Source organism: Streptomyces sp. HUAS 15-9 (assembly GCF_025642155.1).
Lineage (GTDB): Bacteria > Actinomycetota > Actinomycetes > Streptomycetales > Streptomycetaceae > Streptomyces.
In genome coordinates this window covers 2622382-2734516 of sequence record NZ_CP106798.1, presented here as the reverse complement: position 1 = coordinate 2734516, position 112135 = coordinate 2622382, and the positions used below count along the sequence as shown (strand labels likewise).

The 112135-nt window shown below is 70.9% G+C and carries 109 protein-coding genes, 1 tRNA gene and 4 pseudogenes (2 of these 114 running past the window's edge); 55 read left to right on the top strand and 59 right to left on the bottom strand.

Annotated features, from left to right (window positions below):
- Both N8I87_RS12565 and N8I87_RS12560 read left to right on the top strand, forming a co-directional pair.
- Window positions 1–2035 carry the 3' portion of a glycoside hydrolase family 3 protein gene (locus N8I87_RS12565; protein WP_263208353.1) on the top strand. It extends 398 nt beyond the left edge of the window, so 2035 of the gene's 2433 nt are visible here — the last part of the coding sequence; the start codon falls outside the window, past its left edge; its stop codon occupies window positions 2033–2035.
- Between the two features lie 131 nt (window positions 2036–2166).
- Window positions 2167–3075 carry a hypothetical protein gene (locus N8I87_RS12560; protein ID WP_263208351.1) on the top strand — a complete coding sequence of 303 codons (909 nt, stop codon included), beginning with the start codon at window positions 2167–2169 and terminating at the stop codon, window positions 3073–3075.
- Between the two features lie 18 nt (window positions 3076–3093).
- Here N8I87_RS12560 and N8I87_RS12555 read toward each other — a convergent pair whose 3' ends face one another.
- Window positions 3094–4104, bottom strand: a complete 1011-nt coding sequence (locus tag N8I87_RS12555) for an aldose epimerase family protein (RefSeq protein ID WP_263208349.1) — start codon at window positions 4102–4104, stop codon at window positions 3094–3096.
- Between the two features lie 10 nt (window positions 4105–4114).
- Window positions 4115–5008, bottom strand: coding sequence for an SGNH/GDSL hydrolase family protein (locus tag N8I87_RS12550; protein ID WP_263208347.1), 894 nt, complete (start codon window positions 5006–5008; stop codon window positions 4115–4117).
- A 255-nt stretch (window positions 5009–5263) separates the two neighbouring features.
- Between N8I87_RS12550 and N8I87_RS12545 the strand changes: the two genes are divergently transcribed.
- Window positions 5264–5758 (top strand): DUF3145 domain-containing protein, encoded by a 495-nt coding sequence (locus N8I87_RS12545; RefSeq protein WP_263208345.1) that lies wholly within the window; start codon window positions 5264–5266, stop codon window positions 5756–5758.
- Between the two features lie 99 nt (window positions 5759–5857).
- Here N8I87_RS12545 and fabF read toward each other — a convergent pair whose 3' ends face one another.
- The 5 genes from fabF to fasR all read right to left on the bottom strand — a co-directional run bounded on the left by fabF (window position 5858) and on the right by fasR (window position 10867).
- Window positions 5858–7120, bottom strand: coding sequence for a beta-ketoacyl-ACP synthase II (fabF, locus tag N8I87_RS12540; RefSeq protein WP_263208343.1), 1263 nt, complete (start codon window positions 7118–7120; stop codon window positions 5858–5860).
- Between the two features lie 107 nt (window positions 7121–7227).
- Complete coding sequence (locus N8I87_RS12535) at window positions 7228–7476, bottom strand: acyl carrier protein (protein ID WP_015660680.1); 249 nt, start codon at window positions 7474–7476, stop codon at window positions 7228–7230.
- Between the two features lie 105 nt (window positions 7477–7581).
- Complete coding sequence (locus N8I87_RS12530) at window positions 7582–8613, bottom strand: ketoacyl-ACP synthase III (protein ID WP_263208335.1); 1032 nt, start codon at window positions 8611–8613, stop codon at window positions 7582–7584.
- 23 nt (window positions 8614–8636) lie between these two features.
- Window positions 8637–9572 carry an ACP S-malonyltransferase gene (locus tag N8I87_RS12525; protein ID WP_263208333.1) on the bottom strand — a complete coding sequence of 312 codons (936 nt, stop codon included), beginning with the start codon at window positions 9570–9572 and terminating at the stop codon, window positions 8637–8639.
- A gap of 89 nt (window positions 9573–9661) precedes the next feature.
- Window positions 9662–10867, bottom strand: coding sequence for a fatty acid biosynthesis transcriptional regulator FasR (gene fasR / locus N8I87_RS12520; RefSeq protein WP_263208331.1), 1206 nt, complete (start codon window positions 10865–10867; stop codon window positions 9662–9664).
- Between the two features lie 72 nt (window positions 10868–10939).
- On the opposite strand from fasR, the gene N8I87_RS12515 reads away from it, so the two are divergent.
- On the top strand, window positions 10940–11626 hold the full coding sequence (locus N8I87_RS12515) for a pirin family protein (protein ID WP_263216415.1): 687 nt from the start codon (window positions 10940–10942) through the stop codon (window positions 11624–11626).
- Window positions 11627–11734: 108 nt separating this feature from the next.
- On the opposite strand, the gene N8I87_RS12510 is transcribed toward N8I87_RS12515, so the two are convergent.
- A complete protein-coding gene (locus N8I87_RS12510) occupies window positions 11735–12556 on the bottom strand; it encodes a serine hydrolase domain-containing protein (protein WP_263208330.1) in 822 nt (273 codons plus the stop codon).
- 73 nt (window positions 12557–12629) lie between these two features.
- Between N8I87_RS12510 and N8I87_RS12505 the strand changes: the two genes are divergently transcribed.
- Window positions 12630–13094 (top strand): MerR family transcriptional regulator, encoded by a 465-nt coding sequence (locus tag N8I87_RS12505; protein ID WP_263208328.1) that lies wholly within the window; start codon window positions 12630–12632, stop codon window positions 13092–13094.
- An 18-nt stretch (window positions 13095–13112) separates the two neighbouring features.
- Here N8I87_RS12505 and N8I87_RS12500 read toward each other — a convergent pair.
- The 3 genes and pseudogenes from N8I87_RS12500 to N8I87_RS12490 all read right to left on the bottom strand — a co-directional run bounded on the left by N8I87_RS12500 (window position 13113) and on the right by N8I87_RS12490 (window position 15960).
- Window positions 13113–13966: pseudogene (locus N8I87_RS12500) on the bottom strand (DUF4429 domain-containing protein).
- 66 nt (window positions 13967–14032) lie between these two features.
- Complete coding sequence (locus tag N8I87_RS12495; RefSeq protein WP_263208326.1) at window positions 14033–15250, bottom strand: alpha/beta hydrolase family protein; 1218 nt, start codon at window positions 15248–15250, stop codon at window positions 14033–14035.
- Window positions 15251–15333: 83 nt separating this feature from the next.
- Window positions 15334–15960, bottom strand: coding sequence for a TetR family transcriptional regulator (locus N8I87_RS12490; protein ID WP_263208324.1), 627 nt, complete (start codon window positions 15958–15960; stop codon window positions 15334–15336).
- Window positions 15961–16026: 66 nt separating this feature from the next.
- Here N8I87_RS12490 and N8I87_RS12485 point away from each other — a divergent pair, with 66 nt between their 5' ends.
- On the top strand, window positions 16027–17646 hold the full coding sequence (locus N8I87_RS12485) for an MFS transporter (protein ID WP_263208323.1): 1620 nt from the start codon (window positions 16027–16029) through the stop codon (window positions 17644–17646).
- Window positions 17647–18313: 667 nt separating this feature from the next.
- Here N8I87_RS12485 and N8I87_RS12480 read toward each other — a convergent pair.
- Both N8I87_RS12480 and aceE read right to left on the bottom strand, forming a co-directional pair.
- Window positions 18314–19075 (bottom strand): potassium channel family protein, encoded by a 762-nt coding sequence (locus tag N8I87_RS12480; RefSeq protein WP_263208321.1) that lies wholly within the window; start codon window positions 19073–19075, stop codon window positions 18314–18316.
- Window positions 19076–19185: 110 nt separating this feature from the next.
- Entirely contained in the window at window positions 19186–21933 is a 2748-nt protein-coding gene (gene aceE / locus N8I87_RS12475; RefSeq protein ID WP_263208319.1) for a pyruvate dehydrogenase (acetyl-transferring), homodimeric type, read from the bottom strand.
- A gap of 483 nt (window positions 21934–22416) precedes the next feature.
- Here aceE and N8I87_RS12470 point away from each other — a divergent pair, with 483 nt between their 5' ends.
- The 6 genes from N8I87_RS12470 to N8I87_RS12445 all read left to right on the top strand — a co-directional run bounded on the left by N8I87_RS12470 (window position 22417) and on the right by N8I87_RS12445 (window position 27029).
- The gene (locus N8I87_RS12470; protein ID WP_263208317.1) at window positions 22417–22854 is read left to right on the top strand and encodes a DUF3052 domain-containing protein; all 438 of its coding nucleotides are present in this window, start codon (window positions 22417–22419) and stop codon (window positions 22852–22854) included.
- Between the two features lie 142 nt (window positions 22855–22996).
- Window positions 22997–23455: a peroxiredoxin gene (locus N8I87_RS12465; RefSeq protein ID WP_263208315.1), complete on the top strand. Its 459-nt coding sequence runs from the start codon at window positions 22997–22999 to the stop codon at window positions 23453–23455.
- A 114-nt stretch (window positions 23456–23569) separates the two neighbouring features.
- Window positions 23570–24145 carry a TerD family protein gene (locus N8I87_RS12460; protein WP_263208313.1) on the top strand — a complete coding sequence of 192 codons (576 nt, stop codon included), beginning with the start codon at window positions 23570–23572 and terminating at the stop codon, window positions 24143–24145.
- A 94-nt stretch (window positions 24146–24239) separates the two neighbouring features.
- Complete coding sequence (locus N8I87_RS12455; protein WP_263208311.1) at window positions 24240–24815, top strand: TerD family protein; 576 nt, start codon at window positions 24240–24242, stop codon at window positions 24813–24815.
- 162 nt (window positions 24816–24977) lie between these two features.
- The gene (locus N8I87_RS12450) at window positions 24978–26117 is read left to right on the top strand and encodes a DUF475 domain-containing protein (RefSeq protein WP_263208309.1); all 1140 of its coding nucleotides are present in this window, start codon (window positions 24978–24980) and stop codon (window positions 26115–26117) included.
- Between the two features lie 174 nt (window positions 26118–26291).
- Window positions 26292–27029, top strand: a complete 738-nt coding sequence (locus tag N8I87_RS12445; protein WP_263208308.1) for a TerD family protein — start codon at window positions 26292–26294, stop codon at window positions 27027–27029.
- Between the two features lie 3 nt (window positions 27030–27032).
- Here N8I87_RS12445 and N8I87_RS12440 read toward each other — a convergent pair whose 3' ends face one another.
- Entirely contained in the window at window positions 27033–27869 is an 837-nt protein-coding gene (locus tag N8I87_RS12440; RefSeq protein ID WP_263208306.1) for a TerD family protein, read from the bottom strand.
- Between the two features lie 186 nt (window positions 27870–28055).
- Between N8I87_RS12440 and N8I87_RS12435 the strand changes: the two genes are divergently transcribed.
- The 3 genes and pseudogenes from N8I87_RS12435 (at window position 28056) to N8I87_RS12425 (ending at window position 32510) form a co-directional block, all read left to right on the top strand.
- Complete coding sequence (locus tag N8I87_RS12435; protein WP_263208304.1) at window positions 28056–29222, top strand: HpcH/HpaI aldolase/citrate lyase family protein; 1167 nt, start codon at window positions 28056–28058, stop codon at window positions 29220–29222.
- A 23-nt stretch (window positions 29223–29245) separates the two neighbouring features.
- The gene (locus N8I87_RS12430; RefSeq protein WP_263208303.1) at window positions 29246–31696 is read left to right on the top strand and encodes a phosphoribosyltransferase; all 2451 of its coding nucleotides are present in this window, start codon (window positions 29246–29248) and stop codon (window positions 31694–31696) included.
- Window positions 31696–32510 (top strand): annotated as a pseudogene (locus tag N8I87_RS12425) (HAD family hydrolase). Before N8I87_RS12430 ends, N8I87_RS12425 begins: the two are co-directional and overlap by 1 nt.
- Window positions 32511–32551: 41 nt before the next feature.
- On the opposite strand, the gene N8I87_RS12420 reads toward N8I87_RS12425, so the two are convergent.
- Window positions 32552–32773 (bottom strand): FmdB family zinc ribbon protein, encoded by a 222-nt coding sequence (locus N8I87_RS12420; protein WP_263208301.1) that lies wholly within the window; start codon window positions 32771–32773, stop codon window positions 32552–32554.
- Between the two features lie 519 nt (window positions 32774–33292).
- Here N8I87_RS12420 and N8I87_RS12415 point away from each other — a divergent pair.
- From N8I87_RS12415 to N8I87_RS12405, 3 genes are all read left to right on the top strand, one after another.
- On the top strand, window positions 33293–35317 hold the full coding sequence (locus N8I87_RS12415; protein ID WP_263216413.1) for a transglycosylase domain-containing protein: 2025 nt from the start codon (window positions 33293–33295) through the stop codon (window positions 35315–35317).
- Between the two features lie 50 nt (window positions 35318–35367).
- Window positions 35368–36663: a polysaccharide deacetylase family protein gene (locus N8I87_RS12410; RefSeq protein WP_263208299.1), complete on the top strand. Its 1296-nt coding sequence runs from the start codon at window positions 35368–35370 to the stop codon at window positions 36661–36663.
- A 159-nt stretch (window positions 36664–36822) separates the two neighbouring features.
- Window positions 36823–37947, top strand: a complete 1125-nt coding sequence (locus N8I87_RS12405) for an amidase domain-containing protein (protein WP_263208298.1) — start codon at window positions 36823–36825, stop codon at window positions 37945–37947.
- Here N8I87_RS12405 and N8I87_RS12400 read toward each other — a convergent pair.
- Both N8I87_RS12400 and N8I87_RS12395 read right to left on the bottom strand, forming a co-directional pair.
- A complete protein-coding gene (locus N8I87_RS12400; protein ID WP_263208296.1) occupies window positions 37935–38477 on the bottom strand; it encodes a DUF4383 domain-containing protein in 543 nt (180 codons plus the stop codon). The genes N8I87_RS12405 and N8I87_RS12400 overlap by 13 nt on opposite strands.
- 83 nt (window positions 38478–38560) lie before the next feature.
- Complete coding sequence (locus N8I87_RS12395; protein ID WP_263208295.1) at window positions 38561–39949, bottom strand: coiled-coil domain-containing protein; 1389 nt, start codon at window positions 39947–39949, stop codon at window positions 38561–38563.
- Window positions 39950–40229: 280 nt separating this feature from the next.
- On the opposite strand from N8I87_RS12395, the gene N8I87_RS12390 reads away from it, so the two are divergent.
- A tRNA-Val gene (locus tag N8I87_RS12390) sits at window positions 40230–40301 on the top strand.
- Between the two features lie 76 nt (window positions 40302–40377).
- On the opposite strand, the gene N8I87_RS12385 is transcribed toward N8I87_RS12390, so the two are convergent.
- The gene (locus N8I87_RS12385; RefSeq protein WP_263208293.1) at window positions 40378–40722 is read right to left on the bottom strand and encodes a DUF8825 domain-containing protein; all 345 of its coding nucleotides are present in this window, start codon (window positions 40720–40722) and stop codon (window positions 40378–40380) included.
- A 67-nt stretch (window positions 40723–40789) separates the two neighbouring features.
- Window positions 40790–41242, bottom strand: coding sequence for a MarR family winged helix-turn-helix transcriptional regulator (locus N8I87_RS12380; RefSeq protein WP_263208291.1), 453 nt, complete (start codon window positions 41240–41242; stop codon window positions 40790–40792).
- 51 nt (window positions 41243–41293) lie between these two features.
- Here N8I87_RS12380 and N8I87_RS12375 point away from each other — a divergent pair, with 51 nt between their 5' ends.
- The gene (locus N8I87_RS12375; protein WP_263208290.1) at window positions 41294–41674 is read left to right on the top strand and encodes a hypothetical protein; all 381 of its coding nucleotides are present in this window, start codon (window positions 41294–41296) and stop codon (window positions 41672–41674) included.
- A 19-nt stretch (window positions 41675–41693) separates the two neighbouring features.
- Here N8I87_RS12375 and N8I87_RS12370 read toward each other — a convergent pair whose 3' ends face one another.
- Window positions 41694–42596: a ketopantoate reductase family protein gene (locus N8I87_RS12370; protein WP_263208288.1), complete on the bottom strand. Its 903-nt coding sequence runs from the start codon at window positions 42594–42596 to the stop codon at window positions 41694–41696.
- 97 nt (window positions 42597–42693) lie between these two features.
- Between N8I87_RS12370 and N8I87_RS12365 the strand changes: the two genes are divergently transcribed.
- Window positions 42694–42924 carry a DUF2277 domain-containing protein gene (locus N8I87_RS12365; protein ID WP_263208286.1) on the top strand — a complete coding sequence of 77 codons (231 nt, stop codon included), beginning with the start codon at window positions 42694–42696 and terminating at the stop codon, window positions 42922–42924.
- Window positions 42925–43027: 103 nt separating this feature from the next.
- Here the strand turns inward: N8I87_RS12365 and N8I87_RS12360 are convergent, their stop codons facing one another.
- From N8I87_RS12360 to N8I87_RS12345, 4 genes are all read right to left on the bottom strand, one after another.
- Window positions 43028–43639, bottom strand: a complete 612-nt coding sequence (locus N8I87_RS12360) for a DedA family protein (RefSeq protein ID WP_263208284.1) — start codon at window positions 43637–43639, stop codon at window positions 43028–43030.
- A gap of 140 nt (window positions 43640–43779) precedes the next feature.
- Complete coding sequence (locus N8I87_RS12355; protein ID WP_263208282.1) at window positions 43780–44235, bottom strand: DoxX family protein; 456 nt, start codon at window positions 44233–44235, stop codon at window positions 43780–43782.
- 146 nt (window positions 44236–44381) lie between these two features.
- Window positions 44382–46010 carry an alkaline phosphatase D family protein gene (locus tag N8I87_RS12350; RefSeq protein ID WP_263208281.1) on the bottom strand — a complete coding sequence of 543 codons (1629 nt, stop codon included), beginning with the start codon at window positions 46008–46010 and terminating at the stop codon, window positions 44382–44384.
- Window positions 46011–46123: 113 nt separating this feature from the next.
- Window positions 46124–46768 (bottom strand): HNH endonuclease family protein, encoded by a 645-nt coding sequence (locus N8I87_RS12345; RefSeq protein ID WP_263208279.1) that lies wholly within the window; start codon window positions 46766–46768, stop codon window positions 46124–46126.
- 390 nt (window positions 46769–47158) lie between these two features.
- Between N8I87_RS12345 and N8I87_RS12340 the strand changes: the two genes are divergently transcribed.
- On the top strand, window positions 47159–47740 hold the full coding sequence (locus N8I87_RS12340) for a TMEM165/GDT1 family protein (protein WP_263208278.1): 582 nt from the start codon (window positions 47159–47161) through the stop codon (window positions 47738–47740).
- Window positions 47741–47886: 146 nt separating this feature from the next.
- Window positions 47887–48573 (top strand): HAD family hydrolase, encoded by a 687-nt coding sequence (locus tag N8I87_RS12335; protein ID WP_263208277.1) that lies wholly within the window; start codon window positions 47887–47889, stop codon window positions 48571–48573.
- Window positions 48574–48893: 320 nt separating this feature from the next.
- Here the strand turns inward: N8I87_RS12335 and N8I87_RS12330 are convergent, their stop codons facing one another.
- Together N8I87_RS12330 and N8I87_RS43995 are read right to left on the bottom strand one after the other, a co-directional pair.
- Window positions 48894–49094: a hypothetical protein gene (locus N8I87_RS12330; RefSeq protein WP_263208275.1), complete on the bottom strand. Its 201-nt coding sequence runs from the start codon at window positions 49092–49094 to the stop codon at window positions 48894–48896.
- A 46-nt stretch (window positions 49095–49140) separates the two neighbouring features.
- Window positions 49141–49359, bottom strand: coding sequence for a peptidoglycan-binding domain-containing protein (locus N8I87_RS43995; protein ID WP_317633458.1), 219 nt, complete (start codon window positions 49357–49359; stop codon window positions 49141–49143).
- A 37-nt stretch (window positions 49360–49396) separates the two neighbouring features.
- Here N8I87_RS43995 and N8I87_RS43990 point away from each other — a divergent pair, with 37 nt between their 5' ends.
- Window positions 49397–49759 (top strand): hypothetical protein, encoded by a 363-nt coding sequence (locus N8I87_RS43990; protein WP_317633457.1) that lies wholly within the window; start codon window positions 49397–49399, stop codon window positions 49757–49759.
- 522 nt (window positions 49760–50281) lie between these two features.
- Window positions 50282–52324 carry an MFS transporter gene (locus N8I87_RS12320; RefSeq protein ID WP_263208271.1) on the top strand — a complete coding sequence of 681 codons (2043 nt, stop codon included), beginning with the start codon at window positions 50282–50284 and terminating at the stop codon, window positions 52322–52324.
- On the opposite strand, the gene N8I87_RS12315 is transcribed toward N8I87_RS12320, so the two are convergent.
- Window positions 52317–52817, bottom strand: a complete 501-nt coding sequence (locus N8I87_RS12315) for a GNAT family N-acetyltransferase (RefSeq protein ID WP_263208270.1) — start codon at window positions 52815–52817, stop codon at window positions 52317–52319. The genes N8I87_RS12320 and N8I87_RS12315 overlap by 8 nt on opposite strands.
- 15 nt (window positions 52818–52832) lie before the next feature.
- Here N8I87_RS12315 and N8I87_RS12310 point away from each other — a divergent pair, with 15 nt between their 5' ends.
- Together N8I87_RS12310 and N8I87_RS12305 are read left to right on the top strand one after the other, a co-directional pair.
- Entirely contained in the window at window positions 52833–53648 is an 816-nt protein-coding gene (locus tag N8I87_RS12310) for a helix-turn-helix transcriptional regulator (protein ID WP_263208268.1), read from the top strand.
- Between the two features lie 85 nt (window positions 53649–53733).
- Window positions 53734–54117 (top strand): ester cyclase, encoded by a 384-nt coding sequence (locus tag N8I87_RS12305; protein ID WP_263208267.1) that lies wholly within the window; start codon window positions 53734–53736, stop codon window positions 54115–54117.
- 1 nt (window position 54118) lies between these two features.
- Here N8I87_RS12305 and N8I87_RS12300 read toward each other — a convergent pair whose 3' ends face one another.
- Entirely contained in the window at window positions 54119–54556 is a 438-nt protein-coding gene (locus N8I87_RS12300) for a DnaJ family domain-containing protein (protein ID WP_263208265.1), read from the bottom strand.
- 101 nt (window positions 54557–54657) lie between these two features.
- Here N8I87_RS12300 and N8I87_RS12295 point away from each other — a divergent pair, with 101 nt between their 5' ends.
- Window positions 54658–55050, top strand: coding sequence for an FHA domain-containing protein (locus N8I87_RS12295; protein ID WP_263208263.1), 393 nt, complete (start codon window positions 54658–54660; stop codon window positions 55048–55050).
- Between the two features lie 33 nt (window positions 55051–55083).
- On the opposite strand, the gene N8I87_RS12290 is transcribed toward N8I87_RS12295, so the two are convergent.
- The gene (locus N8I87_RS12290) at window positions 55084–55758 is read right to left on the bottom strand and encodes an O-methyltransferase (RefSeq protein ID WP_263208261.1); all 675 of its coding nucleotides are present in this window, start codon (window positions 55756–55758) and stop codon (window positions 55084–55086) included.
- Between the two features lie 107 nt (window positions 55759–55865).
- Window positions 55866–57002 (bottom strand): DUF2330 domain-containing protein, encoded by a 1137-nt coding sequence (locus tag N8I87_RS12285; protein ID WP_263208259.1) that lies wholly within the window; start codon window positions 57000–57002, stop codon window positions 55866–55868.
- A 218-nt stretch (window positions 57003–57220) separates the two neighbouring features.
- On the opposite strand from N8I87_RS12285, the gene N8I87_RS12280 reads away from it, so the two are divergent.
- Window positions 57221–57601, top strand: a complete 381-nt coding sequence (locus tag N8I87_RS12280) for a peptidase inhibitor family I36 protein (protein ID WP_263208257.1) — start codon at window positions 57221–57223, stop codon at window positions 57599–57601.
- Window positions 57602–57871: 270 nt separating this feature from the next.
- A complete protein-coding gene (locus tag N8I87_RS12275; protein ID WP_263208255.1) occupies window positions 57872–58567 on the top strand; it encodes a hypothetical protein in 696 nt (231 codons plus the stop codon).
- 25 nt (window positions 58568–58592) lie between these two features.
- Here the strand turns inward: N8I87_RS12275 and N8I87_RS12270 are convergent, their stop codons facing one another.
- The gene (locus tag N8I87_RS12270; RefSeq protein WP_317633456.1) at window positions 58593–60254 is read right to left on the bottom strand and encodes an nSTAND1 domain-containing NTPase; all 1662 of its coding nucleotides are present in this window, start codon (window positions 60252–60254) and stop codon (window positions 58593–58595) included.
- 185 nt (window positions 60255–60439) lie between these two features.
- On the opposite strand from N8I87_RS12270, the gene N8I87_RS12265 reads away from it, so the two are divergent.
- Entirely contained in the window at window positions 60440–61918 is a 1479-nt protein-coding gene (locus tag N8I87_RS12265) for a glycosyltransferase family 39 protein (RefSeq protein WP_263208253.1), read from the top strand.
- Window positions 61919–62309: 391 nt separating this feature from the next.
- Here N8I87_RS12265 and N8I87_RS12260 read toward each other — a convergent pair whose 3' ends face one another.
- A complete protein-coding gene (locus N8I87_RS12260) occupies window positions 62310–62603 on the bottom strand; it encodes a hypothetical protein (RefSeq protein ID WP_263208251.1) in 294 nt (97 codons plus the stop codon).
- A gap of 453 nt (window positions 62604–63056) precedes the next feature.
- Entirely contained in the window at window positions 63057–63494 is a 438-nt protein-coding gene (locus N8I87_RS12255) for an ATP-binding protein (RefSeq protein WP_263208250.1), read from the bottom strand.
- 92 nt (window positions 63495–63586) lie between these two features.
- Between N8I87_RS12255 and N8I87_RS12250 the strand changes: the two genes are divergently transcribed.
- Entirely contained in the window at window positions 63587–64435 is an 849-nt protein-coding gene (locus N8I87_RS12250; RefSeq protein WP_263208248.1) for a helix-turn-helix domain-containing protein, read from the top strand.
- On the top strand, window positions 64395–64745 hold the full coding sequence (locus N8I87_RS12245) for a DUF397 domain-containing protein (RefSeq protein WP_263208246.1): 351 nt from the start codon (window positions 64395–64397) through the stop codon (window positions 64743–64745). Before N8I87_RS12250 ends, N8I87_RS12245 begins: the two co-directional genes overlap by 41 nt.
- Here N8I87_RS12245 and N8I87_RS12240 read toward each other — a convergent pair.
- On the bottom strand, window positions 64729–65898 hold the full coding sequence (locus N8I87_RS12240; protein ID WP_263208245.1) for a steroid 3-ketoacyl-CoA thiolase: 1170 nt from the start codon (window positions 65896–65898) through the stop codon (window positions 64729–64731). The two genes, N8I87_RS12245 and N8I87_RS12240, sit on opposite strands and share 17 nt — an antisense overlap.
- A gap of 266 nt (window positions 65899–66164) precedes the next feature.
- Here N8I87_RS12240 and N8I87_RS12235 point away from each other — a divergent pair, with 266 nt between their 5' ends.
- Complete coding sequence (locus N8I87_RS12235; protein WP_263208244.1) at window positions 66165–67403, top strand: cytochrome P450; 1239 nt, start codon at window positions 66165–66167, stop codon at window positions 67401–67403.
- Window positions 67404–67503: 100 nt separating this feature from the next.
- On the opposite strand, the gene N8I87_RS12230 is transcribed toward N8I87_RS12235, so the two are convergent.
- The 8 genes from N8I87_RS12230 to N8I87_RS12195 form a co-directional block, all read right to left on the bottom strand.
- Window positions 67504–68193, bottom strand: coding sequence for a YoaK family protein (locus tag N8I87_RS12230; RefSeq protein ID WP_263208242.1), 690 nt, complete (start codon window positions 68191–68193; stop codon window positions 67504–67506).
- Window positions 68194–68317: 124 nt separating this feature from the next.
- Window positions 68318–68734, bottom strand: a complete 417-nt coding sequence (locus N8I87_RS12225) for an aggregation-promoting factor C-terminal-like domain-containing protein (RefSeq protein ID WP_263208240.1) — start codon at window positions 68732–68734, stop codon at window positions 68318–68320.
- Window positions 68735–69084: 350 nt separating this feature from the next.
- Window positions 69085–69903, bottom strand: coding sequence for an ECF transporter S component (locus N8I87_RS12220; protein ID WP_263208238.1), 819 nt, complete (start codon window positions 69901–69903; stop codon window positions 69085–69087).
- Window positions 69900–71576, bottom strand: a complete 1677-nt coding sequence (locus tag N8I87_RS12215) for an ABC transporter ATP-binding protein (RefSeq protein ID WP_263208237.1) — start codon at window positions 71574–71576, stop codon at window positions 69900–69902. Before N8I87_RS12215 ends, N8I87_RS12220 begins: the two co-directional genes overlap by 4 nt.
- A complete protein-coding gene (locus N8I87_RS12210) occupies window positions 71573–72703 on the bottom strand; it encodes a CbiQ family ECF transporter T component (protein WP_263208235.1) in 1131 nt (376 codons plus the stop codon). Before N8I87_RS12210 ends, N8I87_RS12215 begins: the two co-directional genes overlap by 4 nt.
- Window positions 72696–73337, bottom strand: a complete 642-nt coding sequence (locus N8I87_RS12205; protein WP_263208233.1) for an SCO2322 family protein — start codon at window positions 73335–73337, stop codon at window positions 72696–72698. Before N8I87_RS12205 ends, N8I87_RS12210 begins: the two co-directional genes overlap by 8 nt.
- Complete coding sequence (locus tag N8I87_RS12200; RefSeq protein WP_263208231.1) at window positions 73334–74566, bottom strand: SCO2321 family membrane protein; 1233 nt, start codon at window positions 74564–74566, stop codon at window positions 73334–73336. Before N8I87_RS12200 ends, N8I87_RS12205 begins: the two co-directional genes overlap by 4 nt.
- A gap of 314 nt (window positions 74567–74880) precedes the next feature.
- Window positions 74881–75945 (bottom strand): Strvi_7410 family MBL fold metallo-hydrolase, encoded by a 1065-nt coding sequence (locus N8I87_RS12195; RefSeq protein WP_263208229.1) that lies wholly within the window; start codon window positions 75943–75945, stop codon window positions 74881–74883.
- A 171-nt stretch (window positions 75946–76116) separates the two neighbouring features.
- On the opposite strand from N8I87_RS12195, the gene N8I87_RS12190 reads away from it, so the two are divergent.
- Together N8I87_RS12190 and N8I87_RS12185 are read left to right on the top strand one after the other, a co-directional pair.
- Complete coding sequence (locus N8I87_RS12190) at window positions 76117–77574, top strand: aldehyde dehydrogenase (protein ID WP_263208227.1); 1458 nt, start codon at window positions 76117–76119, stop codon at window positions 77572–77574.
- A gap of 3 nt (window positions 77575–77577) precedes the next feature.
- A complete protein-coding gene (locus N8I87_RS12185; RefSeq protein WP_263208225.1) occupies window positions 77578–77811 on the top strand; it encodes a ferredoxin in 234 nt (77 codons plus the stop codon).
- Window positions 77812–78283: 472 nt separating this feature from the next.
- Here the strand turns inward: N8I87_RS12185 and N8I87_RS12180 are convergent, their stop codons facing one another.
- A complete protein-coding gene (locus tag N8I87_RS12180; RefSeq protein ID WP_263208223.1) occupies window positions 78284–78928 on the bottom strand; it encodes a TetR family transcriptional regulator in 645 nt (214 codons plus the stop codon).
- A 220-nt stretch (window positions 78929–79148) separates the two neighbouring features.
- On the opposite strand from N8I87_RS12180, the gene N8I87_RS12175 reads away from it, so the two are divergent.
- From N8I87_RS12175 to N8I87_RS12165, 3 genes are read left to right on the top strand one after another with little or no spacing between them, the layout of a single operon-like run.
- Entirely contained in the window at window positions 79149–80555 is a 1407-nt protein-coding gene (locus N8I87_RS12175) for a glycosyltransferase family 4 protein (protein ID WP_263208222.1), read from the top strand.
- Window positions 80549–81310 carry a class I SAM-dependent methyltransferase gene (locus tag N8I87_RS12170; protein WP_263208220.1) on the top strand — a complete coding sequence of 254 codons (762 nt, stop codon included), beginning with the start codon at window positions 80549–80551 and terminating at the stop codon, window positions 81308–81310. The genes N8I87_RS12175 and N8I87_RS12170 overlap by 7 nt, the downstream gene beginning before the upstream one ends.
- The gene (locus N8I87_RS12165; RefSeq protein ID WP_263208219.1) at window positions 81307–82377 is read left to right on the top strand and encodes a prenyltransferase/squalene oxidase repeat-containing protein; all 1071 of its coding nucleotides are present in this window, start codon (window positions 81307–81309) and stop codon (window positions 82375–82377) included. Before N8I87_RS12170 ends, N8I87_RS12165 begins: the two co-directional genes overlap by 4 nt.
- Window positions 82378–82836: 459 nt before the next feature.
- Here the strand turns inward: N8I87_RS12165 and N8I87_RS12160 are convergent, their stop codons facing one another.
- Window positions 82837–83130: a hypothetical protein gene (locus tag N8I87_RS12160; protein ID WP_263208217.1), complete on the bottom strand. Its 294-nt coding sequence runs from the start codon at window positions 83128–83130 to the stop codon at window positions 82837–82839.
- Window positions 83131–83272: 142 nt separating this feature from the next.
- On the opposite strand from N8I87_RS12160, the gene N8I87_RS12155 reads away from it, so the two are divergent.
- Entirely contained in the window at window positions 83273–83854 is a 582-nt protein-coding gene (locus N8I87_RS12155) for a hypothetical protein (RefSeq protein WP_263208215.1), read from the top strand.
- Here the strand turns inward: N8I87_RS12155 and N8I87_RS12150 are convergent.
- The 5 genes from N8I87_RS12150 to N8I87_RS12130 form a co-directional block, all read right to left on the bottom strand.
- On the bottom strand, window positions 83851–84861 hold the full coding sequence (locus N8I87_RS12150) for an LLM class F420-dependent oxidoreductase (protein WP_263208213.1): 1011 nt from the start codon (window positions 84859–84861) through the stop codon (window positions 83851–83853). The genes N8I87_RS12155 and N8I87_RS12150 overlap by 4 nt on opposite strands.
- Window positions 84862–84957: 96 nt before the next feature.
- Window positions 84958–85725, bottom strand: coding sequence for a DUF5336 domain-containing protein (locus N8I87_RS12145; protein ID WP_263208211.1), 768 nt, complete (start codon window positions 85723–85725; stop codon window positions 84958–84960).
- A 191-nt stretch (window positions 85726–85916) separates the two neighbouring features.
- Entirely contained in the window at window positions 85917–86876 is a 960-nt protein-coding gene (locus N8I87_RS12140; RefSeq protein ID WP_263208210.1) for an N-acetylmuramoyl-L-alanine amidase, read from the bottom strand.
- A gap of 116 nt (window positions 86877–86992) precedes the next feature.
- The gene (locus N8I87_RS12135) at window positions 86993–87643 is read right to left on the bottom strand and encodes a class I SAM-dependent methyltransferase (RefSeq protein WP_263208208.1); all 651 of its coding nucleotides are present in this window, start codon (window positions 87641–87643) and stop codon (window positions 86993–86995) included.
- 166 nt (window positions 87644–87809) lie between these two features.
- The gene (locus N8I87_RS12130) at window positions 87810–89552 is read right to left on the bottom strand and encodes an MFS transporter (protein ID WP_263208206.1); all 1743 of its coding nucleotides are present in this window, start codon (window positions 89550–89552) and stop codon (window positions 87810–87812) included.
- 160 nt (window positions 89553–89712) lie between these two features.
- Between N8I87_RS12130 and N8I87_RS12125 the strand changes: the two genes are divergently transcribed.
- The 4 genes from N8I87_RS12125 (at window position 89713) to N8I87_RS12110 (ending at window position 93879) form a co-directional block, all read left to right on the top strand.
- A complete protein-coding gene (locus N8I87_RS12125; protein WP_263208204.1) occupies window positions 89713–90900 on the top strand; it encodes a thiolase C-terminal domain-containing protein in 1188 nt (395 codons plus the stop codon).
- Between the two features lie 64 nt (window positions 90901–90964).
- Window positions 90965–92434 carry an MFS transporter gene (locus tag N8I87_RS12120; RefSeq protein WP_411577219.1) on the top strand — a complete coding sequence of 490 codons (1470 nt, stop codon included), beginning with the start codon at window positions 90965–90967 and terminating at the stop codon, window positions 92432–92434.
- 87 nt (window positions 92435–92521) lie between these two features.
- Window positions 92522–93061, top strand: coding sequence for a SigE family RNA polymerase sigma factor (locus N8I87_RS12115; RefSeq protein ID WP_263208200.1), 540 nt, complete (start codon window positions 92522–92524; stop codon window positions 93059–93061).
- Window positions 93062–93090: 29 nt separating this feature from the next.
- Window positions 93091–93879 (top strand): hypothetical protein, encoded by a 789-nt coding sequence (locus N8I87_RS12110; protein ID WP_263208198.1) that lies wholly within the window; start codon window positions 93091–93093, stop codon window positions 93877–93879.
- A 12-nt stretch (window positions 93880–93891) separates the two neighbouring features.
- Here N8I87_RS12110 and N8I87_RS12105 read toward each other — a convergent pair whose 3' ends face one another.
- Complete coding sequence (locus N8I87_RS12105) at window positions 93892–94503, bottom strand: response regulator (protein ID WP_411577218.1); 612 nt, start codon at window positions 94501–94503, stop codon at window positions 93892–93894.
- Between the two features lie 227 nt (window positions 94504–94730).
- Here N8I87_RS12105 and N8I87_RS12100 point away from each other — a divergent pair.
- Window positions 94731–95468, top strand: a pseudogene (locus N8I87_RS12100) (arabinofuranosidase catalytic domain-containing protein); the annotation flags it as partial.
- Window positions 95469–95481: 13 nt separating this feature from the next.
- On the opposite strand, the gene N8I87_RS12095 reads toward N8I87_RS12100, so the two are convergent.
- The gene (locus N8I87_RS12095) at window positions 95482–96450 is read right to left on the bottom strand and encodes an IS481 family transposase (protein ID WP_263208195.1); all 969 of its coding nucleotides are present in this window, start codon (window positions 96448–96450) and stop codon (window positions 95482–95484) included.
- A 149-nt stretch (window positions 96451–96599) separates the two neighbouring features.
- Between N8I87_RS12095 and N8I87_RS44335 the strand changes: the two are divergent.
- Window positions 96600–96878, top strand: a pseudogene (locus N8I87_RS44335) (arabinofuranosidase catalytic domain-containing protein); the annotation flags it as partial.
- Window positions 96861–97388 carry an AbfB domain-containing protein gene (locus N8I87_RS44330; RefSeq protein ID WP_263216410.1) on the top strand — a complete coding sequence of 176 codons (528 nt, stop codon included), beginning with the start codon at window positions 96861–96863 and terminating at the stop codon, window positions 97386–97388. The pseudogene N8I87_RS44335 and the gene N8I87_RS44330, both read left to right, overlap by 18 nt.
- Here N8I87_RS44330 and N8I87_RS12080 read toward each other — a convergent pair.
- On the bottom strand, window positions 97366–98634 hold the full coding sequence (locus N8I87_RS12080) for a sensor histidine kinase (RefSeq protein ID WP_263216407.1): 1269 nt from the start codon (window positions 98632–98634) through the stop codon (window positions 97366–97368). The genes N8I87_RS44330 and N8I87_RS12080 overlap by 23 nt on opposite strands.
- Before the next feature lie 41 nt (window positions 98635–98675).
- Window positions 98676–99392, bottom strand: a complete 717-nt coding sequence (locus N8I87_RS12075; RefSeq protein ID WP_263216406.1) for an ABC transporter permease — start codon at window positions 99390–99392, stop codon at window positions 98676–98678.
- A gap of 537 nt (window positions 99393–99929) precedes the next feature.
- Here N8I87_RS12075 and N8I87_RS12070 point away from each other — a divergent pair.
- Genes N8I87_RS12070 through N8I87_RS12060 form a run of 3 tightly spaced genes read left to right on the top strand, consistent with a single transcriptional unit; the run spans window position 99930 to window position 102909 of the window.
- Window positions 99930–100823, top strand: coding sequence for a MaoC/PaaZ C-terminal domain-containing protein (locus tag N8I87_RS12070; RefSeq protein WP_263208193.1), 894 nt, complete (start codon window positions 99930–99932; stop codon window positions 100821–100823).
- A 59-nt stretch (window positions 100824–100882) separates the two neighbouring features.
- Window positions 100883–101959: a Zn-dependent alcohol dehydrogenase gene (locus N8I87_RS12065; RefSeq protein WP_263208190.1), complete on the top strand. Its 1077-nt coding sequence runs from the start codon at window positions 100883–100885 to the stop codon at window positions 101957–101959.
- A gap of 11 nt (window positions 101960–101970) precedes the next feature.
- Window positions 101971–102909, top strand: a complete 939-nt coding sequence (locus N8I87_RS12060) for a 3-oxoacyl-ACP reductase (protein ID WP_263208187.1) — start codon at window positions 101971–101973, stop codon at window positions 102907–102909.
- 90 nt (window positions 102910–102999) lie between these two features.
- On the opposite strand, the gene N8I87_RS12055 is transcribed toward N8I87_RS12060, so the two are convergent.
- Together N8I87_RS12055 and N8I87_RS12050 are read right to left on the bottom strand one after the other, a co-directional pair.
- A complete protein-coding gene (locus N8I87_RS12055; RefSeq protein ID WP_263208185.1) occupies window positions 103000–103152 on the bottom strand; it encodes a hypothetical protein in 153 nt (50 codons plus the stop codon).
- A 96-nt stretch (window positions 103153–103248) separates the two neighbouring features.
- Window positions 103249–104493 carry a hypothetical protein gene (locus tag N8I87_RS12050; RefSeq protein ID WP_263208183.1) on the bottom strand — a complete coding sequence of 415 codons (1245 nt, stop codon included), beginning with the start codon at window positions 104491–104493 and terminating at the stop codon, window positions 103249–103251.
- A 188-nt stretch (window positions 104494–104681) separates the two neighbouring features.
- On the opposite strand from N8I87_RS12050, the gene N8I87_RS12045 reads away from it, so the two are divergent.
- Genes N8I87_RS12045 through N8I87_RS12035 form a run of 3 tightly spaced genes read left to right on the top strand, consistent with a single transcriptional unit; the run spans window position 104682 to window position 107584 of the window.
- Window positions 104682–105584 carry a Nif3-like dinuclear metal center hexameric protein gene (locus N8I87_RS12045; protein WP_263208182.1) on the top strand — a complete coding sequence of 301 codons (903 nt, stop codon included), beginning with the start codon at window positions 104682–104684 and terminating at the stop codon, window positions 105582–105584.
- On the top strand, window positions 105581–106324 hold the full coding sequence (locus N8I87_RS12040; RefSeq protein ID WP_317633557.1) for a zinc ribbon domain-containing protein: 744 nt from the start codon (window positions 105581–105583) through the stop codon (window positions 106322–106324). Before N8I87_RS12045 ends, N8I87_RS12040 begins: the two co-directional genes overlap by 4 nt.
- A 12-nt stretch (window positions 106325–106336) precedes the next feature.
- Window positions 106337–107584, top strand: a complete 1248-nt coding sequence (locus N8I87_RS12035) for a bifunctional RNase H/acid phosphatase (protein WP_263208177.1) — start codon at window positions 106337–106339, stop codon at window positions 107582–107584.
- On the opposite strand, the gene eda is transcribed toward N8I87_RS12035, so the two are convergent.
- Complete coding sequence (gene eda, locus N8I87_RS12030; RefSeq protein ID WP_263216403.1) at window positions 107572–108219, bottom strand: bifunctional 4-hydroxy-2-oxoglutarate aldolase/2-dehydro-3-deoxy-phosphogluconate aldolase; 648 nt, start codon at window positions 108217–108219, stop codon at window positions 107572–107574. The genes N8I87_RS12035 and eda overlap by 13 nt on opposite strands.
- Window positions 108220–108294: 75 nt before the next feature.
- Window positions 108295–109077 (bottom strand): peroxide stress protein YaaA, encoded by a 783-nt coding sequence (yaaA, locus tag N8I87_RS12025; protein WP_263208174.1) that lies wholly within the window; start codon window positions 109075–109077, stop codon window positions 108295–108297.
- Window positions 109078–109153: 76 nt separating this feature from the next.
- Between yaaA and N8I87_RS12020 the strand changes: the two genes are divergently transcribed.
- Window positions 109154–110587 carry an RNB domain-containing ribonuclease gene (locus N8I87_RS12020; protein ID WP_263208172.1) on the top strand — a complete coding sequence of 478 codons (1434 nt, stop codon included), beginning with the start codon at window positions 109154–109156 and terminating at the stop codon, window positions 110585–110587.
- Here the strand turns inward: N8I87_RS12020 and N8I87_RS12015 are convergent.
- Both N8I87_RS12015 and N8I87_RS12010 read right to left on the bottom strand, forming a co-directional pair.
- Window positions 110532–111143: a hypothetical protein gene (locus tag N8I87_RS12015; RefSeq protein WP_263208169.1), complete on the bottom strand. Its 612-nt coding sequence runs from the start codon at window positions 111141–111143 to the stop codon at window positions 110532–110534. The two genes, N8I87_RS12020 and N8I87_RS12015, sit on opposite strands and share 56 nt — an antisense overlap.
- Window positions 111140–111925, bottom strand: a complete 786-nt coding sequence (locus N8I87_RS12010; RefSeq protein ID WP_263208166.1) for a MerR family transcriptional regulator — start codon at window positions 111923–111925, stop codon at window positions 111140–111142. The genes N8I87_RS12015 and N8I87_RS12010 overlap by 4 nt, the downstream gene beginning before the upstream one ends.
- 145 nt (window positions 111926–112070) lie before the next feature.
- Here N8I87_RS12010 and N8I87_RS12005 point away from each other — a divergent pair, with 145 nt between their 5' ends.
- Window positions 112071–112135: the beginning of an AraC family transcriptional regulator gene (locus N8I87_RS12005; protein ID WP_263208164.1), read on the top strand. It continues 760 nt past the right edge of the window; the window shows 65 of its 825 coding nt (coding positions 1–65); it begins with the start codon at window positions 112071–112073; its stop codon lies beyond the right edge, outside the window.

The window sequence follows — 112135 nt, the reverse complement described above, 5'->3', positions numbered from 1 at the left end:
GTACCTCACCGGGCGGATCGGCACCGGCTATGTGACCGGCGTGCAGTCCGGCGGCGTCGGCGCCACGGTCAAGCACTTCGTCGCCAACGACGCCGAGACCGACCGCTTCACGGTGAACAACCTGGTCCCCGAACGCGCCCTGCGCGAGCTGTACCTGGCCCCCTTCGAGGCGATCGTCGAGAACGCCCGCCCCTGGGCCGTCATGACCGCCTACAACTCGGTCAACGGCACGACGATGACCGAACACCACCACCTGGTCAACGAAGTCCTGCGCGGCGAATGGGGCTTCGACGGCCTCAATGTCTCCGACTGGACGGCCGCCCGCTCCACCGTCGCCGCGATCGAGGGCGGCCTCGACGCCGCCATGCCCGGCCCGGTCACGGTGTACGGCGAACCGCTCGCACGGGCCGTCCGCGCCGGGACGGTGTCCGAGGCGACGGTCGACACGGCCGTACGGAACGTGCTGCGCCTCGCCGCCCGCGTCGGCATCCTGGAGGGTGCCGAACCGGCCGTCACCGAACTGCCGGCACCGGTCGACGGAGCGGCCCTGGCCCGCGAGATCGCCCGCCGCTCCTTCGTCCTCGTACGGAACGAGCGCCGTGCCCTGCCCCTGGCCGTCGGTCGGAAGGTGGCCCTGATCGGCGCCGCCGCCCGTGACGCCCACATCCTCGGCGGCGGCTCCGCGACCGTCTTCCCGGCCCGGATCGTCTCCCCGCTCGACGCCCTCACCGCGGCCCTGCCCGAGGGCGGACTCACCTACACCGTCGGCGCCGACCCGAGCACCGAACTCGCCGTCGGTGAGGGCGGGTTCGCGCTGCACGCCGTCTGCCGGGACACCGACGGCCGGGTCATCGGCACCGGCTCCGCCCCGGGCGGCCAGATCCAGTGGACGGGCACCGACCTACCCGAGGGCGTCGGCTTCGACACCCTGCACACCGTCGAACTGACCGGCACCTACACCCCGCGCGAGACCGGCGAGCACACCTTCGGCATCAAAGGCCTGGGCGCCTTCACACTCACGATCGGCGGCACTACGTACTACGACGACGTTCAGCACCCCACCGGCGACGACCCCTTCGCCGCCGTCTTCGGCACCCCGGTACCCCGCGCCCGGACCGAACTCACCGCGGGCGAACCGGTGGACGTCTCCCTCACCCACGTCGTGACCCACCCCGGCAGGCGCCCCTTCAAGAGCGTCGTCTTCGCCCTGGCCCACCAGGACCCCCGGCGCGACCCGGACGAGCTGATCGCCGAGGCCGTCGAGGCCGCGCGCGACGCCGACACCGCGGTCGTGGTCGTCGCCACCAGCGAACGCGTCGAGTCGGAGGGCTTCGACCGCCGCGACCTGCGCCTGCCCGGCCGACAGGACGACCTGGTCCGCGCGGTCGCCGCCGCCAACCCCGACACCGTCGTGGTCGTCAACTCCGGCTCCCCGGTGGAACTGCCCTGGCGCCACGAGGTCGCGGCCGTGCTGCTCGGCTGGTTCCCCGGCCAGGAGGGCGGCGCGGCCCTGGCCGACGTGCTGACGGGGGCGTACGAACCCGGCGGCCGGCTGCCGACCACCTGGGGCTCCCTGGACGACGCCCCGGTCACCCGGGTCGCCCCGGACAACGGCGAGCTCCCCTACACCGAGGGCGTGTTCATCGGCCACCGCGCCTGGGAGCGGGCGGGCCGCACCCCGTCGTACGCCTTCGGGCACGGACTCGGGTACACCGAGTGGACGTACGAGTCGCTGGAGGTCGAGGGCACGACCGTGAAGGTCCGCGTCCGCAACTCCGGTGCTCGGGCGGGCCGGGAGGTCGTGCAGGTCTATCTGGCGCCGGCCGAGCCGGACGCCCACCGCCCCGCCCGTTGGCTGGCCGGATTCGCGGGCGTAGAGGCGGGGCCCGGCGACAGCGTCGAGGCGAGTGTCGAGATCCCGCGCCGCGCCTTCGAAATCTGGGACGACTCGTGGGTGTGTGTGAAGGGTTCGTACGAGATCACAGCGGGGCGCTCGATCGTCGACCGCCGACTCACCGCCACGACTAACGTCTGAGCGGGACAGTCTCCCCATGAGCAGCCCCGGTCCGGGACCTGACGCCCGGACCGGGGCTCGTGGCCCAAGAGGCGGATGTGGCAGACTCCCGGGCCGCAAGCACCGGAACACCGGTTCGGGGGAGAGACACCATGTATCCAGGTCAGCAGCAGCCGGGGCCGTACGGCCAGCAGCAACCGGGCCCGTACGGTGCCCAGCAGCCGTACCAGCCGTATCCGCCCCAGCAGGGCTACGCGCCACAGCAGCCGTACCCGCCGCAGCAGCAACCCTATGCGCCCCAGCAGCCGTACCCGCCCCAGCAGCCGTACCCGCCGCATCCCCAGCCGCCCCAGCAGAGCCTGGGCGAGGGGCAGATGCGGCTCGATCCGAATCTCACGCCGGGGCAGCGCGAGCTTGTGGTGAAGATCCAGCAGAAGTCCAAGTTCCTCGCCTACGGCTATGTGCTCGGCGTCCCGCTGACCTTCGGCGGTGTCCACTACGGCATCACGCGGAGCCCGATCGGCTTCGCCGGTGCGGCCGTCGGGCTGGTCCTCGTGGCCGTCGGCGCCCTCGCCCTGACGCAGATGCAGGCCCTCAAGCGGCAGCTGCGGCTGATCACCCCGGACGCCTGGCGCTCCCCGGCCGCCCATCTGCCCGGCGCCCGCAAGGCCGCCACGCAGGCCGCCTACGTCAACGGCCTGCTCGTCCTGCTGTCCTTCGGCGCGGCAGGCTATCTGCTGATCAAGGGCGCAGGGTGGGGTGCGTACGGCAACTCCTTCGGCTTCGGGGCGCTGATGCTCGGCGCGTCCATCCCGCTCGGCATGGGCGTCGCCGCCGCCACCACGATTCCGCAGCTGCTCCGGGTGATCCCGGCCGGCGCCAAGGTCGGCCGGAGCCTGTACTCGATCATCCTCGTGCTGGCCACCACGGTGACCGGCGAGGGCATCAAGGGCGGGGCGCTCCCCCCGATCGCGATCGGCGGCTCGACCCTGCTGGTCTGCGCGGGCGCCATGGCCCTGCTGGGCAGGGCGACCAAGCGGATGCGCGGGGAGGCCGGCTAGGCGCGACCGGGACCCTTCCTAGTCCCGCACGCCGAAGCCGTACACCGTCTCCGACCGGTACACCGCGCCCGGCCGCAGCTGGGCGCTGGGGAACTGCGGGCGGTTGGGGGAGTCCGGGAAGTGCTGGGTCTCCAGGGCGATGCCCTCGCACGGCTCGAACGGGGCGCTCAGATGGTCCGCCGTGTAGACCTGGATACCGGGCTCGGTGGTCGCGATCGTCAGCAGCCGCCCGGACGCCGGGTCGTGCAGCTCGGCGACCTCCGCGGGCGCCTCGGTCACCCCCTTGTCGAGCACGAAGTTGTGGTCGTAGCCGGAGCCGACCTTGCGCGTCGTACGGAAGTCGAAGCGGGAGTCCGTCACGTCCCGCAGCTCGCCGGTCGGGATCAGACCCGTGTCGACCGGGGTGAACCGGGAGGCGGCGATCCGGAGCTCATGGCCGCCCGCGTGGCCCGAGCCGGCCAGGTTGAAGTAGCTGTGGCTGGTCAGGTTCACCACGGTCGGCTCGTCCGTCACCGCCTCGTAGGAGATCCGCAGCGCGCCGGACTCGTCGAGGGTGTACGTCGCCGAGACCTCAAGCCGGCCCGGGAAGCCCTCCTCGCCGTGCGGGCTGACCCGGGTGAGGCGCACGCCGTGTCCGACCGGCCGCGCACTCCAGACGCGCTTGTCGAAGCCGTGGCCGCCGCCGTGCAGACAGTGGGGTCCGTCGTTCGGTTCGAGTGCGTACGTCAGGCCGTCCAGCGGGAAGCGGGCGTTCCCGATCCGGTTCGCGTACCGCCCGACCAGCGCGCCGAAGTACGGCTCGGGGTGCGCCAGATAGCCGTCGAGGCCGGCGAACCCCAGCACGATGTTCGCCGTCCGTCCTCCCCCACTCTCGGCTTCGCTCGAGCGGGGGGACCCCCATCTGTCCGGGACCTCGACGGACTGCACGATCCCGCCGTACGTCAGGACCCGTACCCGCACCCCGGCGCGCTCCAGCGTCCAGCGGTGTACCGGGGTTCCGTCGGAAAGTGTGCCGAAAAGTTCGCTCATGTGGGAAACCCTAGGTGACGGGCCCGGCCGCGGTGATGGTGCGATACGCGATGGCCGCGAGCCGCGCCTGACCGTCCGCGCTCGGATGGAACCAGTCCCAGTGGCTCAGCTGGTCGGTGCCGAACTCGTAGTCGAAGACGGCGCCCCCGTCGAAGCGGCACCGGCGGTCCTTCGCACAGACCTCCTTCAACACTTTGTTGTAGGCCTCCACCCGCTGCTGCACCTTGTCCCGGCGCAGGGTCGCCGCCGCGGCCAGGTCGTCCGCGTCGCTCAGCATCGACGGGCAGATGCCGAGCTTCCACACCTGCTTGCCCAGCGGGTTCGTACGGCCCTGCGACCACAGCCGCTTCAGGTTCGGCACGCTCGCCACATACACCTGCGTCTTCGGCAGCGTCTCGCGCAGCGTGCTCATCGTTTCCTCGAACTGGTTGCGGAAGTCGTCCACCGGGGTCATCGCCGAGGCCCTGGCCCGGCAGGCGTCGTTCGCCCCCGCCATCACCGTCACCAACTGGGGCCTGCGGGCGGCCGCCTGTGCCATCTGGTCGGGCAGGTCGGCCATCCGGGCCCCGGTCACCGCGTAGTTCCAGCTGCTCTCGGCCGCCTTCTCGCGCCCCAGCAGCCGTACCGCCAGGCTGTCGACCTGGGTGCTGGTGCCGGTCGCCCAGGACACCTCGGGGCAGTCGGACAGCACCGCGCACGCGTCGAAGCCACGGGTGATGGAATCGCCGACGGCGGCGAGCGAGGACGGGCTGCGGTTCCACACCGGGGCCGCCCGGGTGGCCCGCGCCTTCGTGACGTCCGGCGCGGGGGAGTTGTCACCCACCGCGTCGCAGCCGGCGGCGCCCAGGGCCGCCGCCAGCAGGACGGCGAGGACGGCCCGTGAACGCCGGCGTCGGTTTCGCATGCCCTGGTCCATCCCCTTGTCGTGCCGTCATGGTCCCCAACCCATAACAACGCGCGAGGGTTCCCGACGTGCGGCATGCAACGGCTCACACCCGTACAAGCGTCCCCCTGGGTGAATGGCGGGGTTTCCTGGCGGCGGGAGCGACGGTACGTCACACTCCTTGCCCCGACGCACGGTAGCCTCGCCATCAACGCGGCCGTCGCACCACTGCCGCCGGCCCGTCCGCAAGATGTCCCGCTCTGCCCGGAGGTTCCGGTGACGACACGTGGAGTTCTGTACGTGCACTCCGCTCCGCGCGCGCTGTGCCCGCACGTCGAATGGGCCGTCGCCGGGGTGCTCGGCACCCGGGTCAACCTCGACTGGATCCGGCAGCCCGCGGCACCGGGCACCTGGCGTTCGGAGTTCTCCTGGCAGGGCGAGGCCGGCACGGCCTCCAAGCTGGCGTCCGCGCTGCGCGGCTGGCACCTCCTGCGGTTCGAGGTCACCGCGGAGCCCTGCCCGACCGCCGAGGGCGAGCGCTACAGCTGCACCCCCGAACTCGGCATCTTCCACGCCGTCACCGGCATCCACGGCGACATCCTCATCCCCGAGGACCGCCTGCGCGCGGCGCTGACCCGCTCCCAGCGCGGCGAGACGGACCTGGAAGCGGAGATCGCCAAGCTCCTGGGCAAGCCGTGGGACGACGAACTGGAGCCGTTCCGGTACGCGGGCGAGGGCGCCCCGGTGCGCTGGCTGCACCAGGTGGTCTAGGAATCCGCACACGAGGAATCCGCACACGAGGAATCCGCACACGAGGAAGGGCCCCCGGTGGGGGCCCTTCACTTGCGTACCGGCGCGTACCGGCGCTTCTCAGATCGTCCGGAACGCCAGCACCACGTTGTGCCCGCCGAAGCCGAACGAGTCGTTCAGCGCGGCGATACGGCCTTCGGGCAGCTGACGCGCCTCACCGCGGACCACGTCGGCGTTGACCTCCGGGTCGACGTCGTCGAGGTTGATGGTCGGCGGGGCGAGGCGGTTGGACAGGGCGAGGATCGACGCCACGGTCTCGATGCCGCCGGCGCCGCCGAGCAGATGGCCGGTCATCGACTTGGTCGCGGAGATCGCCATGTGGTCGACGTCGTCCCCGAACACCTTGCGCAGGGCCTTGATCTCGGCGACGTCGCCCTGCGGGGTCGAGGTGGCGTGCGCGTTCACATGCACGATCTCGGCCGGCTTGAGGTCGGTGTTGTCGAGCAGGTTCTGCAGCGCGTGCGCGATGCCGTTGCCGGACGGCTCGGGCTGCGTGATGTGGTGACCGTCGGACGAGATGCCCTGGCCGACGGCCTCGACGTAGATCCGGGCGCCGCGGGCCTTCGCGTGCTCCTCGGACTCCAGGATGATCACGCCGGCGCCCTCGCCCATCACGAAGCCGTCGCGGCCGGAGTCGTAGGGACGCGACGCGCCCTCGGGGTCGTCGTTGTTCTTCGACATCGCCATCATGTTGCCGAACGCGACGATCGGCAGCGGGTGGATGGCCGCCTCGGTACCACCCGCGACGACGACGTCGGCGCGGCCGGTGCGGATCATCTCGATCGCGTAGCCGATGGCCTCGGCGCCGGAGGCGCAGGCCGAGACGGGGGTGTGCACACCGGCGCGGGCACCCAGCTCGATACCGACGTTGGCCGCCGGGGAGTTGGGCATCAGCATCGGCACGGTGTGCGGGGATACACGGCGGACGCCCTTGTCCTTCAGGACGTCGTACTGGTCGAGGAGGGTCGTCACGCCGCCGATGCCGGAGGCGATGACCGCGCCCAGCCGGTCGGGGTTGACGGACGTGTCCTCGCCCGCCCTGGCGGTGAAACCGGCGTCCTTCCAGGCCTCCTGAGCGGCGATCAGCGCGAACTGAGCGGACCGGTCCAGCTTGCGGGCCTGCGGACGGGGGAGGATCTCGCCCGGTTCGACGGCGATCTGCGCGGCGATACGGACCGGCAGATCGGCCGCCCACTCCTGCTCCAGGAGGCTGACGCCGGACTTGCCGGCGACCAGGGCCGCCCAGAACGAAGCTACGTCGCCACCCAGCGGTGTGGTTGCGCCGATACCGGTGACGACCACGGTGCGATTGGTCGGGCTCACGGGAATTCTTTCTCCAACGGATACGGGAGGACTACCCCCGCGTCAGCGGGGACTACGGCGCCACCGCCGGGTGGCGGGGCCTTGCAGCCTCAGGCTCGAGGGGTGACTCAGGCCTGGTGCTTGAGGATGTAGTCGGTGGCGTCACCGACGGTCTTCAGGTTCTTGACGTCCTCGTCCGGGATCTTGACGTCGAAGCGCTCTTCGGCGGCGACGACGACCTCGACCATGGACAGCGAGTCGACGTCCAGGTCGTCGGTGAAGGACTTGTCCAGCTGGACGTCCTCAACCGGGATGCCGGCGATCTCGTTCACGATGTCGGCGAGACCGGCGACGATCTCTTCCTGAGTGGCGGCCATGTCAGGCGCTCCTTCGTAGATATCCAGACGGTGTTTTGCGCCCACCGCGTGAGCGGCAGGTGGTTGCGGTTCCCGTGCCGGATCGCATGATCCGGCACGGAGTGCCTAGGGGAGGGTAACGACCGTGGCGGCGTAGACGAGACCCGCCCCGAATCCGATGACGAGCGCGGTGTCGCCGCTCTTCGCCTCGCCGGTCGCCAGAAGCCGCTCCATCGCGAGCGGAATCGAGGCCGCCGAGGTGTTGCCGGTGGTGCGGATGTCACGGGCGACTGTGACGTGCTCCGGCAGCTTGAGGGTCTTCACCATCGAGTCGATGATCCGCACGTTGGCCTGGTGCGGGATGAAGACGTCCAGGTCGTCCGCGGTGATCCCGGCCGCGTCCAGCGCCTGCTGGGCGACCTTCGCCATCTCGAACACGGCCCAGCGGAAGACCGCCTGGCCCTCCTGGGTGATCGCGGGGAACTTGATGTTGCCCTCGCTGTCCAGGGGCAGTTCGGCGAGGTCGCCGACCCGGTAGCGGTCCCAGGTGACCGTCTGCTTGATGGTCTCGGACTTGTCGCCCTCGGAGCCCCAGACGCTCGGGCCGATCCCCGGCTCCTGCGAGGGGCCGACCACGACCGCGCCCGCGCCGTCGCCGAACAGGAAGGCCGTCGCGCGGTCCTCCAGGTCGGTCAGGTCGGACAGCCGCTCGACGCCGATGACGAGCACGTGCTCGGCCGAGCCCTCGACGATCATGCCCTTGGCCAGGGTCAGGCCGTAGCCGAAGCCCGCACAGCCCGCCGAGATGTCGAACGCGGCCGCCTTGGCCGTGCCCAGCTTGTCGGCGATCTCGGTCGCGATGGCCGGGGTCTGGCTGAAGTGCGAGACGGTCGAGACGACCACGGCGCCGATCTGCTCGGCGGAGATGCCCGCGTCGGCGATCGCCTTGCCGGAGGCCTCGATCGCCATGGCGGCGACGGTCTCCTCCGGGCCCGCCCAGTGCCGGGTCTCGATGCCGGAGCGCGAACGGATCCACTCGTCGGACGAGTCGATCTTCTCGAGGATCACCTCGTTGGGCACCACACGGGTGGGACGGTAGCCACCGACACCGAGGATGCGCGCGTACGGGGCGCCCTTGCTGGGCTTGATCTTCGACATGATTCGGTACGGCTCCTTAGGCGTCAGGCGTGCTCGGCGATGAGCTCGCGGGCCGCGTCGAGGTCGGCGGGGGTCTTCAGGGCCAGCGTCTTGACACCCGGAAGGGCGCGCTTGGCCAGGCCGGTCAGTGTGCCACCGGGGCATACCTCGATGAGCGCGGTGACGCCGAGCCGCTGGAACGTCTCCATGCACAGGTCCCAGCGGACCGGGTTGGCGACCTGGCCGACCAGGCGCTCGAGCACCTCGGCGCCGGCGGCGACGGTCGCGCCGTCCTTGTTGGAGACGTAGGTGACCTTGGGGTCCGCGGGCTCGAGGTCCGCGGCGGCCTTGGCCAGCGTCTCGACCGCGGGGGCCATGTGGTGGGTGTGGAAGGCGCCCGCGACCTTCAGCGCGACGACCTTGCGGACGCCCTCGGGCTTGTCCTCGTTCAGCGCGGCGAGCTGCTCCAGCGTGCCCGCGGCGACGATCTGGCCCGCGCCGTTGATGTTCGCCGGCGTCAGCCCCAGCTTCTCCAGATGCGCGACGGACACCTCGGGGTCGCCGCCCAGCAGCGCCGACATGCCGGTCTCGGTGATCGCCGCGGCATCGGCCATGGCCAGCCCGCGCTTGCGTACGAGACCCAGCGCGGCGGTCTCGCCCAGCACGCCCGCGAAGGTGGCGGCGGTGATCTCGCCGACGCTGTGGCCCGCGACCGCGCCCGGGGAGCCCGCCGCGTCAGCGGCAAATGGTCCCGTACCCAGTGCCGCGCCGGACAGGATCCCGGCGGCGACCAGCAGCGGCTGGGCCACCGCGGTGTCACGGATGGCGTCCGCGTCGGCCTGGGTTCCGTAGTGGACGAGGTCCAGTCCGATGGCGTCCGACCACGCGGCGACGCGGTCGGCGGCACCGGGGAGATCGAGCCAGGGAGTCAGGAAGCCGGGCGTCTGGGCGCCTTGGCCGGGAGCGACGAGTACGAGCACTCTCACACTCTCTCTTGGGGACGGCAGGGGCCGCCCGTGGGGACAGGGACGAAGAACACGAAGGGGTTTTGTGGGCCCCCGACAAAAACCTAGGGTTGAGTATCTCCATCTGCCAGACGCCCCAGGATCAGCGCGATCCGCAGCGTGAACGCGGATCGTACATCGGATGGCGACCAGCCGGTGACGTCAGTCACACGTCGGAGCCGGTAGCGCACGGTGTTCGGGTGAACGAAGAGCATCCTTGCCGCACCCTCCAGGCTGCTCGCCTGCTCCAGATAAACGCTCAAGGTTTCCAGGAGCGCCGATCCGGCCTCTTCCAGTGGTCTGTAGATCTCCTCCACCAACTGCTCACGGGCGCTCGGATCGCCCGCGATGGCCCGCTCCGGAAGGAGATCGTCCGCCAGAACCGGCCGGGGCGCGTCCTGCCAGGCAGAACATGCTTTCAGTCCCGCGGCCGCGGCCTGCGCGGACCGCGTCCCGGCCAGCAGATCGGGTACGACGGGCCCCGCGACCACCGGTCCCGCGGCATAAGGCCCGATCAGCGACTTGGCGACGGCCAGCGGATTGTCGTTGCCGCCCGCGATGACCACGAGCCGGTCCCCGAGCACCCCGGTGAGCACCTGGAGCTTGGCGTGCCGGGCGGCCCGCCGGATGGCCTCCACCGTGAGCTCGGAGTCACCGTCCGGAGCGGTCCCCAGCACCACGCACACGTGCTCGGGCGAATTCCAGCCAAGAGCGGCGGCCCGGCTGACGGCGCCCTCGTCGGCCTCACCGCTGAGCACCGCGTTCACCACCAGCGACTCCAGCCGGGCGTCCCAGGCACCGCGTGCCTCGGCGGCCTGCGCGTACACCTGGGCGGTCGCGAACGCGATCTCCCGCGCGTACACCAGCAGCGCCTCGCGCAGCACGCCCTCGTCCCCGGGAGCGGCGACCTCGTCGATCGCGCTCTCCATGACCTCGATGGTGGTGCGCACCATCTCCACGGTCTGCCGCAGGGTGATGGCCCGGGTCAGCTCGCGCGGCGCGGTGCCGAACACGTCCGTCGAGATGGCCTGCGGGGCGTCCGGGTGCCGGAACCACTCGGTGAAGGCGGCGATGCCCGCCTGGGCCACGAGCCCGATCCAGGAACGGTTCTCCGGTGGCATGGCCCGGTACCACGGCAGGGTCTCGTCCATGCGTGCGATGGCCTGGGCGGCCAGGCTGCCGGACGACTTCTCCAGCCGCTTCAGGGTCGCGGAGTGCGTATGGACGTCGTGCGTTGCGTGTTCGGGCTTGCGGGTTTCGGGTTCGGGCACGGGACAAGACTGCCTTATCCGGACGGGAGCGTGCGTCGCCGGGTCGGGACTGCGGACTACGGTGGTGCCGTGATGGACGTACGGCGCGCCGCGGAGCGCTACCGAGGGGGAGACCCCGACGCCGGGATCGACTCCCGCCACGCCTTCTCCTTCGGCCCGCACTACGACCCCGGGAACCTGCGCTTCGGCGCGGTCATCGCCTGCAACGAGGAGCGGCTCGCACCCGGCGCCGGATTCGACGAGCACCCGCACAGCCACACCGAGATCGTCACATGGGTGGTCGAGGGCGAGCTGACGCACCGCGACTCACAGGGCCACGAGACGCTGGTCCGCCCCGGAGACGTGCAGCGCCTCAGCTCGGCGGGTGGCGTCCGCCACATCGAGCGCAACGACGGCGACGCCCCGCTCACCTTCGTGCAGATGTGGCTGGCCCCGCTGAACCCCGGCGGCGACCCGGCCTACGAGATCGTCCGAGGCATCGCCGACTCCACCCCGTACGCCGTCCCCGAGTCCGCCGCGATGCTCCACGTACGCCGCCTGACCCCGGGCGAACGAACAGCACTACCGGACGCGACGCACGTGTACGTCCACGTGGTCCGCGGCGAACTCCAGCTGGCCGGCGAGAACCTGGGCCCGGGAGACTCGGCCCGCATCACGGATGAGAAAGACACGGAGGCAGTGGCGACGACGGAGACAGAGCTATTGATCTGGGAAATGACGGGACTTTCCAGCCCGTCTGGGGGTACCCCCTGCTCGTAGAGCTTGGGGGAGTTTGAGGACGAGGCCGTTCAGGCCGAAGCGGGGGTCTGGGGGCGGCAGCCCCCGGGGACGGGAAGGGTAGGGGCGGCGGGGGCGAAAGACCCGACGTCAGCCCCGCAACTCCGCGAGCACCGCATCGGTGAACACCGGCCACGCTTCAACGGCCCAAGGCCCGAAAGCCCGATCCGTGAGAGCAACCCCGGCCACCCCCACAACCGGGTCGATCCACAAAAACGTACCGGATTGCCCGAAATGCCCAAACGTCCGAGGCGAGGACGAACCCCCGGTCCAGTGCGGAGACTTCCCGTCCCGGATCTCGAAACCAAGCCCCCAGTCGTTCGGATTCTGATGCCCGTACCCCGGCAGAACACCCTTGGTCCCAGGGAACTGCACGGTCATCGCCTCGGCGACGGTACGGACATCCAGCAGCCGAGGCGCTTGCACCTCGGCAGCGAACCGCAGCAGATCCTCGACCGTGGAGACACCGTCCTTCGCGGGCGACCCCTCCAGCGAGGTAGACGTCATGCCCAGCGGCTCCAGCACGGCCTGCCGCAGATACTCCGCGAACGGAATGTCCGTCGCCTTGGCGACATGGTCCCCGAGCTGCTCGAACCCGGCGTTGGAGTACAGCCGCCGCTCCCCGGGCGGCGCGGTCACCCGGTGCTCGTCGAAGGCCAGCCCGGAGGTGTGGGCAAGCAGATGACGGACCGTGGACCCGGGCGGCCCGGCCGGTTCGTCGAGCTCGATCGCCCCCTCCTCGTACGCGACGAGCGCCGCATACGCCGCGAGCGGCTTGGTGACCGAGGCCAGCGCGAACCGTTGCCGGACGGGACCGTGGCTCCCCAGTACCGCACCGTCGGCCCGTACGACCCCCGCCGCGGCGGTGGGAACGGGCCAGTTCTCGATCGACGTGAGACTCTTCAACGACATGCCGCCGAGCCTAAGCGACTTCTTACCGGGTTCCGGTTGCTTGGAGTGCACTCGAAGGCCATAGCGTGGGGCCATGACGGTGATGCAGACCTCGCCCGTGGCCACCGAGCAGGCTTCGACCCCCGCAGATCTCTGCGCCGCGCCACCCCGGCGGCATCCGCGGCCCGACGGTCAGGACAGCTACACGATCAGCGAGGTCGTCGCCTTCACCGGACTGACCGCCCACACCCTGCGCTGGTACGAGCGGATCGGGCTGATGTCCCACATCGACCGCTCGCACACCGGCCAGCGCCGCTACAGCAACCGCGATCTGGACTGGCTGGACTTCGTGAGCAAGCTGCGGCTGACCGGTATGCCGGTCGCGGACATGGTCCGGTACGCGGAGCTGGTGCGCGAGGGCGAGACCACCTATGCCGAGCGGCACGAGCTGCTCGAGTCGACCCGCAGGGACGTGCTGGCCCGTATCGCCGAACTCCGGGACACGCTCGCCGTACTCGACCGGAAGATCAGCTTCTACGCGGGCGGAAGCACGGCGTAGCGCCGACTGCGGTGCCGGCTACAGCTCCGCCAGCAGCTCGGCCTTCTTCGCCGAGAACTCCTCGTCCGTGACCAGCCCGGCCCGGTGCAGCTCCCCGAGATGACGGATCCGCTCGGCGATGTCCGCGGGATCGCGCCGGCCCGCGTTGGTAAGCACCGCCGGGGCCACCGCCCCCGCGACCGCACCGCCGCCAGGACGGCCGCGGCGAAGGGCAGCGACTCGTGCACGGGACCGTAACCGAGGCCGAAGACGACCGTCGCCGGATCCTGGTCCGGCTGGGCGGGCTGCTCGACGGCGGAGTCCCGGTGCAGGAGCCGCAGATGACCTTCGAAGACCTCGGGCGAGCGCCACTCGACGCCGCTCAGGTCTGCGACCGGGAAACTCTGGTCGCCCGCCTTCCACTTCGCCGAGGAGGCGCCGGTCCAGGACCACCGGAACTGCACCGAGGTGCCGTCGAAGGAGGCCTTGCCGTCGTACGCCTTGAAGTGCCGCGGCGCCTCGGGCGCGGTGACCAGATGGCGTTCCGTGGGCCCGGACTCGGTGAGCCGCGCGCGCAGTTCGTCGGCGTAGTACTCGGCGAGGGTCTCGCGCTCGGCGGGCAGGACCAGCCGGTAGGGGTCGGAGCCCTCCTTCAACTGCCCGGCCGCCGCCTCCATCAGCGCATCCGCGCCGGGGCGGGGCTCGGCCCGCAGTACGACGGTGCCGCGTTTGCCGGTGGTGAGCGTCACACCTGAGAGCGCGGCGAGCGGGATGCGCCGTTCCCCAAGGGCCTGGAACAGCTTCGGTGTTCGAATCCCCCGTTCGTAGCGGATGAGCACAGAGTCGGACTCGAACTCCCAGGCGGCATGAAATCCGGCCAGTACGTCACCCATGCGGCTCATCGTATGCGGCACGCGCTTTTTCGTCCCCTCCCCGCGCGGACCGCAGTTCCTGCGCCTCTACGCGCGTCCTGCCGTGTCGGTGCCGGACAAACCCTCCCGGCACACCTCGACCTCGTGCGCACACGTCACCGCGTGGTACGCGCCAACACCGATGTCGGCGAAGTTCCGCAGGCTGTCCGTGCCCGGCTCGAAATAGCCGCTGTGTCCCTGTGCGTCCCGTGCCGACAGTACCCGGGCGCCGAACGCCGAGGACACCGGATCGGCGCCGTGTCCGAGGCCGCCGACCTCCATGTAGGGCACGTCCTGGACCCAGTCGGTGGCGTCCCGCATCGCCCACACCCGCGCCGAGGTGCCCAGGTGCGCGGCATCGGAGACGCGCATTCCGGGGCTCGCGGCCACGGCTATGTCGGCCACCCGGTCCGGCATCGCGTGCGCGGCGACCCCGCAGACCACGGAGCCGTAGCTGTGGCAGAACATCGACACGGGCGCGCTGCCGGGCAGCGCGCGCAGCAGGGCGTTCAGTCGTACGGCACCGTCCTCGGCGCGCATCGCTGTCGCCGCGTCCACGCCGAGCCCGTCGGGCGCGGTGTAGTCGGCCCAGGCGATCACGGCGGTACGGGTCGTGGGGCTCGCCGTGCGCTCGGCCGAGTACAGTGCCTCGGCCATGCCGGCCGTCGCCGAGTACTTGCGGTTCGTCTTCTGGAAGGTGAGCAGGTCGGTGTCGACGCCGGGGACGACGACCGAGATCCGCTCGGCCTTGTCCAGGTTCCCGAACACCTCGGCGATCCGGCCCGTGCCCTCGGGATCGAAGGAGAGGATCTGGCGGCCGCCGGACATCAGCGACTCGTAGCGGTGCATACGACGGCCCGCCTGCTGCTGCCCGGCCGGGCTGAGCCGGCTGTCGTGCATGCGCTTCTTCTCGACCTTGCGCGCCTGGTTCATGGCGACGTGGTTGGCCTGGTAGCGCAGTTCGACGGGGGCGCCGTTCATATTGCCGACCGCGAGCGGGTAGCGGTGCGCGAGGCGGTCGCGCTCCTGCACGGTGAGCGAGGCGAAGAATCGGGCGAGGCGGGCGGGGGCCGCGTCCGGGTCCGGCAGATGGTGGCCGTGGAAGCGGCCGTGCTCCCACTTCGTGAGCGAGGCCTGCAGAGGGGTCGCCTCCCGGTGGGTGCGCAGGGCGGTCCAACCGGTGGTCGCGAGCATCACGAACACGACGCCCAGCGCGAGCAGCGCGCGCCAGACGTTGAGTTGCGGGGAGGTGTCGAAGGAAGTCACTGGGAGGACACACTAGGAGAACGGGAGGGTCTCGCGGTAACTGAGTGACAGGGATCACGTTTCAAGCGCACGTGACAATGGCCTCAGTCCTCCCGCCAACTCCCGACGAGCGCGGGTCCCACCTGGTCGAGGCGGGCGGCGGTGAGTTCGCGGATCGCCACGACACTGGCGTCGTCCCCCACGGACCAGGCGCGTTCGGTGACCCGGATCACCGCGCCGAAGACGGCCACGACGAGCCGCGGCCGCGGGTCCGCGTCCACGTCCAGGCCCTCGCGTTCGGCGATGATCCGCGCGATCTGCTCCTCCAGCTCCGCCGAGCGCCGCAGATGGGCGGCGAGCAGGGCGGGCGTCGCCTCGATCATCCGGTAGGCACGCATGTGGAGTTCGACCGGGACGACCTGTTCGACGGCCTCCTCGATGGTGTCCCAGCTCTCCAGCACCGCGCGGCGCAGTGCCTCCAGCGGGGCCTCGTGCGGCGGGCGTTCGCGCAGCGCCGCGACGTAGTGCGACTCGGCGAGCCGCGGCACGAAGAAGGCCACGTCCTCCTTGCTGGCGAAGTAGCGGAAGAATGTGCGCTGCGACACGTCGACGGCCTCGGCGATCTCGTCGACGGTCGTCTCCTCGTAGCCCCGGGTGGTGAACAGTTCGAGCGCGGACCGCAGCAGTGCGTCCCGGGTGCGCTGTTTCTTGCGTTCGCGCAGTGTTTCCATATGTGTCAGTTACCGACTTGTGATTTCGTTTGTCAATTGTCAGCGGCTGTCACTAGCCTCCATGGTATGACTAGTCAGACCACCATCGACACGACGGGGTCGGGGGACAGGGCGGACAAGGTTCCGTCGGACCCGGTCCCGGCCGCGGGCCTGCGCGGCCACCCTTGGCTCACCCTCATCACCGTCGCCGTAGGCGTCATGATGGTGGCCCTCGACGGCACCATCGTGGCCATCGCCAACCCGGCGATCCAGAAGGACCTCGGCGCCACCTTCGCGCAGGTCCAGTGGATCACCAACGGCTACTTCCTCGCCCTCGCGGTCTCCCTGATCACCGCGGGCAAGCTCGGTGACCGCTTCGGCCACCGGCAGACCTTCCTGATCGGCGTGACCGGCTTCGCCACCGCCTCGGGCGCCATCGGCCTGTCGCACAGCATCGCCGCGGTCGTCACCTTCCGCGTCTGCCAGGGCCTGTTCGGCGCGCTGCTGATGCCGGCCGCGCTCGGGCTGCTGCGGGCCACCTTCCCGGCCGAGAAGCTCAACATGGCGATCGGCATCTGGGGCATGGTCATCGGCGCCTCCACCGCGGGCGGTCCGATCCTCGGCGGTGTCCTGGTCGAGCACGTCAACTGGCAGTCGGTGTTCTTCATCAACGTGCCGGTCGGCCTGATCGCCCTGGTCCTGGGCGTGCTGATCCTGCGCGACCACCGCGCGGAGAACGCCCCGCGCTCCTTCGACCTGCTCGGCATCGCACTGCTCTCCGGCGCGATGTTCTGCCTGGTCTGGGCGCTCATCAAGGCGCCGTCCTGGGGCTGGGGCGACGGCAGGACGTGGGGGTTCATCGCCGCATCGGTGCTGCTCTTCGCCGTCTTCTCCTTCTGGGAGACGAGGGTCGCGGAACCCCTCATCCCACTGGGCCTGTTCCGCTCGGTCCCGCTGTCCGCGGGCGTGGTCCTGATGGTCCTGATGGCGATCGCCTTCATGGGCGGTCTGTTCTTCGTGACGTTCTACCTCCAGAACGTCCACGGCATGAGCCCGATCGACGCCGGACTCCACCTGCTGCCCCTCACCGGCATGATGATCGTCGGTTCGCCGCTCGCCGGCGCGGCGATCACCAAGCTGGGCCCGCGCATCCCGCTGGCCGGTGGCATGGTCGCCACCGCGGTCGCCATGTACGGCATGTCGACGCTGGAGACGGACACCGGCAGCGGTGTGATGTCGCTCTGGTTCGCCCTGCTGGGCCTCGGCCTCGCGCCCGTCATGGTCGGCGCCACGGAGGTCATCGTCGGCAACGCCCCGATGGAGCTCTCCGGTGTGGCCGGCGGTCTCCAGCAGGCGGCGATGCAGATCGGCGGCAGCCTCGGTACGGCGGTGCTGGGTGCCGTGATGGCCTCCAAGGTCGACAGCGACCTGCCGGCCAACTGGGCCGACGCGGGGCTCCCGAAGCTCTCGCCGACCCAGCTCGACCAGGCCTCGGAGGCGGTCCAGGTGGGTGTCGCCCCGGTCGCCAAGGGCACGCCGGAGGTGATCGTCGCGAAGATCACCTCGGTCGCGCACGACACGTTCATCTCCGGCATGAGCCTGGCGTCGCTGGTCGCGGCGGGCGTGGCGGCCGTGGCCGTCCTGGTGGCACTGCTCACCAAGCGCGGCGAGAACGCCGACGCGGGCATGGGCGCGGGCCACATCTGAGTTCGCCCATCAGGGTGACGCGACCGAAGATCCCTCGCCTACGGCACGCGCCGCAGTTCACATTGGGTCAAGTCCTCCGCAGGACATAGAGGACCCGAACTGCGGCGCGCTGCCGGAGGGGGGCAGCGCGCCGACAGATCCAGATCAGGAAACCCGCTCCGCCCAGCTGTGTGCACCCGTCCCGCCCAGCTGCGGGCAATCGTGCCTCCCCCAAGCTCTTCGAGCAGGGGGGACCCCCAGGCGGCACGGGTGGGCGCAGCGGCACCCCGCCGGCGCCGGGTTGCGTGACCCACCCCCATGGCGCAGCGCGCGGCACCCCGCCGGCGCCGGGTTGCGTGACCCACCCCCATGGCGCAGCGCGCGGCACCCCGCCGGCGCCGGGTTGCGTGACCCACCCCCATGGCGCAGCGCGCGGCACCCCGCCGGCGCCGGGTTGCGTGACCCACCCCCACGGCGCAGCGCGCGGCACCCCGCCGGCGCCGGGTTGCGTGACCCACCCCCACGGCGCAGCGCGCGGCACCCCGCGGCGCCGGGTTGCGTGACCCACCCCCACGGCGCAGCCCGCGGCACCCCGCCGGCGCCGGGTTGCGTGACCCACCCCCCAGAGCAGCCCGCGGCACCTCACCGCGTACGGGAGTCACCCCACCCCACAGGGCAACGCCAACCCCTACCCCGGCCGCTCCTCCACCGCTTCCCCCGCCGAAGCCAACGCAGTAAGCGCCGCCACCTCCGCCCGAAGCTCCCGTACCTCCGCCGCCAAAGACTCGATCGCCTCGGTCTGCCGCCGCTCCTCCACATCGTCCTTCTCGAACCGCGCGATGAACCACGCGGCGATGTTCGCGGTCACCACACCCAGCAACGCGATCCCGGACAGCATCAGCCCGACCGCGATCATCCGTCCCAGCCCGGTGGTCGGCGCATGATCCCCGTACCCGACGGTCGTCATCGTCGTGAACGACCACCACACGGCGTCACCCAGTGTCCGGATGTTCCCGTTCGGCGACTCCCGCTCCACCGACAGCACGGCCAGCGACCCGAACATCAGCAACCCGACGACCGCCCCCGCGACATACGTCGTCAGCCGGATCTGCGAAGCCATCCGCGCCCGCCGCCCCAGCAGCAGCAGTGTCGAGACGAGCCGCAGCAGCCGCAGCGGCTGGAGGATCGGCAGTATCACCGCGCACAGGTCCAGCCAGTGCGTCCGTACGAACTCCTTGCGCCGGCGCGCGAGTGCCAGCCGCATCAGATAGTCCGTGGCGAAGGACCCCCACACCACCCACTCCACGACCGTGCACGCGGCCGTCAGGGAGTGCCCTGCCGAACTGTCCACGATCGGCACGGCATAGGCGATGGCGAAGGCCACCGCGAGCGCCAGCAGGGGCCGTTGGGTGTGCCGCTCCCAACGCGCCTGCGCCGATTGTTCCTCCATGCCCGCATCGTAAGGAAAACGCGGGGGCGGTGGAGCATCGAGCCCCACCGCCCCTCAGCAGCTCAAGAGCCGCTCAAGCCGCGAAACCAGCCAGGCCGGGCCGCGCAGCGCTACGCGTCGCCGCCCGCCGCCCCCGGGTCCGCCGCCGACACGTCGAGCAGCTGGTACCGGTCGATGGCCTGCTTCAGCACCGAACGGTCGACCTTGCCCTCCCGCGCCAGCTCGGTCAGCACCGCCACCACGATCGACTGCGCGTCGATGTGGAAGAAGCGGCGAGCCGCGCCCCGTGTGTCCGCGAAGCCGAAGCCGTCCGCGCCGAGGGACTGGTACGTCCCCGGCACCCACCGGGCGATCTGGTCCGGAACCGACCGCATCCAGTCGGACACGGCCACGAACGGCCCCTCGGCGCCGCTGAGCTTGCGCGTGACGTACGGCGTGAGCTGCTCCTCCTCCGGGTGCAGCAGGTTGTGCCGCTCGCACTCCACGGCCTCGCGCCGCAGCTCGTTCCAGGAGGTCGCCGACCAGACGTCGGCCCGTACGTCCCAGTCCTCCGCGAGGATCCGCTGCGCCTCGATCGCCCACGGCACCGCCACACCGGACGCCATGATCTGCGCCGGGACGGAGCCCGCCGTGCCCGGGGCGATGCGGTGGATGCCCTTGAGGATGCCCTCGACGTCCACGTCGGCCGGCTCGGCCGGGTGCTGGATGGGCTCGTTGTAGACGGTGAGGTAGTAGAAGACGTCCTCGCCGTGCGGGTGCTGCGCGTCGCTGCCGTACATACGGCGCAGGCCGTCCTGCACGATGTGCGCGATCTCGTACGAGTACGCCGGGTCGTAGGCGACACAGGCGGGGTTCGTCGAGGCGAGCAGCTGCGAGTGGCCGTCCGCGTGCTGCAGACCCTCACCGGTCAGCGTCGTACGGCCGGCGGTCGCGCCGAGAACGAAACCGCGCGCCATCTGGTCGGCCATCTGCCAGAACTGGTCACCCGTGCGCTGGAAACCGAACATCGAATAGAAGACGTACACCGGGATCAGCGGCTCGCCGTGCGTCGCGTAGGCCGAGCCGGCCGCGATCAGGGACGCCGTGCAGCCCGCCTCGGAGATGCCGTCGTGCAGCATCTGGCCCGTCGGCGACTCCTTGTACGCGAGCAGCAGGTCGCGGTCCACCGCCTCGTACTGCTGGCCGAGCGGGTTGTAGATCTTCGCGCTCGGGAAGAAGGAGTCCATGCCGAACGTGCGGTACTCGTCCGGCGCGATCAGCACGAACCGTCTGCCGAGCTCCTTGTCCCGCATGAGGTCCTTGAGGAGCCGGACAAAGGCCATGGTCGTCGCGATCGACTGCTGACCCGAGCCCTTCTTCACACCCGCGTACGTCTTGTCGTCGGGCAGCGTGAGCGGCTTGGAACGCACGACGCGCGTCGGGACGTACCCGCCGAGCCCCTTGCGCCGGTCGTGCATGTACTGGATCTCCTCCGAGTTCCGGCCCGGGTGGTAGTACGGCGGCAGGCCGGACTCCAGCTCCTTGTCGGAGATCGGCAGGTGCAGCCGGTCGCGGAAGCCCTTGAGGTCGGTGACCGTCAGCTTCTTCATCTGGTGCGTGGCGTTGCGGCCCTCGAAGTTCGGCCCGAGCGTCCAGCCCTTGATCGTCTTGGCCAGGATCACCGTCGGCTGGCCCTTGTGCGCCTTGGCCGCCGAGAACGCCGCGAAGATCTTCCGGTGGTCGTGACCGCCACGGCCCAGGTGCAGGATCTGGTCGTCGGTCATGTGCTCGACCATCGCGCGCAGCCGGTGGTCGTCGCCGAAGAAGTGGTCGCGGATGTACGCGCCGGACTCGGTCGCATACGTCTGGAACTGGCCGTCGGGCGTGGTGTTCATCTTGTTGACCAGCACGCCGTCGCGGTCCTGGGCGAGCAGCGGGTCCCAGGTGCGGTCCCAGACCAGCTTGATCACGTTCCAGCCGGCGCCCCGGAAGACCGACTCCAGCTCCTGGATGATCTTGCCGTTGCCGCGCACCGGGCCGTCGAGCCGCTGCAGGTTGCAGTTGACCACGAAGGTGAGGTTGTCCAGGTTCTCGCGCGCGGCGATGGTCAGCTGGCCGAGCGACTCGACCTCGTCCATCTCGCCGTCGCCGAGGAACGCCCACACGTGGGACTTGGAGGTGTCGGCGATGCCGCGTGCCTCCATGTAGCGGTTCATCCGGGCCTGGTAGATCGCGCCCAGCGGGCCGAGGCCCATGGAGACGGTCGGGAACTCCCAGAAGTCCGGCATGGAGCGCGGGTGCGGGTAGCTGGAGAGCGCCTGGGGGTACTTGGACTTCTCCTGGCGGAAGCCGTCCAGCTGCTGCTCGCTGAGCCGGTCGAGCATGTACGCGCGGGCGTAGATGCCGGGGGAGGCGTGGCCCTGGAAGAAGACCTGGTCGCCGCCGTCGCCCTCGTCCTTGCCGCGGAAGAAGTGGTTGAAGCCCACGTCGTAGAGCGAGGCGGAGGAGGCGAAGGTGGCGATGTGGCCGCCGACGCCGATGCCGGGGCGCTGCGCGCGGGACACCATCACCGCGGCGTTCCAGCGGGTCGCGTTCAGGATCCTGCGCTCGATCTCCTCGTTGCCGGGGAAGAACGGCTCGTCCTTGGTCGCGATGGTGTTGACGTAGTCCGTGCTGCGCATCTCGGGCACGGCCACGCGCTTCTCGCGGGCGCGCTCGATCAGGCGGAGCATCAGATAGCGGGCTCGCTCCCGGCCGCGCTCGTCCACGGCGGCGTCGAGGGAATCGAGCCACTCCTGGGTCTCTTCGGGATCGAAGTCAGGTACCTGACTCGGAAGGCCGCCAATGATGATCGGGTTGCGATCGGATCCGGAAGCCACGCTGTTCCTTACCTGTCAGAGGGCCGCTTCTGCTTGGGCTTTTTTCTCGGGCATGTCCCTTGTGCCAGCACCGTCCCCCATCGTGTACCTCGGGGAGGCCCACGTCATCTCTACTCGGTGGTAACCGAGACGTCCGTACGGTCTCCCTCAAGCCGTACTCGGGCGGCTCGGGCCAAAACGCAACGATACGCCCAGCGTGTGACGTGATTGGCAAAGGGGTTCGAGCGCCGCACTCCCGGGTGATTCCCAGAGGGTTCCTAAGCTCGCAAAGCGGGCACAAGGGTGCAGGAGAGTGTGGTGTGGGTCACCCTGGGTTTGGAAGGGGTGCCAGGAGTTGCGGCGACACGGCCGGGATCGTCACCGTTTCGGCGGTCTGAACGGCCGGGTACTTGCGCGATCCGTCCCGCCCGTGTGGACTACGGCCAATGCTTCGCGCACGCGCGTGGCTGAGATAGTTACCGAGACATGATCAGGAGGCAACCCGTGAGCGCGACCGCGGACCACGCGGAGGAGCGGACGAGCCCTGCCGTCAGGCTGGGGTTCCAGCCCGAGCAGGTGGTCCAGGAGATCGGCTACGACGACGACGTCGACCAGGAGCTCCGCGAGTCCATCGAGGAAGTCATCGGCAGCGAACTCGTGGACGAGGAGTACGACGACGTCGCGGACGCCGTGGTGCTGTGGTTCCGCGACGAGGACGGCGACCTGACAGATGTGCTGGTGGACGCCACCACGTACATCGAGGAGGGCGGCGCGATCCTGCTCCTCACGCCGAAGACCGGCCGTGACGGGTACGTGGAGCCGAGCGACATCTCGGAAGCCGCCGTGACGGCGGGGTTGTCGGCCTCCAAGAGCGTCAGCGTGGGCAAGGACTGGAGCGGCTCGCGCCTGGTGACGCCGAAGGCCGCGAAGTCCAAGCGCTGATCGAGCCGTGACCGCCGTCCCTCGCGGGACGGGCCGATGTCAGCCGGGCTGGGCCGAAAGCCCAGCCCGGCGCCGCTGCGCCCCGGGGGCGGCTGCGTAGGGTGGTGCCACCCGAACAGCCCCTCCGAAGGGATGCAGGACCATGGCGATCCAGGTCGGCGACAAGGCGCCCGACTTCGAGCTCAAGGACAACCACGGCCGCACCGTGAAGCTCTCCGACTTCCGGGGAGAGAAGAACGTGGTGCTGCTCTTCTACCCCTTCGCCTTCACCGGCGTGTGCACCGGCGAGCTGTGCGAGCTGCGGGACAACCTGCCCAGGTTCGAGGACCGCGGCACACAGGTGCTCGCCGTCTCCAACGACTCCATCCACACCCTGCGCGTCTTCGCCGAGCAGGAGGGCCTGGAGTACCCCCTGCTGAGCGATTTCTGGCCGCACGGCAACATTTCGCGCGCCTACGGCGTCTTCGCCGAGGACAAGGGTTGCGCCGTCCGCGGGACCTTCATCATCGACAAGGAAGGCGTCGTGCGGTGGACCGTGATCAACGGCCTGCCGGACGCGCGGGACCTGGACGAGTACGTGAAGGCGCTCGACACCCTGTGATTCTTCGGGGTCAGGGCCTGCGGGCAGTGGGAACCCCTCACTAGGATCGAATCGTTGATCCGGTATCCGACGTACGACGGGGCTCCCCGCCCCTGGACACCACATGGAGGACTCGTGGGAGTCAGCCTCAGCAAGGGCGGCAACGTATCGCTGACGAAGGAGGCCCCGGGCCTGACCGCCGTTATCGTCGGTCTGGGGTGGGACGTCCGTACCACGACCGGCACGGACTTCGACCTGGACGCCAGCGCGCTGCTGCTGAACCCGTCCGGCAAGGTCGGCAGCGACCAGAACTTCGTCTTCTTCAACAACCTCAAGAGCCCCGACGGCTCGGTGGAGCACACCGGTGACAACCTCACCGGTGAGGGCGAGGGCGACGACGAGCAGATCAAGGTCAATCTGGCCGGCGTACCGGCGGACGTCGAAAAGATCGTCTTCCCGGTGTCGATCTACGACGCCGAGAACCGCCAGCAGTCCTTCGGTCAGGTGCGCAACGCGTTCATCCGCATCGTCAACCAGGCGGGCGGCGCCGAGATCGCCCGTTACGACCTGAGCGAGGACGCCTCGACGGAGACCGCCATGGTCTTCGGCGAGCTCTACCGGCACGGCGCGGAGTGGAAGTTCCGTGCCATCGGCCAGGGCTACGCCTCGGGCCTGCGCGGCATCGCGCAGGACTTCGGCGTCAACGTCTGAGATGTGACCGCCTCGTCCGGCGCCGCACCGTTTACGGTCGGCGCCGGACGTGCAGGACAACCGAAGAAGCACCACCTAGGGGAGGACCAGCATCATGGGCGTCACGCTCGCCAAGGGGGGCAACGTCTCCCTGTCCAAGGCCGCACCGAATCTCACGAACGTGCTGATCGGGCTCGGCTGGGACGCACGCTCCACCACCGGAGCCCCCTTCGACCTGGACGCCAGCGCGCTGCTGTGCCAGGGCCAGCGGGTGCTCGGCGACGAGTGGTTCGTCTTCTACAACCAGCTCAAGAGCCCCGACGGTTCGGTGGAGCACACCGGTGACAACCTCACCGGTGAGGGCGAGGGCGACGACGAATCGATTCTGATCGACCTGCTGAAGGTCCCGGCCGTCTGCGACAAGATCATTTTCCCGGTCTCGATCCATATGGCGGACGAGCGCGGCCAGACCTTCGGCCAGGTCTCCAACGCCTTCATCCGGGTCGTCAACCAGGCCGACGGTCAGGAGCTCGCGCGTTACGACCTCAGTGAGGACGCCTCCACCGAAACGGCCATGATCTTCGGCGAGCTCTACCGCTACGGCGGCGAATGGAAGTTCCGGGCCGTCGGCCAGGGCTACGCCTCGGGGCTGCGCGGTATCGCCCTGGACTTCGGGGTCAACGTCTCGTAGCCGGCCCCGACGGGTGGCCGTACCATCTCGGACCTTGTGTGTTCCAGGGCCGGGTGCCCCTCCTGGCCCGGCTTGTGGGGCAGGCCCTACACTTCGGGGTCAACAATGAGTAAAGCCGAGTACGGCGCGGGGGAGACCCGTACACACACGATTGGGTAGCCAGTGCTTCTGAAAACCTTCGGCTGGTCGTTCGCGATTACCGCGCTCGGTCTGGTCGCGGCGGTCTTCTACGGGGGGTGGGAGGCCTTCGGCATCGTGGCGATCCTCTCCGTCCTGGAGATCTCCCTGTCATTCGACAACGCGGTGGTCAACGCCGGAATCCTGAAGAAGATGAATGCCTTCTGGCAGAAGATCTTCCTCACGGTCGGTGTGCTCATCGCGGTCTTCGGGATGCGGCTGGTCTTCCCGGTCGTGATCGTCGCGATCAGCGCCAAGATGGGCCCCATCGAGGCCGTCGACCTCGCGCTCAACAACAAGGACCACTACCAGGAACTGGTGACCGACGCCCACCCGGCGATCGCCGCCTTCGGTGGTATGTTCCTGCTGATGATCTTCCTCGACTTCATCTTCGAGGACCGGGACATCCAGTGGCTGCGCTGGATCGAGCGGCCGCTGGCCAAGCTCGGCAAGGTCGACATGCTTTCGGTCTGCATCTCCCTGATCGTCCTGCTGATCACCTCCTTCACCTTCGCCACCCACGCCCACCAGCACGGCGGCGCGCATGTAGACAAGGCGCAGACGGTGCTGATCGCCGGTATCGCCGGTCTGATCACGTACATGATCGTCGGCGGTCTCTCCGGCTACTTCGAGGACAAGCTGGAGGAAGAGGAGGAGCGGGAGCACGAGGAGGAGGAAGAGGCCGCGCGCACCGGCAAGAAACGCTCGCCCGTGGTGCTGGCCGGCCAGGCCGCGTTCTTCATGTTCCTCTACCTGGAGGTCCTGGACGCGTCCTTCTCCTTCGACGGCGTGATCGGCGCCTTCGCCATCACCAACGACATCGTCCTGATGGCGCTGGGCCTGGGCATCGGCGCGATGTACGTCCGGTCGCTCACCGTCTACCTGGTCCGCCAGGGCACCCTCGACGACTACGTCTACCTGGAGCACGGCGCCCACTACGCGATCGGCGCGCTGGCCGTGATCCTCATGGTCACCATCCAGTACGAGATCAACGAGGTCATCACCGGCCTCGTCGGCGTCATCCTGATCGCCTGGTCCTTCTGGTCCTCCGTCCGCCGCAACCGCGCTCTGGCGGACGCCGAGGGAAAAGCGGGATCGGACGAGAAGACTGAGGTGTCGGTCTAGGGCAGATCCCGGGTCCGGTTCGCATGCCAGATCCAGGGCCCGGTTCACATCCGGGGTGTCCCACACCCAGGTGTGATCACCTTCCGGGCGAGGAACGCTCACTGCGGGGCGGCCGACGGCGGCCGCCCCGCGGTTTTGTGTCACGGGTACGCAGACACGTACATGGGGGCGGGAATGGGTTTCTTCGACGGGCTGCTGGGCGGCCGGGCTGCCGACTTCGACTCGGGCAGCGCCGCCACCAACTCGATCCAGCTCACCAAGCGGCACCAGCAGGTCTCCCTGACCAAGCAGGACGCGGCCACCGGGCACCTGCGCGTCAATCTGACCTGGCGCATGCGGACGTCCGACATCGGCGGCATCCAGCGCACCAGCCTGTTCCGGCACCCCTTCAAGGCGCTCAAGCCGGCGGAGGTGCTGGGCCACGGGCAGAGCATGGTCAACGTCGACCTCGACCTGGGCTGCCTGTACGAGCTCACGGACGGCACCAGGGGGGTCGTCCAGCCGCTCGGCAACTACCTCGGGGACGTCAACTCACCCCCGTACGTCAAACTCAGCGGCGACGACCGGTTCGGGTCGGCGTCCGGCGAGACGATGTACGTCAACCTGGACCACCGCGAGGAGATAAAGCGGCTGCTGGTCTTCGTCTACATCTACGACCAGACCCCGGCCTTCGACCGCACCCACGCCATCGTCACGCTCTACCCCAGCAACGGCCCGCGCATCGAGATCGGCCTCGACGAACGCCACCCCCAGGCCCGCTCCTGCGCCGTCGTGATGATCGAGAACGTCAAGGGCGAACTGCTCGTCCGCCGCGAGGTGAAGTTCGTCTACGGCTTCCAGGGCGAGCTGGACCGGCTCTACGGCTGGGGGCTGCAGTGGGGCCGGGGCTACAAGACCAAGGCGGTGGAGTGACCCTCAGCGGCCGATGAACTGCGGGCCCTGCGGGGGCAGCCTGAAGTCCGGGTTCGGGGCCGCCGTCACCGGGGGCGGATAGCCGTAGCCGGACCGGGCCGACGTGGCCGCCGCGGCCGGCGCCTGGGGATAGCCGTACGCGGGCCCGCCGGCGGGCTGCGGATAGCCGTAGGCCGGCTGGGTCTGGGCCATCTGCGAGGTCTGCGGCTCCGGATAGCCGTACGCCGACTGCGTCGGCAGCACCGTCGGCTGCTCCGGAGGCAGGGGCAGCGACTGGGCAGACTCCTCGGCCCCCTCGGACTCGTCCACCGAGATGCCGAAGTCGGTCGCCAGGCCCTTCAGACCGTTCGAGTAGCCCTCGCCGAGCGCCCGGAACTTCCAGCCCTCGCCACGCCGGTACAGCTCGCCGCAGATCAGCGCGGTCTCGGCACCGGTCTCCGGCTTGATGTCGAAGGTGGCCAGTGGATCGGCGTCGACACTGGACGCGTCGTACAGCACGATGCGCAGCGCGCGTACGTGCTCGAAGGCGACGCCGTCCGCCGAAGCGACCAGGAGAATACGGCTGACACCCGTCTCGACACCGGCCAGATCCGTCTGGATCGTGTCGGTCAGGCCCTCGGCGATACGCTTTTTGCCGAGCCGCCATACCTTCCCGGAGGGGTGGCGGGGCTGGTTGTAGAAGACGAAGTCCTCGTCGGAGCGCACACGACCGTCGGGGCCGAGGAGCAGCGCCGAGGCATCGACATCCGGGACCCCCTGCCCGGGCGTCCAGCGCAGCACGGCGCGCACCGTCGTGGCTTCGAGCGGGACGTTCGACCCCTTCAGCATCGCGTGCGTCATGCGGTCATCCTGCCTTCTCGGTCCTGGTCACGACAATGCGGGGTAACCGCGGCCGACAGGGTTGTGCTTGCCGGCGTCACCTGAAGTTCACGCCTGGCGGGAACCGATGACATGGATCCGTACGTACTATTACCGGCCACCTGTCCACCAAATCCACTCGCTTACCTTGCGCCACGGGGGAGTTCCATGCGTCATTTCGGGCACTTCGCCCCTGAGGTGCGCCAGCGCCTCTTCCACCAGGAGCCGTGCGAGTTCACCGCCGACTCCCCGGCCCGGCTGCTCTCCGCGGCCCTCGGCGCCACCCTGTACAGCCCGGCCACCCGGCCGAGGCTCGCCGACGACATCGTCAAGCAGGCCGCACAGGGCGTGGTCTCGATGGTGCTGTGCCTGGAGGACTCGATCGGGGACGAGGACGTGCCGGAGGGCGAGGAGAACCTCGTACGCCAGTTCGCCGACCTCGACTCCCGGGCGTGCGTGGACCTGCCCCTGCTCTTCATCCGGGTCCGCACCCCGGATCAGATCTCCGACCTCGTACGACGCCTGGGCGCGACCGTCCGGTTGCTGTCCGGATTCGTGTTCCCGAAGTTCACCGAGGAGCGTGGCATCCCCTTCCTGGAGGCGCTGGCCGCCGCCGAGACGGAGAGCGGATGCCGGCTGTTCGGCATGCCGGTCCTCGAGACGCCCGAGCTGATGTACCGGGAATCGCGTGTCGAGGCCCTGGAGGGCATTGCCCGCGCCGTCGACAAGTACCGCGACCGGGTGCTGGCGCTGCGCCTGGGCGTCACGGACTTCTGCTCCTCGTACGGACTGCGCCGCGCCCCCGACATGACGGCGTACGACGTCCAGATCATCGCCTCCGTGATCGCCGACGTGGTGAACATGCTGGGACGGGCCGACGGCACCGGGTTCACGGTGACCGGTCCGGTCTGGGAGTACTTCCGGGTCCCCGAGCGCATGTTCAAGCCGATGCTGCGGCACAGCCCCTTCCTCGAGGGGCAGGCCGTCGAGCTGCGCGAGAGACTGATCGAGCACGCGATGGACGGGCTGCTGAGGGAGATCTCCCTGGACCAGGCCAACGGACTGCTCGGCAAGACCTGCATCCACCCCTCGCACGTCCTGCCGGTGCACGCACTGTCAGTGGTCAGTCACGAGGAGTTCAGTGACGCCCAGGACATCCTGCGGCCGGAACGCGGCGGCGGGGGTGTACTCAGGTCCGCCTACACGAACAAGATGAACGAAGTGAAGCCGCACCGCGCCTGGGCCGAGCGGACCATGCTGCGCGCCGAGGTGTTCGGCGTCGCCAACGAGGACGTCGGCTTCGTGGAGCTGCTCGCCGCCGGGATCCCCGGCTGACCACCGCCCAACCCAAGGAACGCATGAACAAGGCAGTGAACGACGGGGCCTGGTCCGGCAGTTGGGTCGCCGAGCGACTCGGGGTCGGACTGACGGGCGACGACACGCTGACGGGCCTGCTCGGCCTCGCGCTGCGCCGCAACCCCAGGCGGGCGCATCTGCTCGTCTCCAATGTGCTGGGCAAGCACGTGCCGCAGTCGCCGGGTGTGGTGTACGGGCACGGGTTCGCCCTGGGCCGCAGGGTGCGCGAGCTCCTCGGCGACGAGGAGGCGGCCAGGGCGGTCGTCCTGGGCTACGCGGAGACCGCCACCGGCCTCGGCCACTCGGTCGCCGACGGCCTGGGCCTCGCCCCCTATCTGCACTCCACCCGCCGCCCGGTCACGGGCGTCGCCCGCGCGGGCGGCTTCGAGGAGTCGCACTCGCACGCCACCTCGCACCTGCTGCTCCCGGAGGATCCGGCGCTGCTGGCCGGCGACGGCCCGCTGGTCCTCGTCGACGACGAGTTCTCCACCGGCAACACCGTCCTGAACACCATCCGCGACCTGCACGAGCGCTACCCGCGCGGGCGGTACGTCGTGGTCGCCCTCGTCGACATGCGCTCACCCGCGGACGCCGGACGCCTGGAGACCTTCGCCCGGGAGATCGGCGTCCGCGTGGACCTGGTCGCCGCCGCCTCGGGAACCGTACGGCTGCCCGAGGGCGTGCTGGAGAAGGGACAGGAGCTGGTCGCCCGCCACGAGTCCCGGGAGGCACCCGCACCGGGGGCCGAGGCCGGCCGGATCACCCCCGTCGAGCTCCACTGGCCGCGCGGCCTGCCCGACGGCGGCCGGCACGGGTTCACACCCGCCCACCGGGCCCGCCTGGAGGGCGCCCTGCCCACCATGGCCGCGCGGCTCGCCGAGGCGATACCCGCCGGCGCGCGCCGCGTCCTGGTCCTCGGCTTCGAGGAGCTGATGTACGCACCCCTGCGGCTGGCCCGCGAGCTGGAGCAGGTCGCGAACATCGAGGTGCGCTACTCCACCACCACCCGCTCGCCCGTCCTCGCCGTCGACGACCCCGGCTACGCGATACGCACCCGCCTGGTCTTCCCGGCCCACGACGACCCGGCCGACGGCCCCGGCGAGCGCTACGCCTACAACGTCGCGGGCGCAGGCTTCGACGCCGTCGTCGCGGTGGTCGACTCGGCCGCCGACACGCCCCGACTGCACGCCCCCGACGGCCTGCTGGCCCAGCTGGCCGCGCACACGCCGCACGTTCTGCTCGCCGTCGTACCGTCGTACGTGCCCGAGCCCCTGTACGTACCCGAAAGGCCCCCCATGCTGCCCGAGCCCCTCCGCGGCCCCGCCTTCTCCTCGTACGCGCCCGACGAGGTCGGCTGGCTGCTGCAGGACCTCTCGGACGTGACGCTGGAGGCGCCGACCGAGGAGCGCGAGGAGGCGATCCAGAGCGGCGGCGCGCACTACGCCGAGTCGCTGCCGGTGGAGTACCAGCCGAGCGAGCGGTACCAGGAACTGTTCCACGCGGCCCTGGAGGCCTCGGCCGAGCGGATCGCCCGCGCGGTCGGCGCGGTCACCGAGACGGTGATCGCCGAGCGGTCGCCCCGGCCGGTGCTGGTCTCCCTGGCCCGCGCGGGCACCCCGGTCGGAGTGCTGATGCGCCGCTGGGCCCAGTTCCGGCACGGCCTCGACCTGCCGCACTACGCCGTGTCGATCGTGCGCGGGCGCGGCATCGACGCCAACGCGCTGCGCTGGCTGGCCGCCCACCACGACCCGCGGGACGTCGTCTTCGTCGACGGCTGGACCGGCAAGGGCGCGATCAGCCGCGAACTCGCCGACGCCATCGAGGAGTTCGAGGCGCGCGACGGGATCACCGGCTTCGACCCGGAGATCGCGGTGCTCGCCGACCCGGGCTCGTGCGTGCGCACGTACGGCACCCGCGAGGACTTCCTCATCCCGTCGGCCTGCCTCAACTCGACGGTCTCGGGCCTGATCTCACGCACCGTCCTGCGCGCCGACCTGGTCGGCCCGAACGACTTCCACGGCGCCAAGTTCTACCGCGAACTCGCCGGCGTGGATGTGTCGGTGGCCTTCCTGGACGCCGTCGCCGCACGCTTCCCCGAGGTCACGGACACCGTGGAGACGGCGGTCAAGGAACTCCTCGCCGCCGACCGCACCCCGACCTGGGAGGGCTGGGCCGCGGTCGAGCGGATCAGCGAGGAGTACGGCATCCACGACGTGAACCTCGTCAAGCCCGGCGTCGGCGAGACCACCCGGGTGCTGCTGCGCCGGGTGCCCTGGAAGATCCTCGCCCGCGCCGGGGCGGGCACCGACCTGGACCACGTGCGGCTGCTGGCCGAGCAGAGAGGGGTGCCCGTCGAGGAGGTCGGCGAACTGCCGTACACCTGCGTGGGGCTGATCCACCCGCGGTACACGCGCGGTGCGACCGGCGCCGACGGCAAGGCGGTGACGGTCTGATGCCGGTGCTGGTGGCGAGCGACCTCGACCGTACGCTGATCTACTCCGCCGCGGCCCTGGCGCTGACCATGCCGGACGCGCGGGCGCCCCGGCTGCTGTGCGTCGAGGTGCACGAGAGCCGGCCGCTGTCCTATATGACGGAGACGGCCGCGCAGCTGCTCGGCGACCTCGGCGACGCTGCGGTGTTCATGCCGACGACCACCCGGACCCGCAAGCAGTACCAGCGCATCAACCTGCCGGGCCCGGCGCCGAAGTACGCGATCTGTGCCAACGGCGGCCATCTGCTGGTGGACGGCGTCTCGGACCCCGACTGGCACGCACGGGTGCTGGACCGGCTGGCCGAGGAGTGTGCGCCGCTGGAGGAGGTGCGCACGCATCTGGCCGAGACCGCCGACCCCGCCTGGGTGCGCAAGCACCGGATCGCCGAGGACCTCTTCGCCTATCTGGTGGTCGAGCGCGAGCTGCTGCCCGAGGAGTGGGTGAAGGAGCTCGCGGTCTGGGCGGAGAACCGGGGCTGGACGGTCTCCCTGCAGGGCCGCAAGGTCTACGCCGTGCCGAAGCCGCTCACCAAGAGCGCGGCGGTCCGTGAGGTCGCCCGCCGTACCGGCGCCGACCTCACCCTGGCGGCCGGCGACTCGCTGCTCGACGCCGACCTGCTGCTCGCGGCCGACCGGGGCTGGCGCCCGGGGCACGGCGAGCTGGCCGACGCCGACTGGACGGCACCGGCGATCAGCGCGCTGCCCGAGCGGGGCGTGCTGGCGGGGGGGAGCGGATCCTGCGGGAGTTCCTGCGGACGGTGCGGCGGCCGTCCTAGGCTGCCTCCCGGGGGCGTCGGCGGCGGCCTTCCCGGGAGACTCAGCCGCAGCAGCCCCCGCCGCAGCAGCCGCCTCCTCCGCCGCCCGCACGGGGCGCGGGGGCGGGTGCGGAGGCCGAACCCGCGACGGCTACCGTCGACAGCAGCTTGACCGTGTCGTCGTGGCCGGCGGGACAGGCGGCGGGGTCGGAGGACTGTGCCATGGGACGGCTCAGTTCGAATGTGTCGCCGCAGGTTCGGCAGCGGTACTCGTAGCGAGGCATAAGCACAGGTTAACGGGCGTGACAGTAATCACTACACCTCAGAATTTCGTGAGTGTTCGACTGTGTCCGATACTTGTGCGGAGATTTTGAAAAGATCGCTGATAATTTAGGCAGGCCGCGAGGAGCCGTAAGACCGGGGGGAACAGGGGGGCTCGTGATGCCGCGCCCACCGCGGCTGTGCCACCCGCTGAGTCTCAACCCACGCGAGCAAGACCGAGTGCGAGGGGAGACGCAGTCGTGACCGACGCATCACAGCGGACGGACGACCCGGAGGGCGAGGACCACGCCCGGCCCGAAGCCGGTGCGCCGCCCGACGCGGACGAGACGCTTCATCTGAAGGTCGACGCCCTGCGCGCGGACGAGACCCTGCGCGCGGACGAGACCCTTCATCTGAACGTCGCCGCCCTGCGCGCCGACGAGACCATGCAACTCCGCGTGCCGCCTCCCCCGCCGACCGCCGCCTCGGGCGGCCGCGCCGACCGCCGCCGCAGCGCCCGCCCCAGTCCCCGCGGCCGCCTGATGGCCGCGCTCACCGGCCTGTGTGCCGTCGCGGGCCCCAAGCTCGCGCCGCTCGCCCCGTACGCCCGCCGCCTCAAACCCCTCTATCCCCGCCCCGGCCGCAGCGGCTGGCGCCGCTGGGTGCCCTCCTGGCGCCAGTGGCTCGGGGCCTGGCTGTCGTCCTTCGGTCTGGTCGGCCTGTTCCTGGTCGTCGCCTACGCCGCCACGGACATACCGACCAACCTGAACACGTACGCCACCCAGCAGGACAACGTGTACTTCTGGTCCGACGGGACGCCGATGGCCCGCACCGGCTGGGTGCAGCGGCAGGCGATGCCACTGAAGGACATACCCGAGGACGTGCGCTGGGCGGTGCTGGCGGCGGAGAACGAGAGCTTCTACTCCGACCCCGGAATCTCCTTCAAGGGCATCACCCGCGCGCTGTGGAGAACGGTCGGCGAAGGGGACACCCAGGGTGGCTCCACCATTACCCAGCAGTACGTCAAGAACGTCTATCTGAACCAGAATCAGACCATCAGTCGTAAATTCACCGAGGCGATGATCGCCCTCAAGCTCGACAACAAGATGAGCAAGGACGACATCCTCGAGGGCTATCTCAACACCAGTTGGTTCGGCCGCGGCACGTACGGCATCCAGCGCGCGTCACAGGCCTACTACGGCAAGGACGTCAGCAAGCTCAACGCGAGCGAGGCCGCCGTGCTGGCCTCCCTGCTGAAGGGCGCGGGACTCTACGACCCCACGCTCAGCGCGGCCAACCACAAACGGGCCGTGGAGCGCTGGTCCTGGATCCTCGACCGGATGGTCAAGATCGGCAAGCTGTCGCCGGCGGAGCGGGCCAAGTACAAGACGTTCCCCGAGCCGCTGAAGACGACCCGGGCCTTCGACACCGGCACGCAGAGCGACTACCTCGTGGAACTGGCCCAGCAGTACGCCAAGAAGTCCGCGCACATCTCGGACAAGGACTTCGACCTCGGCGGCTACCAGATCTACACGACCTTCGACCGCAAGCGGGAGTCCCAGCTCACCGACGCCGTCACCAAGGCCCGCAAGCAGGCGAAGCAGGACGACCCGAAGAGCGTGAAGACCGCGCACTACGGTGCCGCCTCGGTGGCCACCGACGGCCGGATCGTCGCCGTGTACGGCGGCCCGGACCACCGTAAGCAGGGCTTCAACGAGTCCAACGCGTCGACGGTCCAGGCGGGTTCGGCCTTCCTGCCGTTCGTCTATGCCGCCGGTCTGGAGCACGGCGTCCACAAGTCCCGCAACGGCCCCGCGACCCCGGTCACCCCGCAGACCCTCTACAACGGCGACAACGGCATCCCGGTCACCACACCCGAGGGGCCGTACTGGGACCGCAGCGGCAAGCGGGTCGCCGCCCGCAACGACGGCGGGCAGTCGTACGGGCAGATCAGCCTCGGCAAGGCGCTCGCCCAGTCGGTGAACACTCCGTTCATGCAACTCGGCATGGACACCGGCCTGGCCAACGTCCGGCAGACCGCCGAGGCGGCCGGCCTGCTCCCCTCCAGCATGGGACCGCAGGTGCCCGCGATGTCCCTGGGCAACTCCACGCCCAGCGCGATCCGGATGGCGAGCGGGTACGCCACCTTCGCCGCGCAGGGGCAGCACACCGACCCGTACTCGGTGCGCCGTATCACCCGGAACGGCTCGGCGGTCAGGCTGGACACCCCCGCACCACGGCGGGCAGTCGGCGCCGAGGTGGCCCAGGAGGTCTCCCAGGCGCTGACGGAGTCCCTGCTGACCGCACACCCCGGCGCGACCGCCCCCGCCACACCGACCGGCGGGCGCACCGGCGCCGCCCTCGCACCGGGCGGGAAGGGCGGGACCACCCAGAACGACACCGCCGCCTGGTACGCCGGAACGGCCGACTCCGTGTCGACCGCGGTCGTCGTCTACCGCATGGACCTCGCCAAGAGTCTTGAACCACTTCCGCTCAAGGGCCTGGCCGGTACAACCAATGACAGCGTTCCGTACGTCATATGGGCGAAGGCCATGGGCCTCGGTTGATCCCGACGGCCCGACGACCTCCCACCCCACCCCCACAGAATGAGCCGCGCATGAACAGGAAGCAGCCGTCCGGCCGTCGCCGCCAGGACCGCGCCCGCCGTGCACCCCGCCGCGCAACGCGCCCGGAAGTCATGACCCTGGCCGCCTTCCTCGTCGTGGCCTCGCTGGTCGCCGGTTTCCTGGCGCTGACCCGCCAGGACAACACGGCGCCCGCCGCGTCCGCCAAGGGCTCCAGAGCCGCCAAGCCCAAGCCCGGCAAGGAGCCCAAGTGGGACGGCAAGACCAAGATCCTCGGCGATGGCTCGACCTCCTACACGGGCCCGCAGAAAGGGACGTTGAAGGCCGTACCGCTCAAACCGGGTGAGAAGCCGCCCCAGTTCGTCGTCTTCTCCTGGGACGGTGCGCTGCAGGGCGACGACAAGCTCTTCTCCCACTACCGGGAGCTGGCCAAGCAGTACGACGCCCATATGACGTTCTTCCTCACCGGCATCTATCTGCTGCCCAAGGACAAGAAGGACCTGTACCACCCGCCGCAGCACAAGCCCGGCGCCGCGGCCATCGACTACCCCACCGACGAGCACATCCGCACCACCCTGGAGCAGCTGCGCCTGGCCTACAACGAGGGCAACGACATCGGCACCCACTTCAACGGCCACTTCTGCGAGACCAAGGGCAGCGGCAAGGACTGGAGCGTCGACGACTGGAAGCAGGAGATCGACCAGTTCTTCTCCCTCGTGGAGAACTGGAAGACCAACACCGGCTACACGGACATCCCCGCGCTGCCCTTCGACTTCAAGAAGGAGGTCACCGGCGGCCGCGCGCCCTGCCTGGAAGGCCAGCCGAACCTGCTGAAGGCCATCAAGAGCTACGGCTGGCGCTATGACGCCAGCTCCACGGGCGACTTCCAGATATGGCCGTCGAAGAAGGACGGCGTCTGGAACTTCCCGCTGCAGCTGCTGCCGTACGGGGACAAGATCCAGGCCCTGTCGATGGACTTCAACTTCCTCTACAACCAGTCCGACGGTGAGACCACCGGCAACCCGGCGATGTACCCGCGGTGGGAGCAGCAGACGGTCGACGCCTACATGGCCGGCTTCAACCGTGTGTACTACGGCAGCCGGGCACCGCTGTTCGTCGGCAACCACTTCGAGGACTGGAACGGCGGTATCTACATGAAGGCCGTCGACCAGGTCGTCAAGAACGTCTGCACCAAGAAGGGCGTCAAGTGCGTCTCCTTCAAGGAGCTGGCCGACTGGATGGACGTGCAGAAGCCTCAGACGCTGGCGAACCTGCGCAGCCTGGACCCGGCCCAGTCGCCCGGGGACTGGTCGACGGTGGTCAAGTGACGCCTGAGCACCGGTGATTCCACTTGTGCAACCCCCTTCACAACCGGCACACATGCCGTGCGAAGATGCCATCTCCCGGTAGGTGTACCGGTGTAGAGGGGAACATCATTGAAATCTAGAAGATTGAGCCGTAAGGGCCGTCGTGCCGGAATAGTCTCGGTGGCCGCCGCCTCGGTCGTCGCCGGAGTGGCCCTGATACCCAACTGGAGCGCGGGCGCCGCCGTAGTCGACGACCCGACCGTGGACGCCGCGACCAAGGCGACCTTCCAGAAGCTGGCCGACGCGGTCTTCACCGACCGCACGGACGCGCTGGTGGACGGGGGCCGCAAGAAGCGGGCCACGTCCGGTTTCTCCGGCGACGTCAAGCTGTCCGCCACGCGGTCGCGCGAGGAGAACTCGGCGCTGACCGAACTGCACGGCCGTAAGTCGCGCCTCGCGAAGCTGGGCGAGAAGTACAGCGCCGGCAGCACCCGGGTCACGCTGGACGCGACGCGGGTGACCGGCCGCACGGCCAAGGCCGACGTCACCGAGTCGACGACGCTGACCTACGCGAAGGTCAAGGGCACCGAGCCGAAGACCACCGGCTTCCAGGCCCACCACGAGCTGACCTTCCGGGCCGACCGGAACGGCACCTGGCAGCTGACCGACATCAAGGACACCGACAACGGCTACATCGCCGTGAACCAGGTGGCCAAGCAGCCGACCGTCGCGGTGAAGGCCAGCCCCGCCGACGACGGCCCGCCCTCGGCGCCCCGCGCGGCGACGACGTGGCCCGCGCCGGCCAACACCAAGCAGCTCACGGGCGGCACGTACGACTACAAGGCCATGGTGGCGTACGCGACCAAGTACTGGAAGAACTACAACCCCGACTACCCGGACTACAACGGGCAGGGCGCGGGCGGCGACTGCACCAACTTCGTCAGCCAGTCCCTGAAGGCGGGCGGCTGGAAGCACGTACCCGGCTACACGTACGACTTCCACAAGTGGTTCGGCAACTCCGAGATCCAGTCCGACTCGTTCGTCGGCGTCAACGAGTTCTCCTGGTTCGCCCTGTCCTCGAAGCGGGTCACCAGCCTCGCCAACGTCTACCAGCTGGACCTGGGCGACGTGCTGCAGATGGACTTCAACAAGGACGGGTCCAAGGACCACTCCATGATCGTCACCTACCGCAGCCCGCAGGGCGTGCCGTACGTGTCGTACCACTCCACCAACACCTACAACCGGTCGGTGGCGAGCCTCGTCGCGTCGTACCCGACGGCCGCGTTCTACGCCTACCGCACCTGATCGGGCCGGTCTCGCCGCTCCGGCAGCACCGCGTCGGGGTGGCGGGCCCGCCAGTACGGGTTGTCGTCCGGCAGGGTGGTACCGACCCTGCCGTACATCCCGAACACCATCAGCAGGATGCCCACCACAAAGCTGAACAGCACGTTCTGCATCTTGAACGCCAGGAAGTTGTGGGGGGTGTCCAGCAGGGCGAGGTTCAGGAACCCGCTCAGCAGGAACAGGATGCCGAGGGTCATGTTCAGCGTGGACGCGAAGTTCCCGCCGACCACCATGCCCACGAAGAGCAGCAGCCCGACGCAGACGGACAGGACGCTCAGCGCGCCGTCGGTGTTCAGCCCCATGGCCGTGTTCCCACCGGTGTCGAAGAAACCGATGTTGTTCGTCAGGCCGAGGATGCCGAAGGCCAGCAGGAACAGGCCCATCAGACCGGCGCCCACCCGGTAGACCCTGTTCAGCCGGTGGTCCACGGGAAGGTGCTCGTCGAACCTGATCCGCCGCCGAGTGTCCGACTGCGATGCGTGTGAGGCCATGTCCGCCTCCTTGTGCGGGTGAGTACCGGCGCAGGCCGTACGTCTCTCCCAATATCCGCCCGCCATGCCCCGGCGGCAACGGCTCAGTGCGCGGGGCCCCCGCGATCCTCGCGGATCCGGGCCACCACCCGTGCCACCGTCTGCCGCACGGCCTCCGTCTCGGTCAGGAAGTGCCAGTAGTCGGGGTGACGGCCCTCCAGACCGGCGATCGCCCGCTCCAGCCGGCCCACGGCGTCGTCGAGCGGCCGAGCGTCCCGCGGGTCGGGGGTCGTACGGCCCGTCATGGCCAGCCGCTGGGCGTCCCGGATCGCGAACCGGGTCCGGTCGATCTCCTGCTGCGGGTCCTTCTGCACGGCGTTCAGCCGGTTCAGCCGGTCACCGGCGGCCGACACGGCCTCGTCGGTGGTGTTCAGCAGCGCCCGCACCGTCGACAGCAGCGAGGTGGCGTCCGGCCAGCGCTGCGCGTCCCGGGCGGCCTGCGCCTCCTTCAGCTTCAGCTCGGCCTGTCGCACATTGTCCGTGGCCTGCTGCGGCACGCCCTGGAGGTCCTGCCAGCAGGCCGCCGCGAACCGGCGCCGCAGCTCGCTCAGCACCGGGTCGAGCTGGCCGGCCCGGTTGGTCAGGGCCTGCGCCCGGGTGCGCAGCGACACCAGCCGGTGGTCGATCTCGGCCGCCTTCTCCGGCAGCCGCTCGGCCTCCACCCGGACCGCCTCGGCCTCCCGCTGGACCCGTTCGGCCCGCTCCAGCGTCTGCTGCACGCCGTGCTGCCCCGCGCCCTGGTTCAGCTTGGTCAGCTCCGGGGAGAGGGCCGCCAGCCGGGCCGCGAGGTCGTCCGCCGTCAGCCCCGAGCCGCGTACGGCGTCCAGGGCGTTGGACGCGGCCAGCAGCGCCTGGCGGGCACGCTCCACGGCGGGCGCGAGCCGGGCCAGCTGGGTCTCGGCCTTGCCGAGCAGGGACCCGAGACCGCTGCCGAAGCGGTCCAGCTCCTGCTTGACCCGCACCAGCTCGTCCTTGGCCGCGGTCAGCTCGGAGCGGGCGCGGGCGGCCGTGGAGGCTTCCAGGTCGTCCCGGTCGAGGTCGTGCGCGTCGATCGCCTGGATGTAACGGTTGCTGACCTCGTCGATACGGCGGCCGAGCGCCTCGAAGTCGGAGACGGCGCGCCGGGCCGCGGGGGAGTCGTCGACGGCCGAGATGGTCTCGATCGAGATCCGCAGATCGCGCTGGGCGGTGTCCAGCTCGTAGAAGGCGGCCGCGGCGGCGTCCTTGGCGGCCTGCGCCTCGGCCCGCTGACTCTCGGACCGGCCGCCGAACCAGCGCCGGGTGCCGCCGCCGGCGAACGCGGCGGGCAGCGCGAGTGCGGCGAGCACGGGCAGGCCCATCAGGGTGAGCGCGTCCCGCAGGGCCGTGGGGCCGCGCCGGGGCCGTGCGGACGGCGAATACGGCTGCTCGGGTGTCGCCGGTGTCGCCGTCACATCCCTCTCCCGTGCTGTGGTCCGCCCTGGGTGGTGTCATTCTCCCACCCGTTGAAGACGAACACACGAGCCGGTCAGTTCGCGGTTCGCACCGTGACTTTCCCGTCGGCGCCGCCGGCCTCACCCGGTCGGGTACGGCGTCGAGTTCGAGGCAGACGGGGCCGTCGTGAGTCCTCGCCCGGACCCCGGGCGAAGAGACCCCCGACACCTCCCGCTCCGACTGCCCCGATACGGGTTTGCGGGACAGTGCCCCGGGCAATGTAGGCTGTCGACTCGTCCTGGGTGCGTAGCTCAGGGGTAGAGCGCCTGCCTTACAAGCAGGATGTCGGCGGTTCGAAACCGTCCGCGCCCACACAGGAAGAAGACCCCGGCCGCTGACGGCCGGGGTCTTCTGGTTCCCCAGTCCTCGTGGTCTTCTCGCCGTCGCGTCAGTCGCCCGCGTCCTCGCGGCCCTCGTGCGCGTGTTTCAGCGTCATCCGGGCCGCCACCCGGTCCGCCTCCGCGACTTCCGCCCAGAAGCGGTGACCGCTCACGAACACCGCGAGTTCGTGCTCCCGCTGCCTCAGCTTCTCCACCTCGGCCTGCTCGTCGGCCGTCCAGCCGGGGGAGGCGGGGCGCTCCACCTTCCGCCAGCCGCTGTCGTCGCTGAATCCGTCCAGCGGCTCGACCGACCAGGGGAGGCGCTTCAGGAGGGCCGCCAGCTCGGCCCGGACCTGATGCAGCTCCTCCTGACCGGCGAGGAGGTCACTCGGAAAATCATGGATCGCAGCCACACGGCAATGCTACGCCTGTTCGATTTTGGGAGGCGAGTTCGTTCCGGAGGTTCATGCGAACGAGTGCTCAGTCCGTGGGCAGGCCCGCGCGGGCCGCCAGCGAGCCCAGCGTCACATGGAGAAGCCGGCACTGGTCGGCGGTGAGGTGGGCGGCGATCTCGGCGTCCAGGGCGCGGGCCTCGGCGGCGCAGTCGGCCAGCAGTTCGCGGCCCCGGTCGGTGAGAGTGAGGACCTGGCGGCGGCGGTCTCCGGGGTCGCGCACGCGCTCGACCGCGCCCAGCCGTTCCAGATGGTCGGCGAGCGAGACCACCAGGCTGGGGGCCACGCCGAGGCGGCCCGCCAGGTCCTGCTGGGAGGCGAACGAGCCCTGGGTGAGGGCCGTGAGGAGCCCCACGTGCTTGGGCTTGAGGTCGTACCGCTCGATCCGCTGGGCGAACCGGTCGCCGATCACCGCTCCCAGGGTGCCGAGCCGGAACGTGAGCGTGTGCGGCAGTCCGCCGGGGCCCTTGACTTCCTTCATGTCGGGGATGGTACCTTCGCGAAACCATTCTCAGTCAGAATGATTTACGGGGTGATGAAATTGACCGCGCACACCGCACACCTGCTGACAGGCCTCCTCAACGCACTCCTGGCGCTCGTCTCGGGAGTCTTTGCGTGCGTCGGACTGGCCCGGCCGTCCCTGGCCCTCGCCACGGGCGAGTCCCTCGACTCGGGAGTCGTCCTCTTCGCCCGCGCCTATGCCGTCCGCGCGATCCCGCTGAGCGCGGCGGTCCTGACGCTCGTCGCCCTCGGCTCCTGGGGGACCCTGGTCCCGGTGCTGATCGTCTCCGGTGCCGCCCAGCTGGGCGACGCGGCGATCGGAGCGACCCGCCGCAACCCGGGAATGCTGGTCACGGCGGGCGCGCTCGGGGTGGTGCACCTGGTGTCGGCGTGGTGGCTGTCGACAGGGTGACACCGCCTGCCTACGTGCCTCAGTGGCCGGAGTCCCGCAACTCCCGTACCAGACGTGCCGCCACCGGAACGGCTACGCCGTGGCGCTCGGCCGCGCGCAGCAACGCGCCGCCGATGGCGTCGAGTTCGAGGGGGCGTCCCGCCTCCGCGTCGCGCTGCATCGACGACTTCGTGCCGGGCGGGAAGGCGTCGTAGCGGGCGAGCGCCCCGGCCGGGTCCGCGGGGGCGCCGCAGGCGGTGGCGACGGCGGCGGTCTCCGCTACGAGGGCCGTCAACTCCTCGCGGTGGCGCGTACGTACGTCTCCGAGGGGGAGGCCGTAGCGGGTGGTCAGCAGGGCGAACGGGGCGAGGAACGACATCTTCGCCCACAGGGCCGACGTCTCGTCCTCGCAGACCCTGGTCGCCGGTCCGGCGGCGCCGAGGGCCGTCGCGAGCGCGTCCAGGAGCGGGCGGGGCACCGGGTCACCGGCCAGGTCGATCTCGGTGAAGGGGCTGCCGTGCTCGATCAGTCCGGGCGCGAGGCGGGTGGACTCGACCCGGATCACGGCAGGGGCCACACGGTCGGGGCGGTGGCGGGCGCGCAGCAGCGCCGGGTGCTCCGCGCCGTTCAGGAACGGTACGAGAAGGGCGTCGCCGAGGACGCCGGGTGGGACTCGGGTGAGGGCCGCGTCGAGTGCCGTGTGCTTGACCGCGACCAGGCAGGCGTCGACGGTTTCGCGGAGCTCGGTGTCGGCCTCCACGGGCGCGGTGAAGTCACCGAACTGGCCGCTGCGGACGCGGATTCCACCGGTGCGCAGGGCGTCGGCGGTCTGCTCTCCCGCCAGGCAGATCACCCGGTGCCCGTCGCGCGCCAGCAGCCCCGCGAGGAGGCCGCCGATGCCGCCCGGCCCCAGGACGGCCACGGTGAGTCGTTCGTTCTCCATGATGTGGTTGTTCCTCTCGTCGGGTCGGCCCCGGGAACGGTGGCCGCCTTCACGGGAGATCTTTCCAGGGCGCGCGGGAGTGCGTGAGACTGGGGGCATGTGCCGCAGCATCAAGACGCTTCGCCCGCCTGCGCTGCCCGAGGAGGCCACGGAGGAGGAGATCCGCGCCGCCGCCCTGCAGTACGTGCGAAAGGTGTCCGGCTTCCGGGCACCTGCCGCACACAACCGGGAGGCGTTCGACAGAGCCGTCGATGCCGTCGCGGAGGCCACCGCCGAGCTCCTGGAAAACCTGGAGATCCGCGGCCGGACGGCTCGCACGAGCGCGTAGGCCGGCCTGGCGGACCGAGCGGACCACGAAAGGCGACGGCGCCTCGTGCGCGGCCGACCGGAGTTCGGGGGCGGGCCCAGTGGCGCGCCCCGCCCCGCCCCCGTCAGGAAGCCTCCGGGGCCTCCGGGCGGCGGCGCATCAGGTAGGCCGCTGCCGCGCCCGCGGCGAACAGGGCCGCGAAGGACACCGCCGTGGCCAGCCAGGTGGCGCCCAGCCACTGGCCGCCGAAGTAGCCGAGGGCGACGCTGTAGACGGCCCAGGAGAGGCCGGCCAGGGCGGACCAGGGTACGAAGTCGCGGGCCCGGCGGTGTGCCGCGCCGGCACACAGCGAGACGATCGAGCGGCCGGCCGGGGCGAATCGCGCGAGTATCACCAGCGGACCGCCGCCCTTGGAGAGGGCCGCGCCGAGACGTTCCTGCGCGCTGGTCAGACGCCGGGAACGGGCGATCGCACGGTCCAGTCGCTCACCGCCGCGCCAGGCCAGCCGGTACACCACCAGGTCACCCAGCACCGAGGCGGTGGCCGCGGAGAGGATCAGGGTCAGGATGTCCGGCACATGACCCGTGGCTCCCGAACCCGCGGCCGCCGCCGTGGCCGCCGTGATCACCAGTACCCCGCTCGGCAGCACCGGCAGGAAGACGTCCAGCAGAACCGATGCGGCGACCGCGGCATAGATCCATGGGCCGGCGATCAGCGACACCACTTCCTCGAACACGACTACTCCCCGTTACTCCCCCGATAACAGCCATACAGCGTACGCCTGGGGTGTGACAGAAGGGTCACGGGGGGCTTATGTGTTCGCACAGTTTGTCAACCCGAGCCGGTCCGGGCGACGGAATATCCGAAGTGGTCGGGTCAGGCCGTGACCGGGGACTTCTCCGGTGCCTGCTTCTGCCCGTCCGCCGTGCGCCGGGCGAACAGCCGGTCCAGGCCGAACGCGCCGGAGCCGGTGAAGACCAGCAGGAGGAACGTCCAGGAGAACAGGGCGGCGAGCTCGCCGCCGTTCTGTATCGGCCACAGCGCCGCCTGCTGGTGCACGTCGAAGTACGCGTACGCCATCGAGCCGGAGGCGATCAGCGCGGCACCCCGGGTGCCGAGGCCGAGCAGCACGAGGCCGCCGCAGACCAGCTGAATCGCGGCCGCGTACCAGCCGGGCCAGGTGCCGGCCTCGATGGTGCCGCCGTCGGTGCCCGCCGCACCGCCTAGGACGCCGAAGAGCGAGGCGGCGCCGTGCACGGCGAAGAGCAGGCCGACGACGATGCGGAACAGGCCGATGACGTAGGGCTGGGCGCTGTCGAGGCGTCTGGACATGTGGGGGGAACTCCCTCGGTAGTCGGTGGGGGACGGTCGGTACCGAATGAGGGGACCCAGGTTAGGTGAACCTAATCAATGCTTGCAAGTTCAACATTGAGCCATCGTTCCGCTTCCGCTTGCGGCTCCCGCACCGCAGATGACCCTCATGAAGAAGCGAGGGAGGACTCCTCCACGGTCTTCAGCGACCCGTCCCGCCGCGCCCGCTCCAGCCTCAGCCGCGCCGAACGCCCTTGCAGCGTCAGGGACATGAGCTGGTTGCCGAACCAAGGGCCGCCCGTCCTGCGCCAGTCGACAGCCGGCGCGGGACAGCCGCCGTGCCGGGCGAGCCGGCGTCCCAGGAGCCGGGCGGCGGCGCTCCAGCCGAAGCGGAAGCCGAGCCGCAGCGACAGGGGCACGGCGTTGTGCACGGGGGAGCAGGTGAGCTGCAGGACGCGGGCGCCGGGGCCGCCGGTCGGCCAGGAGGGCTCGGCGACATAGGCGTGGTGGACGTCTCCGGACAGCACGCACACCGTCGCCGGTGCCCCGGGTCCGGATCCGGCCTCGGCGAACAGTTCGGTCAGGGCGGTGAATGAGGCGGGGAACGCGGCCCAGTGCTCCAGATCGGCCCGGCGCCGCAGGTCCTCGCCGAAGCGCACCCAGCGTGCGCCGCGGTCGCCCCGGCACAGGGCCGCGTTCCAGGTCTCGGCGTCGTGCACCAGATGCGGCAGCAGCCAGGGCAGGGAGGTGCCGACGAGGAGATGGTCGTACGAGCCCGGGTCCCCGAGCGCCTGCTCGCGCAGCCACGCCGCCTCGCCGGGGTCGAGCATCGCGCGGCTGTCCTCGTCGAGCACCCGGGCCGCCCGGGTGTCCACCATGAGCAGCCGTACCCGGCCGAAGTCGCGCCGGTAGCTCCAGCGGACGGAGGCCGGGTCGGCGTCGGCCGCGGCGGCGAAGGCGCGCAGCACGTCCGTGCCGTCCGGGGCCTCGCGCACCGCAGCGTACAGCGGGTCGGCGGCCAGCTCACCGGGCGGCAGATTGCCCAGGTGCTGGTACACCCAGTACGACATCAGACCGCTCAGCAGCCGCTCCTGCCACCACGCGGTCGCGCGCATGTCGGCGAGCCAGGAGGCGGAGGTGTTCCAGTCGTCGATGACGTCGTGGTCGTCGAAGATCATGCAGCTGGGCACGGTGGACAGCAGCCAGCGCACCTCGGGGTCGAGCCAGGACTCGTAGTAGAGGCGGGTGTACTCCTCGTAGTCCGCGACCTCGTCGCCGGGCGGGTCGCCCGGGTCGCGCCGGGCGGCGAGCCAGCGCCGGGTCGCCGGGGAGACCTCGTCGGCGTACACCTGGTCGCCCAGCAGCAGGAGTACGTCGGGCCGCTCGCCGCCGGGGTCGGCGGCCGTCCGGGCCGCCAGCGCGTCCAGGGCGTCCGGACCGGCCGGATCCTTGCCGTCCGCCGGGGGCGCGGCCCAGCGGCAGGAGCCGAAGACCACGCGGACCGGATCGCCCTCGGCGGGCGTGCGGATGACGGAGGGCGGGAAACGGGAGTCGGGCAGCGGCCATACCCGGGTGCCCTCGAGCAGCACCTCGTACGACGGTGACGTGCCCGGGGTGAGTCCGGTCACCGGGACCAGGGCGTAGTGGTGCCCGGCCACCTGGAAGGTGTGGGCCGTGCCGCCGGCACCGTCGGCGCAGCGCACCTCGGCGCGGCACGGACGGCTCGCCTCGACCCAGACGGTCGCGGACGAGCCGTCGGCGTATCGCAACAGTGGTCCCAGCAGCAGTCCGGCCACGGGTGCCCTCCTCCGTCGGACTCGTACGGTATTGAACGACAGGGGAGGGCGAACAGACTCCGGCGATCAGCAGTTGGCCGATCTGCGGTGGGCCGATGTGCGGTGGGGGCCGATCAGCAGCCGGCGAGGTACTTCGTCAGCGCAGTCTTCTCGGCCGAGTCGACCGAGAGGCCGTAGTAGTACTTCACCTGGACCCAGGCGCGCACGTAGGTGCAGCGGTACGCCGTGCGCGACGGCATCCAGGTGGCCGGGTCCTGGTCGCCCTTGGCCTGGTTCACGTTGTCGGTGACGGCGATGAGCTGCGGGCGGGTCAGGTCGTTGGCGAAGGCCTGGCGCCGGGAGGTCGTCCACTGGCCGGCGCCGGAGTCCCAGGCCTCGGCGAGCGGGACGAGGTGGTCGATGTCCAGGTCGGAGGCGGCGGTCCAGGTGGCGCCGTCGTACGGGGAGTACCAGCTGCCGCTGGTGGCCGCGCAGGAGGAGTCGGTGACGACGTTCGAGCCGTCCCGCTTGAGGACGGTCTCACGGGTGTTGCAGGATCCGCTGATGGTGATCCAGAGCGGGAACAGGGAGCGGCTGTAGCCGGTGCGGTTCTCGGTGGCCACGGTGAGCTGGGCGAGGTAGCTGCGGGCGGTGGCGGCGCTGACCGGCGTGGGGAGGGCGGCGGAGGCGCTCGGGGAGTTGAACAGTACGGCGGAGGCTATGAGACCGGTGAGCGTCGCGAGTATGCTAAGGCGTCGACGCGCGTAGAACTTCGGCATGCGAACTCCCTTGTGGGGTGGGGGTGTTGGGGCACAGGTGAGTGAATGCTCCCGGCTCCGCGTTGCCGGTTGGTGTGCGTTCGGTGAGAAGTTAGTGACGTGTTCATGACACGACAAGGTTTATCGTCGAACTTTCGGTCGCGCAGGAGTCGCGTACGATGGGTGGCGCAGAAGGGGAGTAGCTCCTCGCCGGACCGTCGACATACTGCTCAGCCAGCCTGAGCCGGCGCCCGGAGCCGGACCTCGGTCACGAGGCCGGCCAGCGAGACCTTCGGCAAGCAGTGCACGCCCGTGCCCTACGGCACGGGTGCCGTGTGTGCTGCCATGCCGAGGTGTCTCCGTGTGACGCACAGAACTCTCGGTGGGGCGGCCCCGACCGATTGAGGGACTTTGATCAGCATCACCGTGACGGCGCTCGTCTTCGGCGTCATCTTCCTCGCCGAACTGCCGGACAAGACCGCGCTGACCGGCCTCGTCCTCGGCACCCGCTACCGGGCCTCGTACGTCTTCGTGGGTATCGCCGCCGCCTTCCTGCTGCACGTCGCGCTCGCCGTCGCGGCCGGCAGTGTGCTGACGCTGCTGCCCCAGCAGATCGTGCACGTGCTGACCGGTGTCCTCTTCCTCGGCGGAGGCGCGATGCTGCTGCTGAAGAAGGACGACGGCGAGGAGGAGATCAAGAAGCCCGCCGACCAGTCCTTCTGGAAGGTCGCCGGTACGGGCTTCATGCTCATCCTGGTCGCCGAGTTCGGTGACCTCACGCAGATCATGACCGCGAACCTCGCCGCCCGCTACGACGACCCGCTCTCCGTCGGCCTCGGTGCGGTGCTCGCCCTGTGGGCGGTCGCCGGACTCGGCATCGTCGGTGGAAAGGCCCTGATGAAGCGGGTGCCGCTGCGGCTCATCACGAAGATCGCGGCGCTCCTGATGCTGACGCTCGGCGTGTGGAGCCTGTGGGAGGCCGTGGCGGGCTGAGCTGAACGTCAGGTGAATGCCCGCCGGGGGTGGTGGCGGGACCCGCCCCGGTTTTGTATCGTAGAGAAACAAAGTGGTTCCCGCCCGTTTTCCCTGACCGGCGGGCGGGGCCGCCTTGTCCTTCCCCCCGTGCCTTGGAGCTGCCGATGACGGCCACCGCCACGCCCACGACCACGCCCGCTGTCCTCACCGCCCGTGCCCTCCTGCTCGACATGGACGGCACCCTCGTCAACTCGGACGCCGTCGTGGAGCGGATCTGGCGGCGCTGGGCCGAGCGGCACGGGCTGGACGGGCACGAGGTGATGAAGGTCGTGCACGGGCGCCAGGGCCACGCGTCCATGGCGGTCCTGCTGCCGGACCGGCCCGTCGAGCAGAACCTCGCCGACAACACGCGCATGCTCGCGGAGGAGACCTCGGACGTGGAGGGCGTCGTCGCGATCCCCGGCGCGCCGGAGTTCCTGGCCTCCCTGCGCGGGCTCCCGCACGCCCTGGTGACCTCCGCCGACGTGGCCCTGTCGACGGCCCGCATGGCCGCTGCGGGGCTCCGCCTCCCGGACGTCCGCGTCACCGCCGAGTCGGTCGGCGCGAGCAAGCCCGACCCCGAGGGCTTCCTGAAGGGAGCCGCGGAACTGGGCGTCGACCCCGCCGACTGCATCGTGTTCGAGGACTCCTTCGCGGGCATCACGGCCGGCCGGGCCGCCGGGATGCGGGTCGTGGGGGTCGGAACACGAGCCCGGTTCCACGGGCCGGACGTGGTCGTGGAGGACTTGACGCGGGTCAGGGTCGAGGCAGCGGGCGACGGGACGATCCGGCTGCACATCGGCAGGGCCTAGGACGGGCCCCGGTCCTCGGTGCCTGGTGTCTGTCGGCACCGCGTCACGGCTCTGGTGTCTCCTTCTCCAGCAGCGTGCGCGTGGCCGCTCCGGACGCGCAGGGTTCGTCGGAGTCGATGATGAACGGTGCGGTCCGGCGGCCGGACCTGCCCCGCGTCCGGCGGCCCCGACCGGCCCGCTCCCGCACCCGAGCGGGGTCACTGGGGTGCCCCCTGCTCGAGCGAAGACGAGAGCTTGGGGGAGTGTGTGCCCGGGCCCGCGGCACTGGGATGATCCAAGCGACATCCCCTGGTCGTGCGACCGCCGGGGGCACACATGGCTCAACGCCGACGCCGCCTCGGAAACAGGGCGCTGAGCGTCCCGCAGACCATCGCTCCGAGCAGCAGCCATCCCCACGGCGCCCCGCCCGGCCGATGCGAGACCACCGCGTAGGCGAAGAAGCCGAGGCCGCCGCCCGCCAGGAAGAACGAAAAGCCGCGCAGCCCGAACCACCACCTGGGGCGATCTGTCTCTGAGGTCACCCCGGGCATTATCCACGTGCGCCACCTCGCACAAGTCAGCACGGCGCTACGGCTCCGGCGTCTCCTTCTCCAGCAGCGCCCGCGTGGCCGCCCCGTACACCCCAGGCTCGTCGGAGTCGATGGCGCGGGCCAGCTGGTAGCGGCGTACGGCGTCCTCGACCTGGACGCTGTAGGTGCCGTCGGCGTCGCCGATGTAGAGGTTCAGGCGGCCCAGCCGGAGCTGGAGTTCGGTGACCTCCGGTCCACGGTCGCCGCGTCGCAGCACCGGTGCCGACGTGGGCTGCGCGGAGCGCTGCGGGCCGGTGAACGTCGCCGTCTGGCTCGGTGTCGCCGAGCGGGACGGCGTCGCGGACGGAGTCGCCTTCGAGGGCGTGGGCGAGGGGCTCGGGCTCGCGGACACCGTCGCCGACGGCGAGGGTGACGCCGAGGTCGGGCGCGCGGACGCCGCCGCCGTGGTCGCCCGCTGCGACGCCGCTCCGTTCGTCACCTCGGGCACGCTCTCCCGCACCTCCTGGGGCGCGGCCCCGTCCCGCGACGGCGTCTCGTACGAGAACAGCCCGCTCGCGAAACCCGCCGCCGCGACGACCGTGACCACCGCTCCGGCGGCGGAGAGCACCAGGGCGCGGCGGGACCGGCGCGGCCGCCGCTCCTCCTCCGGCCCGTAGGCCGGCTCACCCGGCTCACCCCCGCCGGGCTCAAAAAGACGCAGGTCAGTAGTGCTCGGCCCGGTGACCGGGCGCAGCGGCGCGGTGACCTCGGGGGCGGGGATCGGCTGGGTGACCCCCTCGCCCTCGGTGGAAGCCGCAGACGAGGATCCCGCCGGCGCGAGCCCCTCTGTCGCGGAGCCCTCTGTCGCGGAGCCCTCTGTCGCCGATCCCCCCAACTCGACATACGGCCGTATCCGCAACGGATCGAAATCCTCCGCCGCGGCCGCCTCCGCCGTACGCGTGTCGCGCAGGGCGTCGGACGCCCGCCGTGCGCAGTCGCACGACGGAGTGTTGCCCGGCCCCTTCGGCGCCCCGCACTCCGGGCACTGGAGGCCCTTGGCTTCAGTCACGTAGTCGTCCCCTCCCCTCACGAAGTCCCGAGAATATGCAGAGGCCCCTCACATCGTGATGCGACTCAACGGGCCATAACGGGTGACACCGATCACGATGGAAGGAGTCGCGAAAGCCCCGGGAGGTCTCATGACGCTGGACTCGCACGTCACGGCGCAGGAACCGAAGGACACGGGACACGTCCCCGGCAATGTCCTCGTCCCGATGGGCGCCCTGCTCCTCGGTCTGCTGCTCGCCGCGCTCGACCAGACCATCGTGTCGACGGCGCTGCCGACCATCGTCAGCGACCTCGGGGGCCTGGAGCACCTGTCGTGGGTGGTCACCGCGTATCTGCTGGCCTCGACCGCCGCGACCCCGCTGTGGGGCAAGCTCGGCGACCAGTACGGGCGCAAGAAGCTGTTCCAGATCGCGATCGTGATCTTCCTGATCGGCTCGGCGCTGTGCGGCATGGCCCAGAACATGGGCGAGCTGATCGGCTTCCGGGCGCTGCAGGGGCTGGGCGGCGGCGGGCTGATCGTGCTGTCGATGGCGATCGTCGGCGACCTCGTGCCGCCCCGTGAACGCGGCCGCTACCAGGGGCTGTTCGGCGCGGTCTTCGGGACGACCAGTGTGCTCGGCCCGCTGCTCGGCGGGCTGTTCACCGAACACATCGGCTGGCGCTGGGTCTTCTACATCAACCTTCCCATCGGCGTCGTCGCGCTCGTCGTGATCGCCACCGCGCTGCGCATCCCGCGCAAGTCCGCCCAGCACGTCATCGACTACCTCGGCACCTTCCTGATCGCCGCGGTCGCCACCTGCCTGGTGCTGGTCGCCTCGCTCGGCGGCACCACCTGGGCCTGGGGATCGGCGCAGATCATCGGTCTCTCGGTCCTCGGTGTCGTCATCGCCGTACTGTTCGTGGCCGTCGAGCGCGGGGCCGCCGAACCCGTGCTCCCGCTCAAGCTGTTCCGCATCCGCACCTTCACCCTCGCCGCGGTGATCAGCTTCATCGTGGGCTTCGCCATGTTCGGCGCGATGACCTATCTGCCGACCTTCCTCCAGGTCGTGCACGGCATCTCGCCGACCATGTCCGGTGTGCACATGCTGCCCATGGTGGTGGGCATGCTGCTGTCCTCGACCGGCTCCGGGCAGATAGTCAGCCGCACCGGGCGCTGGAAGGTGTTCCCCATCGCGGGCACCGGCGTCACCGCACTCGGTCTGCTCCTGCTCCACCAACTGGACCAGAACAGCTCCACCGCCGAGATGAGCACGTACTTCTTCGTGTTCGGGTTCGGACTGGGCCTGGTGATGCAGGTTCTCGTCCTCATCGTGCAGAACGCCGTGTCGTACGAGGATCTCGGCGTCGCCACCTCGGGAGCGACCTTCTTCCGGTCGATCGGGGCCTCGTTCGGGGTCGCCATCTTCGGCACGATCTTCGCGAGCCGCCTCGGCGAGCAACTGGCCGCCGCCTTCCGGGGCGTGAGCCTCCCGGCGGGTCTGTCGGCGAGCACGCTGCAGGCCGACCCGCGCGGCATAGCCGCCCTGCCGCCCGCGCTGCGCCCGGCGGCCCTGCACGCCTTCTCGGTCTCCATCACCGACGTCTTCCTGTACGCCGCTCCGGTCGCCCTCCTCGGCTTCGTACTGGCGTGGTTCCTGAAGGAGGACAGGCTGCGCGGATCGGTCACCGCGCCCGATGTGACGGAGACCCTCGCCACCAACCCGGTCCAGCGGTCCTCGTACGACGAGGTGTGCCGCGCGCTGTCGGTGCTCGGCACCCGCGAGGGGCAGCGGGAGATCTACCGGAAGATCGCCGCGCGGGCGGGCTACGACCTGCTGCCTGCGGCGAGCTGGCTGCTGCTGCGGATGCGGAAGTACGGCTCGGTGGAGCCGGGTGTGCTCGCCGGGCGCTGCGTCGTCCCGCTGAGCGTGATCCTCGATGCCGAGCGCCAGGTCGAGGAGCGCCGGCTCGCCGTCCGCGAAGGCCTCGACCTCAGCCTCACCGACCAGGGACGCGAGGTGGCCGACCGGCTGGCACGGGCCCGTGAGGAGTCGCTGGCCGAACTGCTCGGCGACTGGTGGGGACCCGACCGGCCCACCGATCTGGACCGCCTGGTCAAGGAGTTGACCGACCAGATGTGCGGCTCGCAGCGGGAGCAGCCGCAGGGCGGGGCGGCGGCGGCCGGGGTCAGCTGAGGTCCTTGCGGAACCAGTGCTCGGCGTACCGGTTGGTGTTGTACGGCTCGGTCTCCGTGTAGCCGAGCCGGGCGTACAGGGTGCGGGCCTCCACCAGGTCGCCCCGGGTGTCCAGGACGATCCGGGTGGCGCCGAGGCCGCGGGCGGCGTCCTCGGCGGCCGCCACGAGCAGCGCCGCGCCGCCCTTGCCGCGCAGCTCCTCGTGCACGAAGACCCGGGTGAGTTCGGCGGTGGCCGGGTCCAGGAGCCGTACGCCCGCGCAACCGGCCGGTGCGCCGTCGTACCGCCCGACCAGCAACTGACCGTCCGGCGGGGTCAGTTCGGCGCCGGTGACGGCGGCGATCTCCCGCTCCAGCTCACCGGGGTCGGTCCGGCGCCCCTCGTGCAGCAGGTACCAGCGGTCGCTGACCTCCGTGTAGTACGCCCGCCAGAGCGCGGCTGTGACGGGGGAGCCGAAGGGTTCGGGTGCGATGGTCCAGGTCACGAACGACATTGTCAGGGGGGCGGGTTGATCCCGCGCAACCGGATATCCGTGACCTCGGGCGAGTCCGGCACCTGGATCCTGCGCCACTCGATGCGCTCGTCGCCCAGCAGACTTGTCACCGTGAACCGCACCGACCGTCTCTACGCCCTCGTCGAAGAACTTCGCGCCGCCGCTCCCCGCCCGCGCAGCGCCCGCGCGCTCGCCCGGCGCTTCGAGGTCAGCGTCCGCACGATCGAGCGGGACCTGGCCGCGCTCCAGCAGTCCGGGGTGCCGATCCACGCGGAGCCGGGCCGCACCGGCGGATACGTCCTCGACAGGGAGCGCACACTGCCGCCGCTGACCATCACCCCGGCCGAGGCGACGGCCCTGGCGGTGGGGCTGCACGCGCTGGCCGGCACCCCGTTCGCGGCCGACGCGCGCAGCGCCCTGCACAAGGTGCTCGCGGTGATGCCGGAGCGGGAGCGCGGCGCGGCGGCCGAGATGGCGGGGCGCGTCCAGTTGCTCGTCCCGGCGGCGCGGCCGGAACGCACCGCCGGGCCGATGGTCCCCGGCCCGCTGCGGGAGGCGCTGTCGGCGGGGCGGGTGCTGCGCCTGGAGTACGCGGACGCGGAGGGCGCCGTCACCGGGCGGGACGTGGAGCCGCTCGGCTTCCTCGGCGGGGAGGAGCACTGGTATCTGGCGGCCTGGTGCCGGCTGCGCGGGGCACCCCGGGGCTTCCGGCTGGACCGCATCCGGGCCGTCGAGGCACTCGACGAGCGGGCCCCGGACCGGCCGGCCGACCTGGCCTCGCTCGACACGCTCGGTTCGGACGTCGTACCCCTCAGTGAGATCGGAATGTGACGCCAATCACCGACAGGGCGGTGTCGCGGAGGAGCCGGAGGCTGGTGGGCGAAGGACGACATACATACGACGAAAGGCATCGGCCATGACCTCTTCGGACACCGGAATCGCTCTCTTCGAGCGCTGGACCGCCCTGTGGAACGGCGACTTCAGTGACCCGGAGACCTTCCTCGCCCCCGACTTCCGCATCCGCTTCGGCAATGACCCCGACAACGCGGAGACCGACAAGATCCAGGGTCCCCAGGGCATCGTCGACTACGTCTCCGCCTTCCGCACCGCCAAGCCCGGCCTGCGCTACACCGTCGACGGCACCCCCATGGTCGACACCCACCTGGGCCGGGTCGCCTCCAGCTGGTACGTCACACTTGCCGACGGCGACCAGAAGAGCGGCATCGACCTGTTCGAGGTGGCCGACGGCCGTATCGCCACCGTGTGGTCGGTGACGGGACTGCGCCGCTTCACGGACTGAGCTACGCCCCCTCCGTGCCGGCCGCCCGGTTCTCCCGCCGGTCCCGCCGCTGGTGCCACTCCCGTACGACCTCCTCGACGTCGTACGGCTTCTTGCCCAGCGGGGGACCGGGCGGCGGCTTGAACATCATGTCGCGGATCTTGACATTGACATCGGTGATGATCTTCCGCGCGATCCGCTCCGAGGGCGCCGCGTACGCCGCCGCGAGCGCGTCCTCGGCCTCCTTGCGCAGGGCCAGGGACGGGGGCAGCACCGCCAGACCCTCCCGGACCATCTTGCGCTTGACCCACCACAGTTCGTCGTACGTCGTGTCCGTGCCGGGCGGCAACGGCTGACCCGCGCCCGGGAGTCGGTCGAACTCACCGCGCCCCTGCGCATCGTGGATCTGTTTGTCGACCCAGGACTCGAACGGCACGCCCGGTGGCTTTCGCTCGGTCATGAGTCCATTGTGCCGGACGCGGTGGGGCCGGGCGAATTATCATGCGGCCGCTGTAGAGGCACACTTGGAATCAGGTCAAGCGCACTTCAGGGGGAACGCACGTGCTCGAACTCACCATGGCCACCGTCTCCGCGGCGGACGCGGGCGCCACGGCCGGCATGCTCATGGCCGACGCGCCCAGCGAACCGGGCGCCGTGCTGCGGGTCGGCCGGGACGGGTCCGTGTGCCGTCTGGCCACACCCGACGACTGGCTGTTCGTCTCGCGGGTCCACCTGGAGTTCCTGTGCGGCCCTGACGGGGGCTGGCAGGTGACGTGGCTGCGCGGTTCGCAGCCCGACCCGTCGTCCGTGGTGCGGCTGGTGGTCGGGGAGTACGCCCAGCTCGTCGCCTACGGCGGGATCGTGCCGCTGCCCCGGGGCGGCTCCGGCGAGATCATCATCCAGGACCGCACCGGACCGCGCAGCGTCAACGTGGGCTTCTACCACGAGGTGTAGAGCGGGGGTTCAGGGAGCCCGGCGGGCCCGCCCCTAGGCCAGCACCCGGGCCAGGGCGAAGCCGTCGTGGCCCTTGCTGCCCACCGTCTGGATCGCCGTGCCGGTGAGCCGGGGGTGGGCGGCGATCAGCTCGATGGCGGCGCGGTTGCCGCGGACGTCCGGGTCGTCGTAGCTCGCCGCGTCGACCACCCGGCCGCCGCGCACCACGTTGTCGATGATGATCAGGCTGCCCGCGCGGGTGAGCTTCAGCGCCCACTCCACGTAGTTCGCGTTGTTGACCTTGTCGGCGTCGATGAAGACCAGGTCGAAGGGGGCCGGGTTCTCGTCGGCCAGCTGGGGCAGCGAGTCCAGGGCCGGGCCCACCCGCACCTCGACGATCTTCTCCAGACCGGCGCGGGCGATGTTGCGGACCGCGACCTCGGCGTGCCTGGGGCTGTACTCCAGGGAGATCAGCCGGCCGTCGGCAGGGAGGGCGCGGCCGAGCCAGATCGTGCTGTAGCCGCCCAGCGTGCCGATCTCCAGGATGTTGTGGGCGTCCTGGATCTGGGCAAGCAGCTGGAGAAACTTGCCCTGGTTCGCCGTGACATTGACATGCGGGAGTCCGGCGGCCTCACTGTCGCGCAGCGCCGCCTGGAGCGCCTCGTCGTCCGGCGCGAGGTGGCTGGAGAAGTAGAAGTCGACGTCGTCCCAGAGCTGCGACCCGCTCATGCACCTACTGCCTTTCGTGTCTAGTTAGATTTTCTAACTAGCTGGGCTAACGAAGGTAGTCGCGCACCGGTTCCGTGTCAGCGAATCTCCGGAGCACCCGTTCCTTGTCAGCCGATCGGCGCAGGGGGGTGCACCGGCGGCGGGGGTACGACGGGCCGCCGCGCATGCCGGACGGCGATCAGCGCGGCGACGGCGACGACCAGGGCCAGGGAGCCCCCGATCGTCAGCAGCCACGCCGGCATCCCGGCCACCTCCAGCAACCGGTCCTGGTAGATCACCTGCTGGTACGGCGTGTCCGAGGCGGTCCGGCGCAGCACGTGGTCGGCAAAGATGAGGGAGGGCTGCGGGAACTCCTGGGCCACGGCGGTCAGATACGGGGTGCCGGAGGCGAGGCGGGCCAGCGGGCCCTCGGGCGCGCTGAGGCGACCGGCGAAGAGGACCCGGGGCGGTGCGCCGCCGATCGAGCTGCGCGGCTCCATGCGGTGCGCGGCCAGGACGTACAGGCCGAGCGACTGCGGGGTACGGGCGAGCCGGGACAGACGCATCGGGTAGACGGGCTCGTCGGTGGCGAAGGTCAGGTGGATCGGGTCGAGGGCACCGCTCAGGGAAGCGCCGGCGGTCTCCGGGGCCAGCCGGACCGCCACGTACTCCCAGTGCCGGTCGACGTACGGCTGGAGGGCGTCGCTCAGCCGGGGCGGGAAGGTGAAGCCGTTGGTGCGCAGCCAGTTGTCCAGGGCACCGGGATCGGTGGCGGTGAGCCGGGCGACGTCGAAGGGCCCGAGCCGCTGCCGGTCGACGACACCCACCCGGGGCGGAGCGGCGCCCGCGGCAGGTGGCGCTTCGGCGTTGTCGTCATCCGCGCCGTCGAGCGGCCAGTCGCCGGCCTGGGGCCAGAAGTGGTGCCGGGTGCGGTGCACGGGCGCGGTGGCGGCGTCCAACTGGTCGAACAGCGCCGGGTCGCCGAGGTCCACGGACGCGCGGTGCGGGACCGGCATGATCCACGCGGCCCGGTCCGTGTCGCCCTGCACGGTCAGCCGCATCTCGATCTGCTCCTGCCGCCCGTCCCAGCGCAGCACGGACGTCTCACGGGACACACTGATCTGCCGCTGCGCCTGCGGCACCATAGCCCCGCAGCCGCACGCGTACGCGGGCGCCACGAGCCAGCTCAACTGCACGCCGAGCACGGCCAGCACCACCGTGAGCACCCGCACACGTGCTCGTGCCCACCGCCGGAGTCCCACCATGAACCGACGCCCCCGTCTCTTGCCGACTGCCGACCAACAGGGCTTCAGACGGCGCGGGGGGAGGGTCCGGTTCCAGTCCAGCACCTGACCGCCGTCCCAGACGGCACATTCGAACATTTTCCCATCACCTGTACCGCAAACCGCTGCTCGCGTGGACTGGTTCCGGCGGATGGAGATCCGCCTCGGACCGTGACCACTCGAACGGGAGGACAGCAGATATGCGCAAGCTGGGTGTGGCGCTCGGTGCTCTGGCCCTGTGTGCCACCGGTGCAATCATGACGGCGCCGACGGCATCGGCCGCCGAGTCGGGGGCGCAGGCTTCCAACTTCGTGCTGTACCAGCACGACGACTACAAGGGCATGAAGGCCACCTTCACCGGCACCGACCGGGAGCTGAACAACAAGTACTGGGACGGCACCCACCAGGTCATGCAGAACGGCGCCAGCTCGATGCGGAACGACACCGGCTCCTACGTCGGCATGTGGGACAACGGCAGCTCGTGTACCGGCAAGTCCTACACGGCGAAGCCGCACAGCGTCGACTCCGACTTCAGCAACAACGGGTTCGACAACAAGGCGAGCTGCGTCGTCTTCCTGTAAGACCCACGGGGGCGCCGGCCCGGCCGGCGCCCCCGCTCTTCTCTGAAGCGGGCGATTTCTGGAACGGACGGATTCTGGAGTGGACGCATGACCAGGTTTCAGATGGTGGGGGCCGCAGCCCTGCTGCTTCTGGTCACCGGCTGTGGGGGCGGGACGTCCAAGGAGGCGGCCCCGACGACCACGGCCGCGAGGACCGTACTCGCCGCGGCCCCCGAACCGACCGAGGAGGTCAGGAATCTCGTTCTCCCCCTCGATCACTATCAGCTGTCGGTGAATGAGATCTACCTGATCGAGAGCGCACAGGACATCCTGACCCGCACCTGCATGAAGAAGCGCGGATACGACTGGGAAGTCATCGACCACCGCAAGCTCTATCCCGACCTGCGAAATCGCCGACGCTACGGCGTCATCGAGATGCCGGTCGCGAAAGAAATGGGCTACAAGAGCAACGCCCGGCTGATGGGTTCCACCGATATCACCGCGCGGAAGACCGACCGCGAGAAACGCCTGGGCGCGGCCGAGAGACAAGCCGCGCTGAATCCCGCCGACGGCTGCTACGCGCAGGCGGGCGCCCAACTGGCGAGCGGAAACCGGGTGGACGAGGACCTGGTGAACAAGCTGAATTCCGCCAGCCTCGATCAGGCGTTGAAAAGCCCCGCCGGCGCACGCGCGACGCGTTCCTGGGCGCGTTGTATGCGGCAGGAGGGACACCCGTACCAGGACTTCTACCGCGCTGCCGAGGATCCGCGGTGGGCGCGGTCCCACGCCCCCTCACCCGGGGAGAAGCAGACCGCGCAGGCCGACGTGACCTGCAAGCAACGCGTCGGGCTCGTGAAGTCGCTCAGCGAAGAGGAACGCGCCGTCCAGGAACGGGACATCCGTGACCACAAGGGCTACTTCGCACATCTGAGGTCGGCCAAGGACCGCCAACTCGACGCCGCCCGCGCCGTGCTCGGACGTCGCTGACCGTGCGGGCGATCACCCGGTGACGTCACGGGTGGTCGCGATTGAGGAACCACACGGTCCACAGTACGACCGCGCACAGCAACGCCAGCCGGAACGCGAGCCACCAGCGGCTCCGTACGAATCGGCGCATCCGGACCAGGGCGGGCTGGACGAAGCGCCCGGTGCGGACGCTCGTGGTGAGGAACTCCCGCTCCAGCGGTGTCAGATCGGGCGCGGGACCGTCCGCCCCCATGAACGCGTCCCGAGCGGCCAGCAGCCGGGCGCCCCGGTACAGGGCGCCCGGATCGCGCTCCAGTTGCGCCCACTCCTTGGCCGACTCCGTCAACCGTCGCTGCAGACGCAGCCGTTCGCGGTCGGTCTCCGCCCATGTGCGCAGCCGTGGCCACGCGGTGATGAGCGCTTCGTGCGCGAGGTCCACTCCCGTGCCGTCGACTGTCACCAGCCGTGCCCGTACCAGGGCTTCGAGGACCTCTGCCGCCGCCTCGGAGCGGACCAGTTCGGCCCGGTCGGCCGGACGCCGGGTGTCCGGCGCCTCTTCCCCCGGAGTGATCAGCCGCAGCAGCAGCGAGCGGGCGAGTTCAGTCCGATCCGCCGTGAATCCCGTGAACACCTCCTCGGCCGTGTGCGCCACCGCGCCCTGGACCCCGCCGATCGCCTCGTACGCCGCCAGCGTCAGGGTGCGGCCCCGGCGGCGCCGCCACAGCTCCAGCAAGGCGTGGGACATGAGTGGCAGGGCGCCGGGCTCCTGCGCCACGTCGGAGACGATCCGGGCGGTCAGGTCCCGTTCCACCACCAGCCGCCCGGCCCTGGCCGGCTTCACGATCGCTTCCCGGACCTGCTCCGGGGACATGGGCCCGACCAGCAGGCTCGCCGCGTTGAGCGCCTGGACGAGGCCGGGATGCTCGGTGCACCGGCCGTAGAAGTCGGCCCGGACCGCGATGACCACGCGCAGCCGGGACCCGGCGGCCTCCGTACGGGAGGCGGCCTCCGTACGGCAGCGGAGCAGACCGTCGATGAACTCCCCGCGCTCCACCGGATCCTGGCAGAGCGTGAACACCTCCTCGAACTGGTCGACCACCAGCACGGTGTCCGCGTCGCCCGCCACCGGCTCCAGGAGCGCGCCATGGTCGTGCCACGGGGCCTGACCGGGTGTGCAGATCCGGATGGCGGCCGGCCGCCCGTCCCGCTCGCCGGGGTTCCGCAGTGCCCGGACGAGCCCGGCCCGCAGCAGCGAGGACTTGCCGCTGCCCGAGGCCCCGACGACCGCGACGAAACGGTGCTTACGGACCAGCCCGACGAGGTCCTCGACGAGCTGGTCACGGCCGAAGAACAGGTCACCGTCCTCCGGATCGAACCGGGCGAGTCCGCGATAGGGCGCCGGGTCGTCCGGATCGTCCTCGTCCTGTGCCGCGGGGCGGGCGGAGAGCTCCTCGGCGAGGGCGCGCCAGCGCGGTTCCCACTCCTCCCGCCGACCGCCGCAGGCCTCGACGTACGCCAGGGTCACCGGCAATGACGGCAGCCGGTCGCCCGTCGCGGCGTTGGACAGGGTGGGGGCGGAGTAGCCGGCGCGGCGGGCCATGTCCCGGTACGTGGGACTCCCGGAAGCCCGCCGTAACTCCCGCAGTTCGTGGGCGAACCGCTGCACCGGGCCCGCGCCTGGATCCAGCGGCTTCTCGGAACGACCCACGGCGATTCCCCCTGTGCTCCCCGTCCGTGCTCCCCGCCTGTGCTCCCCGTCCGTGCGATCAGCGGCTCACGGTACGCGATGCGGGATTGATAGGCGGGCCGGAAGGCGGCTGACCATCAATGATCCGGCCACTTGACTTCTGCCGACGCCCGTTCCACACCGCTGACGAGAAACAGGAGACGGCCATGTCCACGGCGACACGCGGTAGGTCCATCCGCCCTGCCGCACCACCCCGGCCGCCAGGCGTCCGGGCCGGGACGGCGAGGCACCTCACCGTCCTGGCCCCCGGCGCGCTCAGCGTGCTGCTCGGGCTGTGGGGGATCCGCCGACAGGGCACGCTGTGGCAGGACGAGGCCGTCACCTACGACATGGCTCACCGCAGCCTGCCCGACCTGTGGGCGACGCTCGGCACGGCCGACGTGGTGCATGGCCTCTACTACCTCCTGATGCACGCCGTGTTCCGGCTCTGGGACGGCGGCCTCGTCGCACTGCGGCTGCCGTCGGTGCTGGCCATGGCGGGTGCCACGGTGGGTGTCGCCGCACTGGGCCGACGGCTGGCCGGGGCACGGGCCGGACTCCTCGCCGGTACGGTGTTCGCGCTGCTGCCCGCCGTCCAGCGCTACGCCCAGGAGGGCCGCTCCTACGCCCTGGTGACCGCCCTCGTGGTGGCGCAGACGTGGGTCCTGCTCAGGGCGTGCGCCGAGCGACGCGGCCTCTGGTGGACCGGCTATGCCGCGCTGGCCGTCCTGTCCGCTCTCCTGCACGAGTTCGCGCTGCCCGCTCTCGCCGCGCACGGCACCACCCTGCTCGTGGCCCGGCAGCCGCGTGCCGTCCTGAAGGCGTGGGCGGGAGCGTGCTGTTGCGCGGTGGCGGCGGTCACTCCCCTGGTGCTGCTGAGCATGCGTCAGTCGGGACAGGTCGCATGGATCGAGGTGTCCGTACGCGGCGATGTAGTGAGCTTCCTGCTGATCGCGGGTGCCGGGCCGGCCGCCGCACGGGTGCACCGGCGCGCGGGCGCTCATCGGGCACTCGGCGAACTGGCCCTGCCCCTGCTCCTGGTGCCCCCGGCCTCCCTTCTGCTCGCCTCGGCGATCAAGCCCCTCTACGTCGACCGCTACGTGCTGTACGCCGAGGCCGGTCTGGCCCTGCTCGTGGGTGCCGCCCTCGACACGCTGTGGCGGTCCGTGCGCCTGCGCGCGGTCCTGGCGCTCGCGGCGGCCGCCGCCGTGCTGGTCGCCGTGGGACCCGTGGGAACGCATCTGCGCGGCCCGACGAGCCGCACCGACGATGTCACGGCCGTCTCCGACGCCGTGCGGGACACGGTGGCGCCCGGCGAGGGCGTGCTCTTCCTGCCCGCCAGCCGCCGCGTGTGGTTGCTCGGACAGGGGCCCGCGCCCTACGGCGCGCACGACCTCGCGCTCGCCGCCGCACCGCACTCCTCGCACACGCTCTACGGCACCGAGTTGCCGCCCAAGGACATCCGGAACCGCATGGTGCGCGCCCCACGGATCGTCGTGGTGCGCGAGCCGGCCCGGGAACGCCACGAGAGGAGTGCCCGGGAGGAGATGAAGGAAGCGACGCTGCGCGACCACTTCACGCGATGCGCCCGCAAGACGATCCGCAGCGCGCGGATAGAGGTGTACGAGCGCGGCGACCACTGCTGACCCGGCTTTGAACTCCTCTTTCGAGCAGGCTCGAATGTCCCTCATCTGGTGATCTTAGATCTGGTGGAAATCGTGGCGTCGTGTGAGGATCGAACGGAAGGCGACGGGGGCCGCTGATGACGACCCCCGTATGCGTGTCCGCCGCTGATCCCTGACCAGATCGGCGGTGTGCCGCTAGTCGACAATGGGGGGATCGAGTGATTTCCGTCCGTCTGACCTCTGACGCTCTCGTGGCCGCCAGATTCGTTGTTTCCCCGCTGGCCCAGATCGGATTTCTGCTCAATTTCGGGCTGGTCACCGGCGGTGGCTACCGGCTGGAACAAGTCGTCCGTGAAACCCTCATGCGCCAGGACGGGGGTCTGCTCATGGCATTACGGCGCGTCAAACGAAGCTACGTTCCCGGATTCCTGTTCGCGAGCGCGGAGAGCCACGGCACACTCGAAGAGGAACTGCACACGGTGGCCTCGACACCGCCTCGGGTGGTCGCGCACCAGATGGGGAGGTTCCTGGAGTCGGCGCGGGCCGGGAAGGGTTCGGACCCGGCCGAGTTACGGAAGATCGCGGACGCCCTGGAAACCGGAGAGCAGGCCTTCGCCCAGCGGATCGCCCGTGAGCTGAGCCGGTTCTGGTCGGCCAGCGTGTCGGCGCGATGGAACGCGATGCGCGAGGTGGCGGAGGCCGACATCCGTCACCGCGCGGCATCCGTGGTCGAGCGAGGGCTGGCCGACACACTGAACTCCCTTCATCCAGCCCTCACTTACGGTTCCGGTGCACTGCGCCTTCAGGACCCGCACACATTGCAGGTGCTCGAGAGCACGAGATTCACCCTGTGTCCCTCACCGCTGGCGACGACGTGGCTCATCCGCAATGACCCATGGGGTGAGGACGGCACCCACCTCACCTATCCGGTGTCCGGCACCAAGGGCGGTGCTCCCATGGAGGATCCGGGTCCGGTGGACTCGCTGGGCCAGGTCATCGGACAGGCCCGCTTCCTCCTCCTGGCCGACCTGGGCAGCCCCCGGATCACGACGGAACTCGCCGAGCGGCACCATCTGACCGCGTCGACAGTGTCGTACCACCTGGGCCGGCTGCACCGGGTGGGACTGCTCGGCCGGACACGCGAAGGCAACAGGGTCTACTACCAGCGCACTCCCGAGGGCGACCGCCTCGTCGCCTGCGGCGACTCCCCGCACTCGAACCAGACGGTCTTGCCGCCGAGGACGCCCGGTGACACCCCCCACTTGTCGACCACGGCGTCCAGCAGGGCGAGGCCGCGACCGCCCTCCGCCTCCTGGTCCAGGACGAGGCCGAGAAGCGGGAGCGGGACCTGAGCGGAACCGTCGGTCACCTCCACCCGGACCGACGAGGCCAGCCGCAGCACGGCGATCGAGCAGCGGCGGTCCGGGACGTGCCGTACGACGTTGGTGACCAACTCGCTCACGCCCAGCTCCAGGGCGTCGGTGAGATGCGTGAGCTCCCAGTCGTCCAGCAGCGAGCGGACGATGCGGCGGATGTGCCGTACCGAGTGGTCGCTGGCGGTGAGACTCATGCGGTAGTGGGGGAGGTGGTAGTTCACGGTACGAGACTGACCTCGCGCGACTACGCTGGGCTACGGAACGGATACAACCGGTCCCGCCGTGGGCCGAGTTGCGCGAGAGGGGACCGTACGTGACCCACATCAACGTCCTCGACCCGGGCGCCTCCGCGCTCGACTACTACGGCTTCGAGCTGCGTCGGCACCGCGAGGCGGCGGGGCTGACACAGAAACAGCTCGGCGACATCATCAACTACACGGGGTCGCTTGTCGGCCAGATCGAGACGGCCCGGAAACTGCCGACGCCGGAGTTCAGCGAGCGGGCGGATGTGGCGCTGGGGACGGGTGGGTTACTGTCCCGGCTCGTCGTTCTGGTGATGCGGAGTCAACTTCCGGCGTGGTTTCAGCAGGTGGCGGAGTTGGAGGCGCGGGCGACGGAGATCGGCACGTTTCACACTCACATGGTCCATGGCCTGCTGCAGACCGAGCCATACGCACGCGCGGTGCTCGGCACGATGGATCAGTGCAGGTTGGACGACCGGGTAGCCGTGCGACTGGCGCGCCAGCGCATCTTCGAGAAGGAGGAGCCCCCCGTCTTCTGGGCAATCGTGGGGGAGGCTGCGCTGTACCAGAAGATCGGCAATCAAGAAGCGATGCGGGGACAACTGGCGCGCCTGTTGTCGTTCGTTGACAACCCGCGGATCAACGTCCAGGTGCTGCCGTACTCGGCGGGGGCGCACGCGGGGCTTACCGGCCCGTTCGACCTCTTCCGCTTTCCCGGCGATCCCCCCATCGTCTACACCGAGGGCTACGGCAGCGGGCATCCGTCCGCCAACCCGGACACCATCAAGGACTGTTCGCTCCGTTACGATCATCTCCAGGCCGCCGCCCTCTCCCTCCGGGAATCGGCGGAGCTGATCCGACGGGTGATGGAGGAACGCTATGCAGAGCAACCCGACTCTGACGGGGATCCGGTGGCGTAAGTCCAGCTACAGCAGCGATCAAGGCGGCAGCTGCGTCGAGTGCGCGCCCCTCGGCGTCCTCGCCTGGCGCAAGTCCAGTCACAGCAGCGACCAGGGCGGCAACTGCGTCGAATGCGCCCCCGTCGGCGCCCTGGAGTGGAGCAAGTCGTCGTACAGCAGCGACCAAGGCGGCGACTGCATAGAGATCGCCGAAGCCCCGTGCGCCACCGTAGCCGTACGCGACTCCAAGAACCCCACCGGCCCGGTGGTCACCCTCGCACCCGCCACCTTCACCGCGTTCCTGAACTGGACCGCTACAGCCGCTGGATGATCGTCCCGGTGGCAAGCGCGCCGCCCGCGCACATCGTGATGAGCGCGAACTCCTTGTCCCGGCGCTCCAGTTCATGCAGGGCCGTCGCGATCAGTCGGGCCCCGGTCGCCCCGACCGGGTGCCCGAGGGCGATTCCACCGCCGTTGACGTTGACCTTCGTCAGGTCCTGCTCGAAGACCTGGGCCCAGCTCAACACCACGGAGGCGAAGGCCTCGTTGATCTCGACGAGGTCGATGTCCTTCAGGGACATGCCCGCCTTGCCCAGCACGGCCTTCGTCGCGTCGATCGGTCCGTCCAGGTGGAAGTGCGGGTTGGCTCCGACCAGCGCCTGGGCGACGATCCGGGCCCGGGGTCGAAGCTTCAGTGCCCGCGCCATCCGTTTGGACGCCCACATGATCGCGGCCGCTCCGTCGGAGATCTGCGACGAGTTGCCCGCCGTGTGCACGGCCGTCGGCATGACCGGCTTCAGCCCGGCCAGCGCCTCCATCGACGTGTCCCGGAGCCCCTCGTCCTTGTCGACGAGCCGCCACATGCCCTGCCCGGCGTGCTGTTCCTCTTCCGTGGTGGGCACCTGGACGGCGAACGTCTCCTTCTTGAAGCGCTCCTCGGACCAGGCGACGGCCGCCCGCTCCTGCGAGAGGAGGCCGAGGGAGTCGACGTTCTCCCGGGTGAGGCCCCGGTGCCGGGCGATGCGCTCGGCCGCCTCGAACTGGTTGGGCAGGTCGACGTTCCACTCGTCGGGGAACGGCTTGCCCGGCCCGTGCTTGGAGCCGGACCCCAGCGGCACGCGGGACATCGCCTCGACACCGCAGCTGATCCCGACGTCGATGACTCCACCCGCGACCATGTTGGCGACCATGTGCGAAGCCTGCTGCGAGGACCCGCACTGGCAGTCCACGGTCGTCGCGGCGGTCTCGTACGGCAGCCCCATGGTCAGCCAGGCCGTACGGGCGGGGTTCATGGACTGCTCGCCGGCATGGGTCACCGTGCCGCCGACGATCTGCTCGACGCAGTCGGCGGGGATGCCGGTGCGGCCGAGGAGTTCACGGTAGGTCTCGCCCAGGAGGTAGGCGGGATGGAGGTTGGCGAGCGCGCCGCCGCGCTTGCCGATGGGGGTGCGTACGGCTTCGACGATCACGGGTTCCGCGGCCATGGGGGGTCCTTCCTCGGTCAACCCGCGCGGCGCGGGGGCGTCCCGGCCCGGCCCGCCACGCAGAACTAGTACGCGTTCTAGTTCTGCTTGAAGTCTGCTGACAGAGCGTCCATCGCCGCAAGGGTCGTGCACCCTCCGAAGTTGCGATCTGCACGACTCCTGCACGCAATTGGGTGCGCCGGATGTCTTGCGACTTGTAGAACCCGTTACTACCTTCGCGGCAACCCTCAATTCCTGATGGACCGTCAGAACGACGGGAGTCGCCGATGCCCTCCTGCCCCGCGCTGCCCGACGGGTTCGACTTCACCGACCCCGATCTGCTGCACCACCGCGTCCCCTTCCCGGAGTTCGCCGAGCTGCGCCGGGCGGAACCGGTCCGCTGGATCCCGCAGCCGCACGGCCTGGCCGGGTTCGCGGACGACGGCTACTGGGCCGTGACCCGGCACGCGGACGTCAAGTACGTCTCCACGCACCCGGAGATCTTCTCCTCCTACCTCAACACCGCGATCATCCGCTTCGGTGAGCACATCGAGCGCGACGCGATCGACGCGCAGCGGCTGATCCTGCTCAACATGGACCCGCCCGAGCACACCAGGGTCCGCCAGATCGTGCAGCGCGGCTTCACGCCACGGGCCATCCGGGCCCTGGAGGAGCGCCTGCGCGCCCGCGCCCATGCGATAGTCCAGGGCGCCCTCGCCCAGTCCGGGCCCTTCGACTTCGTCACCCAGGTCGCCTGCGAACTGCCGCTCCAGGCCATCGCCGAGCTGATCGGCGTACCGCAGGAGGACCGGGCCAAGATCTTCGACTGGTCCAACAAGATGATCGCGTACGACGATCCCGAGTACGCGATCACCGAGGAGGTCGGCGCGGAGTCGGCCACCGAGATCATCGCCTACGCGATGAACATGGCCGCCGAGCGCAAGCGGTGCCCGGCCCATGACATCGTCTCGACGCTGGTGGCGGCCGAGGACGAGGGCAACCTCAACTCGGACGAGTTCGGTTTCTTCGTGCTGATGCTGGCGGTCGCGGGCAACGAGACCACCCGCAACGCCACCACCCACGGCATGCACGCCTTCCTCACCCACCCCGGGCAGTGGGACCTCTACAAGCGCGAGCGCCCGTCGACCACCGCCGAGGAGATCGTCCGCTGGGGGACCCCGGTCAACTCCTTCCAGCGCACGGCCGCGCAGGACACGGAGCTGGGCGGCAAGCAGATCCGCAAGGGGGACCGCGTCGGACTCTTCTACGCCTCCGCCAACCACGACCCGGACGTTTTCGACGATCCCGACACCTTCGACATCACCCGCGACCCCAACCCCCACCTCGGCTTCGGCGGAGGCGGCCCGCACTACTGCCTGGGCAAGTCCCTGGCCGTCCTGGAAATCGACTTGATCTTCAACGCGATAGCCGACGCGATGCCGGGTCTCCGCCTGGCCGGAGACCCCCGCCGTCTGCGCTCCGCGTGGATCAACGGCGTCAAGGAACTCCAGGTCACCGCGGACTGACCCGTTGAACTCGGGCCGACGGCTCCCGGCGCCGCCGGCCCGTCCCGAGGGAGGCAGGTGCACCCCGATCCCTACGCCCCGGCCCCTGCCTCCCCCGCGATCACTCCCTTCCGGAAGCCACCACCGCCAGGACCCCCGACACCGCCGCCGCGATGAGCAGGGCGATCCACAGGTGGTGGTGGAGCACCAGCCAGGCGCCCACCGCGGCGCCCGCCACCATGGCGACCACGGCGGCGACGCGGCGCGCGGCCCGGCGTTCCGTGTTGCTGCCGAGCGGGGACTCGGCGACCAGGCCGGTGAGGGTCATGGTCAGGACCGTGGTCGTCAGGTCGGGCACGCCCAGCTTGCGTACGGTCGCGTTGCGCAGGCCCATCGCGAAGGCGGTGAGGGCGATGAGCGCGTAAGCGGTGCCGCTGCGGTCCGGCATGACGAGGGCGGCCACCGCCGCCACGCCCACCAGCGCCGCCTCCACGGCGAGCGTGATCCGCGTCCGCGTCCGCTGCGACCCGCCGGACCACAGCGTGAGCCGGCCGCCCACCGTCGCGCCCGCCAGGAAGCAGCCCAGCGAGGTCACCGTGTGCGCCACCGAGAAGGCCGGCGCACCGGCCGCGGCGAAGCCGAGGACCACCACGTTGCCGGTCATGTTGGCCGTGAAGACGTGCCCGAGACCGAGAAAGCTCACCGCGTCGATCAGGCCGCTCACCACCGTGAGCACCAGCAGCACCGGCAGCAGACGCACTCCGCGCGCCTCCGGGTCGGGCGTCCGCGCGTCCGGTGCCTCCGTCGTCATGGGTCCTCCGGTCGGCCGGACGATCAGGCTGCTGCCAAGTCCACCACGGGACCGACGCCCGCACATGCGCGCGCACCCCCGCCCGGTACAGGGCGAGGGTGCGGATGCTGAATGAGGGGGCGGCTCAGTACCAGCTGTTGGCCTGCCAGAAGTTCCAGGCGTCGACCGGGCTGCCGTAGCGCGAGTTCATGTAGTCCAGGCCCCACTTGATCTGGGTGGCCGGGTTGGTCTTCCAGTCGGCGCCCGCGGAGGCCATCTTCGAGCCGGGCAGGGCCTGGACCAGGCCGTACGCGCCGGAAGAGGCGTTGGTGGCGGAGACGTTCCAGCCGCTCTCGTGCTCGACGATCTTGCTGAACGCGTTGTACTGCGCGGCGTCCGGGATCATCTTGTGCGCGATCGCCTGGGCGTCGGAAGGCGAGGCGGTGGTGGCGGCCTGGGCGGGAGCCGAGGTCAGCACCATGCCGGTCGTGGCGGCGGCCAGAGCGGCAGCGGTGAGAGCCTTCTTCGGGGAAGCGATGCGGCGGATGAAAGAGACGGACACGGAAAACCTCTTCGTCGGGGACAAGGGGCCGCCGTAGGCCGTCACCGTCACCGTGTGGTGCGCGGTCGGGCCGTACGTCGGCGCCGCGACCCGGGGGTTCGTGGCGCCTTGCGACGTCGTCCAGAGAAGCAGCCCCGAAACCCGCCCGCAATGCCCCCTTTTACTAGTTGTGGCCGCATCGGGGGGAATCGCCGCTTGTGTGGCGTGGGTCTCAAAGTGCAGGTCAGTCGGGGTGCGCAGTCGGGCATATCGGACAAGTCGTCCTACGAACGGGCATCGTAGGTGACCTGCGTCATGTGGGGTGCTTCACCGCCCCGCCGACGGTCCGCGCACACGCCCTCACCCAGGGGTCACCGGGCCGGCGGGTCGAATGTGACCGCGGTCTCGAAGGCGGCCCGGCGGGTGGCCCGGCGCAGCGCCCTCAGGAGCGCGGGGCCGAGCGTCAGGGTCAGTACGACCGTGCAGAGGGCCCGGCCCAGATCCCAGCCGAGGGACGTGGCCAGGCAGTACGCGACGAAACGGGCCAGGTTCGCGGGGACCGCGGCGTGCGGGTCGAAGGCGATGCCCGACGCGAGGGCGCCCATGAAGGGCCAGCCCGAGAGATTCATGACCGTGCCGTAGGCGAAGGCGGCGAGGAAGCCGTACAGGGAGAGCAGCGCGAGCTCGCCGCGGCCGCGCAGCCGGTCCGGCCCCGGGAGCAGCCCCGCGCCCATGGTGAACCACCCCATGGCGAGCATCTGGAACGGCATCCAGGGGCCCACCCCGCCCGTGAGCAGCGCCGACGCGAACATGGTGATGGAGCCCAGGACGAAGCCGAATCCCGGGCCGAGGACCCGTCCGCTGAGCACCATCAGAAAGAACATGGGCTCGATCCCGGCGGTACCCGCGCCGATCGGCCGCAGCGCCGCCCCGGTCGCCGCCAGCACCCCCAGCATGGCGACGGCCTTCGCCCCGAGCCCCGACTCGGAGAGCGTCGCGGCCACGACCGCGACGAGCAGGACCAGCAGACCGGCGAAAAGCCAGGGCGCGTCCTGGGCATGGGCGCTGAGCTGCGAGGTGGGCGGGGCGAGGAACGGCCACCCGAAGGCGACCACCCCGACCGCGCCGACCAGGGCGAGGGCGGTGGTGGAGCGGGGGCCGAGGCGGATGGGCCGGGCCTGCGGGGTCATGCCAGTGCCTCCCGTACCTGGGCGGCCGTGAGCCACTGCTGCGGGGCCAGGATCTTGGTGACCTGGGGCGCGAAGGACGGGGACGAGACCACGATGTCGGCCGTGGGACCGTCGGCGATGACCTCCCCCTCGGCGAGCAGGACGACCCGGTGGGCGATCTCGGCCGCCAGCTCCACGTCGTGCGTGGCCAGCACGATGGCGTGGCCCTCGGCGGCGAGCCGGCGCAACACGGTGACCAGACGCGCCTTCGCCGCGTAGTCCAGACCGCGGGTCGGCTCGTCCAGCAGGAGCAGCGGAGGGCGGGCGGTGAGCACGACGGCCAGGGCGAGCGCGAGCCGCTGGCCCTCGGAGAGATCGCGCGGATGCGTGTCGTCACCGATGCCGGGCAGCAGACCGGAGACCAGCGCACGGCACGTGCCGGGCTCGGCCCGCGCGTCCCGGTCGGCGGCCGCGCACTCGGCGGCGACCGCGTCCGCGTACAGCAGATCGCGGGGTTCCTGCGGCACCAGGCCGACGCGGCGGACCAGCTCGGGGGGAGCGGTGCGGTGGGGGACGGCGCCGCCCACCCGGACCGATCCGGCCGACGGTTCGACGAGCCCGACGAGCGCGCTCAGCAGCGTGGACTTCCCGGCGCCGTTGCGTCCCATGAGGGCGACCGTCTCGCCGGGGGCGACGCGGAGGTCCACATGCCGCAGCGCGTCCACGCGGCCACGCCGGACGGCGAGCGAACTGACCTCGGCGACCTGCGGGGACGTGGCCTCGGGGGTGCGCCGGCGCAGGAAACGGCGGGGGGCGGGGACACGGGGCGCGGGCACGGTCGCGGCCGCCGCTGTCGCTGTCGTGTGCGGCGCCTCCCGCCCGCTGAGCTGGTCCCGTAGTTCTGTTGCCCGCCGACGCGCGTCCCGCACGGTCAGCGGCAGCGGGGACCAGCCCGCCAGCAGGCCCAGGTCCACCACCGGCGGATACACCGGGGAGACGGCCATCACCTCGGCCGGGCTGCCCAGGACCGGCGCGGCGCCCGGGGCGGGCAGCAGGGCGACCCGGTCGGCGTACTGGATCACCCGCTCCAGCCGGTGCTCGGCCATCAGGACGGTCGTACCCAGGTCGTGGACAAGACGCTGGAGCACGGCGAGCACCTCCTCCGCGGCCGCCGGGTCGAGCGCGGAGGTCGGTTCGTCGAGGACCAGCACCTTGGGGTGCGGGGTGAGCACGGAGCCGATCGCGACGCGCTGCCGCTGGCCGCCGGAGAGGGTGGCGATGGGCCGGTCGCGCAGGTCGGCGAGGCCCAGCAGATCGAGGGTCTCCTCGACCCGGCGCCGCATCACCTCCGGCGCGAGCCCCAACGACTCCATCCCGTAGGCGAGTTCGTCCTCGACCGTGTCCGTCACGAAGTGCGCGAGCGGATCCTGGCCCACCGTGCCGACGACATCGGCGAGTTCGCGCGGCTTGTGCGTACGGGTGTCCCGGCCGGCGACGGTGACACGGCCGCGCAGGGTGCCGCCGGTGAAGTGCGGGACGAGCCCGCTGACCGCGCCGAGCACGGTGGACTTCCCGACCCCGGACGGGCCGACGAGCAGCACGAGTTCACCCTCGGGGACCTCGAAGTCCAGGCCCTGGACGACGGGTTGGGCCGCGTCCTCGTACGTCACGGAGACATCCTCGAAGCGGATCACGACGGCTCCTTGGGGACGATGAAGGCGGGGAGCAGAGCGAGCAGCACGGCGGCCGCGGGCCACAGCGGGAGGGCGGGCGCGGTGAGGGGGACGACGCCCGGGTGCAGGGCTTCCGGATCGCTCGCGGACGCCAGGGCGAGCAGCGCGGCGACCGCGGCACCGGAACCGGCGACCAGCCAGGCGCGCAGGTCCCAGGGGTCGGGGCGGTAGCGGGTGCGCAGGGTGCGGCGGCCACCGAGGCGCAGGCCCGCGAGGGCGGCGGCGACTCCGGCGAGCAGGACCGGCAGGCCGTACGTGCCGCCCTCGGCGGTCAGCAGTCCGTACGTTCCCGCGCAGACGCCCAGCAGACCGCCGAGGGTGAGCGCGGTGGTCGTACGGCGGACCGGGGCGGGGACATCGGCACTGCGGCCGTAGCCGCGGGCGTCCATCGCGGCGGCCAGGGCGACCGAACGCTCCAACGCGCCCTCCAGGACCGGGAGTCCGACCTGCAGCAGCCCGCGTATGCCACGGTCCGGGCGGCCGCGCAGGCGGCGGGCGGCGCGCAGCCGCTGGACGTCGGCGACGAGGTTCGGGGCGAACGTGAGGGCGACGACCACGGCCACGCCCATCTCGTACAGCGCACCGGGCAGGGACTTCAGCATCCGGGCCGGGTTGGCGAGGGCGTTCGCCGCGCCGACGCAGATCAGCAGCGTGGCCAGTTTCAGACCGTCGTACAGCGCGAAGACGAGCGCCTCCGCCGTGACCTCACCGCCGAGCCGGATGCCCTGCGCCCAGTGGGGGAGGGGGACTTCGGGGAGCGTGACGAGGACGTGGGTGCCTGGGATGGGGGAGCCGAGGAGCAGGGCGAAGGCGAGGCGGATGAGGAGGACGGCGAGGGCGAGTCTGGCGAAGGCGGAGTAGGAGCGGGACCAGGGGGCCGCGGTGCGGTGGGTGGCGACGACGTAGCCGGACGCGGCGATGAGGAGGGCGAGGAGGAGGGGGTTGGTGGTGCGGGTGGCGGCGGTACCGAGGGCGAGGGACCAGAGCCACCAGGCGCCGGGGTGCAAGGCGCTGCGGCGCTTTTGCCGGGGGGTTGGGACGCTCACCGGCGCCGACGCCGACTGCCCGCGGCGAGGGCGGCTATGCATTCCTGCGGCGCCGTGCCTGCCACACCGCTGCGGCTCCCAGGAGCACCACCACGCCCACCCCGGCCAGCAGTCCCACCGATGGGCCGTGATGATCCGTTGACGTCGCCTTCTCCGCGGGGGCCTTCTTCTCCGCGCTCACCTGTTCCCCGCACCCCTTCTGCGGATAGCCCGAGATCGCGCACAGCAGGGCGTTGGTGTCGTAGCGAAGGGGCTTGGCGACCGCGGCCAGGGCCTCGGCCGTTGTCGCGTCGGGGGACACGCGGGCGCAGGCCGTTCGCCGGGTCGGCGGAGTCTCGCCGGACGGGGCGTCCGCAGACGTACCGAAGTCGATGACCAGCGCCACCCGCTTCTTTCCCTTGGCGGCGGGTGTGGCGGAGCAGATCGTGTCGAAGTCCGCCGTGCCGCGCGGACGGGTGGCGTCGGAGGAGGCCGCGCTCACCGCGAAGCGGAAGCCCTGCACGTCCCCGTCGACGGGACGGGCCGTCGACGGGCCCTGGGTGGCGTACGTCCAGCGGTGGCCGTCGCGTTCCCAGAAGGACCAGTAGCGGTATCCGACGGCCTCGGCCTGGCCCGCGGACGCCCAGAGGACGAGCGCGGCCATCAGCAGCGGCACGGCACGGCGGACGGCGGTCACGGCTGCTGCCGCTTCCTGCGGCTGCTGATCAGGAAGCCGATGCCGATGCCCGCGACCAGACCGGTGCCGACGATCCACCAGACGCCGTGGTCCGAGTCGGAGTCGTCAGGCTTCGGGACCTCGGCTCCGGTGGGCTTCTTGGGCAGCTGCGGGGCCGGCCCGGTCGCGTTGAGCGCCTGAACGAGGTTCGTGCCGCCGAAGCCGAACGGGTTCTTGCCCATGGCGTGGGCGGCGAGGATCAGCTCGGCGTAGGCGGCCGGGCCGCTCTGCTCGGCCCAGGGGAGGGCGTTCTTCTCCAGCCAGGCGTACGGCTTCTCCGCCTCCGTCTTCCAGCCCCGCGCGGCGAGCGCGACGACCGCGTCGGCGGTGTTGCCGTAGTCGGGCTGGTCCTTGGCGCCGGGGAGCGCGGACTTGAGGTGGTCGTCGTTGCGGAGGAGCGTCACCGCCAGGTACGCGGCGCCGTTGCCCGAGACCCCGCGCGCGGTGAGCGGCTTGTCCTTGGCGCACTGTCCGTAGTCGGCCTGCCTCTGCACGGCCGTCGCCACGAACCCCTTGCCGAGGGCGCCCATGACCCCGGCCGCGGTCGCGTCCGCGTTGGCCGCCAGTTCGCCCTTCTTGTCCGGCTGGTAGGCGAGCGCGCCGCCGGCCTTCGCGTCGCAGGGGAGGGACATCTTCGCCAGCAGGTCGTACGGCGACTTGCCGCCCGTGCGGACGCCGGCGGGGTCCTCGCCCGCCGCCGCGAGGGCGCCGATGACGACGGACGTGGAGTTCGTGTCGCTGGGCCCGTGCGGGGTGTAGCCCCAGCCGCCGTCCTTGTTCTGCTGCGACTTCAGCCAGGCCACCGCCTTGCGGATCTCGCTGTCGTGTCCACCGACGGCCTTCAGGGCCTGTGCGGCGGCGGCCGTGCTGTTGGTGTCGACCATGACGCCGCTGTCGCAGGCCTTTGCCGGGTCGGCGCGGAAGGCGGCGAACGCGCCGTTCGCGCACTGCTGCCCGGCCAGCCAGTCCACGGCCTTCTCCGCGGGGGTCACATCCACCGCGCGCTGGGCGATCATCGCCAGCGACTGGCGCCAGACGCCGTCGTACTTCGGGTCCGCGGTGCCGTACAGGCCGGACGGGAGCGCCGTCGACGGGGACGCGGATGCGGACGGGTCGGCGGCTATGGCGGGCGTGGCCGTGCCGATCACGGCGACGGCTCCCAGCACCGCGGCACAGCGGCGTACGTTCATGATCGGCGGGTGCCTCTCCCTGCGGGGAGTCGGGCAGCACGGGACACCCCGGGCGGCTCGGCTCCGTATACCTCGACGGTGCCGTGCGCGGGCGGACCCCGGCGCACGTGAGCCGTTCAACGTCCCGTGCGAGGCGGTCCGGCTCACCGCCCTTACGGCGGTTCACGGTTGCGGGTCAGCGCCGGAATTGCACCGGCTTTCCCCCGTACGGGTGTGATGACGACGCGGTCACTCTACCGGCACGCAAGCGGAGGGCTGAGGGGTGGCTGTGCGCAGGGGGCACTGCCTCCGGGCTCTGTGTCCGAGGTCACGGATCACACCGCCACATACGCCACCGGCTCGCTCCCCGCCACCGCCTCCGCGCGGCCCTGTTTCACCAGGCGGCGGACATGGGCCTCGGCCTCCGAGACCGCGATGGTGCGTGAGGCGTAGGGGATCTGGTCCCAGGGGCGGTTCCACTCCATCCGCTCGGCCAGTTGCCAGGGTGTGAGGGGTTCGACGAGCAGGGCCAGGAGTCCGGCCAGCCGTTCCTCGTGATGTGCCAGCAGGTCCCGCACGCGGGCGGGTGCGTCCGTGAACGTGTGCTGGTGGGCGGGGAGCACCTCGGCGGGGGTCAGGCGGCCGACGCGTTCCAGTGAGTCGAGGTAGTCGCCGAGGGGGTCGGTGACGTCCCCCAAGCTCTCGACTCCGTTCGAGCAGGGGGGACCCCCATTGTCGTCCGGGTCCTCGTACAGGCCGATGTGCGGGGTGATCTCCGGGAGCAGATGGTCGCCCGAGAAGAGGCGTCCGTGGCCGGGGAGCCGGGACGGGTGTTCTTCCTCCAGGTGCAGGCAGACGTGACCCGGGGTGTGGCCCGGCGTCCAGATCGCGCGCAGCCGTCGGCCGGGGAGGGGGAGGAGCTCGCCGGGGACGATCTCCCGGTCGGGCAGCGCGGGGGAGAGGCCGGGGAGGGTGCGGCGCCGGGCCTTGCGCAGTGGGGCAACGTGCTCCTCGGGGGCGCCGGCGGCCACGAGCTTGGCCGCCATGTACGTGAACCAGCGCTCCGGGCGGGTGTCGCGGGTCCGGCGCACGATCGCCGTGTCGGCCGCGTGCATGGCGATCCAGGCGCCGGAGGCCTCCCGCACCTTGCCCGACAGGCCGTGGTGGTCGGGGTGGTGATGGGTGATCACCACGCCGTGCAGCTCGGAGAGGGACGTACCGCAGGCCGTCAGGCCCTCGGCGAGAGTGTCCCAGGAAGTCGGGTCGTCCCAGCCGGTGTCGATGAGGACCGGGCCGCGGTCGGTGTCGACCACGTACACAAGGGTGTGGCCGAGGGGGTTGTCCGGGATCGGGACCTGGAGGGAACGGACGCCGCCACCGTGGTCGTACACGTGCGCCATGGGCTCCCCAATCACCGCGTTTTCGCCACTATAACTAGAACAGGTTTCCATGGGAGCCCGAGTCGACCAACCGGCCCTCGTCGCATCCGTGGACTCCCCCGGACGGAGCTGGTATCAGTTCCCTATCTGATGGATCGTCAGACGTGCGCAGCCCCGGGGAGGCAGTCGGCCATGACCGAGCTCGTGGAACACGGACAGCTGTTCATCGGCGGGGAGTTGACCGACCCCCTGGGCAAGGACGTCATCGAGGTGATCTCCCCGCACACGGAGGAGGTCATCGGCTGTGTGCCGCACGCCTCGCGCGCGGACGTGGACCGGGCGGTCGCGGCCGCGCGCACCGCCTTCGACCAGGGCCCCTGGCCGCGGATGAGCCTGGACGAGCGGATCGAGGTCGTCACCCGGATCAAGGACGCGATCGCCGTCCGGCACGAGGAGATCGCCCGCGTGATCTCCTCCGAGAACGGCTCGCCGTACTCCTGGAGCGTCCTCGCGCAGGCCCTCGGCGCGATGATGGTGTGGGACGCGGCGATCACGGTCGCGCGGAACTTCACGTACGAGGAGACACGCGACGGCGTCCTCGGGAAGATCCTCGTGCGGCGCGAACCGGTCGGGGTGGTCGCGGCCGTGGTCCCGTGGAACGTCCCGCAGTTCGTCGCCGCCGCCAAGCTCGCGCCCGCCCTGCTCACCGGCTGCACGGTGGTGCTCAAGCCGTCGCCCGAATCACCGCTGGACGCCTACCTCCTCGGTGAGATCGCCAAGGAGGCCGGGCTGCCGGAGGGTGTGCTGTCGATCCTCCCCGCCGACCGCGAGGTCAGCGAATACCTCGTCGGGCACCCCGCCGTCGACAAGGTGTCCTTCACCGGCTCGGTCGCGGCCGGCAAGCGCGTGATGGAGGTGGCCTCCCGCAATCTCACCCGCGTGACGCTGGAGCTCGGCGGCAAGTCGGCGGCGGTGGTCCTGCCGGACGCGGACCTCGACACGTCGGTGCCCGGGATCGTCTCGGCGGCCTGGATGAACAACGGCCAGGCCTGTGTCGCCCAGACCCGCATCCTCCTGCCGCGCTCCCGCTACGACGAGTTCGCGGACGCCTTCGCCGCCGCCGCGAGCGCGCTCAAGGTCGGCGACCCGCTGGACCCGGCGACCCAGGTCGGCCCGCTGGTCGCCCGCCGCCAGCAGCAGCGCAACCTCGACTACATCCGCATCGGCCAGGAGGAGGGCGCCAAGATCCTCACCGGCGGCGGACGCCCACCGGGGCTGGAACGCGGCTGGTACGTGGAGCCGACGCTGTTCGGCGACGTCGACAACTCCATGCGGATCGCCCGCGAGGAGATCTTCGGCCCGGTGATCTGCCTGCTCCCGTACGGGGACGAGGCCGAGGCGGTGAAGATCGCCAACGACTCCGACTACGGGCTGTCCGGCAGCGTGTGGACGGCCGACGTCGCGCACGGCATCGACGTCGCACGGCAGGTCCGTACGGGCACGTACTCGGTCAACACCTTCAGCCTCGACATGCTCGGCCCCTTCGGCGGCTACAAGAACTCCGGTCTGGGGCGGGAGTTCGGGCCCGAGGGGTACGGCGAGTTCCTGGAGCACAAGATGATCCACCTCCCGGCCGGCTGGGAGGGCTAGGAGATGGGAGACCGCTGGCACGTCGAGGTCGACCGCTCCGTCTGCATCGGCTCCGCCCAGTGCGTCCACCACGCGCCCGACGCCTTCCGCCTCGACACCGGCCGGCAGTCCCGGCCGGTGGAGCCGGACGCCGACGCGAACGAGCGGGTCCTGGCGGCGGCGGAGAACTGTCCGGTGGAGGCCATCATGATCACGATGCTCGGGAGCGGGGAGCCGGTGTTCCCGCCGGAGGACTGAGAAGTGAAGAAATTTCCTATTTGGGGGGTTCTGTCCTGCGTCATCCGGTCTATACTGATAGTCGGCCTACGGGGCGAGTGAGGGAGTTCGACCGGAGTAGCCGACTCTGGCGTGACGCGTAAAGCATCCGCCGTTGCCGACGTCGACGGTCGGGCTGAGAGGCTCAAAGGTAGTAGTCGGACCTGAGAGCGACCCCCATTACCTGATCCGGGCAATGCCGGCGAAGGGAACCCGTCTCGTAGGTCCTTTTCGTGCGCTCACGCAGGCCCTTCCGGGCGCTCACAGGTCTTCGGGCAGGTGAGCGACCACGAGCGCCACCGCCTCCTCGGGCCGCCTCCTCGGGCCGCCTCCTCGGGCGTCGCGCCCTTGCCGAGAGCGCCGCGGCCCGTCGCTTCGCTGGGCAGGAACTTCAGCGTGCCGCGCCGCCGGGAACGGTTACGCCGTGCGCAGGCGCGGCTCGGCGTCGGGGGCCTCAGCCACGGGTGACCTGCCCGCTCGCCGGATCCGTCAGATCGATCAGGCGGCAGACCGTCTCGATGTCGATCTTGACCTGGGCGATGGAGGCGCGGCCCGACAGCCAGGTGATCAGGGCCGAGTGCCAGGTGTGCTCGATGACGCGGACCGCGGACAGCTGCTCGGGGGTGGGGTTCTCCAGGCCCACCGCGTCCAGGATGATCGCCGTCGTCTGCCGGGAGACCTGGTCGACCTCGGGGGACACGCTGCGGTCCGCGAAGGTCAGCGCCCGGACCATCGCGTCGGCCAGGTGCGGCTCGCGCTGGAGGGCGCGGAAGGCCCGCATCAGCGTCTCCGCCACCCGCTCCGCCGCCGTCTCGCCCGCCGGGGGCTTCTTCCTCAGGGTGCCGTGCATGTGCTCCAGCTGGTCCTGCATGGTGGCGACCAGCAGATGCACCTTGGACGGGAAGTAGCGGTAGAGCGTGCCCAGGGCGACCTGCGAGGACTCCGCGACCTCCCGCATCTGCACCGCGTCGAAGCCGCCCCGGCTGGCCAGCTGCGCGCTCGCGTGCAGGATCCGCCGCCGACGGGCCTCCTGCCGCTCGGTGAGAGGCGGCGAGGCCGGGCGAACGGTACTGGCTTCCACCTTGGCTTGCGCAGGCATGGGTCCCGCTCCGTGACAGTCGGTGAGGGCATCGGTGAGGGCTGTTGATCAGACAGCATGGCAGGGGTCCCGTCGTGGCGCGAATCACCTGATCCACTGCTCACAGTGCCGCTACCTGCCGGTAGATTCAGTGCCTCCTGAACGATCAAGTCTGAAACTTGTTCTACATTAGCGTCCCGACGTAGTCTCGCGGGAAAACGCGGGGAGAAGGGGGCCCAGAGTGACCGCTGAGGCCAGGGAGGCAGGTCCCCGACAGGACCTCGCCGCCGACGGCGAGCGACCGCTCGACATCGCGCTTCTCACCTATAAAGGGAACCCGTTCTGCGGGGGTCAGGGCGTCTACGTACGGCACCTGTCGCGCGAGCTGGCCCGCCTCGGCCACCGGGTCGAGGTCATCGGCTCCCAGCCGTACCCCGTGCTCGACGAGGACGACGCCCACGACGGCCGGCTCGGCCTGACCGAGCTGCCCAGCCTCGACCTCTACCGCCAGCCCGATCCGTTCCGCACCCCGGCACGCGACGAGTACCGCGACTGGATCGACGCGCTCGAGGTCGCGACCATGTGGACCGGCGGCTTCCCCGAACCGCTGACGTTCTCCCTGCGCGCCCGCCGCCATCTGCGGGCCCTGCGCGGCCGGTTCGACGTCGTGCACGACAACCAGACACTCGGCTACGGCCTGTTGGGCGACATCGGCGCGCCCCTGGTCACCACCATCCATCACCCCATCACCGTCGACCGGCAGTTGGAGCTGGACGCGGCCGAGGGATGGCAGCGCCGCTACTCCGTGCGCCGCTGGTACGCCTTCACCCGCATGCAGAAGCGCGTCGCCCGCCGGCTGCCGTCCGTCCTCACCGTCTCCGGCACCTCCCGCCAGGAGATCGTCGACCACCTCGGAGTGCGCGAGGACCGCATCCACGTGGTCCACATCGGCGCCGACACCGACCTGTTCTCGCCGAATCCGGCGGTGCCCCAGGTGCCCGGCCGGATCGTCACCACCTCCAGCGCCGATGTACCGCTCAAGGGCCTGATCTTCCTGATCGAGGCCCTCGCGAAGGTGCGCACCGAGCATCCCGACGCACACCTCGTCGTCGTCGGCAAGCGCGCCGAGGACGGCCCGGTCGCCCAGGCCATCGAGCGGTACGGCCTGGAGGGCGCCGTCGACTTCGTGAAGGGCATCTCGGACGCCGAACTGGTCGACCTGGTCCGCTCGGCCGAGGTGGCCTGCGTACCGTCCCTGTACGAGGGCTTCTCGCTGCCCGCCGCCGAGGCCATGGCCACCGGTACCCCGCTGGTCGCCACCACCGGCGGCGCGATCCCCGAGGTCGCCGGCCGCGACGGGGAGACCTGCCTCGCGGTGCCGCCCGGCGACGCGGGGGCACTGGCCGCCGCACTGAGCAGACTGCTGGGGGACCCGGCGCTGCGGGCGCGGCTCGGCGCGGCGGGCCGTGAGCGCGTACTGGAGAGGTTCACCTGGGCCCGTGCCGCCGAAGGCACGGTGGCCCGGTACCGCGAGGCCATCGCCCGGTCGGCGAGCCCCACCAGCACACCGGTGCGCCCGCAGGCCGCCGGAGCAGCCGTCACCGAAGAACCACTCACCGCCGACCGCGAAAGCAGGGCCTCGTGCTGACCGTCGACTTCTCCCGGTTCCCGCTCGCCCCGGGCGACCGCGTCCTGGACCTCGGCTGCGGGGCCGGCCGGCACGCCTTCGAGTGCTACCGGCGCGGCGCCCAGGTCGTGGCCCTCGACCAGAACGCCGAGGAGATCCGCGAGGTCGCCAAGTGGTTCGCGGCGATGAAGGAGGCGGGCGAGGCCCCGGCCGGCGCGACCGCCACCGCCATGGAGGGCGACGCCCTTGCGCTGCCCTTCCCGGACGAGTCCTTCGACGTCGTCATCATCTCCGAGGTGATGGAGCACATCCCCGACGACAAGGGCGTCCTGGCCGAGATGGTCCGCGTGCTCAGGCCGGGCGGCCGCATCGCCGTCACCGTGCCGCGCCACGGCCCCGAGAAGGTCTGCTGGGCGCTGTCCGACGCCTACCACGAGGTCGAGGGCGGCCATATCCGCATCTACAAGGCGGACGAGCTCCTGGCGAAGGTCCGCGAGGCCGGGCTGCGCCCGTACGGCACCCACCACGCCCATGCCCTGCACTCCCCCTACTGGTGGCTGAAGTGCGCGTTCGGCGTCGACAACGACAAGGCGCTGCCGGTGCGGGCGTACCACAAGCTGCTGGTCTGGGACATCATGAAGAAGCCGCTGGCCACCCGGGTCGCCGAGCAGGCGCTGAACCCGCTGATCGGCAAGAGCTTCGTGCTCTACGCGACGAAGCCGCACCTGCCGACGCTGCCCGAGGTTTCCGAGGTTTCCGAGGCGGCCGCCAAGTGACGACCCCCCGGACAGAACACCTGGTCCTGCCCGGGGTCCTCACCGCCGAGCAGGCTGCCGCGACCGTGCGCGGCATCCTCGCCGTGCAGCGCGAGGACGGCGCGATCCCGTGGTTCCGCGGGCACCACCTGGACCCGTGGGACCACACCGAGGCGGCCATGGCGCTGGACGCGGCGGGCGAGCACGAGGCCGCGGAACGGGCCTACACCTGGCTGGCCACGCACCAGAACGAGGACGGCTCCTGGTTCGCCGCGTACGCGGACGGCGCCCACGACGACGTCACGGACCGCGCCCGCGAGTCGAACTTCGTGGCGTACATAGCCGTAGGCGTCTGGCACCACTACCTCTCCACCGGCGACGACGTCTTCCTCGACCGCATGTGGCCCTCGGTCTACGCGGCGACGGAATGGGTGCTGCGGCTGCAACAGCCCGGCGGCCAGATCGGCTGGCGGCGCGAGGACGACGGCACGCCCACCGCGGACGCGCTGCTGACCGGCAGCTCCTCCATCCACCACGCCCTGCGCTGCGCGCTCGCCATCGCCGAACAGCGCGAAGAGCCGCAGCCGGACTGGGAGTTGGCGCTGGGCGCGCTCCGGCACGCGATCCGACGCCACCCGGAGCGGTTCCTGGACAAGGACCGCTACTCGATGGACTGGTACTACCCGGTCCTGGGCGGCGCGCTGACCGGCACGGAGGCCAAGTCCCGCATGGAGGAAGGCTGGGACCGCTTCGTGGTGCCCGGCCTCGGCGTGCGCTGCGTGATCCCCAACCCCTGGGTCACCGGCGGCGAGTCCTCCGAACTCGCCCTCGCCCTGTGGGCCATGGGCGAGTCAGACCGCGCCCTGGAGATCCTCCAGTCCATCGAACACCTCCGAGACCCCGGCAGCGGCCTCTACTGGACGGGCTACGTCTTCGACGACAACACCATCTGGCCCCAAGAACTCACCACATGGACGGCAGGTTCCCTACTCCTGGCAGTAGCGGCCCTGGGCGGCCACGAGGCCACGTGCGCGGTATTCGGCGGAGAACACCTACCGAGGGGCTTGGACCCGGACTGCTGCACATAACCAGCTCCCCCCAGGGGGAGCGCCCCAAAGGGGCGCGGGGGACTGCGCGACAGGGTCCCTACGGCCGGTAGTCGCCCATCGGTGGTGCGGCCCGAGTTGGTGGGCGTTTTCAGGGGCGCGGGGGACTGCGCGACAGGGTCCCTACGGCCGGTAGTCGCCCATCGGTGGTGCGGCCCGAGTTGGTGGGCGTTTTCAGGGGCGCGGGGGACTGCGCGACAGGGTCCCTACGGCCGGTAGTCGCCCATCGGTGGTGCGGCCCGAGTTGGTGGGCGTTTTCAGGGGCGCGGGGGACTGCGCGACAGGGTCCCTACGGCCGGTAGTCGCCCATCGGTGGTGCGGCCCGAGTTGGTGGGCGTTTTCAGGGGCGCGGGGAACTGGGCAACCGGCCCCCACGGCCCGCACTCGCCCACCGACAGCGCGGGCGCAGCCCATGGGCGGCTGCGGCTCGTCGCGGAGCGTTCAGTGGCGGTGGATCCGGTTGGCGATCGCATGCCCCACGAAGAGGTACACCACCGCGGCGAGACCGTAACCGGCAACCACACGTGCCCACGCCGCGTCGAACGTGAACAGGTCGTGCGACCAGCCGGCCAGCCAGCCGGCCGAGTCATGAATGAACTGGACGAGACTGTTGGCCCGATTCGCGTCCAGCAGATACATCAGGATCCACAGGCCGAGGATGAAGGCCATGACGTCGGCGACGATCGCGATGACCGTTCCCGCCTGGTTGGCACCGTTGCGATAATGAGGGGACATGCCCTTCGGGTTGCCGCTCATTCCCAGGTGAAACAGGAAAGGTGAATCCTGTACGGGATTCCCCCAAGTGGCGCAATCGGTCGCCCTGAGCGAGCCTGCCGGAAGAGACATCCACTCGGGGAGAACACCCCCGGAGGACACCGTGGCTGTACCGATACGGCGCCTCTTCGTGGCGCTCACGCTGTGCTGCGCGCTGGTCGTCACCGGCGCCACCGCCACCGCCTGCGCAAAGGGCGAGACCTTCACCACCCGCAACGGCGCGGCCGTGGTCGCCGCCGACACCCCCAGCCCCACCACCTCCGCGGAGCGGCAGAAGTTCGCCAAGACACGCTTCGTGGCGAACGCGGGACTCGCCGCGGGGGCGACGTACCAGTGGATCGTGAAGCCCTGGAAAGAGGGCAAGTTCAAGAAGGGTGCGAAGGGACGCAAGTTCACCCTGGTCAAGGCCGGGCTCGCCGGTGCCTTCGCCTACAACCGCCTCAAGGCCGCGGTGCGGAACGCCGAGGGCGATCCGACGCTGTCGAAGGCCCTCGCACCGCTCACCGCCGGTATCGAGTCCCTCAAGACCCTGCCGTCCAAGCTGCGCAAGGGAGACTCCGCCGACGCGGTGGCCGGTACCTTCGACGACATCATCAACAAGGTGAAGGACGCCGGTAAGAGCGCGGGCGCCGAGGTGACGAACAAGGTCCCGTCGACGTCCCAGCTGACCGGCGGCGGCTCCTAGGAGTTGAGCTCCGCCAGCACACGCAGCGTGTGAGGGTCCGGGGACAGGGCCAGCAGGTCGGTCACCGGGCCCTTGCGCCACGACTCCAGCCGCTCGGCGATGCGTTCACGCGGCCCGACCAGCGAGATCTCGTCGGCGAAGGCGTCCGGAACGGCCAGCACCGCCTCCTCGCGCCGGCCCGACAGGAACAACTCCTGGATCCGCCGGGCCTCCTCCTCGTACCCCATGCGCGCCATCAGGTCGGCGTGGAAGTTGCGGGAGGCGTGCCCCATCCCGCCGATGTAGAAGCCGAGCATGGCCTTGACGGGCAGGAGGCCCTCACCGACGTCGTCGCAGACCTTCACCCGCGCCATGGGAGCCACCAGGAAGCCTTCCGGAAGGCCGGTCACGGCGGGCCCGTACACCTCGGGGCGGTTCGGCGACCAGTACAGCGGCAGCCAGCCGTCCGCGATCCGGGTCGTCTGTGCGACGTTCTTGGGCCCCTCGGCGCCGAGCAGGACCGGCAGATCGGGTCGTAGGGGGTGGGTGATCGGCTTCAGGGGTTTGCCGAGACCGGTGGTGTCCGGGCCCCGGTACGGGTGCGAGTGGAAGCGCCCGGCCAGTTCCACCGGCGCCTCGCGGCGCAGCACCTGCCGTACGACATCGACGTACTCCCGGGTGGCGGTCAGCGGCGATGCGGGGAACGGCCGCCCGTACCACCCCTCCACGACCTGCGGCCCGGACAGCCCGAGCCCGAGCATCACGCGGCCGCCGGACAGGTGGTCCAGGGTCAGCGCGTGCATGGCCGTGGTGGTCGGCGAGCGGGCGGCCATCTGGGCAACCGCCGTACCCAGCCTGATCCTTGAGGTCCGCGCGGCGATCCAGGTGAGCGGGGTGAACGCGTCCGAACCCCATGACTCGGCCGTCCACACGGAGTCGTAACCGAGCCGCTCCGCCTCCCGCGCCAGCGACACCTGGTCCGCGGAGGGGCCACGCCCCCAGTAGCCGAGTGCGAGACCGAGTCGCATGCCTGCCTCCTGACGGTCCGTCAGCTCTCGGAGGGCGACTGTACGGCAACGGCCCCCCGCCCGGAAGGGCGAGGGGCCGTGTGCGACGGTGCGCGCTCAGCCGCGCTGGATCCCCGAGGTGTCCTGCAGGACGCCGCGGCGGCCGTCCTGGGTCTGGGCGACCAGCTGGGCGCCGCGCTGCTCGACGGCCAGGTACCAGGTACCCGGCGCCAGTTCGGCGATCGGGGCCGGCGAGCCGTCCTCAGCGAACAGCGGCCGCGCCACCGGCACGGCGAACCAGAACGGCGAGAAGTCCCCGGTGGGCGACTGCTGCTGGGCCGGAGCCGGCGGCTGCTGCCCGAACGGCTGCCCCTGCTGCGGCGGACCACCGTACGGCGCCTGCGCCTGCGGCTGCGGGGCCTGGGCACCGGGGTAGCCGTAACCACCCTGCGGCTGGGCACCGTAGGGCTGCGGGGCCTGCGGCGTGGGAGCCGGGACCAGGACGGCCTGGAGGGCGGGGACGAGGGGGGTGGCGACGGCGGCGCCGGCCAGGGCGAGGGCGGCAATGAAACCGAGGATGAGGCCGGCACCGGCGTCCACACCGTCGGGAACGTCCACCAGTGACCAGAACAGGGTCCATGTGGCGAGAATGGTGAAGCCCGTGCCGACCATGCCGAGATCCAGGCCGAGCACCTTGCGCTGCTGCGGCAGCACGCGGTTGAGGACGATCAGCGCGGCACCGATGACGGCCCCCATGTAGGTGCCCAGGCCGGTTCCCAGCTCTTCCCATGCGTTCCGGCTGGCCGAATAGCCATAGCTGGACGACACGGACTGGTAGTCGAGGAACGACGCGATGAACAGCAACACCGCTGCTCCGATCACCACGCCGTCGCCTCGAGTGAGGGAGCGGATATTCACTTCAGGTCCTTCGTAGGTCGTCTCGTCGTCGGTAGAGGCGTCGCTGTCACTCTGTCGCCGTCAGGTCCCGGTGTGAAGCGCGGGGGTGGCCCCTGATCGTACTGATGACACTATCGTCAGTCCCATCGGGGTGTCCGCCGGGATCTGCCCGCTGACACCTACCCGCGCAGGAAACTCACGATTCCCTCAGAGATCCCTTGCGCCGCCTTCTGCCGCCACGCACCGCTGGTCAGCAGTGCCGCGTCCTTGCTATCGCGCATGTTCCCGCACTCGATGAACACCTTGGGAACCGTTGACAGATTGAGACCGCCCAGGTCCTGACGTGTGACGAGACCGGTACCGTCGCCGACATAGTTGGAGGGGGCACTGCCCGTCACGCGCACGAACTTGCCCGCGACCCGCTCACCGAGGTCGCGCGAGGAGGCGACGATCGGACGGGTGTCCGCCGCGCCCGCGTGCACGGACGCCGGCAGGATGACGTGGAAGCCCCGGTTGCCCTCGGCGGAGCCGTCGGCGTGGATGGAAATGGCCGCGTCCGCATGCGCGTTGTTGCCGATCTGGGCCCGCTCGTCCACGCACGGCCCCCAGGCCGGCTCGTCCCCGTCGTGGGTGAACTTCACCGTCGCGCCCTGCTCCTCCAGGATCGCGCGCAGCCGGTGGGACACGTCCAGGGTGAACTGGGCCTCGGTGTAGCCCGCGTTGGTGGACGTCCCGGTGGTGTCGCACTCCTTCCAGTTCGTCCCGATGTTCACCTGACGGTTGATCTCGGTCGTGTGCCGGAAGTTGCCGGGGTTGTGCCCCGGGTCGATGACGATCACCTTGCCCTTGAGGGGCCCGGAGCCGGCCGGGGCGGCAGGCTTCGAGCCCGCGCGCGTCGGAGTGGGCTTCTTGGCGTCGTCACTGGGGGACGCCGAGGACGACAGGGTCGAGGGCGTGGGGGACGCGGAGGCGCCGCCCGCGCTGTCCGAGCGGCCCGAGTCACCCGGGTCGCCCACCGCCTCGTACACGAGCCAGCCGAGCAGCGCACCGGGCACCAGCGCGGCGAGCGCTACGGTCAGGGGCGCTCGCCGTGGGCGGCGCGGCTGGGGCGGATCGAAGTCCGGGCCTACGTACGACACGTCTGCCACCCTAGCGGCCACCTCGGGCGGTCACACGGTACAGCGGTCCCAATGGGTGGTGTGCCGCTGGCCGGTGCCACAACCGGCGTACCGGACCGCGCCGGAGCCGAACCCCGTCAGAACCCCGTCCCCGTCCGCCGCAGCACGCGCAGCGAGCCCGTCGCCGACACCTCTGTGAACGCGCCCGACTCCAGGGCCCGTAGGTACACGCGGTACGGGGCCTGGCCGGTGAACTCGTCCTCCGGGTGCGGGAACACGTCATGGATGACGAGGAGGCCGCCCTCGGCGACATGGGGAGCCCAGCCCTCGTAGTCGGCGGTCGCGTGCTCGTCGGTGTGGCCGCCGTCGACGAAGACCAGGCCGAGCGGCGAGTTCCAGAACGCGGCGATCTGCGGCGAGCGCCCGACAAGGGCGACCACGTGGTCCTCCAGGCCCGCCCGGTGCAGCGTCCGGCGGAACGTGGGCAGCGTGTCCATCAGACCGATCTCGGGGTCGACCGTCTCCGGGTCGTGGTACTCCCAGCCCGGCTGCTGCTCCTCGCTGCCCCGGTGGTGGTCGACGGTCAGCGCGCTGACCCCGGCCTGCCGGGCCGCGTCCGCGAACAGGATCGTCGAGCGTCCGCAGTACGTCCCGACCTCCAGCAACGGCAGCCCCAGCCCGCCCGCCTCCACGGCGGCCGCGTACAGCGCGAGCCCCTCGTCCACGGGCATGAACCCCTTCGCCGCCTCGAACGCGGCCAGGATCTCGGGCTTGGGTGCCGCGGGCATGGGGGTTCCTCTCGGTGGTACGAGCCGGTGATACGAACGCATGGCCGCCCATGCTGCCCCACCCCCGGCCACCCATGTGACAGGGGGTAGCCCAGAAGGGGCGCGGGGAACTGCGCGACAAGCCACGACGGCGGCCAGGCCGCCAGACGGCAGCACCCCCCGAGCTCTACGCGCTGACAATCTCCCCCGGCAACGAAAGATCCAGATCGACAGCCCGCTCCTCACCGGAGTGCATCGCGGACGACGCAAGCGGGCCATGGCCGGAGGCCCGCGCGGCCAGCACATACGCCCCTTCGGCCGGCACCGCGAGGACATACCCGCCGTCCTCACCGGAGAGCGTCGCACCCGCCTGACGGCCACGCCGGTCGATCAGGGTGACCTTCGCGCGGGCGACCGGCGCGCCCTCGGCATCCAGGACCCGCCCTCGGAAACCACGCAGCACCTCCTCGGCCCGCTCCAGCGCAGCGTCCTCCTCGCTGCTCGCGCGCAGCTGAGTGTGCTGAGCGGAGCGGCCCGGCTTCGGCAGGAACACGGCCAGCAGCAGACCGACCGCCACCGCGGCCGTCGCGATCAGGAAGGAGACCCGGAAGCCGTGCATGGTCGGGATCTCCACGCCGCCCACGGTGTTCGCCGTGTTGGCCAGCACCATCCCGATGACGGCGCTGGAGACCGACGTACCGATGGACCGCATCAGCGTGTTGAGGCCGTTGGCCGCGCCCGTCTCCGAGGCCGGGACCGCGCCGACGATCAGCGCGGGGAGCGAGGAGTAGGCCAGACCTATGCCCGCGCCGAGGATCACCGCGATGACCAGGCTCTGCCAGGCGGCGCTCATCAGGCCGAGGCCGGCGCCGTAGCCGATCGCGATGATCAGCATGCCGAGGATCAGCGTGACCTTGGGGCCGTACTTCGCGGACAGCCGTGCGTAGACGGGCGCCGTGAACATCATCGTCAGACCGAGCGGCGCCACGAGCAGACCCGCGACGACCATCGACTGGCCGAGGCCGTAGCCGGTGGCGGTGGGCAGCTGGAGCAGTTGGGGCAGGACGAGCGAGACGACGTAGAAGCTGACGCCGACCATGATCGAGGCGAGGTTGGTGAGCAGCACCTCGCGGCGGGCGGTGGTGCGCAGGTCGACCAGCGGGGCCTTGGTGCGCAGTTCGAAGACGCCCCACAGGAGCAGGACGACCACGGACGCGGCGAACAGGCCGAGCGTGGTGCCGGAGGACCAGCCCCAGTCGCTGCCCTTGGTGACCGGCAGGAGCAGCAGGACCAGGCCGGTGGACAGGCCCAGCGCGCCCAGCAGGTCGAAGGAGCCCTCGGCACGCATCGGGGACTCCGGCACGACGAGCAGCGTGAGGACGATGGAGAGCACGCCGAGTCCGGCGGCGCCGTAGAACAGGGCGTGCCAGTCGGCGTGCTGTGCGACCAGGGCCGCGAGCGGCAGCGCGAGACCGCCGCCGACGCCGATCGAGGAGCTCATCAGGGCCATCGCCGAGCCGAGCCGCTCGCGCGGCAGCATGTCGCGCATCAGGCCGATGCCGAGCGGGATCGCGCCCATCGCGAAGCCCTGGAGCGTACGGCCCACGATCATCGTGAGCAGCTCGCTGGTGAGCGCGCTGACCAGTGCGCCGACCACCATAACGGCGAGGCTGAGCACGAGCAGGCGCCGCTTGCCGTACAGGTCGCCGAGGCGGCCCATGATCGGGGTGGCGACGGCGCCGGACAGCAGCGTCGAGGTCAGCACCCAGGTGGCATTGCTCGGCGAGGTGCCCAGCAGTTGCGGCAGGTCCTTGATGACCGGGACGAGCAGGGTCTGCATCACCGCGACCACGATGCCCGCGAAGGCGAGCACCGGGACCAGGGCCCCGCTCGCTCTGCCGGTGGGCTGGTCGGTCGTCGTGTGCGTCATTGAGTGAGGCCTCCCGTGCGATAGGTGCCGGGTAAACCTCGTATGCACGGGCAACTATTCCGTTGCTTCGGGCTGCTAATGAATTCTTGACCTTCCCGTGAGGATCTGACCCCTCGTCAGGTCTGGTGACTTCCTGAAACACGTTCTACTCTTCCGCGCCATGAAGGCCTATGTAGCCGGTGTCGGAATGACCAGGTTCGAGAAGCCCGAGACGCGTGAATGGCAGTACTGGGACATGGTCGGGGAGGCGGGAGGCGCGGCGCTCGCGGACGCCGGGATCTCGTACGGCGATGTGGAACAGGTTCCAGTCGGCTACTGCTTCCAGCCCTCGACCGCCGGCCAGCGCGCCGCCTACGAACTCGGCCTGACCGGCATCCCCGTCTACAACCTCAACAACAACTGCGCGACCGGCTCGACCGCCCTGATGCTGGCCCGGCAGCTCGTCGAGGGCGGGGCCGCCGACTGCGTTCTCGCCCTGGGCTTCGAGAAGATGAAGAAGGGGGCGCTGGGAGGAGGCGCGGACGGCGGAGACTTCTCTGCCTCTCCCGTCGCCCGGCACTACGGCGTAATGGCCGCCCGGCACGGATTCGAGATGACCCCGCCCACCGCGCAGATCTTCGGCGACGCGGCCCGCGAGCACATGGAGCGGTACGGCACGACCGAGGCGCAGCTGGCCGCCGTGGCCGCGAAGAACCACCGCCACTCCGCGCACAACCCGTACGCCCAGTTCCGGGACGTGTACGAGGTGGACGACATCCTCGCCGCGCGCACCGTCCACCGCCCGCTGACCAAGCTCCAGTGCTCGCCGACCTCGGACGGTGCCGCGGCGGCCGTGGTGGTGTCGGAGCGGTTCGCCGAGCGGCGTGGGCTCACGGGCCTCGTCGAGATCGTCGCGCAGGCGATGACGACCGACACGGAGGAGTCCTTCGCGTCGGGCTCCTGCATCGACGTCGTCGGACAGCCCATGTCCCGGGAGGCGGCACGCCAGGTGTACGACCGCTCCGGCCTCGGCATCGAGGACGTGGACGTCGTCGAGCTCCACGACTGCTTCTCCGTCAACGAACTGCTGACGTACGAGGCACTCGGCATGTGCGAACCCGGCGCGTCGGGGCAACTCGCCGAGTCGGGGGCGACCACGTACGGCGGGCGGTGGGTGGTGAACCCGTCGGGCGGGCTGATCTCCAAGGGGCATCCGCTGGGCGCCACCGGCCTCGCGCAGATCGCCGAGCTGGTCTGGCAACTGCGCGGCGAGGCGGGACAGCGGCAGGTGGCGGGGGCGCGGGTGGGTCTCGCGCACAACATCGGGCTGGGCGGGGCGGCGGTCGTGACGTTGGTACGGGCGGTGTAGGCCGTCCGACCGAGGGACGGGTGGGACGAAATCCCGATGCAAGGACCGTAACCGGGTTGAGAGCATGACGCCCATGCTCGAAGCCGCCGACACCTCCTCCTCCTTCATACGTCCTCGCACCACACCCCCCACCTGGCTGGTGGTGGCGCTCGCCTGCGCCGGACAGTTCCTGGTCGTGCTGGACGTGTCCGTCGTCAACGTGGCGCTGCCGTCGATGCGCACCGACCTCGGCCTGAGCCCGTCCGGGCTGCAGTGGGTGGTGAACGCGTACGCGATCGCCTTCGCCGGGTTCATGCTGCTGGGCGGCCGGGCCGGGGACCTGTACGGCCGCAAGCGGATGTTCCTGATCGGGCTCGCGCTGTTCACGCTGGCCTCGCTGGGCGGCGGGGTGGCCCAGGAGGGCTGGCAACTGCTGCTGGCGCGGGCCGTGCAGGGGCTCGGGGCGGCGGTGCTGGCGCCCTCGACACTGACCCTGCTGACGGCGACGGTGCCGGAGGGGGCGGCACGGGCGCGGGCCATCGCCACCTGGACCGCGGTGGGTGCCGGCGGGGGTGCCGCGGGCGGGCTGGTCGGCGGGGTGCTGGTGGACGTGCTGTCGTGGCGGTGGGTGCTGCTCATCAACGTGCCGGTGGGCGCCGTGGTGCTGGCCGGCTCCCTGGTGTGGCTGGTGGAGAGCCGGGCGGGGGACCGGCGGCGGCTGGATCTGCCGGGCGCGCTGCTGGTGACGGGCGGGCTCGCGACGCTGGCGTACGGGATCGTGCAGACCGAGGCCGAGGGGTGGATGGCGACGGCCACCCTGGTACCGCTGACCGCCGGGCTCGCGCTCATCGGGCTGTTCCTCGTCGTGGAGGCGCGCACGGCGGCCCCGCTGATGCCGCTCGGGCTGCTGCGGCTGCGCTCGGTGGCGTCGGCCAACGCGGCCATGTTCGTGTGCGGTTCGGCGATGTTCTGCATGTGGTACTTCATGACGCTGTACGCGCAGAACGTGCTCGGCTACTCGCCGCTGGACGCCGGACTCGCGCTGGTGCCCAGCTCCCTGGCCGTGATCGTGGGCTCGAAGCTGGCGCCGCGCCTGCTGCCGGTGGCCGGGGCACGCGCGCTGGCGGGGCTCGGCACGCTGGTGGCGGCCGCCGGGTTCGGGTGGCAGTCGACGATGAGCGCGCACGGCGGCTATCTGACGGCGATCATGTTCCCGGGCGTCCTGATGATGCTGGGCGCGGGCCTGGCCGCGACCCCGCTCGCCTCGCTGGCCACGTCGGGCGCGGCGCCGGGGGACGCAGGTGTGGTGTCCGGGCTGGTCAACACCTCGCGCACGATGGGCGGTTCGCTGGGGCTCGCGGTGATGTCGACGATCGCGGCGGCCCGGACGGGCAGCGGCGGCGGGGCCGAGGCGCTCACCGACGGATACGCGCTGGCCTTCCGCACGGGTACGGCGGTGCTGCTCGGCGGTGCGGTGCTGATGCTGGTGTGGCTGCCGCGAAGGGTTTCGAAGGCCGCGGCGACTTCGGCGGCTTCCGCGACCTCTGCGAACTGAGACCTCTGCGGCTCTTGCGAATCGAGGCGCGGGGGAGGCAACGATCCGGGTGGTCCGTGGACTCCTTTGTACATCTAGGAGGTGCCCATGGGGGATCGGAAGAAGGCTCGGGACGAGGAGTTCCAGAGCTTCGTCGTCGGCCGCTGGCTGCGGCTGATGCGTACGGCATTTCTCCTCACGGGGGAGCAGCACGCCGCTGAGGACCTCGTCCAGTCGACGCTCGAACAGGTCTATGTGGCCTGGCGAAAGGTCGGCTCGGCCGACGACCCGGAGGCCTATGTACGGCGCGTGATGATCAACGCGCATGCGCGCAGGCACCGCAGAAGGCTGAAGGAGTTCCTGGCGCCGAGGGACGACTCGGGTCTGGCACATGAGGTGGCCGACACCGGCGACCGCATCTCCCAGGCCGACGACCGCAGCGCCTTGCTGAAGGCGCTCGGCCAACTGCCCGCGCGGCAGCGGGAGGCGGTGGTCCTGCGGTACTGGGAGGACCTGACGGAGACACAGACGGCCGAGGCGATGGGCTGCTCGGTCGGCACGGTCAAGAGCAACACGGCCAAGGGGATCGCGAAACTCCGGGCCATACCGGGGCTGGCGGAGATGGTGACCCACGGAGGGCGGAAGTGATGAGCGCGGGCCAGGAGAGGACCAACGACATGACGCAGACGGACATCGCCCTCCTTCTCGCGGACGCCGCGGACGAGGTCGAGATCGGTATAGCCCCGGTGCAGGCGGTCATGCGCGGCGGGCGGCGCCGCAGGGCGCGGCGGTGGGCGGTCGCGGCGACGACGGCGCTGGTGCTGGCGGGCTCGACGGGAGCGACGCTGGCGCTGACCGGGATGCCGGGCGGGCACGGGGACAGGGGCGCGCCGGTGGCCACGCGGCCGGCTTCGCCGGAGGCGCGGCATGTGTTCGAGCCGCAGGAGACCGAGCTGTCGCGGGGCGTCTACAAGGGGAAGCCCTGGTCCGTCCAGCTTCAGGTGTGGGGAGCGCCGCGCAACCGGACCGAGGCGGCAAGGCAGTTCGACGCCATGGTCGAAGAGAAGTTGTACGTCGCGGGCGTCACCAAGCCTGCCGACCTGGTCGGCAAGATGTCGTTCTTCGCGATCAAGAGGTATGGAACCGACCGCCAGCAGGTCCTGTACGACACGGTGAACAAGCCGGGGCACTTGGCGGGCACGGATCTGGAGTCCGCCTCCGTACCGATGAAGGCCGACGACAGTCGGCAACCCTTGGTGGTGGGAATGGTCGCCAAGACCGCCCGTGAGGTCACCTGCCGCTGGAAGGACGGTACGACGTCCGTCGCGAGGAAGGGGCCGGTGGCCTACCGCCACAACATCCCGGACCCCGCGATCGTGCCGGTCGACGGCTTCACGGCGGCGAACTGGTTCGTGTGCATGGCGCCGGACGGCACGAGTGCCCAGTCGGCGGAGGTGACGAAGTAGGTCTCCGGGAGGTCAGAGCCACCCCTGCTGCCGGGCTTCCCGTACCGCCTCCGCCCGGTTGCGGGTGCCCGTCTTGCCGATGGCGGAGGACAGGTAGTTGCGGACCGTCGACTCGGACAGATGCAGCTTGCCCGCGATGTCGGCGACCGTCGCACCGTCCACCGACGCCTTCAGCACATCGCACTCGCGGGCGGTGAGCGGACTCGGCCCGGCACTGAGCGCGGCCGCGGCCAGCGCCGGGTCGACCACCGTCTCCCCGGTGAGCACGCGCCGGACCGCCTCGGCCAGTTCCTCCACCGGACCGTCCTTGACCAGGAAACCGGCGGCCCCGGCCTCCATGGCCCGGCGCAGATAGCCGGGCCGGCCGAAGGTGGTCAGGATCAGGACCCGGCAGTCGGGTGCCTGCTCGCGCAGTTGCTCCGCTGCGTCCAGCCCGCTCAGGCCCGGCAGTTCGATGTCCAGCAGGGCCACGTCGGGCCGGTGCAGCAGCGCGGCGTCCACGATCGCGTCGCCTGTCGCGACCTGGGCGACCACCTCGATGTCGTCCTCCATGCCGAGCAGGAGGGCCAGGGCGCCGCGCATCATGCCCTGGTCCTCGGCGAGCAGGACCCGGATGTTCTTCACGACCCAAGCGTAGCCAAGCGCGGCCAATTAAAAACTCGTCATTGTTCGGGTCCGCGGGGGTTGACGCCTTCAGATGACGCGCAAACAATCACCTCTGCATTTCCGGTAATTGTTCGGAATTTCGACTCTGAACAGGTTCGGTATTTCGATCGAACGGCGTCCGGTATTTCGACCACACCGGATCGACCGTGCCCGCACCGCCCTACGAGGAACCGAAGAGGTGCACCGTGTTCCCAAGACTCCCGCGCTCATGTCCCCGGCGACTGAGAAGGGCCGCCCTGTCCGTCCTCGCGGCGTTCGCCACCGTCGCCGCGCTGCTGCTCGGCGTCGGCGCCCCGCAGGCGGCCGCCGCGAGTTCCCTGCCCTGTGACATCTACGCCGCCGCAGGCACCCCCTGCGTCGCCGCGCACAGCCTCGTGCGGGCGCTCTACTCGTCCTACGGCGGCTCGCTTTACCAGGTGCAGCGCGCCTCCGACGGCGCCACCGCCAACATAGGGCTGCTGGCGACGGGCGGGTACGCCAACGCGGCCGCGCAGGACTCCTTCTGCTCCGGCACGACCTGCATCATCACCAAGATCTACGACCAGTCCTCGCGCCACAACGACCTCACCATCGAGGGCGCGGGCGGGGCCGGCGCGGCCGATGTCGGGGCGCCCGCGGACGCGCTTCCGGTGACCGTCGGCGGCCACCAGGTCTACGCCCTGGAGATCTCCGCCGGCATGGGCTACCGGGACAACTCCACCTCCGGCGTGGCCGTGAACGGGCAGGCCGAGGGGATGTACATGGTGACCTCCGGCACGCACGTCAACGGCGCCTGCTGCTTCGACTACGGCAACGCCGAGACGAACAACATGGACACCGGCAACGGCCACATGGACGCCATCAACTTCGGCACCGAGTGCTGGTTCGCCCCCTGCTACGGCCAGGGGCCGTGGGTGCAGGCCGACCTGGAGAACGGTCTGTTCTAGTTGTACTCGGTCATGAGGTTGGTGACAGTCGGCTGATCGGTGGCTGGCCGCCGAGCGCGGTGTGTCGGCGGCCAGTGTTGTAGAAGTCGAGCCAGGGCGCGAGTGCTCGCGCGCGTTGGGCATTGCTGGTGAAGACCTTCCGGTAAGCCCATTCGGTCTGCAGGGTGCGGTTGAACCGTTCGACCTTTCCGTTGGTCCACGGGCAGTGCGGGCGGGTGAACTTCTGGCGTGCTCCGAGTGCTTGGCATGCGGTCTGGAAGTCGTGCGAGAGCCGGTAGTTCTTGGCGTTGTCGGTCATGACCCGCTCGATGCGGGTGATGCCGTGAGCGTGGAAGAACGCGGCTGCGCGGGTGAGAAAGCCCGCGCAGGTGGTGCCCTTCTCGTCGGGGAGGATCTCGGCGTAGGCGAGGCGGGAGTGGTCGTCGACGGCAGCGTGGACGTAGTCGTAACCCAGTCCCCGCATCGATCCGGGTCGTTCACCGCGGCCGTGGGCGCGATGGCCGCCGCCGCGGGGGATCCTGCCGAGCTTCTTGACGTCGACATGGATCATGTCGCCGGGCCGGGAGTGTTCGTAGCGGCGGCTGCTGGCCCTGGTGGCGCGGATGACCTGGCCGGTCAGCGGGTCGCAGGCGGACAGCGCCGGCACCTGGTGGCGGCTGAGGATCCGGCTGATGGTGCGGGCGGGGACGCCGGTCTGCTCGGCCAGGGCGTCGGGACCCGTGCGCAGGGTGCGGCGGGCTTTGAGCACGCGCTGTTCGACGGCCGCGGGTGTGCGGGTGGGACGGCGGTGCGGACTGCTGCTGCGGTCCTGCAGCCCGCTCCAGCCCTCCGCGCGGTAGCGGTTCACCCAGCGATGGGCGCACTGGCGGGAGACGCCGAGTTCCTTTGCGACGTGAGCGACCGGACGCCGGTCCAGTACGACACGACGCACCAGCAGGCATCTGCCGTGAAAAGTCAGCCGGGCATTAGCGTGGGCCACCAGGACCTCCGAGGTGAGTGAAGACGGCTATCTCCACTACGCCCGGAGGTCCTTCCTTGATCAACTACCGACGGCTGCGTGTCACCAACGTGACGGCCGAGTACATCTAGTCGGACGCCGGGTACAGCAAGAACTCGTCCAACACCGGAACCGGACCGCTGCCGTTCGTCACCGCGCTGCTGAAGAACAACGGGCAGAACCATTTCGCGCTGAAATACGGCAATGCGCAATCCGGTGGACTCACCACCACATATTCGGGAGGAGAGCCGACCGCAGGCGGCTACTCACCGATGCACCAGGAGGGCGCGATCGTGCTCGGCACCGGCGGTGACAACAGCAACGGCTCCATAGGGTCCTTCTTCGAGGGCGTCATGACCTCCGGCATCCCGACGGACGCCGCCGACAACGCCGTGCAGGCCAATATCGTCTCCGTCGGCTACGGCGGCCCGACCGGCCGTACCGGCTCCCTCACGCCCGGCTCGGAGATCTCGCTGCGCGCGACGACCTCCTGCTGCACCACCGACTACGTCCGCCACCAGAACAACGCGGCCGTCATCTCCGCGGTGACGTCAAGCAGTTCGGCCCTCGACAGGAGCGATGCCACCTGGATCGTCCGCAAGGGCCTCGCCGCCGGCTCCTGCGTCTCCTTCGAGTCGCGCAACTACCCCGGCGACTTCCTGCGCCACTACAACTACCGGCTCTACCGGCAGCCCATGGACGGCAGCGCCCAGTTCAGGACCGATGCCACGTTCTGCCCACAGACCGGCAAGAGCGGCACGGGCACCTCGTTCGCGTCGTACAACTATCCGACCAGATATCTGCGCCACTACGACTACAACGTCTACGTAGCGAGCAACGGCGGCTCGAACACCTGGGACAGCGGTACGTCGTGGAGCGACGACGTGAGCTGGGTGGTCAGCTCGCCCTGGGCGCCGTAGCCGCCCCGGCCGCCGACAGCTCCGCCGGTTCCGTGGGGAGTTCGGCGGTGACCGTGAAGCCGCCGCGCGGCGACGGGCCGGCCCGCAGGGAGCCGCCCGCCGTCGCGAGGCGCTCGGTCAGCCCCTTGAGCCCGGTGCCGCCGATGCCCTCCCAGGGTTCGGCGGCGGCCGCGCCGGTGCCGTTGTCCGTGACCGTCAGCCGTACCCGCTCCGCGCCGCTCTCCACGGTGATCTCACAGCGGCCGGCGTCGCTGTGCCGGACGACGTTGGTGACCGCCTCGCGCACCACCCAGCCCAGCAGGGCCTCCGTCTGCGAGGTCAGCGGGGTGCCGGACTGCCTGACCACCGGCTCCACACTGGCCGCGGACAGGGCCGAGCGGGCGCGGGTCAGCTCCGTGGCGAGGCTGCCCTCCCGGTAGCCGGTCACCGCCTCGCGGATCTCGGTCAGCGCCTGCCTGCCCACCGACTCGATGTCGTTGATCTGCGACAGCGCCGCGTCCATGTCGCGCGGGGCGAGACGCCGGGCCGCCTCCGACTTGACCACGATCACCGACAGGGTGTGGCCGAGCAGATCGTGCAGATCGCGGGAGAAGCGCAGGCGCTCCTTCTCCACCGCGCGGCGGGCCAGTTCCTCACGGGCGGCGCGCAGTTCCCGTACGGCCTCGCTGAGACCCAGGATCGCGGCCGTCACCATGCTCGACAGGAAGGTGCCGTACGCGATGTTCACCGCGTCCCACCCGTCGCGGAAGCCGGAGACGGTACCGGCGAACGCGGCCAGCAGGATGCCCGTCCTGCCCAGCCACGGACCGCGCAGGGTGGCGCCCGTCGCGAGGCCCAGCAGAGGGAAGAACAGCAGCCAGCTGCCGCCGTACCCGAGGGCCAGGCCCGTGGTCAGCAGGCCCATCAGCAGCAGCGCCACCCGGGTGGACGTCGCCTCGCGCTTCTTCCGGTCGAAGGCGCGGAACGTCACGTAGACGTACAGCGAGTTGAAGGCGAGCAGGCCCAGGCCGCCGATCCACGGGTTGGGGGTCTTGCCCTGGAAGAGATTGGAGAAGGAGCCCAGCCCCATGAGAAGCCATGGCAGCAGCGCGAAACCGGTGGGCGGCGGGCCCGGATGCTCAGGGGTCTCCCCGTTCTTCCGGGCGGCCTTCTGCGCGGCCCGGAAGCGGTCCATGTCCGCCCGCCACGCCGCCCGTGCGGCCTGCCAGGCGGCCACCTGGCACCGCACTCCCTGCCACCACGACATGCCCTCGTTCACCATGTCCTTGTTCACCCGAGATCCCCCGATCAGCTGGTCCCCGCACCACGGCGGTACGACAGCACAGCGTACGAACAGAACACCAGCATCCAGAACGTCAGTACGAGAATCGCGTCGAGTGCCGGGGCGTGACCCGCGGCGACCGAGGTGCCCAGCTCGGCGATGCCATGGGTTGGGGTGTACGCCGAGACCGGGCGTAGCCGGCCGGGGAAGAGCTCGATCGGGAACCAGAGACCGCCGAGCACCGCGAGCCCCAGGTTGCCGATCATGTTCGCCACGCCGGTGGCCGGACCGGTCAGCCGGTAGCCGTTGCCGAGGCCGAGCAGGGTGAAGGGGATCGAGCCGAACCACAGCAGCACCGCCACCGCGGCCCACTGCCAGGCCCCCAGCCGGACGCCGTTCACCAGACCGCCCGCCACGAGCACGGCGACAATCGCCGGGAGCACGGTCACCGAACCGGTCAGCGCCCGCCCGATCACCACCTCGCGCGGGGTCACCGGCGTCACCCTCAGCTGCCGCAGCCAGCCGATCGCCCGGTCCTCGGCGACCGCGCCCCCGGGATTGAGGGCGGAGCCGACCGCGCCGTACGCGGCCGTGCCGACCATGGAGGCGGTCTTCCAGGCGCTGTCGTTCTCGCCGAGGTTGGTGAACAGCGGATACATCATCACCGGTATCGCGATCCCGCCGATCACGAAGCCCGTGTCGCGCAGGGTGCGGCGCACTTCCAGGCGCAGGTAGTCCCACATCAGACCGTCTCCGTCTTCGTCCTCATCGCCGTCCCTGTCCCCGTCTTCGTCTCGGTTTCCGTTCCGTGCGAGGTCAGGGTGAGGAAGGCGTCGTCGAGCGAAGCCGAGAGCTTGGGGGAGGCCGAGCAGGGCGACGGTCTCGCCGCGCGCGATGCCGCGCGCGATGCCGCGCGCGATGCCGCGCGCGATGCCGCGCGCGATGCCGTCGACGGCGCGGAGCGGGCCGTAGGCCTTGACGGCTCCCGTGAAGGACACGGCGGCTGATGTCTGTGTCATGCCTACGACGCTATGAATTCCGGCCCCCTGTCCGGCAGATGCGCATGTACGGACTCGGGCAGTACAAATGTCACGGCCGACATGAGCTGACACAGTGTCAGGAGCCTTCACAAGTAAGGGGTGCTGGGCTATACAAGGGGCGCCGGACTGGAACGCGTTCTAGGTCGGCCCGTGACGACCTCGGTGCGGCCGACGGTGCGGACGGCCGCACCGAGGTCTTGAAGCCGCCGTCCGAAGCAAGCCGTGAGTGTCAGGAGCCGTATGCCCATCGACGCAGCGAAGGCCCTCGCCGCCGAACCCCGTTCCGGTGAGATCAGCTGGGACCGCAAGGACGTCCTGCTCTACCACCTGGGCCTGGGCGCCGGAGTCCCCGCCACCGACCCCGACGAACTGCGCTACACCCTGGAGTCCCGGCTGCACGTCCTGCCGAGCTTCGCCACCGTCGCGGGCAACGGGTCACCCGGGGTGATCAGTGGCCTGTCCATGCCCGGCGTCGATGTCGACCTCGCCCGCGTGCTGCACGGCGGCCAGTCGCTGACCCTGCACCGCCCCATCCCCGTCGAGGGCACCGCGACCGCCACCGGCCGCATCGCCGCTGTCCACGACAAGGGCAAGGCGGCCGTCCTCGTGATGCGCACCGAGGTCACCGACGCCGACGGGCCGCTGTGGACCAACGACGCGCAGATCTTCGTACGCGGGGAAGGCGGCTGGGGCGGCGACCGTGGCCCCTCCAGCCTCCCCCACTCTCGGCTTCGCTCGAGCGGGGGGACCCCCACCGAACCGCCCGCGGGCGAGCCCGACCGGACCGTCGAGAAGCGCCTCCGCGAGGACCAGGCGCTGCTCTACCGCCTCTCCGGCGACTGGAACCCGCTGCACGCCGACCCCGAGTTCGCCAAGGTCGCCGGGTTCGACCGGCCCATCCTGCACGGGCTGTGCACCTACGGCATCACGCTCAAGGCGGTCGTCGACACGCTGCTGGGCGGCGATGTGAGCCGGGTCCGCTCCTACACCACGCGCTTCGCGGGGGTGGTATATCCGGGAGAGACCCTGCGCATCCGCATGTGGCGGCAGGCAGGCGCCGTACGGGTCGCCGTGAGCGCGGTCGAGAGGGACGACGCGCCCGTCCTCGCCGACACCGTCGTCGAACACTCCTGAGTCACCCGAGCCACCGAAGAGTTCGACGAGCCACCGAAGCATTCGAGGGGAGCCGCAGCATGCGCGCAGCCGTACTGCACGAGATCGGCCAGGACAAGCTGGAGGTCCTCGACGACGTCGAGGCGGTGAGCTTCGGCCCCGGCAGGGTGCGGGTGCGGGTGCGCGCCACGGGGCTGTGCCACTCGGACCTGTCCGCGATGAACGGGGTGCTTCCGCAGCCGGCGCCCTTCGTCCCCGGGCACGAGGGCGCGGGCGAGATCGTCGAGGTCGGCGAGAAGGTCACCCATCTCAAGCCCGGTGACCGGGTCGTGATCTGCTGGCTGCCCGCCTGCGGCGCCTGCCCCGCCTGCAAGCGCGGCCAGACCGAGCTGTGCCTGGCCGGGTTCGTGAACGCGGGCACCCCCAACTTCAAGCGCCCCGGCGGCGACGTCTTCGGCTTCGCGGGCACCGGCACCTTCGCCGAGGAGGTCGTCGTCGACGCGGGCTGCGCCGTGCCGATCCCGGCCGACGTGCCCTTCGACATCGCCGCCCTCATCGGCTGCGGGGTGACGACGGGACTCGGCGCGGTCCTCAACACCGCCGACGTGGAGGCCGGTTCGTCGGTCGCCGTCATCGGCTGCGGGGGCGTGGGCATCTCGGCGATCCAGGGCGCCCGGCTCAAGGGCGCCGCCGAGATCGTCGCCGTCGACCCGGTCGCCTCCCGCCGCGCGTCCGCGCTCAGATTCGGCGCCACGAAGGCCGTCTCGCCGGACGAGCTGGCCGACGCCAAGCAGCAGGTCACCGGCGGCGAGGGCTTCGACTACGTCTTCGAGGTCGTGGGCAGGTCCGCCACCGCGCGCACGGCGTACGAGAACACCCGGCGCGGCGGCACCCTGGTCGTCGTCGGCGCGGGCGCCATGGACGACTTCCTCCAGCTCAACATGTTCGAGCTGTTCTTCGACGAGAAGCGGATCCTGCCCTCGATGTACGGCGGCGGCGACGTCCTGCGCTCCTACGAGCGCACCATCGCCCTGTGGCGGGCCGGCCGCATCGACCTGGAGGGCCTGATCACCCACCGGGTGCCGCTGGCCGAGATCAACGAGGCGCTGGACCAGATGCGTACCGGGACGGCCCTGCGTACGTGCATAGAGATCTGAGGACCCCACCGATGTCACTGCCACTTGAGGGGCTGTCCGCCGTCGTCACGGGCGCCGGGCGCGGCCTCGGCCGGGCCGAGGCCCTCGAACTCGCCCGGCTCGGCGCGGCCGTCGTCGTCAACGACTACGGGCAGCCCGGCCGGGACGGCTCCGGCGAGGCATCGGCCGCGCCCGCCGAGGAGATCGCCGCCGAGATACGCGAGCAGGGCGGCCGGGCGGTCGCGCACACCGGGGACGTAGCCGACTTCGGACAGGCCCGGGAACTGGTCCGGTTGGCGATCGGCGAGTTCGGGAAGCTGGACATCCTGGTCAACAACGCGGGCATCCTGCGCGACCGCATGGTCTTCTCCATGTCCGAGGACGAGTGGGACTCGGTGATCCGCGTCCACCTCAAGGGACACTTCAACACCACGCACTTCGCGGCCGCACACTGGCGTGAGCGGTCCAAGGCGGCCGGGGGACCGGTCTACGGGCGGATCGTGAACACCTCGTCGGAGGCGTTCCTCGCGGGTTCGGCGGGCCAGCCCAACTACGCGGCCGCGAAGGGCGGGATCGTCGGGCTGACCACTTCCACGGCGCTCGCCCTCGCCAAGTACGGCGTGACGGCCAACGCGATCTGCCCGCGCGCCCGGACCCGGATGACCGAGGACGTCTTCGCCGGGCTCAGGGCACCCGGCGAGGGCCTCGACCCGCTCGCCCCCGAGCATGTCGCCCCGCTCGTCGGCTACTTGGCCTCACCCGCCGCCGAACGGCTCAACGGACAACTGCTCGTCGTGCACGGCGGCATGGTCGCCGTCGTCGAACGACCACGCGTCCAGGCGCAGTTCGACAGCAAGCAGGACACCTTCACCTACGACGAACTCGACGCGCTCCTCACCCCGCACTACGCGGACCGGCCGACGGGGGAGACGTTCGCGGCGGCGGAGGTGCTGGGGCTCAAACGCCGGTGACACACGCCAGTGACAAACGCTGGTGTCAATCGCCGGTGACACACGAAAGGGGGCCCATCAGCCTGGCTGATGGACCCCCGGTGCGAACCGTCAGGCCGCCCTGTCGGCCGACTCCGGCTTGCGGTGCCGGCCGTGCGGGGCCGTTTCGCTGTCCTGCGCCGAGACCTGGCCGCGGTGCTTACCGTGACCCGTGGTCTCCTGAAAGTCGGCGGACAGCTGGTCGGTCGTACTCGCGTCACTCATCGGAAGAATTCACCCCGTCAACATCATCTTTCGTACAGCCGGGCGAGTGTAACCGGCACACCACGGGGCGAATCCAGGCGGCCACGCCGACCGCCACTACTTCGTTACAAGACGCCCCAGCGGCGCCTGTTGGAGCGGCACCGGGCGGGGCACGAGAGGTTCCGGAGGGTCCGGTTCCGCCGACTCGCGGGGTGCGTCCAGCGCCATGACAGCCACGCCGCCGCGGCCCCGTCCTGGATCCTCCGGGCTCGCGTCATCCGGTGCCCCCGTGCACCTCGGTCTCCCCGCATCCTTCCTGTCCCCCGTACCCCCCGTTCTCGCGGGCGCCGCCGACTCCGCCACGCCGCACGGGGTCTCCGCCGTGGCGTACGGCAGCCGCAGCGCTCCGCCCTCTGTCCACAGCCCGGCCCCGGGCAGCCATCCCCCGGGCGCCGGGAGATGGTGCACCCGCCGCTCCGCGGGCCGCCACACCCCGACCCAACTGCCGTGCGGACCCTCGATGTGCAGCGCCACCGCGCACTGCTCCGGCGTCAGCGCCTGCCCCGGCTGGATCGCGAACGGTGTCACCACGCACTCGGCCAGCCGCAGACATTCCGGGAAGCGCACCGGCAGACTGCTGCCCAGGACGCCCCAGCCCAACCGTTCCCGCCCGGGGGAGGGCGCGTCCGAGCCGACCAGGATCAGCCCGCTGTCCGGATCGGCGAGCAGCAGCCGGTCGTCGCTGCCCGCCGCGATCTGCAGCAGCGGTGACACCTCGCCGCCCCGCTCCAGATCCACCACGACCGCCTTGGTGATCCCGCCCAGCTCCCGGTCCAGGGCGAGCATCCGTCCCGTGCGGTCCAGCCAGACCCCGCCCGAGCAGCGCCCCGGGACCTCGGCGAGGTGCTCGGGCCCGAAGGCGCCGCCCGCCACCAGCCACACGGCCGTGGAGCGGGGGCCGACCTCCAGGGCGTACGCCCGCATGCCTCCCGGCACCGGCGGCAGCAGCCGCAGCCCCGTGCCCGGGTCCGGGCACTCCACCGTGCCCAGCGGCAGCTCACCGGTGCCGGGGCCGGTCGGGTACAGCAGCGAGAAGGCGTGCCGCCGCTCCACCAGCCGGTGGATGAGGACCCGCCCGTCGCCCATCGGCTGCACCTCGGTGCCGGGCTCCTCGGGCTGGTTGCCGGGCAGCGGCACGGCGTACGGCTCGGGGCCGTCCAGTGTCCAGCGCTCCGGGAACCAGGAGTCGCCGCCCAGCGCGAGACGGGCGGCGTAGGCACCGTCCACCGTGATGCTGCAGCCCGCCGCCGGCACGTCGTCGCCCTTGCCGGCGGCCGTGGTTTCCATCGCACAGGCCGTCATCGTTCGGTCACCTCCGGCGACGAAGCTAGTTTTCGTACGCACAGACGTGGAACCGGCAGGCAAGCGCTTCACCAATACGGGTGGCCGGGCCGCGGTTCGCCTGAGGAAACGAGGGCGGATGTGCTGCAAGGGGCCCTTCGGACACCGACCGGTACATCCCCGCAGAACAGGCAGGTAGCCTTTTCCCCGTGCCCCGTCTGTCTGAAGTCATCGCCGCGCTGGAGAAACTGTGGCCCGCCGAGCGGGCCGAGTCCTGGGACGCGGTCGGCACCGTCGTGGGCGACCCCGACCAGGAGGTCTCCCGGGTCCTGTTCGCCGTGGACCCCGTGCGGGACATCGTCGACGAAGCGGTGAAGCTGGGTGCCGACCTGCTGGTCACCCACCACCCGCTCTATCTGCGCGGTACGACGACGGTCGCGGCCTCCACCTTCAAGGGCCGGGTCGTGCACACGCTGATCAAGAACGACATCGCGCTGCACGTCGCCCACACCAACGCCGACACCGCCGACCCCGGCGTCAGCGACGCGCTGGCCGGCGCCCTGGACCTCAGGGTCGTACGGCCGCTCGTGCCCGACCCCACCGACCCGGAGGGCCGCCGCGGCCTCGGCCGGGTCTGCGAACTCGACCACCCCCTCACCGTCCGCGAGTTCGCCGCCCGCGCCGCCGAGCGGCTGCCCGCCACCGCGCAGGGCATCCGGGTTGCCGGCGACCCCGAGAGGGTCATCCGCACGATCGCGGTGAGCGGCGGCTCCGGCGACAGCCTCTTCGACCAGGTCCGGGCGGCCGGCGTCGACGCCTTCCTCACCGCCGACCTGCGCCACCACCCGGCCTCCGAGGCCGTCTCCCACAGTCCTCTCGCGCTGCTCGACGCGGCGCACTGGGCCACCGAATGGCCCTGGTGCGAGCTGGCCGCAGCCCAGCTCGACGAGATTTCCGACCGCCACGGCTGGGACCTGCGGGTCCATGTCTCCAAGACGGTCACCGACCCCTGGACCGCCCACGCGGCGTCCGCCCGCCCGTCGCCCACCACCCTTCCAACGAGCGCTTCGCGCGCCCCTTCGTCTTCTAGCTCAACGGGAGCCCCCAACTGAACGCCGCGCCCGCCGACCAGATCCGACTCCTCGACGTCCAGGCCCTCGACGTCCGCCTGCAGCAGCTGGCGCACAAGCGGAAGTCACTGCCCGAGCACGCCGAGATCGATTCACTGACCAAGGACCTCACCCAGCTGCGCGACCTGCTCGTCGCCGCGCAGACCGAGGAGAGCGACACCGCCCGCGAACAGACCAAGGCCGAACAGGACGTGGACCAGGTGCGCCAGCGCGCCGCCCGCGACCAGCAGCGCCTCGACTCCGGCGCGATCACCTCCCCCAAGGACCTGGAGAACCTCCAGCGGGAGATCGTCTCCCTCGCCAAGCGGCAGGGCGACCTGGAGGACATCGTCCTTGAGGTCATGGAGCGCCGCGAGGCCACTCAGGAGCGCGTCGGCGAGCTGACCGAGCGGGTGGCCTCCGTCCAGGCGAAGATCGATGACGCGACCGGCCGCCGTAACGCCGCCTTCGAGGAGATCGACGGCGAGGCGGCCTCGGTGACCAAGGAGCGCGAGGTCGTCGCGGGCGCCGTCCCCGCGGACCTGCTCAAGCTCTACGACAAGCTGCGCGAGCAGCAGGGCGGCATCGGCGCGGCCAAGCTGTACCAGCGGACCTGCCAGGGCTGCCGCCAGGAACTCGCCATCACCGAGCTCGCCGAGGTCCGCAAGGCCGCGCCGGACACGGTCGTGCGCTGCGAGAACTGCCGCCGCATCCTGGTGCGCACGGCCGAGTCGGGACTGTAAGGGGCGGACGGCGTGCGGGAGTTCATCGTCGAGGCCGACGGCGGGTCGCGGGGCAACCCGGGGCCGGCCGGCTACGGGGCCGTGGTGATCGACGCGGCCACGGGCGAGACTCTCGCCGAGGCGGCCGAGCACATCGGGGTCGCCACCAACAACGTCGCCGAGTACCGGGGGCTGTTGGCCGGTCTGCGGGCGGCGCGGGAACTGGACCCGTCGGCCCGGGTCCACGTCCGGATGGACTCCAAGCTCGTCGTCGAGCAGATGTCGGGGCGCTGGAAGATCAAGCACCCGGATCTGAAGCCCCTCGCGATGGAGGCGAGTCGCGTCCTTCCGGCGGACCGGGTGACGTACGAGTGGATCCCGCGCGAGCGGAACAAGCACGCGGACCGACTGGCCAACGAGGCGATGGACGCCGGGAGCCGGGGCGAACAGTGGGACGCGTCGGCCTCGACGGCGGCCCTGAAGAGGCCGGCCGCCATTCCGGAGCCGCCGCAGGAGGGCGTGAAGTCCGACGCCGACATGCGCGCCGCCCACGCGGTGGCCTCCGGCACGGCAACGCCGTCCGGCTCCCCGGCCGCGACCACTGCCACATCCGCCCCCGCCACCTCCACCCCCGGCTGGAGCTCCGCCCCCGATCTCGGCGCGCCCGCCACCCTCGTGCTGTTGCGGCACGGTGAGACCCCGCTGACTCCGCAGAAGCGGTTCTCGGGCAGTGGCGGTACGGATCCGTCCCTCTCCGACGTCGGCCGGGAGCAGGCCGAGCGGGTCGGGGCGGCGCTGGCGAGGCGAGGCACGATCCAGGCGATCGTCGCGTCTCCGCTGGCCCGGACCCGCGAGACCGCCGGCATCGTCGCCGCCCACCTCGGGCTGGACGTCGCGATCGACGACGGGCTGCGGGAGACGGACTTCGGCGCCTGGGAGGGACTCACCTTCGGCGAGGTGCGCGAGCGCCACCCGGACGACCTCAATGCCTGGCTGGCCGATACTCAGGCCCGGCCCACCGGCGACGGCGAGAGCTTCGCGGCGACCGCCACCCGGATCGCCGCCACCCGCGACAAACTGGTCGCGGCGTACGCGGGCCGCACGGTCCTGCTCGTCACGCACGTCACCCCGATCAAGACCTTCGTCCGCCTCGCCCTCGGCGCCCCGCCCGAGTCCCTGTTCCGCATGGAACTGTCGGCGGCCTCGCTGTCGGCGGTCGCGTACTACGCGGACGGCAACGCGAGCGTACGGCTGTTCAATGACACCTCTCACCTCCGCTGAGCCGCTGTAAGCCGCGCCGCCTGACGTGCCAGCGCCTCGACGCGCCCCCAGTCCCCGGCGCCGGCCGCGTCCGCCGGGATCATCCAGGTCCCGCCCACACAGCCGACGTTGGGGAGGGACAGATACTCCGGGGCGTTGAGCGGGCCGATGCCCCCGGTGGGGCAGAAGCGGGCCTGCGGCAGCGGGCCGGCCAGCGACCTCAGATAGGCCGTGCCGCCGGCCGCCTGTGCCGGGAAGAACTTCATCTCCCGCACCCCGCGCTCCAGCAGCGCCACCACCTCCGTCGTGGTCGACACCCCCGGCAGGAACGGCACCCCTGAGGCCCGCATGGCGTCCAGCAGCACGTCCGTCCAGCCCGGGCTCACCAGGAACCGCGCCCCCGCCGCCGTGCACTCGCTCACCTGAGCCGGTGCGATGACCGTGCCCGCGCCCACCACCGCGTCCGGCACCTCGGCGGCGATCGCCCTGATGGCGTCGAGCGCGGCCGGGGTCCGCAGCGTCACCTCGATCGCGGGCAGCCCGCCCGAGACCAGCGCCCGCGCGAGCGGTACGGCGTCGGCGGCGTCCTCGACGACCACGACCGGAACGACGGGCGCGAGGTCCAGCAGAGAGGGTGGCGGCGGCATGGCGCACATCCTGCCCACGGCACACAGCATGCGCAAAGCTCGTTGCACATGCCGCAATGCCCTGCCGGGGAGGGCGGCTCGGGGTCAGTGAATCTCCGTCACCAGCACGTCCAGCGACCATGCCTGCCCCGCCTGCGCGGGCGACTCCGCCTCCACCACGTACCCGAGATCGCGCAACGCCTCGACCAGCCGGGCCGGGTCCTCCGGCGCGGACCCCGACGACAGCAGGCTCCGCACGATCCGCCCCTTCGTCGCCTTGTTGAAGTGGCTGACGACCTTCCGGGTCGGAGCGTGCAGCACCCGCACGGTCGCGGTGCGCCCCGCGACCTCACCCTTCGGCTTCCAGGCGGCCGCGTACGCGGAGGATCGCAGGTCGAGGACCAGGCCGCCGCCCGCCACCTCGGGAAGCACCGGCGCCATGGCCGTGCGCCAGTGCGTGCCCAGGGCCCCGAGGCCCGGCAGCTTCACGCCCATCGAGCAGCGGTAGGAGGGGATTCGGTCGGTCACCCGTAGGGCGCCCCACAGTCCGGAGAAGACCAGCAGCGAGCGCGCGGCACGCCGCTTGGCGGCCGTGTCGAGGGAGGCCAGGCCGAGGGAGTCGTACAGGACACCCGTGTAGATCTCCCCGGCCGGGCGGGCCCCGGCCGTCCGCAGCACCGTGTTCTTCGCGACCTCGCCCCGCAGCCCCTCGCTCAGCCCGAGCACCTCGCGCGCCTTCTCCTCGTCACCCGCGCACAGCTCGACGAGCTCGCCCAGCACGGCCTCACGGGCGGCGCCGAGCCCCGGCAGGGACAGCGACTCCGGCTTCAGGGGGGCGCCACGGCCCGAGGACGCCTTGCCTTCGGAGGGAGGCAGCAGGACGAGCACACGTACTCCTTCGATAGAGCTGTTCCGCGCCAGCGTACGGCGTGCCACCCGCCCGCCCCCGCCCTACGCTCGACTCATGCCCCGCCGCCACATCAGCGTGACCGGCGCCCCCGAAGCCCCTCTCCGGGCCGCCTTCACCGCGCTCCGTGCCGCACTGGGAGTTCCCCGGAACTTCCCGGCCGAGGTGCTCGCCGAGGCCGAGCGGGCCGCGAAGGCCCCCGCCCCGCCGGCGTACGACGCCACCGACATCCCCTTCTTCACCATCGACCCGCCCGGCTCCACCGACCTCGACCAGGCGATCCATCTGTCCCCCCGGGACGGCGGCCACCGCGTCCGCTACGCCATCGCCGACGTCGCCGCCTTCGTCGTACCCGGCGGCGTGCTCGACGCGGAGACCCACCGGCGGGCGACCACCCTCTACTTCCCGGACGGCAAGGTCCCGCTGCACCCCGGCGTCCTCGGCGACGGCGCCGCAAGCCTCCTCCCGGACCAGGACCGCCCGGCCGTCCTGTGGACCGTCGACCTCGACGCGGACGGCCGTCAGCGCGCCGTCGACGTCCGCCGGGCCCTGGTCCGCAGCCGCGCCAGGTTCGACCACGAGGGCGTGCAGAAGCAGATCGACACCGGCACCGCCGAGGTCCCGGTCGCGCTGCTCAAGGAGATCGGCGAGACCCGCGAGCGACTGGAGGCCGAGCGCGGCGGCATCTCGCTCCAGGTGCCCGAGCAGCAGATCGTCCAGAGCGACCACCGCTACGCCCCGGCCTACCGCGCCCCCCTCCCCGTCGAGGCCTGGAACGCCCAGCTCTCCCTGCTCACCGGCATGGCGGCGGCCCAAGTGATGCTGGCCCACGGGACCGGCGTCCTGCGCACCCTCCCGGCCGCCCCGGGCGGCGCCGTGGCCCGGCTGCGCCGTACCGCGCACGCCCTGCGCATCGACTGGCCGCACCACATGTCCTACGCGGCACTGATCCGCTCCCTCGACCCGCACCGCCCCCGGCACGCGGCCTTCCTCCAGGAGTGCACGACCCTGCTGCGCGGCGCGGGCTACACCGTCTTCCGGAACGGCGCCCTGCCCGCGCTCACCACGCACGCCGCAGTCGCCGCCCCCTACGCCCACTGCACGGCCCCGCTGCGCCGGCTCGCCGACCGCTACGCCACCGAGATCTGCCTCGCGGCCGCCGCCGGACATTCCTCGCCGGACTGGGTGCTCGCCGCGCTCGACGAACTGCCCCGGTGGATGGCCGAGGGCTCCCGGCGCGCGGCCACCGTGGAGCGGGAGTGCGTCGACATCGTCGAGGCCGCGCTGCTGATGGACCGGGTCGGGGACGTCTTCGACGGATGCGTGGTCGACGTGGACGAGGACCGGCCCACCGTGGGGACCGTGCAGCTCGAGTCGCCCGCCGTCATCGGCCGGATCGAGGGCGACCGCCTCCCCCTGGGGGAGCGGCTGCGGGTCAGGCTCGTGCAGGCGGATCCGGGAGCGGCGAAGGTGCTGTTCGCGCCTGCCTGAGGGCCCGTACGAGACGGTCGGCCTCGTCGGCGTGCAGCCGGACCACGCTCACCTCGCGCCGACGGCCGAGGAGGGTGACATGGGGGACGGGCCCGGCCAGCTCCACGGTGACGGAGGTCTGGGAGCCGACCGCGATGTTCAGTTCGCGGGCGTCGGCGCCCTCGTGGGTGGAGCGGGTCTCGCGCCGTACGGCCGTGATCCGCTCCAGCGGTATCCGCAGATCGACGCGCACCCCATGGCGGACGCGCAGCGCATCCGCCGTCAGCACGTGCGGACGGACCACGGACGCCGCGTGCAGCGCGACGACCAGCACCACGGTGTAGACGTCCAGGGCCAGCACCACCCGGTGCGCCGTGGGCCAGTCGCGCAGCAGTACGGACATGGTGAACGTCTCGATCACACACACGAAGGCGAACCCGGCCGTCGTCGCGCCCTGCCCCCGCGCATACCCGAACCCCCGGCCCGCGCCCGTCCCGTGGCCGCGCCGGACCACCCACAGCCACAGACTCGCGAGCAGCCGCACTTCGTGACGGGCGAGCGCGTACGCCGTCCTCATGGCCGTCCCCCGGTGAGAATCCGCAGCGCGCGGCGGATCGCCTCCGCCTGGGCGGGCGCCAGGTCGGCGTAGACGGCACGGAGGACCGCGGCGGTGGGGGTCCCCCCGGTCGAGCGAAGTCGAGAGTGGGGGAGATCGATCTGTTCCTCGGGCAGCAGATCCCGCGGGATGCAGGCGGCGAGGGAACGGGCCGTCTCCGCCACGCGCGGGTCGTCCCGGTCGGCGTCCGCCAGCCGGTCCAGCAGCGCGTACGCCTCCTGGGCGCGGGCCAGGGCGTCCGGGTCGTCCAGGACGCCGCGCAGGGCGGACATCATCCGTTCCTTCTCCGGCGCGGGTGCCCCGGTGTCGATCAGCGCGAGGATCTCGCGGTCCTTGGCGGCCATGGGGGAGTCGTACGCGGGCGCCATCCCGGCGAGCAGCGCGGCCAGTTCGGGGGAGACGGGATCGTGGGCGGTCAGCTCACCCGCGTCCAGCAGCGCCCGCAGCCGGGCCCGGCGCTCCCGGATCTCCTTCTCCTGCCGGGCCAGGTCCTCGTCGAGTTCGGTGAGCACCTCGACGAGGTCCTTGCCGGCGTCCTCCGCGAGCACGTCCCGCACCTCGGCCAGGCCGAGCCCCAGCTCGGTCAGCCGCCGGATCCGGGCGAGTACGACGGCGTGCCGGAGGGTGTAGCTCCGATAGCCGTTCGGCCGGCGCTCGGGCTCGGGCAGCAGGCCCAGGTGGTGGTAGTGCCGCACGGTGCGCGTGGTGACGCCCACGGCGGTGGCGAGTTCTCCGATCCGCATGGGATCAGTACAGACGTTGACGTCGCGGCAGGGTCAAGCGCACACCCACGGACCTCCCGCTGCCCGGCATGGAAACCGGCGCCGGATGCATTGCACCCGTAGAAGCACGCAGGGCGAGGGCGCAGGGCGCACAAGGGGGTGTCACATGCCGGAGCAGGCGCGATGGACGCGAGCGAGGCTGGGCCGCTGCGGACCCCGGCTCGACCTCCT

Coding starts and splice junctions, on each gene's coding strand:
- N8I87_RS12560 (WP_263208351.1), top strand. CDS start 2,167: ATGTATCCAGGTCAGCAGCAGCCGGGGCCGTACGGCCAGCAGCAACCG.
- N8I87_RS12555 (WP_263208349.1), bottom strand. CDS start 4,104: ATGAGCGAACTTTTCGGCACACTTTCCGACGGAACCCCGGTACACCGC.
- N8I87_RS12550 (WP_263208347.1), bottom strand. CDS start 5,008: ATGCGAAACCGACGCCGGCGTTCACGGGCCGTCCTCGCCGTCCTGCTG.
- N8I87_RS12535 (WP_015660680.1), bottom strand. CDS start 7,476: ATGGCCGCCACTCAGGAAGAGATCGTCGCCGGTCTCGCCGACATCGTG.
- N8I87_RS12530 (WP_263208335.1), bottom strand. CDS start 8,613: ATGTCGAAGATCAAGCCCAGCAAGGGCGCCCCGTACGCGCGCATCCTC.
- N8I87_RS12515 (WP_263216415.1), top strand. CDS start 10,940: ATGGACGTACGGCGCGCCGCGGAGCGCTACCGAGGGGGAGACCCCGAC.
- N8I87_RS12510 (WP_263208330.1), bottom strand. CDS start 12,556: ATGTCGTTGAAGAGTCTCACGTCGATCGAGAACTGGCCCGTTCCCACC.
- N8I87_RS12505 (WP_263208328.1), top strand. CDS start 12,630: ATGACGGTGATGCAGACCTCGCCCGTGGCCACCGAGCAGGCTTCGACC.
- N8I87_RS12490 (WP_263208324.1), bottom strand. CDS start 15,960: ATGGAAACACTGCGCGAACGCAAGAAACAGCGCACCCGGGACGCACTG.
- N8I87_RS12485 (WP_263208323.1), top strand. CDS start 16,027: ATGACTAGTCAGACCACCATCGACACGACGGGGTCGGGGGACAGGGCG.
- N8I87_RS12480 (WP_263208321.1), bottom strand. CDS start 19,075: ATGGAGGAACAATCGGCGCAGGCGCGTTGGGAGCGGCACACCCAACGG.
- N8I87_RS12465 (WP_263208315.1), top strand. CDS start 22,997: ATGGCGATCCAGGTCGGCGACAAGGCGCCCGACTTCGAGCTCAAGGAC.
- N8I87_RS12455 (WP_263208311.1), top strand. CDS start 24,240: ATGGGCGTCACGCTCGCCAAGGGGGGCAACGTCTCCCTGTCCAAGGCC.
- N8I87_RS12445 (WP_263208308.1), top strand. CDS start 26,292: ATGGGTTTCTTCGACGGGCTGCTGGGCGGCCGGGCTGCCGACTTCGAC.
- N8I87_RS12440 (WP_263208306.1), bottom strand. CDS start 27,869: ATGACGCACGCGATGCTGAAGGGGTCGAACGTCCCGCTCGAAGCCACG.
- N8I87_RS12435 (WP_263208304.1), top strand. CDS start 28,056: ATGCGTCATTTCGGGCACTTCGCCCCTGAGGTGCGCCAGCGCCTCTTC.
- N8I87_RS12430 (WP_263208303.1), top strand. CDS start 29,246: ATGAACAAGGCAGTGAACGACGGGGCCTGGTCCGGCAGTTGGGTCGCC.
- N8I87_RS12420 (WP_263208301.1), bottom strand. CDS start 32,773: ATGCCTCGCTACGAGTACCGCTGCCGAACCTGCGGCGACACATTCGAA.
- N8I87_RS12415 (WP_263216413.1), top strand. CDS start 33,293: ATGGCCGCGCTCACCGGCCTGTGTGCCGTCGCGGGCCCCAAGCTCGCG.
- N8I87_RS12410 (WP_263208299.1), top strand. CDS start 35,368: ATGAACAGGAAGCAGCCGTCCGGCCGTCGCCGCCAGGACCGCGCCCGC.
- N8I87_RS12400 (WP_263208296.1), bottom strand. CDS start 38,477: ATGGCCTCACACGCATCGCAGTCGGACACTCGGCGGCGGATCAGGTTC.
- N8I87_RS12380 (WP_263208291.1), bottom strand. CDS start 41,242: ATGAAGGAAGTCAAGGGCCCCGGCGGACTGCCGCACACGCTCACGTTC.
- N8I87_RS12370 (WP_263208288.1), bottom strand. CDS start 42,596: ATGGAGAACGAACGACTCACCGTGGCCGTCCTGGGGCCGGGCGGCATC.
- N8I87_RS12365 (WP_263208286.1), top strand. CDS start 42,694: ATGTGCCGCAGCATCAAGACGCTTCGCCCGCCTGCGCTGCCCGAGGAG.
- N8I87_RS12355 (WP_263208282.1), bottom strand. CDS start 44,235: ATGTCCAGACGCCTCGACAGCGCCCAGCCCTACGTCATCGGCCTGTTC.
- N8I87_RS12345 (WP_263208279.1), bottom strand. CDS start 46,768: ATGCCGAAGTTCTACGCGCGTCGACGCCTTAGCATACTCGCGACGCTC.
- N8I87_RS12335 (WP_263208277.1), top strand. CDS start 47,887: ATGACGGCCACCGCCACGCCCACGACCACGCCCGCTGTCCTCACCGCC.
- N8I87_RS12320 (WP_263208271.1), top strand. CDS start 50,282: ATGACGCTGGACTCGCACGTCACGGCGCAGGAACCGAAGGACACGGGA.
- N8I87_RS12315 (WP_263208270.1), bottom strand. CDS start 52,817: ATGTCGTTCGTGACCTGGACCATCGCACCCGAACCCTTCGGCTCCCCC.
- N8I87_RS12305 (WP_263208267.1), top strand. CDS start 53,734: ATGACCTCTTCGGACACCGGAATCGCTCTCTTCGAGCGCTGGACCGCC.
- N8I87_RS12300 (WP_263208265.1), bottom strand. CDS start 54,556: ATGACCGAGCGAAAGCCACCGGGCGTGCCGTTCGAGTCCTGGGTCGAC.
- N8I87_RS12290 (WP_263208261.1), bottom strand. CDS start 55,758: ATGAGCGGGTCGCAGCTCTGGGACGACGTCGACTTCTACTTCTCCAGC.
- N8I87_RS12285 (WP_263208259.1), bottom strand. CDS start 57,002: ATGGTGGGACTCCGGCGGTGGGCACGAGCACGTGTGCGGGTGCTCACG.
- N8I87_RS12280 (WP_263208257.1), top strand. CDS start 57,221: ATGCGCAAGCTGGGTGTGGCGCTCGGTGCTCTGGCCCTGTGTGCCACC.
- N8I87_RS12265 (WP_263208253.1), top strand. CDS start 60,440: ATGTCCACGGCGACACGCGGTAGGTCCATCCGCCCTGCCGCACCACCC.
- N8I87_RS12260 (WP_263208251.1), bottom strand. CDS start 62,603: ATGTCGGCCTCCGCCACCTCGCGCATCGCGTTCCATCGCGCCGACACG.
- N8I87_RS12245 (WP_263208246.1), top strand. CDS start 64,395: ATGCAGAGCAACCCGACTCTGACGGGGATCCGGTGGCGTAAGTCCAGC.
- N8I87_RS12240 (WP_263208245.1), bottom strand. CDS start 65,898: ATGGCCGCGGAACCCGTGATCGTCGAAGCCGTACGCACCCCCATCGGC.
- N8I87_RS12235 (WP_263208244.1), top strand. CDS start 66,165: ATGCCCTCCTGCCCCGCGCTGCCCGACGGGTTCGACTTCACCGACCCC.
- N8I87_RS12230 (WP_263208242.1), bottom strand. CDS start 68,193: ATGACGACGGAGGCACCGGACGCGCGGACGCCCGACCCGGAGGCGCGC.
- N8I87_RS12220 (WP_263208238.1), bottom strand. CDS start 69,903: ATGACCCCGCAGGCCCGGCCCATCCGCCTCGGCCCCCGCTCCACCACC.
- N8I87_RS12210 (WP_263208235.1), bottom strand. CDS start 72,703: ATGCATAGCCGCCCTCGCCGCGGGCAGTCGGCGTCGGCGCCGGTGAGC.
- N8I87_RS12200 (WP_263208231.1), bottom strand. CDS start 74,566: ATGAACGTACGCCGCTGTGCCGCGGTGCTGGGAGCCGTCGCCGTGATC.
- N8I87_RS12195 (WP_263208229.1), bottom strand. CDS start 75,945: ATGGCGCACGTGTACGACCACGGTGGCGGCGTCCGTTCCCTCCAGGTC.
- N8I87_RS12190 (WP_263208227.1), top strand. CDS start 76,117: ATGACCGAGCTCGTGGAACACGGACAGCTGTTCATCGGCGGGGAGTTG.
- N8I87_RS12185 (WP_263208225.1), top strand. CDS start 77,578: ATGGGAGACCGCTGGCACGTCGAGGTCGACCGCTCCGTCTGCATCGGC.
- N8I87_RS12180 (WP_263208223.1), bottom strand. CDS start 78,928: ATGCCTGCGCAAGCCAAGGTGGAAGCCAGTACCGTTCGCCCGGCCTCG.
- N8I87_RS12160 (WP_263208217.1), bottom strand. CDS start 83,130: ATGTCCCCTCATTATCGCAACGGTGCCAACCAGGCGGGAACGGTCATC.
- N8I87_RS12150 (WP_263208213.1), bottom strand. CDS start 84,861: ATGCGACTCGGTCTCGCACTCGGCTACTGGGGGCGTGGCCCCTCCGCG.
- N8I87_RS12135 (WP_263208208.1), bottom strand. CDS start 87,643: ATGCCCGCGGCACCCAAGCCCGAGATCCTGGCCGCGTTCGAGGCGGCG.
- N8I87_RS12130 (WP_263208206.1), bottom strand. CDS start 89,552: ATGACGCACACGACGACCGACCAGCCCACCGGCAGAGCGAGCGGGGCC.
- N8I87_RS12125 (WP_263208204.1), top strand. CDS start 89,713: ATGAAGGCCTATGTAGCCGGTGTCGGAATGACCAGGTTCGAGAAGCCC.
- N8I87_RS12120 (WP_411577219.1), top strand. CDS start 90,965: ATGACGCCCATGCTCGAAGCCGCCGACACCTCCTCCTCCTTCATACGT.
- N8I87_RS12115 (WP_263208200.1), top strand. CDS start 92,522: ATGGGGGATCGGAAGAAGGCTCGGGACGAGGAGTTCCAGAGCTTCGTC.
- N8I87_RS12110 (WP_263208198.1), top strand. CDS start 93,091: ATGACGCAGACGGACATCGCCCTCCTTCTCGCGGACGCCGCGGACGAG.
- N8I87_RS12080 (WP_263216407.1), bottom strand. CDS start 98,634: ATGTCGTGGTGGCAGGGAGTGCGGTGCCAGGTGGCCGCCTGGCAGGCC.
- N8I87_RS12075 (WP_263216406.1), bottom strand. CDS start 99,392: ATGTGGGACTACCTGCGCCTGGAAGTGCGCCGCACCCTGCGCGACACG.
- N8I87_RS12070 (WP_263208193.1), top strand. CDS start 99,930: ATGCCCATCGACGCAGCGAAGGCCCTCGCCGCCGAACCCCGTTCCGGT.
- N8I87_RS12065 (WP_263208190.1), top strand. CDS start 100,883: ATGCGCGCAGCCGTACTGCACGAGATCGGCCAGGACAAGCTGGAGGTC.
- N8I87_RS12060 (WP_263208187.1), top strand. CDS start 101,971: ATGTCACTGCCACTTGAGGGGCTGTCCGCCGTCGTCACGGGCGCCGGG.
- N8I87_RS12055 (WP_263208185.1), bottom strand. CDS start 103,152: ATGAGTGACGCGAGTACGACCGACCAGCTGTCCGCCGACTTTCAGGAG.
- N8I87_RS12050 (WP_263208183.1), bottom strand. CDS start 104,493: ATGACGGCCTGTGCGATGGAAACCACGGCCGCCGGCAAGGGCGACGAC.
- eda (WP_263216403.1), bottom strand. CDS start 108,219: ATGTGCGCCATGCCGCCGCCACCCTCTCTGCTGGACCTCGCGCCCGTC.
- N8I87_RS12020 (WP_263208172.1), top strand. CDS start 109,154: ATGCCCCGCCGCCACATCAGCGTGACCGGCGCCCCCGAAGCCCCTCTC.
- N8I87_RS12015 (WP_263208169.1), bottom strand. CDS start 111,143: ATGAGGACGGCGTACGCGCTCGCCCGTCACGAAGTGCGGCTGCTCGCG.
- N8I87_RS12010 (WP_263208166.1), bottom strand. CDS start 111,925: ATGCGGATCGGAGAACTCGCCACCGCCGTGGGCGTCACCACGCGCACC.